This is a genomic window from Paenibacillus bouchesdurhonensis, assembly GCF_900155685.1.
In the GTDB taxonomy this organism is placed as follows: Bacteria; Bacillota; Bacilli; order Paenibacillales; family Paenibacillaceae; genus Fontibacillus; species Fontibacillus bouchesdurhonensis.
The window spans coordinates 1,394,816-1,510,158 of record NZ_LT732548.1; the positions used below are offsets into that span (position 1 = coordinate 1,394,816).

Annotated in this window: 95 protein-coding genes, 2 tRNA genes and 1 other annotated feature (2 of these 98 running past the window's edge); of the genes, 62 read left to right on the forward strand and 35 right to left on the reverse strand. The window is 47.1% G+C overall.

All coding sequences use genetic code 11. From position 1 onward, the window contains the following. From CZ379_RS10840 to CZ379_RS10855, 4 genes are all read right to left on the reverse strand, one after another. Positions 1-2,160, reverse strand: partial view of a glycosyl hydrolase 115 family protein gene (locus tag CZ379_RS10840; RefSeq protein ID WP_110931639.1) — the 5' portion only. Its footprint begins 1,494 nt before the window's first position; 2,160 of the gene's 3,654 nt are visible here — the first part of the coding sequence; its start codon is at positions 2,158-2,160; the stop codon falls past the left edge of the window. Positions 2,161-2,298: 138 nt separating this feature from the next. Continuing rightward, positions 2,299-3,153, reverse strand: coding sequence for an SDR family oxidoreductase (locus CZ379_RS10845; protein WP_110931640.1), 855 nt, complete (start codon positions 3,151-3,153; stop codon positions 2,299-2,301). Between the two features lies 1 nt (position 3,154). Next, positions 3,155-4,252, reverse strand: coding sequence for a mannonate dehydratase (gene uxuA / locus CZ379_RS10850; protein ID WP_110931641.1), 1,098 nt, complete (start codon positions 4,250-4,252; stop codon positions 3,155-3,157). Positions 4,253-4,263: 11 nt separating this feature from the next. Continuing rightward, positions 4,264-4,950, reverse strand: coding sequence for a GntR family transcriptional regulator (locus CZ379_RS10855; RefSeq protein ID WP_110934326.1), 687 nt, complete (start codon positions 4,948-4,950; stop codon positions 4,264-4,266). A 131-nt stretch (positions 4,951-5,081) separates the two neighbouring features. Between CZ379_RS10855 and uxaC the strand changes: the two genes are divergently transcribed. The 9 genes from uxaC (at position 5,082) to CZ379_RS10900 (ending at position 18,649) form a co-directional block, all read left to right on the forward strand. After that, on the forward strand, positions 5,082-6,497 hold the full coding sequence (gene uxaC / locus CZ379_RS10860) for a glucuronate isomerase (protein WP_110931642.1): 1,416 nt from the start codon (positions 5,082-5,084) through the stop codon (positions 6,495-6,497). A gap of 84 nt (positions 6,498-6,581) precedes the next feature. Then, positions 6,582-8,183, forward strand: coding sequence for a response regulator (locus CZ379_RS10865; protein WP_110931643.1), 1,602 nt, complete (start codon positions 6,582-6,584; stop codon positions 8,181-8,183). Beyond that, positions 8,180-9,928 carry a sensor histidine kinase gene (locus CZ379_RS10870; RefSeq protein WP_110931644.1) on the forward strand — a complete coding sequence of 583 codons (1,749 nt, stop codon included), beginning with the start codon at positions 8,180-8,182 and terminating at the stop codon, positions 9,926-9,928. The genes CZ379_RS10865 and CZ379_RS10870 overlap by 4 nt, the downstream gene beginning before the upstream one ends. Before the next feature lie 133 nt (positions 9,929-10,061). Beyond that, positions 10,062-11,756, forward strand: a complete 1,695-nt coding sequence (locus CZ379_RS10875; protein ID WP_110931645.1) for an ABC transporter substrate-binding protein — start codon at positions 10,062-10,064, stop codon at positions 11,754-11,756. 150 nt (positions 11,757-11,906) lie between these two features. Further along, positions 11,907-12,839 carry an ABC transporter permease gene (locus tag CZ379_RS10880; protein WP_110934327.1) on the forward strand — a complete coding sequence of 311 codons (933 nt, stop codon included), beginning with the start codon at positions 11,907-11,909 and terminating at the stop codon, positions 12,837-12,839. Between the two features lie 26 nt (positions 12,840-12,865). Beyond that, positions 12,866-13,804: a carbohydrate ABC transporter permease gene (locus tag CZ379_RS10885; RefSeq protein WP_110931646.1), complete on the forward strand. Its 939-nt coding sequence runs from the start codon at positions 12,866-12,868 to the stop codon at positions 13,802-13,804. After that, entirely contained in the window at positions 13,804-14,817 is a 1,014-nt protein-coding gene (locus tag CZ379_RS10890; RefSeq protein WP_110931647.1) for an endo-1,4-beta-xylanase, read from the forward strand. Before CZ379_RS10885 ends, CZ379_RS10890 begins: the two co-directional genes overlap by 1 nt. 146 nt (positions 14,818-14,963) lie before the next feature. Next, a complete protein-coding gene (locus tag CZ379_RS10895) occupies positions 14,964-17,081 on the forward strand; it encodes an alpha-glucuronidase family glycosyl hydrolase (protein ID WP_110931648.1) in 2,118 nt (705 codons plus the stop codon). 38 nt (positions 17,082-17,119) lie between these two features. Beyond that, a complete protein-coding gene (locus CZ379_RS10900; RefSeq protein WP_110931649.1) occupies positions 17,120-18,649 on the forward strand; it encodes a glycoside hydrolase family 43 protein in 1,530 nt (509 codons plus the stop codon). A 116-nt stretch (positions 18,650-18,765) separates the two neighbouring features. Here CZ379_RS10900 and CZ379_RS10905 read toward each other — a convergent pair whose 3' ends face one another. The 4 genes from CZ379_RS10905 to CZ379_RS10920 all read right to left on the reverse strand — a co-directional run bounded on the left by CZ379_RS10905 (position 18,766) and on the right by CZ379_RS10920 (position 23,853). Beyond that, positions 18,766-19,143, reverse strand: coding sequence for a rhodanese-like domain-containing protein (locus CZ379_RS10905; RefSeq protein WP_110931650.1), 378 nt, complete (start codon positions 19,141-19,143; stop codon positions 18,766-18,768). A 34-nt stretch (positions 19,144-19,177) separates the two neighbouring features. Beyond that, a complete protein-coding gene (gene cysK, locus CZ379_RS10910) occupies positions 19,178-20,104 on the reverse strand; it encodes a cysteine synthase A (protein ID WP_110931651.1) in 927 nt (308 codons plus the stop codon). Positions 20,105-20,268: 164 nt separating this feature from the next. After that, the gene (locus CZ379_RS10915; protein ID WP_110931652.1) at positions 20,269-21,156 is read right to left on the reverse strand and encodes a hypothetical protein; all 888 of its coding nucleotides are present in this window, start codon (positions 21,154-21,156) and stop codon (positions 20,269-20,271) included. A gap of 732 nt (positions 21,157-21,888) precedes the next feature. Next, positions 21,889-23,853: an ABC-F family ATP-binding cassette domain-containing protein gene (locus CZ379_RS10920; protein ID WP_110931653.1), complete on the reverse strand. Its 1,965-nt coding sequence runs from the start codon at positions 23,851-23,853 to the stop codon at positions 21,889-21,891. 220 nt (positions 23,854-24,073) lie between these two features. Here CZ379_RS10920 and CZ379_RS10925 point away from each other — a divergent pair, with 220 nt between their 5' ends. The 8 genes from CZ379_RS10925 to CZ379_RS10965 all read left to right on the forward strand — a co-directional run bounded on the left by CZ379_RS10925 (position 24,074) and on the right by CZ379_RS10965 (position 30,063). Further along, on the forward strand, positions 24,074-24,745 hold the full coding sequence (locus CZ379_RS10925; RefSeq protein WP_110931654.1) for a 5-formyltetrahydrofolate cyclo-ligase: 672 nt from the start codon (positions 24,074-24,076) through the stop codon (positions 24,743-24,745). After that, positions 24,715-25,209 carry a cyclic pyranopterin monophosphate synthase MoaC gene (gene moaC / locus CZ379_RS10930; RefSeq protein WP_110931655.1) on the forward strand — a complete coding sequence of 165 codons (495 nt, stop codon included), beginning with the start codon at positions 24,715-24,717 and terminating at the stop codon, positions 25,207-25,209. The genes CZ379_RS10925 and moaC overlap by 31 nt, the downstream gene beginning before the upstream one ends. 93 nt (positions 25,210-25,302) lie before the next feature. Continuing rightward, on the forward strand, positions 25,303-25,788 hold the full coding sequence (locus CZ379_RS10935) for a MogA/MoaB family molybdenum cofactor biosynthesis protein (RefSeq protein ID WP_110931656.1): 486 nt from the start codon (positions 25,303-25,305) through the stop codon (positions 25,786-25,788). Between the two features lie 148 nt (positions 25,789-25,936). After that, positions 25,937-26,164, forward strand: coding sequence for a twin-arginine translocase TatA/TatE family subunit (locus tag CZ379_RS10940; RefSeq protein WP_110931657.1), 228 nt, complete (start codon positions 25,937-25,939; stop codon positions 26,162-26,164). Between the two features lie 100 nt (positions 26,165-26,264). Then, on the forward strand, positions 26,265-27,020 hold the full coding sequence (gene tatC, locus CZ379_RS10945) for a twin-arginine translocase subunit TatC (protein WP_110931658.1): 756 nt from the start codon (positions 26,265-26,267) through the stop codon (positions 27,018-27,020). A 307-nt stretch (positions 27,021-27,327) separates the two neighbouring features. Beyond that, entirely contained in the window at positions 27,328-27,609 is a 282-nt protein-coding gene (gene groES, locus CZ379_RS10950) for a co-chaperone GroES (RefSeq protein ID WP_110931659.1), read from the forward strand. Between the two features lie 68 nt (positions 27,610-27,677). Continuing rightward, the gene (groL, locus tag CZ379_RS10955; protein WP_110931660.1) at positions 27,678-29,297 is read left to right on the forward strand and encodes a chaperonin GroEL; all 1,620 of its coding nucleotides are present in this window, start codon (positions 27,678-27,680) and stop codon (positions 29,295-29,297) included. Positions 29,298-29,703: 406 nt separating this feature from the next. Then, entirely contained in the window at positions 29,704-30,063 is a 360-nt protein-coding gene (locus tag CZ379_RS10965; protein ID WP_110931661.1) for an HNH endonuclease signature motif containing protein, read from the forward strand. A 188-nt stretch (positions 30,064-30,251) separates the two neighbouring features. Here CZ379_RS10965 and CZ379_RS10970 read toward each other — a convergent pair whose 3' ends face one another. Beyond that, positions 30,252-31,628: an extracellular solute-binding protein gene (locus tag CZ379_RS10970; RefSeq protein WP_110931662.1), complete on the reverse strand. Its 1,377-nt coding sequence runs from the start codon at positions 31,626-31,628 to the stop codon at positions 30,252-30,254. A gap of 455 nt (positions 31,629-32,083) precedes the next feature. Here CZ379_RS10970 and CZ379_RS10975 point away from each other — a divergent pair, with 455 nt between their 5' ends. After that, complete coding sequence (locus tag CZ379_RS10975; RefSeq protein WP_267890514.1) at positions 32,084-36,526, forward strand: S-layer homology domain-containing protein; 4,443 nt, start codon at positions 32,084-32,086, stop codon at positions 36,524-36,526. Positions 36,527-37,392: 866 nt separating this feature from the next. Further along, the gene (locus tag CZ379_RS10980) at positions 37,393-37,572 is read left to right on the forward strand and encodes a GNAT family N-acetyltransferase (RefSeq protein ID WP_199925572.1); all 180 of its coding nucleotides are present in this window, start codon (positions 37,393-37,395) and stop codon (positions 37,570-37,572) included. Between the two features lie 23 nt (positions 37,573-37,595). Here the strand turns inward: CZ379_RS10980 and CZ379_RS10985 are convergent, their stop codons facing one another. Beyond that, positions 37,596-38,519, reverse strand: coding sequence for an AEC family transporter (locus CZ379_RS10985; RefSeq protein WP_110931665.1), 924 nt, complete (start codon positions 38,517-38,519; stop codon positions 37,596-37,598). A gap of 162 nt (positions 38,520-38,681) precedes the next feature. Here CZ379_RS10985 and CZ379_RS10990 point away from each other — a divergent pair, with 162 nt between their 5' ends. The 3 genes from CZ379_RS10990 to CZ379_RS11000 are packed head-to-tail and all read left to right on the forward strand — an operon-like array spanning position 38,682 to position 42,696. After that, a complete protein-coding gene (locus CZ379_RS10990) occupies positions 38,682-40,346 on the forward strand; it encodes a spore germination protein (RefSeq protein ID WP_110931666.1) in 1,665 nt (554 codons plus the stop codon). Positions 40,347-40,381: 35 nt separating this feature from the next. Then, positions 40,382-41,491 carry a GerAB/ArcD/ProY family transporter gene (locus CZ379_RS10995; protein WP_110931667.1) on the forward strand — a complete coding sequence of 370 codons (1,110 nt, stop codon included), beginning with the start codon at positions 40,382-40,384 and terminating at the stop codon, positions 41,489-41,491. After that, complete coding sequence (locus CZ379_RS11000) at positions 41,488-42,696, forward strand: Ger(x)C family spore germination protein (protein WP_110931668.1); 1,209 nt, start codon at positions 41,488-41,490, stop codon at positions 42,694-42,696. The genes CZ379_RS10995 and CZ379_RS11000 overlap by 4 nt, the downstream gene beginning before the upstream one ends. Before the next feature lie 91 nt (positions 42,697-42,787). On the opposite strand, the gene CZ379_RS11005 is transcribed toward CZ379_RS11000, so the two are convergent. Genes CZ379_RS11005 through CZ379_RS11035 form a run of 7 tightly spaced genes read right to left on the reverse strand, consistent with a single transcriptional unit; the run spans position 42,788 to position 48,609 of the window. Further along, positions 42,788-43,180, reverse strand: a complete 393-nt coding sequence (locus CZ379_RS11005) for a Na+/H+ antiporter subunit G (RefSeq protein WP_110931669.1) — start codon at positions 43,178-43,180, stop codon at positions 42,788-42,790. Continuing rightward, positions 43,158-43,442 (reverse strand): Na(+)/H(+) antiporter subunit F1, encoded by a 285-nt coding sequence (locus CZ379_RS11010; protein ID WP_110931670.1) that lies wholly within the window; start codon positions 43,440-43,442, stop codon positions 43,158-43,160. Before CZ379_RS11010 ends, CZ379_RS11005 begins: the two co-directional genes overlap by 23 nt. After that, positions 43,442-43,924, reverse strand: a complete 483-nt coding sequence (locus CZ379_RS11015; protein WP_110931671.1) for a Na+/H+ antiporter subunit E — start codon at positions 43,922-43,924, stop codon at positions 43,442-43,444. The genes CZ379_RS11010 and CZ379_RS11015 overlap by 1 nt, the downstream gene beginning before the upstream one ends. A 58-nt stretch (positions 43,925-43,982) precedes the next feature. Continuing rightward, positions 43,983-45,461, reverse strand: coding sequence for a Na+/H+ antiporter subunit D (locus tag CZ379_RS11020; RefSeq protein ID WP_110931672.1), 1,479 nt, complete (start codon positions 45,459-45,461; stop codon positions 43,983-43,985). Then, complete coding sequence (locus tag CZ379_RS11025; protein ID WP_110931673.1) at positions 45,454-45,792, reverse strand: Na(+)/H(+) antiporter subunit C; 339 nt, start codon at positions 45,790-45,792, stop codon at positions 45,454-45,456. The genes CZ379_RS11020 and CZ379_RS11025 overlap by 8 nt, the downstream gene beginning before the upstream one ends. Positions 45,793-45,797: 5 nt before the next feature. Continuing rightward, entirely contained in the window at positions 45,798-46,220 is a 423-nt protein-coding gene (locus CZ379_RS11030) for a Na(+)/H(+) antiporter subunit B (RefSeq protein ID WP_110931674.1), read from the reverse strand. Beyond that, the gene (locus tag CZ379_RS11035; protein WP_110931675.1) at positions 46,207-48,609 is read right to left on the reverse strand and encodes a Na+/H+ antiporter subunit A; all 2,403 of its coding nucleotides are present in this window, start codon (positions 48,607-48,609) and stop codon (positions 46,207-46,209) included. Before CZ379_RS11035 ends, CZ379_RS11030 begins: the two co-directional genes overlap by 14 nt. A gap of 454 nt (positions 48,610-49,063) precedes the next feature. Between CZ379_RS11035 and CZ379_RS11040 the strand changes: the two genes are divergently transcribed. The 6 genes from CZ379_RS11040 (at position 49,064) to CZ379_RS11065 (ending at position 57,647) form a co-directional block, all read left to right on the forward strand. Beyond that, positions 49,064-49,762, forward strand: coding sequence for an adenine nucleotide alpha hydrolase family protein (locus CZ379_RS11040; protein WP_110931676.1), 699 nt, complete (start codon positions 49,064-49,066; stop codon positions 49,760-49,762). 273 nt (positions 49,763-50,035) lie between these two features. After that, positions 50,036-51,493: a polysaccharide deacetylase family protein gene (locus CZ379_RS11045; protein WP_110931677.1), complete on the forward strand. Its 1,458-nt coding sequence runs from the start codon at positions 50,036-50,038 to the stop codon at positions 51,491-51,493. Between the two features lie 32 nt (positions 51,494-51,525). Then, positions 51,526-52,839 (forward strand): nucleotide sugar dehydrogenase, encoded by a 1,314-nt coding sequence (locus tag CZ379_RS11050; RefSeq protein ID WP_110931678.1) that lies wholly within the window; start codon positions 51,526-51,528, stop codon positions 52,837-52,839. A 31-nt stretch (positions 52,840-52,870) separates the two neighbouring features. Then, positions 52,871-54,736: a glycosyltransferase gene (locus tag CZ379_RS11055; protein ID WP_234404886.1), complete on the forward strand. Its 1,866-nt coding sequence runs from the start codon at positions 52,871-52,873 to the stop codon at positions 54,734-54,736. A gap of 39 nt (positions 54,737-54,775) precedes the next feature. Further along, entirely contained in the window at positions 54,776-56,545 is a 1,770-nt protein-coding gene (locus tag CZ379_RS11060) for a polysaccharide deacetylase family protein (RefSeq protein ID WP_110931680.1), read from the forward strand. A gap of 40 nt (positions 56,546-56,585) precedes the next feature. Further along, entirely contained in the window at positions 56,586-57,647 is a 1,062-nt protein-coding gene (locus tag CZ379_RS11065) for a glycosyl hydrolase family 18 protein (protein WP_110931681.1), read from the forward strand. A 236-nt stretch (positions 57,648-57,883) separates the two neighbouring features. On the opposite strand, the gene CZ379_RS11070 is transcribed toward CZ379_RS11065, so the two are convergent. The 3 genes from CZ379_RS11070 to CZ379_RS11080 are packed head-to-tail and all read right to left on the reverse strand — an operon-like array spanning position 57,884 to position 60,854. Next, positions 57,884-58,810 carry a glycine betaine ABC transporter substrate-binding protein gene (locus CZ379_RS11070; RefSeq protein WP_110934329.1) on the reverse strand — a complete coding sequence of 309 codons (927 nt, stop codon included), beginning with the start codon at positions 58,808-58,810 and terminating at the stop codon, positions 57,884-57,886. Between the two features lie 3 nt (positions 58,811-58,813). Further along, positions 58,814-59,656 carry an ABC transporter permease gene (locus CZ379_RS11075; RefSeq protein WP_199925573.1) on the reverse strand — a complete coding sequence of 281 codons (843 nt, stop codon included), beginning with the start codon at positions 59,654-59,656 and terminating at the stop codon, positions 58,814-58,816. After that, positions 59,640-60,854 carry a quaternary amine ABC transporter ATP-binding protein gene (locus tag CZ379_RS11080; protein ID WP_110931682.1) on the reverse strand — a complete coding sequence of 405 codons (1,215 nt, stop codon included), beginning with the start codon at positions 60,852-60,854 and terminating at the stop codon, positions 59,640-59,642. Before CZ379_RS11080 ends, CZ379_RS11075 begins: the two co-directional genes overlap by 17 nt. 251 nt (positions 60,855-61,105) lie before the next feature. On the opposite strand from CZ379_RS11080, the gene CZ379_RS11085 reads away from it, so the two are divergent. Next, positions 61,106-61,654 (forward strand): GbsR/MarR family transcriptional regulator, encoded by a 549-nt coding sequence (locus tag CZ379_RS11085; RefSeq protein WP_110931683.1) that lies wholly within the window; start codon positions 61,106-61,108, stop codon positions 61,652-61,654. An 89-nt stretch (positions 61,655-61,743) separates the two neighbouring features. Here the strand turns inward: CZ379_RS11085 and CZ379_RS11090 are convergent, their stop codons facing one another. Together CZ379_RS11090 and CZ379_RS11095 are read right to left on the reverse strand one after the other, a co-directional pair. Next, the gene (locus CZ379_RS11090; RefSeq protein WP_110931684.1) at positions 61,744-63,978 is read right to left on the reverse strand and encodes an alpha/beta hydrolase family protein; all 2,235 of its coding nucleotides are present in this window, start codon (positions 63,976-63,978) and stop codon (positions 61,744-61,746) included. A 290-nt stretch (positions 63,979-64,268) separates the two neighbouring features. Beyond that, on the reverse strand, positions 64,269-65,621 hold the full coding sequence (locus CZ379_RS11095) for a lytic polysaccharide monooxygenase (protein ID WP_110931685.1): 1,353 nt from the start codon (positions 65,619-65,621) through the stop codon (positions 64,269-64,271). A gap of 441 nt (positions 65,622-66,062) precedes the next feature. Between CZ379_RS11095 and CZ379_RS11100 the strand changes: the two genes are divergently transcribed. From CZ379_RS11100 to CZ379_RS11135, 8 genes are all read left to right on the forward strand, one after another. Next, the gene (locus CZ379_RS11100) at positions 66,063-67,007 is read left to right on the forward strand and encodes an AraC family transcriptional regulator (RefSeq protein WP_110931686.1); all 945 of its coding nucleotides are present in this window, start codon (positions 66,063-66,065) and stop codon (positions 67,005-67,007) included. An 80-nt stretch (positions 67,008-67,087) separates the two neighbouring features. Then, complete coding sequence (locus tag CZ379_RS11105) at positions 67,088-68,086, forward strand: N-acetylglucosamine kinase (RefSeq protein WP_110931687.1); 999 nt, start codon at positions 67,088-67,090, stop codon at positions 68,084-68,086. Beyond that, the gene (locus CZ379_RS11110) at positions 68,076-69,386 is read left to right on the forward strand and encodes a 6-phospho-beta-glucosidase (RefSeq protein WP_110931688.1); all 1,311 of its coding nucleotides are present in this window, start codon (positions 68,076-68,078) and stop codon (positions 69,384-69,386) included. The genes CZ379_RS11105 and CZ379_RS11110 overlap by 11 nt, the downstream gene beginning before the upstream one ends. Positions 69,387-69,647: 261 nt before the next feature. Then, positions 69,648-70,613: an ABC transporter permease gene (locus tag CZ379_RS11115; protein ID WP_110931689.1), complete on the forward strand. Its 966-nt coding sequence runs from the start codon at positions 69,648-69,650 to the stop codon at positions 70,611-70,613. A 27-nt stretch (positions 70,614-70,640) separates the two neighbouring features. Continuing rightward, positions 70,641-71,534 carry a carbohydrate ABC transporter permease gene (locus CZ379_RS11120; protein WP_110931690.1) on the forward strand — a complete coding sequence of 298 codons (894 nt, stop codon included), beginning with the start codon at positions 70,641-70,643 and terminating at the stop codon, positions 71,532-71,534. A gap of 84 nt (positions 71,535-71,618) precedes the next feature. Next, positions 71,619-73,283, forward strand: a complete 1,665-nt coding sequence (locus tag CZ379_RS11125) for an extracellular solute-binding protein (protein ID WP_110931691.1) — start codon at positions 71,619-71,621, stop codon at positions 73,281-73,283. 123 nt (positions 73,284-73,406) lie between these two features. Then, entirely contained in the window at positions 73,407-74,981 is a 1,575-nt protein-coding gene (locus CZ379_RS11130; RefSeq protein ID WP_110931692.1) for a response regulator, read from the forward strand. A 15-nt stretch (positions 74,982-74,996) separates the two neighbouring features. Then, positions 74,997-76,772: a cache domain-containing sensor histidine kinase gene (locus CZ379_RS11135; RefSeq protein WP_110931693.1), complete on the forward strand. Its 1,776-nt coding sequence runs from the start codon at positions 74,997-74,999 to the stop codon at positions 76,770-76,772. Here the strand turns inward: CZ379_RS11135 and aspA are convergent. From aspA to CZ379_RS11165, 6 genes are all read right to left on the reverse strand, one after another. Then, entirely contained in the window at positions 76,748-78,187 is a 1,440-nt protein-coding gene (gene aspA / locus CZ379_RS11140; RefSeq protein WP_110931694.1) for an aspartate ammonia-lyase, read from the reverse strand. The genes CZ379_RS11135 and aspA overlap by 25 nt on opposite strands. 100 nt (positions 78,188-78,287) lie before the next feature. Next, positions 78,288-79,532, reverse strand: coding sequence for a GNAT family N-acetyltransferase (locus CZ379_RS11145; protein ID WP_234404887.1), 1,245 nt, complete (start codon positions 79,530-79,532; stop codon positions 78,288-78,290). A gap of 425 nt (positions 79,533-79,957) precedes the next feature. Further along, entirely contained in the window at positions 79,958-80,644 is a 687-nt protein-coding gene (locus CZ379_RS11150) for an ABC transporter permease (RefSeq protein ID WP_234405037.1), read from the reverse strand. After that, on the reverse strand, positions 80,644-81,585 hold the full coding sequence (locus CZ379_RS11155; RefSeq protein ID WP_110931697.1) for an ABC transporter ATP-binding protein: 942 nt from the start codon (positions 81,583-81,585) through the stop codon (positions 80,644-80,646). The genes CZ379_RS11150 and CZ379_RS11155 overlap by 1 nt, the downstream gene beginning before the upstream one ends. Positions 81,586-81,656: 71 nt before the next feature. Further along, a complete protein-coding gene (locus CZ379_RS11160; RefSeq protein WP_110931698.1) occupies positions 81,657-82,619 on the reverse strand; it encodes a sensor histidine kinase in 963 nt (320 codons plus the stop codon). Then, positions 82,616-83,323 carry a response regulator transcription factor gene (locus tag CZ379_RS11165; protein ID WP_324616514.1) on the reverse strand — a complete coding sequence of 236 codons (708 nt, stop codon included), beginning with the start codon at positions 83,321-83,323 and terminating at the stop codon, positions 82,616-82,618. Before CZ379_RS11165 ends, CZ379_RS11160 begins: the two co-directional genes overlap by 4 nt. 159 nt (positions 83,324-83,482) lie before the next feature. Here CZ379_RS11165 and CZ379_RS11170 point away from each other — a divergent pair, with 159 nt between their 5' ends. Continuing rightward, the gene (locus tag CZ379_RS11170) at positions 83,483-84,733 is read left to right on the forward strand and encodes an MDR family MFS transporter (protein WP_110931700.1); all 1,251 of its coding nucleotides are present in this window, start codon (positions 83,483-83,485) and stop codon (positions 84,731-84,733) included. A 71-nt stretch (positions 84,734-84,804) separates the two neighbouring features. Further along, positions 84,805-85,065, forward strand: a complete 261-nt coding sequence (locus CZ379_RS11175; protein ID WP_110931701.1) for a hypothetical protein — start codon at positions 84,805-84,807, stop codon at positions 85,063-85,065. 161 nt (positions 85,066-85,226) lie between these two features. On the opposite strand, the gene CZ379_RS11180 is transcribed toward CZ379_RS11175, so the two are convergent. Then, a complete protein-coding gene (locus CZ379_RS11180; protein ID WP_110931702.1) occupies positions 85,227-86,783 on the reverse strand; it encodes a methyl-accepting chemotaxis protein in 1,557 nt (518 codons plus the stop codon). A 248-nt stretch (positions 86,784-87,031) separates the two neighbouring features. Here CZ379_RS11180 and CZ379_RS11185 point away from each other — a divergent pair, with 248 nt between their 5' ends. From CZ379_RS11185 to CZ379_RS11235, 11 genes are all read left to right on the forward strand, one after another. Beyond that, entirely contained in the window at positions 87,032-87,931 is a 900-nt protein-coding gene (locus CZ379_RS11185) for a response regulator (RefSeq protein ID WP_110931703.1), read from the forward strand. A 25-nt stretch (positions 87,932-87,956) separates the two neighbouring features. Then, positions 87,957-88,313 (forward strand): hypothetical protein, encoded by a 357-nt coding sequence (locus CZ379_RS11190; protein WP_110931704.1) that lies wholly within the window; start codon positions 87,957-87,959, stop codon positions 88,311-88,313. A gap of 301 nt (positions 88,314-88,614) precedes the next feature. Further along, complete coding sequence (locus tag CZ379_RS11195; RefSeq protein WP_110931705.1) at positions 88,615-89,724, forward strand: LolA family protein; 1,110 nt, start codon at positions 88,615-88,617, stop codon at positions 89,722-89,724. Between the two features lie 224 nt (positions 89,725-89,948). Then, on the forward strand, positions 89,949-91,133 hold the full coding sequence (gene alr, locus CZ379_RS11200) for an alanine racemase (RefSeq protein WP_110934330.1): 1,185 nt from the start codon (positions 89,949-89,951) through the stop codon (positions 91,131-91,133). A gap of 257 nt (positions 91,134-91,390) precedes the next feature. Further along, a complete protein-coding gene (locus CZ379_RS11205) occupies positions 91,391-91,672 on the forward strand; it encodes a CopG family ribbon-helix-helix protein (RefSeq protein WP_019638235.1) in 282 nt (93 codons plus the stop codon). A gap of 3 nt (positions 91,673-91,675) precedes the next feature. Beyond that, the gene (locus CZ379_RS11210; RefSeq protein WP_055105603.1) at positions 91,676-92,026 is read left to right on the forward strand and encodes a type II toxin-antitoxin system PemK/MazF family toxin; all 351 of its coding nucleotides are present in this window, start codon (positions 91,676-91,678) and stop codon (positions 92,024-92,026) included. Positions 92,027-92,205: 179 nt separating this feature from the next. Continuing rightward, on the forward strand, positions 92,206-92,574 hold the full coding sequence (locus tag CZ379_RS11215; protein ID WP_110931706.1) for a DUF4190 domain-containing protein: 369 nt from the start codon (positions 92,206-92,208) through the stop codon (positions 92,572-92,574). 630 nt (positions 92,575-93,204) lie between these two features. Further along, a complete protein-coding gene (locus CZ379_RS11220; protein WP_110931707.1) occupies positions 93,205-95,328 on the forward strand; it encodes a Tex family protein in 2,124 nt (707 codons plus the stop codon). 270 nt (positions 95,329-95,598) lie between these two features. Continuing rightward, complete coding sequence (locus CZ379_RS11225) at positions 95,599-95,919, forward strand: hypothetical protein (protein WP_110931708.1); 321 nt, start codon at positions 95,599-95,601, stop codon at positions 95,917-95,919. 27 nt (positions 95,920-95,946) lie between these two features. Further along, positions 95,947-96,324 carry a hypothetical protein gene (locus CZ379_RS11230; RefSeq protein WP_110931709.1) on the forward strand — a complete coding sequence of 126 codons (378 nt, stop codon included), beginning with the start codon at positions 95,947-95,949 and terminating at the stop codon, positions 96,322-96,324. Positions 96,325-96,394: 70 nt separating this feature from the next. Further along, positions 96,395-96,468 (forward strand) — tRNA-Arg (locus CZ379_RS11235). A gap of 180 nt (positions 96,469-96,648) precedes the next feature. Here the strand turns inward: CZ379_RS11235 and CZ379_RS11240 are convergent. After that, complete coding sequence (locus CZ379_RS11240; protein WP_110931710.1) at positions 96,649-98,526, reverse strand: arginine--tRNA ligase; 1,878 nt, start codon at positions 98,524-98,526, stop codon at positions 96,649-96,651. 54 nt (positions 98,527-98,580) lie between these two features. Beyond that, positions 98,581-98,800 (reverse strand) — a binding site (T-box leader). A gap of 190 nt (positions 98,801-98,990) precedes the next feature. Between CZ379_RS11240 and CZ379_RS11245 the strand changes: the two genes are divergently transcribed. The 5 genes from CZ379_RS11245 to CZ379_RS11265 all read left to right on the forward strand — a co-directional run bounded on the left by CZ379_RS11245 (position 98,991) and on the right by CZ379_RS11265 (position 105,909). Beyond that, the gene (locus CZ379_RS11245; RefSeq protein ID WP_110931711.1) at positions 98,991-100,028 is read left to right on the forward strand and encodes a LacI family DNA-binding transcriptional regulator; all 1,038 of its coding nucleotides are present in this window, start codon (positions 98,991-98,993) and stop codon (positions 100,026-100,028) included. A 184-nt stretch (positions 100,029-100,212) separates the two neighbouring features. Continuing rightward, the gene (locus CZ379_RS11250; protein ID WP_234405039.1) at positions 100,213-101,544 is read left to right on the forward strand and encodes an ABC transporter substrate-binding protein; all 1,332 of its coding nucleotides are present in this window, start codon (positions 100,213-100,215) and stop codon (positions 101,542-101,544) included. 120 nt (positions 101,545-101,664) lie between these two features. Continuing rightward, positions 101,665-102,603 (forward strand): carbohydrate ABC transporter permease, encoded by a 939-nt coding sequence (locus CZ379_RS11255; RefSeq protein ID WP_110931712.1) that lies wholly within the window; start codon positions 101,665-101,667, stop codon positions 102,601-102,603. Further along, positions 102,603-103,442 carry a carbohydrate ABC transporter permease gene (locus tag CZ379_RS11260; RefSeq protein WP_110931713.1) on the forward strand — a complete coding sequence of 280 codons (840 nt, stop codon included), beginning with the start codon at positions 102,603-102,605 and terminating at the stop codon, positions 103,440-103,442. The genes CZ379_RS11255 and CZ379_RS11260 overlap by 1 nt, the downstream gene beginning before the upstream one ends. A 31-nt stretch (positions 103,443-103,473) precedes the next feature. Next, positions 103,474-105,909, forward strand: coding sequence for a hypothetical protein (locus CZ379_RS11265; RefSeq protein ID WP_110931714.1), 2,436 nt, complete (start codon positions 103,474-103,476; stop codon positions 105,907-105,909). 210 nt (positions 105,910-106,119) lie between these two features. Here CZ379_RS11265 and CZ379_RS11270 read toward each other — a convergent pair whose 3' ends face one another. Further along, positions 106,120-106,497: a PilZ domain-containing protein gene (locus CZ379_RS11270; protein WP_110931715.1), complete on the reverse strand. Its 378-nt coding sequence runs from the start codon at positions 106,495-106,497 to the stop codon at positions 106,120-106,122. Positions 106,498-106,697: 200 nt separating this feature from the next. On the opposite strand from CZ379_RS11270, the gene CZ379_RS11275 reads away from it, so the two are divergent. Together CZ379_RS11275 and CZ379_RS11280 are read left to right on the forward strand one after the other, a co-directional pair. After that, positions 106,698-107,051, forward strand: a complete 354-nt coding sequence (locus CZ379_RS11275; protein ID WP_110931716.1) for a PadR family transcriptional regulator — start codon at positions 106,698-106,700, stop codon at positions 107,049-107,051. Beyond that, positions 107,038-107,691: a hypothetical protein gene (locus CZ379_RS11280; RefSeq protein WP_110931717.1), complete on the forward strand. Its 654-nt coding sequence runs from the start codon at positions 107,038-107,040 to the stop codon at positions 107,689-107,691. Before CZ379_RS11275 ends, CZ379_RS11280 begins: the two co-directional genes overlap by 14 nt. A 108-nt stretch (positions 107,692-107,799) precedes the next feature. Here CZ379_RS11280 and CZ379_RS11285 read toward each other — a convergent pair whose 3' ends face one another. The 4 genes from CZ379_RS11285 to CZ379_RS11300 all read right to left on the reverse strand — a co-directional run bounded on the left by CZ379_RS11285 (position 107,800) and on the right by CZ379_RS11300 (position 109,973). Continuing rightward, positions 107,800-108,291, reverse strand: a complete 492-nt coding sequence (locus CZ379_RS11285) for a glutathione peroxidase (protein WP_110934332.1) — start codon at positions 108,289-108,291, stop codon at positions 107,800-107,802. 4 nt (positions 108,292-108,295) lie between these two features. Next, complete coding sequence (locus CZ379_RS11290; RefSeq protein WP_110931718.1) at positions 108,296-108,877, reverse strand: thioredoxin family protein; 582 nt, start codon at positions 108,875-108,877, stop codon at positions 108,296-108,298. Between the two features lie 251 nt (positions 108,878-109,128). Continuing rightward, positions 109,129-109,596, reverse strand: coding sequence for a hypothetical protein (locus CZ379_RS11295; protein WP_110931719.1), 468 nt, complete (start codon positions 109,594-109,596; stop codon positions 109,129-109,131). Between the two features lie 303 nt (positions 109,597-109,899). Continuing rightward, positions 109,900-109,973 (reverse strand) — tRNA-Arg (locus CZ379_RS11300). Positions 109,974-110,251: 278 nt separating this feature from the next. On the opposite strand from CZ379_RS11300, the gene CZ379_RS11305 reads away from it, so the two are divergent. From CZ379_RS11305 to ispG, 5 genes are all read left to right on the forward strand, one after another. Continuing rightward, positions 110,252-111,076: a hypothetical protein gene (locus CZ379_RS11305; protein ID WP_234404888.1), complete on the forward strand. Its 825-nt coding sequence runs from the start codon at positions 110,252-110,254 to the stop codon at positions 111,074-111,076. A 203-nt stretch (positions 111,077-111,279) separates the two neighbouring features. Beyond that, entirely contained in the window at positions 111,280-112,626 is a 1,347-nt protein-coding gene (gene tig, locus CZ379_RS11310) for a trigger factor (protein ID WP_110931721.1), read from the forward strand. Between the two features lie 265 nt (positions 112,627-112,891). Beyond that, complete coding sequence (clpP, locus tag CZ379_RS11315) at positions 112,892-113,482, forward strand: ATP-dependent Clp endopeptidase proteolytic subunit ClpP (RefSeq protein WP_055105578.1); 591 nt, start codon at positions 112,892-112,894, stop codon at positions 113,480-113,482. Between the two features lie 12 nt (positions 113,483-113,494). Further along, complete coding sequence (gene clpX / locus CZ379_RS11320) at positions 113,495-114,751, forward strand: ATP-dependent protease ATP-binding subunit ClpX (protein WP_110931722.1); 1,257 nt, start codon at positions 113,495-113,497, stop codon at positions 114,749-114,751. 120 nt (positions 114,752-114,871) lie between these two features. Continuing rightward, positions 114,872-115,343, forward strand: the 5' end (the start) of a protein-coding gene (gene ispG / locus CZ379_RS11325) for a flavodoxin-dependent (E)-4-hydroxy-3-methylbut-2-enyl-diphosphate synthase (protein ID WP_110931723.1). 653 nt of this gene lie beyond the right edge of the window; 472 of the gene's 1,125 nt are visible here — the first part of the coding sequence; its start codon is at positions 114,872-114,874; its stop codon lies off the right edge, out of view.

Below are 115,343 nucleotides of genomic sequence, written 5' to 3' on the forward strand. Positions count from 1 at the left end.
CCAAATCCGCTTCTGTGTTACGATTTCTCCTGCGGACAGAGAGAGTGTTATCCAGGGAACCGAGGCCAGTGCGCGGAAGGTGAAGGGCTCTGTTCCTTTGTTGAAAACATCGATGTACCTTGCCTCACGGGTAAAGCTGTTGAAGGTGGGCAGCTTGCATACCGAATTGGCATTCGGCCAGGCATCGGCCGAGCCTTCCACGGCGACGCCCATCTCAAAGAATTCCTGCGCGGCGACCGTGCCCGTCTCCGGCATAGCGTTTACCGGCGGCTGATTCCAGTAGGTGTACCCGATATGGGTCTGATCCATTAGGTGATCCCATTTGCCCTGCGAGAGCATTTTGTTGTAGGCCAAAGTGAGCTCGCGATCCGCTTCAAAGATCAATTCCGCTTCCCGGGCAGCGATATTTGCCATCCTTCTTCCTTGCCGGGCATACAGACGGCTTCGCGCAGCCTGTAGATGAAGCTCCAACATTTGCGCGGAGGCTTGAACTGGATACAGCGCTAATTGGAAAAAGGCGTTTCGCAGCGGTTCTGGCAGTATTTTATAAAGCTGATCAGCTTTATTGGCGAGAGTCGACAATTCCGCGATTGCTTGTTCTGCTTCTTTATAGTCCGTCAGGCTATAGAGCTCTACGGCGTTTAAAAGCTCGGGCTTGATTCTGCCGTTGAATTTCGTGTAGCCCGTCAAGATTTCGCCAACCGCTTCGCCGTACTTAGCGCCAAATTGCCGCTTCGCCCACTCCACCGTACTTTCCCCGGCATTATCCTTTGTAAATTGCGACATATCCCAGGCCATGCGCAGAAAATATTCCATCGGGAATTCCAGCGGCTTCAAATCGCCGACATTCACGATCCAAATGCGGTCGGCGCCGTATTCATAGGCTTTGTGCATTTGCTCCCAAATCTTTGGAATAGGTACGGTGTTGATCCATTTATAGGAACGCGGGCCCCCGACGTAATCAAGGTGGTAATAGATGCCCGCTCCCCCGGAACGTTCACGTTCCTCTGGGGTAGGAACACGCCTCAGGTTGCCATGGTTGTCGTCCGACCATAGCAGAGTAATATCGTCCGGTACCCTCATGCCGTGCTCGTAATAATCTTGTACTTCCTTATATAGCGCCCACAGTTGAGGAACCTCGGCTGCATTCGCGCCCGTTTGCTCGGCAATGATCTTCCGCTGGTCGCTGACGATCTTCTCCAGGAGAATGATTTTCTCTTCAAAAGACAGATGGCCGCCCATCGCCTCGTCTCCGTCGCCGCGCATGCCGAGGGTGACCATGCTCTCGTAATCCCGGCTTCGTCGAATACCTTCCTCCCAGAAGCGATAAAGCACCTCTTCGTTTATGGAATAATCCCATGGGCCCTCTTTATGCTTCTTCCAGTCTCCATGCGGCCGCATCATCGGCTCGTGATGGGAGGTTCCGATGACAATGCCGTATCGATCGGCAATCTCGGCATTCAACGGATCATCCTCGTAGAATGTGTTATCCCACATCGCGGGCCATAAATAATTCGCTTTCAATCGGAGCAGCAGTTCGAATACTTTTTCATAAAATTCATGGGTGAAATCCCGGTAATTCGCCCGAACCCATGCCATGAGAGACGGTCCCTCGTCATTGAGAAAAATCCCCCGGTATTTCACAGAAGGTTCTCCCTGCTTATAAGTACCGGGCGTAACGTAAAGAGCATCGTGCCGGACAGCAGGAACGTCCGCCCACCAGTACCAGGGCGATACCCCGATTTTTTCCGAGACATCATAGATGCCGAAGATCGTACCCCGTTTGTCGCTTCCAGCGATGACAAGCCCCTGCTTGATGCCGGGCAAAGGATCGGCAACTGTCTGTATGACGAAAGATTCCCATTTGCCCTTGACCCCGCTTGCATTCAGCTTGCCCTCGGCGATCAATGCATCGACAATTGGGCTCTTTCCGATAGTTCCGACGATAACGGTATGTCCGGACAGCAGCTTGTCATCATGGGTGAGCTTAGGGCAGAAGCCAGCCACCCGCCCGATATCCGCCTGAAGATCATTGGCGGCTCGAACGACTCCGGCATGATCTTCGGCGGATACGTAAATATCTGCGGATTCTCCTTCATGGACGAGACGAAAGTCGCCATCACCGCTGGATTGCTGAACAACATAATTTTTGCTGAACATGATATTCCCCCTGATGGAAATGGTTTTCATCCGTATACGGAATTTGATTCAGTATATAAGATCCCCACATTTATCCGGCAGTTTTAGGAACAACATGTTTAATTGCATGGGGAAGATGCTATAGTTTTCAAAGTCTGCTTACACTCCAGAGTAGGCCATGAAGCCGCCATCAACAGGGATAACGGTTCCGGTCACAAATCCGGACGTATCCGCATCAGCCAGCCAAAGCAGTGTACCGAGCAGATCTTCCGGCACGCCGAAGCGGCGCATAGGCGTATGTGTAATGATCTTGCTGGAACGTTCGGTCAATGATCCATTCTCATTCGTTAGCAGGTTGCGATTCTGCTCTGTCAGGAAGAAACCGGGCGCAATCGCGTTGACGCGGATGCCGGATTCCGCCAAATGCACGGCGAGCCATTGCGTAAAGTTGTTGATCGCCGCTTTCGCTGCGCTATAGGCCGGAACTTTGGTCATCGGGCATGGCGCGCTCATCGAAGAGATATTCAGTACGACAGCGCCGGGACGGCCAATCATCGCTTTGGCGAAAATTTGCGTCGGAATCAGCGTACCGACAAAATTCAAATCAAATACCGTTCTTACGCCGGGAATGCTCAAGTCAAAGAAGGTCGTGATGTCCGAATTCGTCAAATCCTCAGGGCGAAAAATTTCATTCGTCGTATTGGCGCTAGGCTGATTGCCGCCTGCCCCGTTGATGAGAATGTCGCAAGGGCCGAAATGCTCCTGGACGGTCTTCTCCGCTTCGCGGACGCTGGTCTCGTCGGTCACATCGCAGGCGACCGCGATCGCCTCGCCGCCGCTGGCTTTAATCGCAGCGACAACCTCATCGCCTTTTTCTTTAGTACGGTTAAGAATGGCGATCTTCACTCCCTGTCGGGCAAGCTCCTGCGCCATGGCACGGCAAAGGACGCCCGAGCCTCCGGTAATAACGGCGGTTTTCCCCTCAAGGGAAGAATGCTTAGGCAAGGCACACATGTTAGTTTCCCTCCCCGGAGCTTGCGTTAGGGGACTTTACCAGTTGTCTCGAATAGGCATCCCATAATCCCCATAAGTACATAATGCCGAGGGCGCGGTCATACAGCCCGTATCCTGGACGGCATTGCTCTCCCCAAATATGTCTGCCGTGGTCAGGCCGGCAGTAGCCTGTGAAATCGGTGTCAAAATACGCTTTTACAACACCGCTGATGTCAACCGTACCGTCGGAGGTTTTGTGGGAAGTTTCGATGAAATCCCCGTTTTCCATGACGCGTACATTACGGATATGCGTGAACGGAATCCGCCCCTCGAATTCATGGATCATCGAGATAATGTCATTGCTAGGCTTGGCCCCAAGCGAGCCGGTGCATAGCGTAATGCCGTTTGCCGGGCTGTCATGCAGCGATAGTAAGCGACGGAAGCCAGCCTGATCGTTCAAAATCCGCGGCAGTCCGAAGATCGAAAACGGCGGGTCATCCGGATGGACAGCCATTAGAATCCCGTTTTTCTCGGCGACGGGAACGATTTTGTCAAGGAAGTACTTAAGATTGTCCCACAGATCCTCCTCCGTGACGTCCTTATATGCCTCGAATAAGGTGGTCAGATGCGCCAGCCGTTCAGGCTCCCAGCCCGGCATTGTAAGATCGCTGTTCTGGTTAATGATTTTTACAAGATCGAACGGATCTACTCCGTGTATTTTATCCTTTTCGAAGAACAGGGCGGTCGAGCCGTCTTCCAGCTCTTTGAATAAATCTGTTCTCGCCCAATCGAAAATTGGCATGAAATTGTAGCAAATAACCTTGACGCCGATTTGGGCCAGGTTCTCGATGGTGCGAATGTAATTTTCGATATATTGATCCCGGGTAGGAAGCCCGAGCTTAATATCCTCGTGGATGTTCACGCTCTCGACGACTTCCGTATGCAAGCCGTGCTTGCTGGCTAAGTCGCGAACTTCCTTAATCCGTTCGAGCGGCCATACTTCCCCGGCGGGCACATCATGAAGTGCCCAAACAATACCTTCTGTTCCAGGGATTTGTTTGATTTGATCCAGCGTAACTGTGTCATTGTTCTCGCCGAACCAGCGAAATACCATACGCATGCCTTCACCGCCTAATTAATTTTTGTTTGGTTATTGAAATAATCGGGAAACTTCTCCTGCAGCAAGCCCAAATTATAAATACTGAGAGCTAGATGCTTCTGCATCAGGCGATCTGCCAAGGCTTCATCCTGTTGGCAAATCGCTTCATACATCTCGCGATGCTGCTCGTACAAATGCTCCCAATGGGGGTCGGTTCTCATCCATAGGATGCGGCTCCGGTTCAAATGGGCATTCATTTGTTGAATGACGCCCCAGGTGCCAAGCTTGTTCACCCCTTCGAACAAGATCCGGTGAAAATGTTCATCCAGCTCGAACATCGCCATCCCATCATGCTTTATTAGGGATTCATGCTGAAGCGACAAGTTGTTGCCGAGCTCAGTGAGAAGCTCCTTGGGGAATTGCTTGCAGGCCAGCCGAACCACTGCCCGTTCCAACTGTTCCCGCATGAATTGGGCTTCGAGAACGAGGTCAGGGTCAATCAGGGACACCCGCGTACCGCGCTGTGGAAGCACCACCACCAGTCCTTCCTGGGCAAGCCGGACAAAGCTTTCCCTCACAGGAGTGCGGCTCACGTTAAAAGTGATCGACACTTCCTTCTCGGATAACGTGGTTCCCGGGGGCAGCTCCATATTGACAATTTGCTTCTTTAATTCGTAATAAACGGTATTCCCAGCCGATTCTTGCATGGGAGGATTCATTCCTCTCAATCGATCACCTCCTTACTTCTTCCATACTACCACACTTGTATGGTAGTATGGAACTGAATATTCATCAAGATTTATCATAGTGAAATAGGAAGAAAGAGTATAATCTATCAGGGGGACGGAGCATGAAACACTTTTATACGGAGAATTTACTGCTTACAAGCAATAGTGCAAAGAAGCTTTACTTTGAATATGCATCAGAAATGCCTATATATGACTACCATAACCATTTGAATCCGGCGGATGTGGCGGCGAATAAACAGTTTCGCAATTTGACGGAGCTGTGGTTAGACGGGGACCATTATAAATGGCGGGCGATGCGCTGGCTAGGCATCGATGAATCACTCATTACAGGGAAGGCCGGCGACAGGGAGAAGTTTTTGGCTTGGGCCCGCGCGGTTCCACGGCTCGTGGGCAATCCGCTGTATCATTGGAGCCACTTGGAACTGGCTCGTTATTTCGGCATCGAAGAGCGGCTGAGCGAAGAGAATGCTGAAGAGATCTGGGAGCGCTGCAACGAACAGCTGAAGGACAAATCGCTTCACGCGGCAGGCATATTGCAGCAGTTCGATGTTCGGGTCGCATGCACGACGGATGATCCGGCGGACGACTTGGCGGCGCATGGACAAATCAAGAGCAGCGCCGACATTAAAGCTCAAGTACTGCCGACCTTTAGACCAGATCGGGCTTTGAATGCCGCTGCCCCTGAGTTCATGGAATATGTGCTGAAATTGGGCCGGGCGGCTGACTGTACGATTACGAGCTATACCGAGCTTCTAGCAGCTTTGAAGAAGAGGGTTGAATATTTCCATGAAAGCGGCTGTCGCTTGTCCGATCACGGCTTCGGAGCATTTCCTTTTGAGCGGGCCACGGAGCGAGAGGTTGCGGTTGTTTTTGCTAAAGCGGTTCAAGGCGAAAGGCTGACGGAATTAGAGGAAAGCCGTTACCGGACATATACGCTCCTCCGCTTGGCTGAAATGTATTATGACCGTGGATGGGCCATGCAGCTGCATATCGGGGCGATTCGTAACAACAACGCCCGTATGATGGATACAATCGGCAAAGATAGCGGATATGATTCAATTCTCGATTTTCATATGGCCGCGTCTTTAAATGCCTTTTTAAATGAATTGGAGCTTGCGAACAAGCTGCCGAAGACTATCGTTTATAGTCTGTATCCCTATCATTATGAAATGCTTGCTACAACGATCGGCAATTTCCAATCCGGCGAAAGTGTTGGCAAGCTCCAGCTCGGCTCAGCCTGGTGGTTCCATGATCAGAAGGAAGGAATGATGCAGCAGTTGAAAGCGTTATCCTCCATAGGGGTCATCAGCACCTTTGTAGGCATGTTGACGGATTCGCGCAGTTTTATGTCCTTTCCAAGGCATGAATATTTTAGGCGCGTGTTATGCCGCTTATTCGGGGAATGGATCGAAGAGGGGGAACTGCCCGCCGATTATGATTATATTGGAGGAATCGTGCAGGACATTTGCTATCGCAACGCGGTTCGTTATTTTGGAATATCGGTAATAGAACAGTAGAACAGGGAGTAGTAGATATATAATAAAATGAACATCACTTGTCGGCTGCTGCCAATGCAGCCGGCAAAGGAGGAGGGCATAACGTTGGAGCGTCATAGGGTCATTCTTGTAGATGACGAGGTATTTACGCGAAAGGGATTAATCAAATTGATCGACTGGGAGGCTTGCGGCTTCCATGTAGCCGGTGAGGCTGACAATGGGGAGGATGCGCTAGAGCTGATCCGGTCTATTCGTCCCGATCTGGTCATCACAGATATTCGTATGCCGGTGCTGGATGGATTGGGTCTTATAAGACAGCTGATTGAAGAGGAAGACGAGCCGCCCGTTTTTGTCATTATTAGCGGTTATGACGATTTCAGTTATGCTCAGCAGGCGGTTCGATATGGGGTACATGATTTCATTCTCAAGCCGATTGACGATGCGGAATTTACGGAAATGCTGTCCAGATTGAGCGAGCGGCTGCGGCAGGAACGGGAAGAGAAGACGAGGGAGCAGCGGCTGGAGAAGCAGGCCATGATAGAATCGATTATTAAAAATGAAGCCGAGGAGTCGTTTGTCGCGAATTGGGAGGAGCAATTGAACATGACGAGCGACGACTCCTGGTATTATGTCTTCGTAGAATTGAATGATCATCATCCGTGGCGGCAAATAACGGAAGAAATGCCTCTATACCGTTTTTTGGAGCAGGTGGAGCAAGTGCTGCATGATCTTGTTGGAGCGCAGCCGCTATATGTTCACGAGCATCGCAATCGCGTTGGGGTGATTGTGCCTGAGCGTGTGCTGAAGCCGTATCAGAACGGCATTCGCATGTTTGCTGAAGCGCTACAAGACAACATAAAAGTCCAGGATGGTCGTGTCTTTATTTATGCAGGATGTCCGGTGGAGGGATTGGCTCGTCTGCGAAATGCGTATGAAAGCGCTAAGGAGGCATTGCTGTATAAGTATGTTCATGACCGAGACGGCATTATAATTTATAGCCCTGCTGACGAAGGCACCGTCCAATATGTGCCCGTCGACCAGGAGCTGTATCAGCGTTTGCTCGAGCAGATAGAGGAATTCAAGCTGGAAGAGCTGGATCGTACGATCAAGCAAATGTTTCGGCGTTTTCAGGAGAACCGCTACGCCCCTGAGGCCGTGAAGATGAATATCCATCAAGGCGTGCTCGGTGTGATCGATATTATCCGAAGCATGGACGGGGACGAGCAGTCGCTTGACTCCTTGGCTCCGATTATCGGCTGGCATGATTTGAATTTATCCCTTCAGGAGCTGCTTCGTTTATTTACGGCCTTTGCAGTAGAGAGCGGACAATATATCGGTGAGCTGCGCAAGGAGCAGCAAAGGGGCGGCATTCATAAGATTCGCGCTTATATTGAGGAGCATTACCATGAGAACATTAGCCTAAAATCCATTGCCGCAGCCTTCTATATGAATCCTGTTTACTTAGGTCAATTGTTTCGAAAAACTTATGGCGTATACTTCAATGATTTCCTCCTCCAGTTAAGAATAGGCGAGGCGAAGCGCCTTCTCCGGCAGACGGATTTGCGCATATATGAGGTGGCCGATCGCGTAGGCTTCAGCAACCCGGATTACTTCGTCACCCAATTTGAGAAGCTGGAGAAGCTGACGCCGAGCGAATACCGTTCGCGGCTGATGAAGGGAGGGGCGTCCGCAAGGACGAGTAGATGATACCTAATCTGAATAATGTCCGGCTGCGTGACAAGATGCTGCTGCTGTATTTTCTGTGCGTATTCGTCCCGATCCTGCTCACTAACTTCATCTTCTATAATGTGACCACGACCAGCGTGAAAAATCAGCGGATGCAGGATGTTTCACGGGCTCTGGAGCAAGTCAAGAACGAGTTTCTTCAAGAGGTGGAAGATACCCTGCAGGTATCTTCTGTTTTTTATACCGACCATCTCTTGAATGAGATTATCGAGACGCAATACGAACATCCCGCCGAGTACGTAGAAGCCTACGACTCTTATTTGCGGCGAATCATCAACACCTCCAGCCCAGCCTATAATTCCGTGGAGGCCATCACTGTCTACGTTGATAATCCGACGCTACTGTATTCCGGCGGTATTGTCTATATTGACCAGAACGTTAAACGGCAGGAATGGTATAGGAAAATATCATCGGCGAAGCAGTCTGCGCCGATTTTTATGCGTACGGGACAGCAGGGTCAGCTGGATACGTTCAGTATCATCCGCCGTATGGATTATTACTACTATTCGCGGCAAGAGAACGGACATTTTCTAAAGATTGATTTGCGCATGCCGGTTATCCAGCAAATATTCAATAATTTGAATATGCAGGGACGAATTTACTTGCTCAATGACCGGGGGGAAGTGGAGTATACCAACGATACCGATTTAGATTTGCATGCCGGAGCCATTCCATTTGACCGGATCAATTCCCAGGAGAGGACGATTGAATTCCGCAAAGAATACGTCCAAAGCAATAATTTGGACGGCTGGAGCATCGTGGGAAGAGTTTCCGAGGATGAGGTGTTTCAGGAAGTTCGGCAAAACCGCAATTTCATTGTGCTGCTGACGTGTCTCAATATTTTGCTGCCGACCTTGATTATCGTCTGGATCACCAGATCTTTGAACGTGAGGCTCGTTCGCATATTGAAACATATGAAGAAAGTAAAAAACCAGCATTTCGAGACAATCCAGGATGAAGGCTCCAGCGATGAAATCGGACAATTAACCGGGGAGTTCAACCGAATGACTATGCAAATCCAGAGTCTGATCAACAACGTGTACGTTGCCGACATCCAAAAGAAGAATCTGGAGCTGGAGCGCCGTCATGCTCAACTGAATGCGCTGCAAAGCCAAATCAATCCGCACTTCCTGTTCAACGCACTGGAGACGATCCGCATGCGGAGCCTGATGAAGGACGAGGAGGAGACTGCGCGGATTATTCATAATATGGCGAAAATATTCCGCAATTCCCTTGTTTGGCGTAGGGATATGATCACTTTGAAGGAAGAGCTGGAATTCATTTATTGCTTCCTCGAAATTCAAAAATATCGATTTGGGGATAAGATCGACTATATGGTTCGAGCGAGCGAAGCAGATCAAATGATTTTGATTCCGAAAATGTCCATCGTTACCTTCGTGGAGAACGCAAGCATCCATGGCATCGAGCCACTGAAGCAAGGTGGAAAGATCGAGGTGGAGATTAAGCATGTCCGGGATGAATTGATATGCTCTATCCGCGATAACGGAATCGGCATGTCCAGTGAGCAACTAGAGAAATTGCACCGCTACATGGAGAACGAAGAGGACATGGGGGAACGCATCGGGATTCAAAACGTCATTTACCGTTTGAGAATGTACTACAAAGAACGATTGACTTTGAACATTAACAGCAAGCTAGGCGAGGGCACGGAAATCGTAATAATCATTCCAGTGGAGAAGGTTTAATACCCGAGAACTATACCCGAGCTCCTATAGTTTTCTAAGTATCAACTTTAGATTGACGGGTAAAACTTCCGTCTTCGCTCTCTTATAATGAAAGTGCTTACAACAATGGAGTACGAAAGGGGAAGTCAAAAACATGAAAAAAAGACGGTTTTGGTTAAGCTGCTTGACCATCGTTATGCTGGCTTCGCTATTGTCTGCCTGCTCCGGCGGCAAAGACAATAATAAGACAGCCAATACGTCAACGGGTGGCGAAGCCCAAGAAGAGAAGCTGGATAAAGTAACTTTTAGTTACTTTAACGCAGTTGCAGGGAAGGACGTTAATACAAACGAAACGAAAATCGGTAAAATCTTTGAAGATCAAACTGGCGTGAACTTTAAAATCGAGCATCTTGTCGGCGACGAGAATACGAAGGTAGGGACGTTCATCGCAAGTAACAGTTACCCGGACGTCCTTGTACCGGGCGGCTCGATCGATAAGCTTCTCAGCTCGGGCTCCTTCATCCCGCTGAATGATTTGATCGAGGAACACGGCCCGAATATCAAACGGGTATACGAACCTTACTACAACTTGATGAAGGCTGAGGACGGTAATATTTATTTCCTTCCGATGAGTGCCGTTGTGGGCGAGTACATTTCCGCTCCCAATATCGAGCAGGGAGCCTTCTGGATTCAGCGCCGCGTGCTGAAGGACGCGGGTTATCCGGAGATCAAGACGTTTGATGATTACTTAAATTTAATCCGCGAATATGTGAAAAAGAATCCGGGTGAGGATTTGACAGGATACATTGCATTGACTACGCAAGATCAATTCTTTGCTCTTACGAATCCGCCGATGCACCTAGCCGGGTACCCGAATGACGGGGGAGTCATCATCGACATGGAGACTCACGAAGCAAGTGACTATGGTGATGACGAGATTACCAAGCGCTATTTGCAGGAGCTGAACAAGCTGAATGCGGAAGGATTGTTTGATAAGTCATCCTTTGTTGACAACCGCGACCAATACCTGGCCAAAATCGCGTCCGGTAAAGTGCTTGGCTTCTTCGATTACAGATGGCAGGTAGGCCAAGCGATGAACAATCTGCGTGAGGTAACGCAGCAAACCGGCAACGATGATTTGGAGTACATGGCACTGCCGATCGTATTTGACGACAACACCAAAGACCAGTATCTCGATCCGCCATCTTTTGTTAACAACCGCGGAGTAGGTATTTCTGTTAGCGCGAAAGATCCTGTACGCATTATCAAATATTTTGACAACCTGCTTACGGATGAGAATCAGGTTTTATCCAACTGGGGAATTGAAGGCGAGACTTATTCCGTAGATGAGAACGGTCGTTTCTACCGCACTGAGGAGCAAATCAAGCAGACGAATACGGAATCTTTCCGCGAGTCGTTTGGATTCAAATACTTTGAATACAACTGGCCGCGTTACGGTAACGGTTCTTCTCTGCCGGACGGCAACTCCGTAGGGGCGGGCCGTCAGCCTGAGGTAGCGCAAATGTCTTACACTGAAGCAGACAAGAAGCTGCTCGAGGCATATGACATCCAGTCGTTCTCGCAATTGTTCGCTGCACCTGACGATCGTCCATGGTATCCTGCTTGGAGCATTCAGATCGATCAAGGCTCGCCGGCGCAAATCTTTACGCAGAAGAAGGGGGATTTGCAGCGCAAATACTTCCCGAAACTCGTTCTTGCTAATCCAGCAGAATTTGACAAAGTCTGGGATGAATATGTCAAAGAGTTCAACAAGCTTGATGTGAAAGATTACGAGCAGTTGATTACAGACGAGGTTGCTAAGAAAATCAATCTGATTCAAGGAAAATAATAAATCGAGAATTTGAAATGGAAAGGCCGGCTGATCTGGACAATGAGTGGATTTCCGGCCTTTCTGTTATCTAAATTCCCCATTATTGGATAGGGAGGAGAAGAAACCGTGGACAATGTGACACAATTAAGACCGGCAGAGTCGCCTGAAATGAAAAAACCGGGAGGCGGCTTGAAAGGTTTCTTCCATATACTAAACAAGCAAAGAGCGCTCGTCTTCATGTCGGTGCCTTTTCTGATATGGCTGATTATCTTCAAATATTTGCCGTTATGGGGCTGGACGATTGCGTTCCAGGATTATAAGCCGGCAAAAGGCATGTTTGACCAGGCCTGGGTAGGCTTAAAGCACTTCAAATTTCTTTTCCAAGACGAGCATTTCGTCCGAGTTATGCGCAACACGCTCGCCATGAGCTTTATCAATCTTGTTCTGGGGTTTGTTACAGCGATTACTTTGGCGCTTCTTCTCAATGAGCTTCGTAAGGTCGCCTTCAAGCGCGTTGTACAAACGATCAGTTATTTACCGCACTTTATTTCATGGGTTGTAGCCTCTAGCATCATTTCGACAGCGTTGTCCGCGGACGGCGGCATTATTAACGATGTGCTAATGTGGCTTGGCTTAATCAAAGAGCCGATCCTGTGGCTCGGGGAAGGGAAATATTTCTGGGGAATACTCGGTGTTTCGGAAGTCTGGAAAAATGTCGGCTGGAACACCATTATATATTTGGCGGCGATGACCAGTATTGATCCATCACAGTATGAGGCCGCAGAAATTGACGGAGCAGGACGGTTCCAACGCATATGGAATATTACGCTGCCGGGCATTAAGTCTGTTGTCGTCATATTGCTGATTATGAACATCGGAAATCTGCTGGAGACCGGCTTTGAGCCGCAATACCTGCTCGGAAACGGGATGAACGTCGACTATTCCGAGAACCTCGATATCTTCGTCCTAAAATACGGGATTCAGATGGGGAACTTCTCCCTCTCGATCGCGGCTGGGATGTTCAAGACGGTGGTCAGCTTCATTCTCTTGTTTACAGCCAACTATATCGCGAAGAGACTGGGCGAGGATCGGCTGTTCTGAGGTCGTACTTCTAAGGAGGATTCAATATGGCTAAGTCGCTATCTAAAGCGCCTAAGATGTATGCCCGGTTCAAATCGCCATCGGACCGGCTGTTCGATACATTCAATATTATATTTATGATTTGTCTTATGGTCGTTACGTTGTATCCGTTTATCAACACGCTTGCCGTGTCGCTAAATACGGCCAACGATTCCATTAAGGGCGGCATTTATTTGTTGCCGCGGGAATTTACGTGGGAGAACTACAAATATGTTTTTGAAGAAGCGACGATTTTCCATGCGACGCTGATTTCAGCGCTGCGTACCGTGATCGGTACAGTGTTGTCCGTGTTCTGCTGTACGATGGTCGCCTATACGATCGCTCGTCCGGAATACGTGCTGCGCAAGTTTATATCGATCGCATTTATTTTGACGATGTATTTCAGCGGAGGGCTAATTCCCAATTTCCTGCTCGTCCGCGAGCTCGGCTTGATGAACAGCTTCTGGGTATATATCATCCCGGGGCTGATCGGCGTATTCAACGTTATCATTATCCGGTCGTTTATCGAGAAGCTGCCGGAAGGGATTCTGGAGTCTGCCCGCATCGACGGTGCCGGAGAATTCACCACATTTCTTCGGGTGGTTCTGCCGCTCTGTTTGCCGGTCATCGCTACTGTCTCTCTGTTCTCTGCCGTAGCGCAGTGGAATTCATGGTTCGATGTATTCTTGTACAATTCGTCGAATGTGGATCTGAGTACCCTTCAGTATGAGCTCATGAAAATACTGCAGAACTCGAATACGTCCATGAACAGCGGAAACGACTATGCGAGCATGTTCTCCGGCTCGGAAGCTGCTATCAACCGAGTAACACCGACTTCAATTCGCGCAACGATGACGATCGTCGCGAGTGTGCCGATTATCTTGGTCTATCCGTTCCTGCAGAAATACTTCGTGCAGGGAATGACGCTAGGAGGGGTTAAAGGATAATGAGCGACGTTAATCGAAATGAACCGAAGCTGAAGGAAATCTTTGCGGATTGTTTTCAAATTGGAGCAGCTGTGAACCCGCGGACGATCCAATCGCAGGAGGAATTGCTGGCTTACCACTTCAACAGCATTACTGCTGAAAATGAGATGAAGTTTGTCAGTCTGCAGCCGGAGGAGGGCAAATTCACGTTCGAGGACGCGGATGCTATCGTGGACTTCGCAAAGCGTCATGGAATGCAGGTGCGTGGTCATACGCTAGTATGGCATAACCAGACAACGGATTGGCTATTCCAGAACAACAACGGAGGCCTTGTTGATAAGGAGACTTTGTATGCTCGAATTAAAGAGCATATCCATACGGTCGTTGGGCGGTATAAGGAACATATTTATGCCTGGGATGTCGTGAATGAAGTCATTGCCGATGAAGGGCAGCAGCTACTCAGAGAATCGAAATGGACGCAAGTCGCCGGGATCGATTTCATTGCCAAAGCATTTGAGCTTGCACATGAAGCGGATCCGAATGCCCTGTTATTTTACAATGACTATAATGAGTCGAATCCACTGAAAAGGGAAAAAATCTACAGGCTTGTCCAGCTTTTGCAGGATCAGGGAGCTCCGATTCATGGCATCGGTTTGCAGGCACATTGGAACTTGTATGATCCGTCATTGGATGATATCCGCACCGCGATCGAGAAATATGCTTCACTAGGTCTGCAGCTCCAGCTTACGGAGCTGGATGTGTCGATGTTCGCTTTCGACGATAAACGGACGGATTTAAAAGAGCCGCCTGCGCAGCTCATTGAGCTTCAAGCGCAGCGTTATGAGCAAATGTTCAAGCTGCTGAAAGAATACCGGGATGTTATTAGCTCCGTTACATTCTGGGGAGCGGCCGACGATTACACCTGGCTGGATGATTTCCCGGTTCGCGGACGTAAAAACTGGCCGTTCTTGTTCGATAGCAAACATCAGCCGAAGCCCGCTTTTCATCGCGTGGTAGAGGTGGCTGGATCATAAAGTGAATAGGCGGTTGAAATAGAAGAGTTCTAGTGAGATCAGGGAAGCTATTCCCTGATCTCGCATGCTATTAAAGCTATAAATGCAATTGGCTAAACGAAGGTAAGCGGAAGCTCCTTTGTTGGTTGACAAGGAGGAAAGACATCATGAAACATTCAGAGTTGGAAGCAAGTGCTTTATATAGAGCATGGCTGCAGTACGATAATGTAGAGCACTTAGCGGCTAGTACTCAATATAAGCAATTGCTAGGTCAAATCGTCATGAGTGGGGACATGTCCAGGAGCGGGATATCGGGTACGGCTGTGGCTGAGCTGCAGCAAGGGGTTAGATCCATGCTAGGATTGACACCGAGAGTGGCTCCGAAGCTGCCATCGACCAGTGCTTATTTATCAATCAGTGTAGCGGCGCAGGATGATTCGAGGCACTCCCAATTGCACGGGGAAGCATTTACTTTGCAATATGCGACCGATAACGAGGGACAGCGACTTGTACTAGTCGGGGGTTCGGAATCTGGGGTGCTTTACGGTGTATTTTATTTGCTACGGTGTATTTCGTTGGGCATAGATCCGCAGAAGCTGGATGTTGCCGAATATCCGCGGAATGAACTGCGCATGATCAATCAATGGGACAATGCCGACGGATCAATCGAACGCGGCTATGCGGGGAATTCCATTTTTTATCGGGACGGAAAATTCATAGCCGATCAGCAGCGGCTGAAAGATTACGCTAGGCTTCTCGCTTCGGTCGGCATCAATGCTATTTCTATTAATAATGTCAATGTTCATGAAATTGAGACACAGTTCATTACGGTTGAGCTGCTGCCGGATGTGGCTCGGGTAGCCGACTTGTTCCGGGAATATGGCATAAAGCTGTTCCTAAGCGTAAATTTTGCGGCTCCGCTTGCAGTTGGCGGACTGGCGACAGCTGATCCGCTGGATGAGGACGTGCAGCGCTGGTGGAGGGATACATCCAGCCTCGTTTATAAGTATATTCCTGATTTCGGCGGTTTTCTCGTCAAGGCGGATTCCGAACACCGGCCGGGCCCGTTCGCTTACGGACGGGATCATGCTGACGGGGCGAATATGCTGGCCCGAGCGCTGGAGCCGCATGGCGGTCTGGTCATTTGGCGTTGCTTCGTCTATAACTGCATGCAGGATTGGCGCGACCGTTCCACGGATCGGGCCCGAGCGGCATATGATCATTTCATGCCGCTGGACGGAAAGTTCCTTGACAATGTAATACTGCAGATCAAAAACGGGCCTATGGACTTCCAGGTGCGCGAGCCGGTATCTCCTTTGTTTGGAGGACTGCAGAGCACGAATCAAATGATCGAGTTCCAAGTGACGCAGGAATATACCGGTCAGCAGCGCCATTTGTGCTACTTAGTACCGCAGTGGAAGGAAGTCATGGATTTCAATACGTTTGCCCCGCGAATGCAGGAAGCCGAGACTGACAGTATAGGGAAGAAGACGAAAGGAACAGCAACTGAGCCGCGGGTAAAAAGCATTGTAGGTGGGTCGCATTTTCCGATGAAGCATAGCGGGGTAGCGGCGGTATCAAATATCGGGGACGATGCCAATTGGACGGGGCATACCTTAGCACAGGTGAATTTGTACGGCTATGGCCGCTTGATATGGAATCCGGATCTGTCTGCGGCGGAGATCGCTGAAGAGTGGGCTAAGCTTACCTTCGGCAGCGACTCGCTTGTTGTGGAGACGGTATGCTCCATGCTGCTGAAATCTTGGGAAATATATGAGAGCTATACGGCTCCGCTTGGGGTAGGCTGGATGGTTACTCCGCATTATCATTACGGCCCTGATGTGGACGGATACGAATATTCGCGATGGGGAACGTATCATTTTGCAGATCGTGATGGCATTGGGGTCGATCGGACAGCGGCGACGGGAACCGGATACGCTGCGCAGTACTTCCCGCCGAATGCGGAAATGTACGAATCGCTGGATAAATGCCCAGATGAGCTGCTGCTCTTTTTTCATCATGTCCCGTATTCTCATGTTCTCAAGTCTGGAAAGACGGTTATTCAGCATATTTACGATACCCGATTTGCCGGGGCGGAGGAAGCAGAGCGACTGCTTGTCGTCTGGAAGGGGATGGAGGGCAAGGTCGATGAATCGCGGTACGAACAGGTAGCGGCACGGTTGTCTGAGCAGGCAGAACACGCGCGGCACTGGCGTGATGTGATCAATACGTATTTCTACCGGAAATCGGGAGTTCCGGATGAGCATGGGCGTACGATTTATTGATGAGGAACGAAAAGTGTTGAACCGAAAGGAGAAGTACTATGACGACGAATAAGGGATACAGCAATCCGGTGTTGCCTGGCTTCTATCCCGATCCTAGCGTTATCAGGGTTGGCAGCGATTATTATTTGGCGACAAGTTCATTTGAATACGTTCCCGGATTGCCGATTTTCCATAGCAAGGATCTTATTCATTGGGAGCAGATTGGGCATGCGTTGACGCGTACAAGCCAAATTGATATGTCCGGCCGCAAGAGCTCGGAGGGTATTTACGCGCCGACGCTAAGATATCATAAGGGAGTATTCTATATCATCACGACGGACGTGATGGGCATCGGCAATTTTTATATGACGGCATCCAATCCTGCTGGTTCCTGGAGCGATCCGATCCGGATTCCTTATGGAAATATCGATCCTTCGCTAATGTTTGACGAAGATGGCAAGGTATATGTTACTGCGCAAATGGGGGCGGACGAGGATTCGCATATTATTCAGTATGAGATTGATATTGCGACAGGTGCGGCTTTAAGCGATCCGGTTGTCGTTGCCCGAGGCGATGGAGGAGTATGGACGGAAGGGCCTCATCTATACAAAATCAAAGGCAGGTATTATTTGACCTGTGCTTGCGGCGGTACAGGCCGAGACCATCGTGTTCTTGTTTATCGGGGAGAGACGCCTTACGGTCCATTCGAAATGATGCCTCATCCGATGCTGACGCATAATGCCCTGCCCGATCATCCGATTCAAAATGTAGGGCACGCAGACTTGGTCGAGGATACGGAGGGCAGATGGTGGGCAATGTTCCTTGGGGTACGGCCTGTCGATGGGGAATATAGTGTATTTGGCCGCGAAACCTTCTTGGCGCCTATACATTGGAATGAAGAGGGCTGGCCAGTTGTAGATAACAACGAAGGCACGGTTAGACTGGAAATGCCGGCAGAGGGACATTCACATCCGTTGCCTTCCACCGCCTCCGAGGGGAATTGGCAGGATGATTTTGCGGACGAGCAGCTAGGACAACGCTGGACATTCCTTCTTGCCCCGCAGGATGAAAAAATACTGCTAGGCACGCGTCCAGGATTTGCTGCCCTTATAGGCAACGAGCTTACGCTGCGGGATGACGGCCCAGCCTTGTTCTTGGGAGTCCGTCAGCAGCACGCGCCCGTTACGGTAACGACAGAGCTTCATTTCGCACCGAAGCATGAAGGAGAGGAGGCGGGAATTGCCGTCCGATTGAACGAACGGGGAAATGTGACGCTGGGAATCCGCCAGGCAGGGGAGGAACGGATGCTTACAGCTACGATGACCGATCGAGGGCAAATGACCGTCCTGATGGAAAAGCCAATCGATACAGAGCAGATCCGCCTGCGTATAGCCGCTGGTAAAACAGATTATGCACTGCTTTATTCCTTGGATGGCGCGGCGTGGTTCGACGCAGGTTCAGTGCCTGCCCGCGTATTGTCGCCGGAAGGCAATGGCGGGTTTACCGGAGCTCTGTTCGGGATATATGCGAGCGGAAACGGTCGTAAATCCGAGACGCCGGCTTACTTTGACTATTTCAGTTATAAATAGATACGGAAAATCTCTCCTCAGATCACGGGTGTAAGGTAGGCTCCCATGATCGGATGGAGAGATTTTTTTTGCAAGATACCAAGTAATTACTCCAACTCCATAACCTGCCGCCTGCGTTATCTTTCCAGCTTCTTTGCATCGAGCGGGTGCTCTATGACATTCTCAAGTCCTGTGGCAATCTCCCCGTCCCAATCTAACATGCCGCCAGCATAGTTGTGCACCGCATCGAATCCCTGCTGCTGAAAATACTTCGCTACGTTGAAGCTTCGCTGTCCGCTTCGGCACACAAATACGTATTCTCTGTCCCGATCCAAGTCATCCATGTAGCTGATGATTTCCCCCATAGGAATAAGCGGCACGCCAGGGATATGGGCCTGGGCATATTCCTCGGGTTCTCTAACGTCGATGATAATGGCGTGATTGTTAGAGTCCAGCAATATGGCGGATAATTCTTCTGTGTCGACATGGGATACTCCCTGTATAATTTCGCTCATGGGCAAAGACCTCGTTTCTTGTAGGATGTGATTCTCATGAATGGAAAATATCCATGCTTAAATATCGCTCACCCGTATCCGGCGCTATGCATAAAATTCGCTTACCTGCTCCAAGCCGGCGGGCAAATTGAACGGCTGTCCAGACTGAGGCGCCTGAGGAAGGACCGACTAGAATGCCCTCCAAGGCCGCGAGTTGACGAGTCATCGCCAGAGCATCTTCATCGGATACTTGAATGATTTCATCATAAACATCGGTGTTGAGAATGGGCGGGACAAAGCCAGGGCTTGTGCCGACGAGCTTGTGCGCCCCTGGCTCCCCGCCGGACAGTACTGGCGATCCCTCTGGCTCGACAACGATAATGCGTATATCAGCAACATGTTCCCGCAAATATTCGCCAGTGCCCGTAATGGTGCCCCCGGTTCCCGAGGTAGCGACGAATACGTCCAGCCTGCCGTTCATTTGCTGCACGATTTCCGGGCCAGTTGTCAAGCGATGAATTTCTGGATTCGCTTCATTCTGAAATTGCTGTGGCATGAAGCTGCCGGGGATTTCGTCCAGAAGCTCCTTCGCTTTCTCAATCGCCCCGGGCATCCGCTTGGCAGCTGGCGTGAGCACTACCTCTGCCCCGTATGCCGTCAAAATATTAATGCGCTCCTTGGTCATGTTATCCGGCATAACGAGAATACTCCTGTAGCCCTTAGCTGCGGCATTCATGGCTAGTCCGATCCCGGTATTGCCGCTGGTCGGCTCAATGATCGTTGCCCCCGGCTTCAGCCTGCCAGTCCTTTCGGCTTCGCGGATCATATGGGAGGCAGCTCGATCCTTAACGCTGCCGCTTGGGTTGAAATACTCCAGCTTCACATAGACTTCGGCATCCTGCCCGCTGACAACTCGGCGAAGTTTTACGGCAGGAGTATCTCCGACGAGCTCGGAGATGTTGTTAACAACTTTCCGGGTCATGCTGTACCACCTTTCATCTGGCCTTTATGACAATATATTTTATCGGTTGCCCGGAGCGCTTTCAAGTTTATAGAAGCAGAACTAGAAAGAACCTTGACCGCGAGCGAAATCGCTTCTATGGTCAAGGTTGCTAATTCGTATAAATATGTTCAGGTGACATCTGCTTACCAAGAGGATAGCTCCGTTCGTTTCCAGGTGTCTTTGGCTACGCAAACGTAGATATAATTCTCGTCCCAAGCAATATCTCCTTTGTTGCCGGGTGCTTTGGAGGAAGCGGGGGTTTTGGATTCGCGGATCGCTAGGCTGTCTCCATTCACATCCAGCTGGCTTTGCGGCTCGTTGGTGCCAATGCCCACCTTTCCATCGCTTCGATTGACGTATAGGGCACTAGCCAACGCCTCGCCTTCGTCCGAGTAACGAACAACGTGGAAGTTACCTCCCGCGTTATTGCCGGCTAGTTCGGAACTGTCGGCTCTGAGACTCCATAGCGGGGTGGTTGCATTATCTTCTCCAGTCTTTGCAAGCTGCAAATCCCGATTCCCTTCGCCGGCGACCCTTAGTATGCCATCCATCACATTGAAGTTAGACGAATGAGTGCGAATCTCCGAAACATCGGTATCATAGGGAATCTCGAAGCGCGTAAATAGTTGATCTTTATGTTCTCCGTCAGGTGACATCGTCGTTTCAATCGAAATATGCTTATGATCCTGCTGTTCGGGATTGTTCGCCTTGTCATGAGAGACAATGGCCGTTTTGTCCATTCCTTTCTCATCAGCCCAAGAAATAGCCGGCTTAGCACGCTCGGCTGTCCATTGCAGCCGGATTAAGTCTGACAAATGTCCCTCTTCAGCAATCCACTTTTGATCGGTTGAAAGATGTATTCGTTCATTGTGAGGGAATGCGAGGCCTCCGCCGGGGAGAGAAGATTTTTGAAAGGCCGGCGTTTGGGCTCCAGAGGACGCTTGTTTAGAGGCATTGCTGCCTTGGCATCCCCCTAAATAAATCAAGCTTAAGCTTAACATGATGAGTGAGACGGTTTTAACGTTTTTCATGTGATTTTCTCCTTTCATGATTAACAACCTACTGATCATGCTCCCCATCCAATTGAGATTCTCTCTATTTTTTATTCTTAGCTGCCAATTTGCGACAATGGAAGTCGAACAAAGGCTGTCGAGGCTAGTAAAGATGATAAAGACTCTCGTCCATTTCTAGCAATAGGCTGGTAGATGGGTTTGGGCACAGTGTAAGTTCCACTACTATTCATAATCCTGGGTATATAGGAGTAGGAGGTAAGGTTAATCTATTGCTAAGCTTTGCTGGTTAGAGAGAAAGCATAAACGTTGAAATGGCAGAGATCCTCAGGTTATTATATCGGCCATAGGACTCTTTGAAATTTTATTGATATTTTTGGACAGAAATGAGGAGAAGCAGCCTTGAAATTAGGGAATGGAGAACTAGAGAGAAAATGCTCTTTACTATAAAACAAGGCTCTTTGTCAAGATGTGGACAAAGTTATCCACAGCTTGTAGACTAACTTAGTGAAAAAAGAATGAAAGCTTACGTACCAAGCGGTTGCTGATTTTACGAAAAAGAGGATGTTTTTTTCTGAAAACTGTGGATAATGTGGATAGTTCAGTGGATAATTTGCATAACTTCGCAGAAAGACTGCTTTTATAGGGAAAAAACGGCCTTTGAGGCCGTTTTTATGTGTTGAACGATATCTGATTTGTGGATAAGCCTGTGCATAACTAAAAACTGTGTTAAGGCAATGTAAAAAAATTTTTTTAAGCTTCTGCCAACGACTCCCATTCTTCATAGGCAGCGGTTAACTCCAGCTTGTGATTATCGATTAGATTTTGCCTTTCCTGTACGGCGGTATAGTCCTGATACACCTCTGGCAAGGTGAGCTCAGCCTCGATGGCAGCTATTTTAACTTCCAGTTCGGAAATGGCCTGCTCAAGCTGCTCCAAACGGCGCTGCCTCATGCGCTCCTCCCGCTTAGCTTGTTTTTCTGCCTCAAAGGTAGCCGCTCCATTTTTTGCTGAGGCAGCATCGGCAGCCAAGGAATTCGTATCCATGACAGGATTTATACCCGTTTGATTTGTGTCGTTCTCTGCAGCCAGCTCCGTGAGCTCCTGCAACTTCGCTAAATAGTCGTCATAATTCCCCAGGAAATGATGAGCGCCGTCAGGATGCAGCTCGATGATTCGCTCGGCCATTTTGTTAAGGAAATAACGGTCATGAGAAATAAACAACAGTGTTCCGTCATAGTCAAGGAGGGCGGATTCTAGCACCTCTTTACTAAACAGATCCAGATGATTAGTCGGTTCATCGAGAATAAGGACGTTGGCTTTTTGCAGCATTAACTTGGCCAGCGCCACTCTCGCCTTTTCCCCACCGCTAAGAGCAGAGATTCTCTTCTGGACATCATCCCCGCTGAACAGGAAATTACCCAGTACCGTGCGAATTCGCGCTTCCTCCATATGCGGAAAGGCGCTCCATACTTCCTCTAATACGGTATTATTGGCATTTAAGTGGGTCTGCTCTTGGTCATAGTAACCGATCTTAACTTTAGTTCCCCACATTATTGAGCCGGATGATGTTTTAAGGTCTCTGGTTAAAATTTTAAGCAAGGTCGATTTGCCAATTCCGTTTGGCCCAATGAGGGCAACTGTCTCGCCCCGCCGCAAGTAAAAAGACACATTGCGGAACAACGGCTGCTTATCATTTTCAAATGAAAAGGAAAGTCCATCAACCTGAAGTACTTCCTTCCCCGTCATGTATTCTGATTCGAAGGAGAAGCTGGCTCGCTTAAGGTCGCCGGTCGGGCGATCCATGACGTCCATTTTCTCTAGAGCTTTACGGCGGCTTTGCGCCCGTTTAGTCGTAGAGGCGCGGACGATATTCCGCTGGATGAAGGTTTCCATGCGGGAAATTTCATCCTGCTGCTTCTCGTACATTTTCATCTGGCTTTCGTATTCGGCAGCCTTTAGCTCGATATATCGCGTATAGTTGCCCGTGTATCGCTTTGATTGATGGCGTTCAATTTCGACGATAGCTGTTACGAGCCGATCGAGAAAATAACGGTCATGGGAAACGATTAGCAGCGCCCCGGAATAGTTGCGAAGATAATCCTCCAGCCAGGTCAATGTCTCGATGTCCAGATGGTTTGTAGGCTCATCGAGCATGAGCAAATCTGGAGCTTGGAGCAAGATCCGAGCCAAAGCGAGTCTGGTCTTCTGCCCGCCGCTTAGGGTGGAAATGACCGTGTCCGGGGAGAAGCTGCCGAAGCCCATGCCGTGCAGCACGCTGCGGATACGAGTCTCGATTTCGTATCCGCCGTTATCCTTAAACCAATCCTGCTTATGGGCGTAACGCTCCAACAGATCCTGATAGGTTTTGTCATCACTGTTGCGAGATCGTGTCGCAATTTCTTGCTCCATACTGCGAAGCTCGCGTTCAGCATCCAGTAAGGGAGCGAAGACGTTCAGCATTTCCTCCCAGATCGTGAGCTCCGATTGCAATCCGCTGTTCTGGGCCAGATAACCGATCGTGGTTTCTTTTGCTTTATAAATCTGTCCTTCATCATAAGACATTTCCTGGGCTAATATTTGCAAAAGCGTTGATTTTCCAGCTCCATTCACACCAACAAGGCCTATGCGATCCCGCTCTAATATTTGTAGATTAATGCCATGAAGTATTTCGGTAACACCGTATCGTTTTGTAATATTGGTCGCTTGAAGTAGCATAACTTTTGAATCCTCCGCTTTTTCTTTCTATATTAAGTGTACATGAATCCGTGGCGTATTGCATCGCTCAATGTACATGCCGACAACTTCAAAAAATAAAGTGAATTATAGTTTGATGAAAAAGTATGGAATCCTGCTGTTTTTTCAGAAATCACATTAGTTTTCATTTTGCTTCAACAATGATAAACTAGATGAGAATATAACTCTATGAGGGATTAATATGACGGATATCCCAAATATTAAACAAAAGCTCCGCCAAGCGATGAAACAGCGCAGATCACAAATACCGGAGCTGTCCCGGCACGAGCAAGCCAGGGAGGCAAGCTTGCTTGCCGAGCAGGAGGTACTGCAGCCGCTCAGGAGCAAGTTGAATAGATCGCTTACGGTGTTCATATATGCCTCTTTTCAGGACGAGCCTGACACGAGTCATTTGATGAACCAGTGCTGGATGAAGGGTGATCGTGTATTAGTTCCGAAGGTCGTTGGAGAGGGACGGTTGACTCTTCATGAATTGAAGGAAGCCAGCGACTTGCATCCCGGAGCGTGGGGCATACCTGAACCAGCGGAACATACGGAAATATGGCCTGAAAGCCGTTTGCCGGAAATCGATCTCATCATAGTACCCGGCCTTGCTTACGATAAGACAGGCGGGCGGATCGGCTTCGGTGGAGGTTTCTACGACCGATTTATTAGTGCTTTGCATCTTTCAGAGGGCAGAGATACAGAAATGATTACCGCTGCTCTCGCTTTTCGCGAACAAATATTGACGGACTGTATTCCAATGGAGTCCCATGATTTCAAGTTGGATCTGTTGTTTACAGCTTCCGGTACGATATATATCAATGAAGGTAGTGAACGTTTATGTCTTCAGAATCCCAAAAAGGGAAATTAACTCATTTTAATGAGCAGGGAAGAGCACAGATGGTAGACATATCAGGCAAGCAGGCAACAGTTCGTACTGCCGTTGCGATGACTACCGTTACGATGCATCCAGATACACTTCAGGCCATAAAGGAAGGAAAGATTAATAAAGGGGATGTGCTCGCCGTAGCTCAAATCGCAGGAATCCAGGGAGCAAAGCGGACTTCCGATTGGATTCCCATGTGCCATCCGCTGCCACTTACCGGAGTTAACCTCAATTTTACGGACAACGGACTTAATGAGCTGTATATTGAGGCAACTGCGAAGACGGAAGGAAAGACAGGCGTGGAAATGGAGGCGCTCACTGCTGCTTCCGCTGCGGCGTTAACTGTGTACGATATGTGTAAAGCGCTGCAAAAGGATATGGTCATCGGCCCGACCCTGCTTCGTTCCAAAACGGGAGGGAAGAGCGGAGATTATTTATCCGAGTTTTAATTATTGCTTCTATAATATATAAGTCGTCAAACTAAAAGGATTTAATTCAGACATTAAAGACGGAGTTCCTATGTGGATGAGGAGGGTGACTTCATGGTTTGGAAAACAGCGATCCTGACGGCAAGCGATAAAGGCTCCCGAGGAGAACGCGAGGATACGAGCGCCCAGGTGATTCGAGAACTGGTTGAGGAGGAGCTCGGCGGAGAAATTATAGAGTATCGCATTGTTCCTGATGAACCGGATGAAATTATCGCGGCTTTAATTGAGATGACAGATTATTTTCAAGCTGATTTAGTGCTTACTACCGGAGGTACAGAGCTGGCAATCCGGGACGTGACACCGGAGGCTACGCGTCGGGTAATCGAACGCGAAGTGCCTGGCATGGCGGAGGCCATGCGCTACTCGGTCATGCAGAAGAATCCTGCTGGCATGCTGTTTCGCGGCATCGTGGGCATTCGCGGCCGGACGCTGATCGTTAATTTACCGGGTACGCCGAAAGGCGTTCATGAAAATTTGGCAGCCATTATGGAGCAGCTACCTGAGGCGCTCTTGATGGTAACGGGGCAATTCCGGCTGTAGTTTGAAGATTGGGCTTGGATGTTAGTAATATGTCCGATAATAGCACTGTTACTGTGATATTAGTTATGGTATGATGTGGGCGTATGAACTAAACATGCAACAGCATGCGAATCTATACTTTGAACTGCTTTTGGGAAGGGGAATCAGCATGAGTGCAGGCGGATTGTTATTAATTATCATCGCAGCGCTAATTATATTTGGGCCCAATAAGCTGCCGGAGCTGGGGCGCGTCGTAGGCCGCACCTTCAAAGAATTTAAGGATGCGACACAGGGGATTATGGAGGATCAGCCCCAGGCCAATAAGGCGGAAACTACGCAGCCTCCCGTTACGATTCAAGAATCAGCAAAAGTAGAAGAAAGACGTTTGCCGGAATAATTTAAGTTTCAGTTCGGCAATACGAATAGGCTTGAGACCTCCCTTCCTTCGGGAAGGATTTTGTATGCTTGGAGTAATTTAGAGTTGGGGAGGACGGCGTATGGCTGAGGAGTCGCAGCAAAGCGTAGTGGAGCATTTAACAGAACTTCGCCGCCGATTATTCTGGGTACTTTTCATATTTGTATTCGTACTTGTTGCCGCTTTCTTCGTAGTTAAGCCTATTTATAATTATGTAACCGTCAATGCCCTTTCAGGCGTGAAAATTAACCTGAATGCTTTCTCCTTCTGGGATGGCGTTGGCGTGTATATGAAAATAGCAATGATGGTCGCCCTGGGAGTGACCTTGCCCTTTGCGCTTTATCAGATATGGGCATTCGTAAGTCCTGGATTACGGCCTATCGAACGAAAGGCAACGCTGAAATATATTCCCTATGTGTTTCTATGCTTTATCATCGGGATCATGTTCGGTTATTTCGTTGTATTTCCGCTTGCTATGGCGTTTACCGGCGAATTGAATGCTGAGCTTGGACTGATCGAAACCTATGGGATGGCTGATTATTTCAGCTTCTTATTTAATATTATCATTCCAATCTCGCTGCTCTTCGAGCTGCCCATTGTCATATTGTTTCTTACGCAGCTCAGGATTTTAAATCCAAAGCTGCTGCGGAAAATGAGAAGAGTGTCGTATTTTGCATTAGTGGTTATCTCCGTGATGATTACCCCGGCAGATTTTCTTTCGGCTTTTCTAGTGCTTATTCCTCTCATTATTTTATATGAAATCAGCGTGCTTCTATCGTCTCGCGTGCATCGCAAGCAATTGGCGGCAGATGCGAAGCGGGAAGCCCAATATAAATAATATGTCATGGCGATGAACACATCTTCCTCCTAGAAGATGTGTTTTTGCGTTGAGGAAGCTTTTTGTGGGATGAATTACATAGGTTTTGAGAGGAAAATGGAATATTTATAGAAGGGAGAGGATATCATGGAAAGGGCATGTGAAACGATTGAGTCTTAATTAGAAAAAAATATGGAAGGGAACTTGAAATCTGTACATATTTTGAGTATCATAAAAAGTGGTTGTTAGCACTGACCTGCATCGAGTGCTAATACATCAATTTATGTTATTAAAATCAACAACAACATATTTAAAGGAGGACATTTTCATGATCAAACCTTTAGGTGAACGTGTACTGGTAGAACCGATTGAGCAAGAGGAGACGACTGCATTTGGCATCGTGCTGCCAGACACAGCGAAGGAGAAGCCGCAGGAGGGTAAAATCGTTGCGGTAGGCAGCGGAGCACTGAAGGACGGGGTGCGTGTTCCATTGGAAGTGAAGGAAGGCGACCGCGTACTGTTCTCCAAATATGCGGGAACAGAAATTAAATACGAAGGCAAAGAATACTTAATTATGAAGGAAAGCGATATCCACGCTATCGTGGGTTAAGTGTACATCAGCCTGACCTTATGAATAAAGAGCAAAGATTAACAATCATTCAGGGAGGTAATTGAATTATGGCAAAAGACATTAAATTTAACGAAGATGCTCGCCGTGCGATGCTGCGCGGGGTAGATGCATTGGCAGATGCGGTTAAAGTGACTCTTGGACCAAAAGGCCGCAACGTAGTATTGGAGAAGAAATTCGGCAGCCCGCTCATCACTAATGACGGTGTTACAATCGCGAAGGAAATCGAATTGGAAGATGCGTTCGAGAACATGGGCGCACAGCTTGTAAAAGAAGTAGCAACTAAAACAAACGATGTTGCTGGTGATGGTACAACAACAGCTACGGTTCTTGCACAAGCATTGATCCGTGAAGGCCTGAAAAACGTTACGGCTGGCGCAAGCCCAATCGGTCTGCGTAAAGGGATCGACAAAGCGGTTCGTACGGCGGTAGAAGAATTGCAAAAGATCTCCAAAACGATCGAAGGCAAGCAATCGATCGCTCAAGTTGCGGCTATCTCCGCTGGCGACGAAGAAGTAGGCGAATTGATCGCTGAAGCTATGGAGAAAGTCGGTAAAGACGGCGTAATTACGGTTGAAGAATCCCGGGGCTTCTTGACTGAGCTTGAAGTCGTTGAAGGAATGCAATTTGACCGTGGTTATATTTCCCCGTACATGATTACGGATACGGATAAGATGGAAGCGGTTCTGGAGAACCCGTACATCTTGATTACAGATAAGAAGATCAGCAGTACGCAAGAAATTCTGCCAATCCTGGAGAAAATCGTACAGCAAAGCAGACCGTTGTTGATTATCGCTGAGGATATCGAAGGCGAAGCTCAAGCCATGCTGATCGTGAACAAGCTGCGCGGTACATTCAACGCAGTTGCAGTGAAGGCTCCTGGCTTCGGCGACCGTCGTGAAGCTATGCTGCAGGATATCGCTGCACTGACAGGCGGCCAAGTGATTACTGAGAAGCTTGGTCTCGATCTGAAGAGCACTAGCGTTGAGCAATTGGGTAACGCTCGTCAAGTTATCGTAACGAAAGAGAACACAACGATTGTTGACGGAAGCGGAGACAAGGCTGACATTACAGCTCGCGTGAACCAAATCCGTACGCAACTGGAAGAAACAACTTCCGAATTCGACAAAGAGAAGCTGCAAGAGCGTTTGGCTAAACTGGCTGGCGGCGTAGCCGTAGTTAAAGTTGGTGCAGCTACAGAAACAGAATTGAAGGAACGCAAGCTTCGCATCGAGGACGCATTGAACGCTACTCGTGCAGCTGTAGAAGAAGGTATCGTATCCGGCGGCGGCGTTGCCCTCGTGAACGTCTACAATGCTGTATCTGGGCTTGATGTAGAAGGCGACGAGAGAACAGGCGTTAGCATCGTGCTTCGTGCTCTGGAAGAGCCAATCCGTACGATTTCCGCGAACGCAGGCGAAGAAGGCTCCGTTATCGTTGAGCGCCTGAAGAAAGAACAAGCAGGCATCGGCTTTAACGCGGCTACTGGCGAATGGGTGAACATGATCGAAGCAGGAATCGTTGACCCTGCGAAGGTTACTCGCTCCGCGCTGCAAAATGCAGCTTCCGTAGCTGGATTGTTCCTAACTACTGAAGTCGTAATCGCAGACAAGCCAGAACCAGAAAAACCAGCTATGCCAGACATGGGCGGCATGGGTGGAATGATGTAAGACTGACAAGGCTTCCGAGCCTTTCAGCTTAATCATCTAGCTTCTAAAATTGAGGTTATTTTAACTTCAAGCTTTGAAGCAGTCACTGTTATAAATTATAAATGAAGCAATGACCACTTCTTAATAATTTTATTAAGGAGTGGTTTTTTGTGTTGTTGATATTTGCTTTTCAAGATTTTCTGTATGATCTTAAGTTTAAGATAGAATACAACTGGAGTGAACATTAAGAATTACAAAATCATGCTTGGAGAGTTCATCAATTACTGTGTAGCACAAGATGTAGTCAATGTAGAGGACATTACTGGGCATATCCATGGGAACAGACAGCGTACAGACTAGACAGATTTTAACGAATAAAAATGCAACAATCTATCCTTTCCATGCGGATTCTTATTCGGGAAAAGTAATGGCTGAACCAGCAAAAGCAAATTGGGCGAGAACGCCTTCCATTGATTGGACAACTACAGATAGAGCGAACTATATTAAAAAATATAGTGAGTTATATCCTAACAACAACTGGAATTGGTCGGGAAGTGTAACAAATATACACCATATAAGACCTCGTAACTTAGGCGGAACCAATGCTTTTCATAATATCCAATTTCTAAAATGCTGTAACGGTGCTTCATTATTCGAGAACCCTCAATATGGTGGCGAAAACATCATATATTCAATCGATGAGGTCATTCTTTATAATGATACTACTTACCAACTCGATAAGATCGTTGTTGCAAATATAGTCGATGATCGGATTGTAATTGATTGATTTTTCTTGGTTTTATGTGTCTACTCTACTGACAGAGGTACAAAACGCCGTTTGGCCATATTTTGACCACATAGAAATAAGAGAGGCTTCTCACGGGTTCAAATTTGAACTTGGTGAGAAGCCTTTTTTTATTGATGATATTCAATTTTATCTCTGGCTTGTTATAGCCTCTTTAAAAAGGTGGTAGCTCAGATGGTGGCCAAACGGGAAAGGGTCGCGTCTTTATTTTCCATGCCCATCCAGTACATATTCATCGCATTCAATAACTCATCGATTTCGTGCTGGTTCAGATTTAAATCGGATAATAAAGCATAGGTATGGCTGATGTCACGGTATATATTGTACCTGGACGGGCGATACCCGAGCTCTTCTCCATGCCACTCGGCGGCTCGCTGCAGTGCAGGGATACTGTAAGTCGTCTTCCGAATGTGGAGCTGAGACTGGTATGACGCCAAGTAATCGATAAACACCTGAGCCGCAGCTTTTTGCTTGGAGCGCCGATTAATTGCCATTCCGATCGTAATCAGCAGTGTTTTTGGAGTATGCACGTAGGGCAGCGGCGCGATATCGAAAGGAAAAGAAGCCCTGCGCAGTCTGTTCATGTTGAAATAGGTTGTCATCATAACAGAGATTCTCTGCTGGGAGAACAATTCCTCAACATTAACATCATTCTCAGAAAGCAGAATTTGAAACATATTCTGGCGTTGGATCAATTCGTTGCATGTCTGGATGCTGTCCATAATTTGCGGGGCCGCTAGGTTCATTTTTCCCCTGCTATTCCTCTTAAACTCTAAACCACTCTGGAGCAGGAAGATTGGCCATCGGTTCAAGGTTGCCGGGTAAAAATAGAAGGCCAGCCTCGATTCATCCCGGCCCAAATGATCCAAACAAGCCATAAATTCCGGCCACGTCCATTCTAGGGGCGGTTCATCTATCTGCCGCTGCTCGAAATGCTGTTGGTTATAGCATAGAATAACCGGAGAGAAAACGATCGGTTGCACATACTGCGTCCTATCCCTCATGAAAGGAGGAGATAGATAGGGGTATATGCCTGCCGCAGGCTTAATCGGTTCGAAAATTTCTCGGATATCGGTGTGTCGATCGACATACTGATTGAAGTTGATATGGTTGATCGTTAGAACATCGAGCATTTCATTATACAAGTAATTGCTCGTCACATCGTAATAGTTCTCATACTGTAGAGGAACCGGTTGTATGCGAATATGAGGATGCTCCTCCTGAAATGCTGCAATAAGGTGTTGAAGATCCACATCCTCCATCAGAGAAGGATAGTAACCAAAGGAAAGAGATACAATTGAATGCCTGGTTGAATCCTTCACTCGAATTCCAACCCGCGGGATTCTTTCAATTAAGGATTCGGCTGCAAGCTGGTCGAGCCCCTTTTGAACAGAGTTGATACTTAACTGAAACTGTTTGCTTAATTGCATCAATGAAGGTATGAATTCCCCGCTCTTCAATCTTCCCGTGACGATATCATCTCGCAGTGCAATGATCATTTCGTCCAGTCGATTTCGAAATGTAGTCCGGCTAGGTTTGGCCTGCAAATCCGTTCGTCCCCTTTTAAGCTCATTAACTGAATTGGTTTCATAAAATTGAATATTGTAGAGTTACTCAAACTAACACCATTATACGGAAAAAGGGAAATATTGTCCAAGCTCTGAGAAGGAAAGCCAGCTGCAAACCTATTTTCACATGATATTGGATAAAGGAATTGACAGCGCTTTAATTAATGTAATATCATGTGTATGTGATACAGATATGATATAGATATGATATAGGAATAATTGCAAGATTCGAAAGGAGGTTCTGGAAAAGAGGCTTTGAAAAGGAAACGGCTGGTTGAGCATATGCGCAGACGGTAGATTGGCCGCATCAATGAGCGGGTAGTTTGAATTCATGTAAGCGATTACTATCATTAATAAACCGGGGTGATTCAGTGTCTGGAACATCGTATCAACGTGTATTATCGCTAATTATTTGTTTTGCAATGATATTCGGAATGTTTTCCTTCCCCAGCACTTCAGCTGCAGGTCAGGAGGCACCGGAAATATACAATGCAGGCTTTGAAATGGATTTAGTTGACGGGCAGGCTCCAGGTTGGAGTATAGTTACATCAAATAAAGTGAGTACGGTGACGAGCGCTACATACCATGCATACTCGGGGGATAGAAGCCTGCACTTTAACAATTCATCAACTGAGGAGCAGTTGCAGGTAAAGAGTGATTATGCTTCCGTTGTACCTGGTGGAAAATACAATGCCAAAGCATTTGTGAATGTTGTCAGCCAAACCCATAGCATTGGGTATGAGGTTCATTTCTTTGACAGTAACAATGTAAAGGTCGGGAATGCTACCTTTATTAATTTCGCTAAAGGCACCCTTAAGTTGAACGAGTGGAATGAGATCAATGTGCCGTTTGAAGTACCGGTTGGCGCAACACAAATTGAAGTTCGCTTCAATTCAGGAAAAGTTGCTTTGACGGAAGCGTACTTTGACGATGTTTCGGTCGAAGTCGTCAGTTTGCCGGGGCAAGAAGGGCCGGACGAACCCGAACCAACAGGGGAAATCGTCAATCCCGGCTTTGAAATGGATTTAGTTGACGGGCAGATTCCTGGTTGGAGTCTTGGCCCAGGTACGGATGGGCTGTTTGAGGTAAGTATGGATAGAGCGAACAGCGGCGAGAGGAGTCTTTATTATAAAGATTATTCGGATAAGACAGGTCTACGTGTGTTCAGCGACAAGTTTGTGATTACACCAGGTGAATCATATATTGCGAAGGCGTATGTCAATGTCGTACAGCAAACTCACAATATTGTTTACCAGATTTATTATTATAATGAGAATAATGATCAAGTTGGCGTGAAGCAGGAACTGTTTGGAGAGCTGGCACTTGGCAAAAACCAATGGACTGAAATTCGGGTAATGACCGACGCGCCTGCTTCAGCGGCTTATGCTAGAGTTGCTTTTTATTCCGGAGATCCGAGTTTGACTGAGGCGTACTTCGATGATGTCTCGTTCGAATCGATCCCTCAAGAGGTGCCGCTGGATCGTGAATATGGAGCACCGGTAGACCTGGGACCGATGGTAAGCGTGAATCTAGGTCAGGCTGCAGCCATACAACAGAACTCGCTGGGTGAGAATGAAGCCTACTTCATGTCGAACGGTAAGCCGGGTACCTTCTTTGTTGTCGATGCAGAAACGGGCAGGCTGAAGTTTTCAAAGGTTATTCCCAATACGGAAGCAACATGGGCGATGACCGTTGGACCTGATAAGAACGTGTACTTCTCGGGTACGGCAGATCGGAATTTGTATCGGTATGTTCCTGAGAAAAAAGTCGTAGAAACAGTGGGTGTTAACCCGTCTGATGCTTGGGTATGGGATCTTGAGGCAACACCTGATGGTAAGATCTACGGCTCCACCTATTCAAAGGGCGGAGAGGGAAAGGTTTTCGAATATGATATTGAAACCGGTCAATTCCGGGATTACGGGACGATCATGCCAGGTCGTGAATATGCCAGAGGCATTGCAGTAGATGAAAAGTATATTTATGTTGGGCTTGGCACTGATTACCTGCACTTGTTCAAAGTCGATCGGGAGACGGGTGAGAAAAGTGAAATCCCTATAGAAGGATATACAGGCAGTGCAGGCGGCATGGTTGCGGATGTGTTCGTTCTTAATGGCAAGCTCCTTGTATCGGTGAGCACGGTCAATATGGTTGTCATGGATATAGAAACCTATGAGATTGAGCATACGTTCCAGTATAGCAACATGATCTCTGAACCGTATCCGGCCGATCCTAATGTCATCTTTTATAAGTTCGGCACAGAGTTTTTCAAATATGATTTCAGCACGAATCAGTCGACTCAGATTGAACTGTCTTTTCCGCTGCCTGATACAGTTCGAGTGAAGGACATGCAGTGGATTGAAATGACGAGCGGTCCAAAAGCCGGGGAGACCGTTTTGGCGATCATCACTCAGTATGGCGAATTTATTTTATACGACCCAACCGATCACTGGCTGTCGTTTATTGAACTGGAGATCGACCCTCAGCCTGTTGCGATTCAAGCCCTTAGCACAGGTGAGGACGGTCGATTGTACCTAGGCGGATATCAACGGGGAATGAGCGTCTACAATCCGTTTACCGAACAAGTTGAATTGAATATTTCCTCGTTTGCACAGCCGGAGGGCATTGGTTTTTTAAATGGTCACGTATATTACGGAACATATGTTGCTGCGGTCATGTATCGCTTTGATCCAACTAAGGACGTTCAATTGAATGTGAATCCGGAAATGGTGTATCCGTTTACAAATTACCAGGATCGCCCGTTCGCTTTAACTTCAGGGGATGGAAAGCTTTTTGTAGGCACCGTTCCTGACTACGGAATATTAGGCGGATCGCTTGGGATTTATGATGAAGCAACCGATCAATGGATGCAGTACGATCAAGTAGTTCAGAATCAAAGCATTATCGGCTTGGCTTATAAAGACGGCTATCTATACGGCGGCACTTCGGTCTGGGGCGGCTTAGGTAAAGATCCGGTCGAATCTGCTGCAAAGATGTTCATATGGGACGTTAAAAATGGCAAGAAAATCGATGAATTCACACCCGACATCCCGGGTATCGATGAAGCGCCTCGGATGATTGGCGAGCTTTCCTTCGGGCCAGACGGACATCTCTGGGGGGCCGTAGATGGAACGATCTTCGCGATGGACGTCGCCACAAAAGAAATTGTGAAGAGTAAGATGATTCGTCCGAGCTTGTATAATACGAGCAAGTGGAAGCCATACCGAATCGCCTGGAGTCCAGATGGTATGCTGTATACGACATTGTCTCGCACATTGATGGTTATTGATCCCGAGACATTGCAATATAAGGTAATCGACGATAAGGGCTTGATGAATGATATGGCCATCGGCATTGATGGCAGCATTTATTATGCGCCGAATGCAGGGACAACAATGTCCGTGATTGCGGTGCCGGAAACAGATGCGACTCTTTCAGCGATCATAATCAATGGAGAGCCTCTGAAGGATTTCTCTCCTGGGGTGCTGGAGTATGCTGTTTCTGCCCCACATGCGTCGGATGTTCAAGTGACAGCGAAACAAGCTGAAGCTGCGGTCGTCATAGAGGATACTCGCGAGGCTGAAGGGAAGACACGCATACATGTGACGGCCAAGGATGGCAAATCAACGCTTGACTATGTCATCAACTGGAAGGAGTCGGAACAACCAGAACAACCAGAACAACCAGAACAACCCGGACAATCTGGACAATCTGGACAACCAGTTCGTCCGGCTACACCTTGGAAGCCTGCACCAACCGAGTCAGATGATCCAGAAAAGCAAATTGTGAATGAGAACAGCTTAAAGGCTGATCAACAACAAGGCAAGGTACAGGTGGATATTGCCCAAGGCAAGAAATCCGTATGGCTTCCAGCCAGTGCAGCAGGGATTGTGGGTGAAGACGCTATACTGCTGGCTAGTGATGAGTTTGCGATTGAGATTAACCCCGCAGTGCTGAAGCAGCTGCAACAGCTTGTATCTAAAGAGGAGCTCGCTCAAGCGCACATCATATTTTCCTACGAGAAGATCACTGATGTGGACATGAATGATATAGTAAAGAGGGCTAAAGAAGTCCATAAAGCAGATGTTAAAGAAGCAGGGGAAGCATATACGTTCAACCTTTCGGTTCTTACCGGTGATGGAAAACAATACGAGCTTGTTGTATTGGATGAACCTCTTATATTAACGATGAAATTCCGGGAAGATGCGAATCGTGATTTGACGGCAATCTACGATGTAGCTGATGATGGCACGTTGGCTTACATTGGCGGAAAGCTTCAAGGCGATTGGCTGACTGCGGAAATCCATCACTTTAGCAAATATGCTGTGTTGGAGTATAACAAAACGTTTGCTGATGTACGAGAAGATCATTGGGCCGCTCAAACCATCAAGATTATGTCAGCGATGCTAATCGCGAATGGAGTCAGTGACACCCAATTTGCACCGGATCGGAGCATAACCCGAGCGGAATTCGCTGCGCTTATCGTTCGGGTACTGGGACTGGATGCGGAAGGAGCAAGTCCATTCGCGGATGTCACGGCGGGGGACTGGTTTGCTTCATCCGTGGCTGCAGCATATCAGGCAGGTATTGTTAATGGGCGAACTGAAACAGCATTTGCTCCGAATCAGACAATCTCACGAGAAGAAATGGCAGCTATGATCGTTCGAGCGTATAACTTCAAGCAAGATTCTGCGATACAAGCGAAGGAAGCGGCAGCGTTTGCTGATCATGGCAACATCGATTCATGGGCAAGGGAATCTGTAAACACCGCCTATGAGCTTGGCTTAGTAAGCGGTCGCGGGAACAATAAGTTCATTCCGAAAGGAGAGCTTTCACGCGCGGAGGCTATTCAGGCGATTTTCAATCTAATGCAAAAGTAAATACTTGTAGTAAACCTCGCTCGTATCTAATGGGCGAGGTTTATTATTATTCCTGATGAACAGCGGGCAGTTGAATATTGTTACATTCAAGGGTCATATTCGGCGAAAGATCGATGATGGCACAAATAGCATAGCGAACTCACTTAAGTTGATGAGTTTCATCGAGCAGGATGATGCGATGTTTTGAAGTGAAAGTACACGCTTGGAGTTTTTCAGTAATAGATTCTTATTATTGCTTTTAATTTGCAGGCAGATAAAGGTAATCGAACCAGGGGTTTATAGCTGTTTTGGATTTAGATGCGATTAACTTGCGAGAGAGGGATGAATATGGAAAAAGAGTCGATATTAGCTTGTCCAAGTTGCAAGGCGAGGCTGGTTAAAGAAGGCGAGAATTGGACATGCGATAAATTGCAATCTCTTATAGGGATATGAAGATGGGTTTTCCGACTTGTATTATTCGCCTCTTCCGGACTTCCCTATTAACTCAATCATAGGGAAAGTGACGAATGTACCGATGGTTGACCAGTCCGTGGAACCGGGGATTTGTCCTCATGGGCAATCAGCTTGAATCAAATACGGAAGCTCCTTAAAAATGACTGAAAATTCTTATCTCACCTCGCAGTACTGGCCAGCTTCCCTAGATGAAATTAGAGAGTGCTGCCAAGAGCTTACTGCAAACCCATTAATGGGTCAGTTCCTAGGAATTGATTTGGAAGGAGCATTGATAGGATATATTAAAATCAGTAACATAGACTGGATCGTGCGTTCGGGAGAGATGACAATAGTGATTGGAGAGAAGCGGCACAGGGGAAAGGGGCCTGGGAAGAGACGCCTTACATACGGCCCTGAAGGTCGCTTACTTAACTTTGAACTTGCATCAAGTATATTTATACGTATATGAAACCATTGAGATCGTTCTTCAGCTCTATACGAAGTATGGCTTCAAACGGGATGGAGTAACGAGGGATTGTCGTTTTATTAAAGGAGAGTATGTCTCCTCTGTACGGATGTCTCTGCTGAGCAAAGAGTATAAGACGCTTGGATAAATGATTTCCATAGAGATATTTTGTTATGCGACGAATTTGGAAAGCGAGATCAGCGCTGTTACAGTTATGACGTTAAGGATCGTGGAAATAAGCACGGTCTGGGAAGCGAACTCGGGCTCATTATCATATTCTTCCGCGAGAATAGTACTGTTAACGCCCGTTGGCATACCGGAAGCGATAAGCAGGGCCTGGGCAGGAATCCCTTTTAAGCCAAGTGCATAGATAAGCAAAAATCCAAGGGTTGGGCCGATGAGCAGTCTTAAGAAGACGCTGATATATACATCTAATCGATCAAGCCGCAAAGGATATTGGATGATTTGTGCACCGAGCGTCAGTAGTGCAATACTTACCATAGAATCAGCAATATAACTAAGCGGCTTGGCAGCAAATTCAGGCAATGGCCAACGAAAGACGTGAAAAATAAGGCCAAGTACGAGGGCATACGGTACCGGCATTTTAAAAAAACCAATCAATGCTGCTTTGAGCGTGCCTCCTGACTTAGCCCGCTGAACGGATATTACGCCGTAGGTAAAGGTTACCAGGCTTTGAAAAGTCATGACCAAGGCTTGAATGGAGGTAGCCAGTGGATCCCCCTTGAATGCAAGCTGGTTGATCGGGAGTCCATAGTTTCCTGAATTGTCCAGAATGAGACTATTGGTAAACGCGGCTTTCATTCCCGGTTTGAATTTCCTTCTCCAGCTTACAATAGAGCTTACGCCATAGAGGAGTACAACATACAACACGTAAAATAAAGTGACGCTCCCAAGCAGCGCAGGGGACATCTCGGATTCATACATACTCAGGAACACGACCGCAGGAGTGATGTAGTAAAAGTTGATTTTTGCCAAAGTGTAAAGATTAAGTTGGAAAGCACGATGCATAAGCGCGCCAAGCCCTATAAGCACAAATATAGGCAAAACTACATCCATTATTATTTCGATAATCATCTTGGTGTCCATCTACTTTCAGCTAAATAATAAAAACCCATAATTCTAGAGCTGCTAGTTATTATATCATGTTTCTTTTGGATTTATAGGAATTTGTAGGAGCATGCAGGGCAACAATATACCTGAAATGGATACCTGAGGTTAAAAACATGGGGTGATATTGTGGTATCAGTGATTCTGTCCTATATTCCGAAATGGACTGTTTTTGCACAAGCTTTGCTGCTCGTCGGTATTCCATCTTTGCTGATGGCCTTCTTTGGGTGGTTTCGAAAAGCAATCATTGCAAGCTTTGCCCTCCAGCCTAATAAATGGTCCCCCCCGATCAAGGGATATGAAGCTAGTCTAGATCCATTGACTGGACAATATGATGCGGATCTGGCCTCCATTCAGGATGCTATCGGTCAAAATTCAGATGTCCGTATCAGGGAATTCAAAATCAAAGGTACGGGAAGCCGGGCAGCGATCGTATATGTTGACGGATTGCTTGATGCCGATTTAATAGATACCCATCTGATAACACCTTTAATGATGCACGGAATTCCAGACACAGAGCGGGATGCTGCCCTGCATTCGAGCGACTCCTTACGTCAATATATCACTACCCAGTTGCTCCCTGTCAGCGAGCTCAATGAGACTCAGGATTTGCTCGAGTTGACGCAGACTGTGCTGACTGGCAGAACCGCCCTGCTGGTTGAAGGGATATCGAGAACATTCATGGTCAGCTCAGCCCACGGAAAGAGCAGGAATGTGGAAGATCCTTTGTCAGAAGCGCTGCTGCGTGGGCCGCGGGTAGGATTCACGGAAAGGATTGGGGATAATACAGGCTTGCTCAGAATGCATGGGAAAAACGATAGCTTGATTTTGAGTAAATTCGAAGTCGGCAATCGCGTAAAAAAGGAATTGGTACTAGCCTACATGCGGGATATTGCTGATCAGAGTCTGGTGGATGAGGTTACTTCGCGAATTCAGAGAATTGATATCGACGATCCCCTAGAATCAGGCTACATTGAGCAACTGATCGAGGATGACGTGCTGAGTCCTTTCCAACAGCTGCAAAATACCGAGAGACCGGATAGAGTGATTGCTTCCCTACTGGAAGGCAGGGTGGCTATTCTTCTTGATGGAACACCATTTGCCTTGATTCTGCCAACTACCTTTAGCATGCTGCTGCAATCTCCTGAGGATTACTACGAACGATGGATTCCAGGCTCCTTCGTCCGCGCACTGCGCTTCCTGGCAGCATTACTGGCCTTGCTGGCTCCAGCCCTGTACATTTCGTTCATATCGTTTCATCCCGGGCTGATCCCGACTAAACTGGCACTTTCCATAATTGAAACCAGGCAGGGTGTACCGTTCCCCTCGATTATTGAAGCTCTGATCATGGAGCTCTCTATTGAGATTTTGCGTGAAGCCGGCATTAGGCTGCCTAAGCCGATCGGGCCCGCGATGGGGATCGTAGGCGGGTTGATTATCGGCGATGCTGCCGTGAATGCGGGAATCGTTAGTCCATTCCTCGTCATTGTCGTTGCGGTAACGGCCATCTCTTCTTTTACGATACCTGTCTACAGTGCGGGCATTACACTGCGCATTCTCCGCTTTGTCGCGATGCTTGTTGCCGCAATATTGGGGGTATTCGGTGTCGTGATGTTTTTTCTTCTAATTTGCAGTCACCTGGTTAAGCTGAAAAGCTTTGGTGTCCCTTATCTGAGTCCTATGGTTCCCTACAGGCTTGATGATTGGAAGGATTTTCTCATTCGCTTCCCCTTAAAGGTGATGAAGAAACGGCCTTACATGTTAAAGCCGAATGACCCCGATCGCAGAAATTAAACCTTTCAACTCAGGGACAGAAAGAGGTTAGCATCATGAATCGTGCAAGTATGAATGCAAAGGATCAGATCACCACTTCGCAAGCTGCAGTCATGCTAATCAACTATACGCTAGGCGCTGGGATATTGACGCTTCCCCGAACGACTGTAGAAGCTGCTCAAACCCCTGACGTGTGGATTTCGATTATCATCTCCGGCATGATTATTATGGTAGCGGGGATCATTATCGTATTGTTATGCCGGCGGTTTCAGGGACGAACGTTCTTTCAGTTTACGTCGGACATTACCGGGAAGTGGTTGGCCTGGATTTTGAATTTTACCGTCATCTGCTTTTTCCTCGTGATAGCAGCTCTTCAGGTTAGAATCATGGCTGAGGTAACAGGATTTTATTTACTGGAAGGCACTCCTATGTGGGCGATTGTTATGACCTTTATGTGGATTGGGCTCTATTTAACATTGGGAGGTATTAACTCCATGGCTCGAATATACGAGATCATTCTACCGATTACGGTGCTGTTTTTCCTCATCTCTATTTTGTTAAGCAGCAAGATCTTTGATATTAATCATCTCAGGCCAGTACTCGGCTCCGGAATTACGCCTGTAATAAAAGGGATTCAGCCAGCACTGCTTTCCTTTAGCGGTTACGAGATCATGCTCGTTGCCACTGCGTATATGAAAACTCCGAAAAAAGCGACCAAAGCCGTGCTGGTCGGCACAATCATTCCCCTAATCATTTACCTAATAACTGTCGTCATGGTGATTGGCGGATTATCTATATACGGGGTACAGACCAGAACCTGGCCAACCTTGGATTTGGTGCGCAGCTTTGAAATACAAGGCTTAATCTTTGAAAGGTTTGAGTCGCTGCTGCTCGTCATTTGGCTCATGCAAATATTCTCAACCTTCACGATAACGCATTATGCTGCTTCACTCGGTTGGTCGCAGGTGTTCAATAAGAATGCGAAGTCCTTTTTGTTTGCCATGCTGCCTGTGATTTTCTTGATTGCCATGCTGCCGAAAAATGTGTCGGAAACCTTTAAGCTAGGGAGTACGGTAGGTCAAGCATCGATTTATTTATTCGGTGTCGTCCCCTTGCTGCTGTTGCTGATCAGCATTGTTAGAAAGAAAGGAGCGAGCGGGAATTGAGTAGGCATGTAAGACATTTCTTGTTAGCGGCTGCAAGTCTGTTGCTGGTTATGACAACCGGCTGCTGGAGCGGAAACGAGATTGAGGATTTAACGATTAGTATTGGATTAGGGCTGGATGCCGCTAAAGAGTCCCAGTTTGAGAAGGAAATTAGTAAGCAGGGGGCTCATTATCCAAAGGAAAACGTCTTGACTGCTACCATTCAGATTGTTCCGCCCATCAGTGGAAAAAAGGGGGGCCAGGGTGGAAGCTCAAGTTCATCCACATCGGATAAGGCATATTTAAATGAACAATTGACAGGGGATTCTCTTATTCAAATCTTTCGCCAATTTTCACTGCGACGGGATCGACCGATTGCCGGCCACCATTTGAAGGTAATTGTCGTTGCTAAAGAATTGGCCAAGAAATACAGTCTTGAGCAGCTGTTTGACTTTATACTCCGCGACAATGACATTCGGCCCAGCTGCCTTGTAATGGTTAGCAACCGCAGTGCGCTGGAGGCTTTAAGTTCGAATGAGCCTGGAGAAATCCCAGCCGTTTATTTAATGGGACTCGTCGATAATCGATATAGATCCAATAAGATTCTGCCTCCAATGACACTGACCAAGCTGGATAGCGACATGCAATCGGGAGCCAGCTTTCTGCTGCAAAATGTAGTAACCGCCCAGGATGAGCATAAATTTTCCGGAGCGGCGATTATTAAAGGGGATACGAAGAAGTGGATCGGGGAATTAAGCCAATACGACATTGAGGGGTTGTCCTGGATCACGGAAAATGTAGTGGGCGGAGCCCTTAAGACGTATGCACCCAGAGGGGGCTACGCGATCACTTATGAGCCGAGGAACTCTAAGGCTACTGTCACTCCTAAAATATCAGGTGATGACGTATCATTCCATGTCAATCTTAAATCTGAGGGCAGGTTGATAGAGGATTGGAGCTTTCCGGAAATCCCTTCATCGACTCAATATATTCATGAGCTAGAGGATCAATTTGAAGAAGAAGCACGGAAACAAATCCGTCAGGTTTTGCATAAAATGCAAAACGTATATCACGTCGATGTTGGAGGCTTCGGCCAACGGTTGAAAATCAAATATCCCAAGCACTGGAAGAAGTTACAACATAACTGGGACGAGACCTTTAGTCGAATCCCTATTACCATTGACGTAAGCATGAGAATCACAGATTTTGGTTCCTCGACGGATTAAAACGTAATTGTTGGGTAAGAACAGCTTAAAGCGAAAGCCGAGCAGGGTCATGGATATGAATTCCCTTACTCGGCTATTATTCTGCTTGATATTATAAACTGCCTTGCGGCTGTTCCTGCTCTTGGCCCTGCTGGTTAGGGTGCAGCACAGGTCTTAATTCATCTTCTATGGTTGAGTCCGCCAGTTTTACGTTAGAACGATAGGCCGCACGAATGATAAGATGCCCGGATACCGGAGCCGTAATAAACACAAATACGATACCGAGGATAACCCGCACGCTAATGAAGGCGTCACTGAACCATATATATAGAAAGGTACCTATAAGAGTCAACAGGACTGCAAGCGTAGAGCTCTTCGTTGCGGCGTGCGCACGTGTATACACATCTGGAAAGCGTATGATACCGATCGCACTGATGACGCTTATGATGCTGCCGATGAGAATCAGGGCGGCTCCAACAAATTCACCCACTGCGTTTACGTTCAATAATAACACCTCTCTCGATAAATCTTGAGAGCGAAATCGTACTGATGAAAGCCAGTATACCCAAGATTAGAATCACTTCCAGATAAGCTTTGGTCTTTAGCAATATAGATACTGCGGCGATTCCAGATATTAGATTAACGCCGATCATGTCCATCGCGATTACACGGTCAGGGATGGATGGCCCCCTAATAATACGGTAAAGGGAAATGGCAATGGCTACACTGAATAAGGTAAGCGCAATCCCCAGCATGATTTTGATCATTATCGAGTCACCTCCATAATTGCTTTTTCAAATCGGCCCAAAGAACGCAAGAGATCGTTTTTATAGCGTTCAATATCAAGCGCGTGAATATAGAATGTGTCTCCTTCAGGTGAAACTTCCATAACGACCGATCCCGGAGTCAACGTAAGCAGCAGAGCCAGCGTGGTAACTTCCCAGTCGCTCTTTAGAGCGGTTTTATAGGTGAAAATACCAGGCTTTATATCTATTTTTGGACTAATAATATGCTTCATGACGACAAAGGCCGACTGGAATAGCTCGGAAATAAAGATGAGGATCAATTTGACGACACGATAGAATCGATGTAAATAAAATTGCTTTCCGAAAAAACGCTGCATGACGAAGATGATCGCCACCCCGACAAGGAAGCCGGCAAAGAATGTCGTAAATCTTAATTCATCTTCATCATTGAGAACCATCCACAGAAAGGCGATAAATAAGTTAAGTAAAAACTGTGCAGGCATTTACATCCCCCCTTTTTCACGTTGTGCGCTAGCTGTTCTATTATTCATCTGCATTCAATTATTTACCTAAAACTGCATCAATATAAATGTATGGATTGGTTAATGTTGCTGCTGCATCAGCGACATAAGGCGAGATGAACTCTGCGCCGAATCCCAGCCCAATAGAAGCAACTGCAAGCAGAGCGCAAGGGATTAACCAGCCTTTGCTAAGGGGGGCGACATCTTCCTCGCTAGTCGTTGACTCACCCCAGAAGCAGTTTAGGAAAATGCGCAGCAGGGAATAGAGTACAAAAATACTGGATATCAGAGAAAGGGCAAGCAGAATATACGCTCCGCTCTCGACCGCCCCTTGGCCGATTAAGATTTTGCCCATAAATCCGCTCAATGGCGGAATACCAGCGAGTGCCAGCATAATGATAAAGAACAGCCAGCCTAATACGGGGTAATGGCGAATGAGCCCGCTCATTCGATCTATCATCGTCGTACCGGTAAGAGCAACCATGGAACCGGCAATAAGGAACAAGGCTGCTTTGACCAGCATGTCATGGATCAAATAATAAATAGATCCTTCGATAGCTGCCGGCGTGGCGACAGCAAGTCCTACTAGGATAAAGCCTACAGCGATAACGACATTAAAGGAAACGATTTGGCGAATATCTTTATAGGCGATTGCTCCAAAGGATCCCCCGATCAGCGTAATGCCAGCCATAATGCCAATGATCGTATGCGTGATCGAAGGCTCGTGATAGAAAAGCAGGGTAAACATGCGGAACAGGGCATAGATCCCTACTTTCGTCAGCAATGCTCCAAACAATGCGGCAACGACCGTTGGCGGAACGCTGTAAGAGCCGGGTAGCCAGAAATAGAGCAGCAAACCAGCCTTCAAACCAAATACGAGCAAGAATAAAATGCTGATCACGGTGAGCAGCGGGGTTTGCCCGGCTTCAGCGATCCGTTCGGAGAGATGAGCCATATTTAACGTGCCGACCGTACCATACAGGTAAGCGATAGCGACAAGGAAAAACCAGGACGAGAGTACGTTGATCGCCACATATTTAATGGATTCTTTCAATTGGGGCTTTGTGCCACCGAGAGTAATGAGTGCATAGGAAGCTAGCAACATCACTTCAAAGCACACATACAGGTTGAACAGATCCCCTGTCAAGAAAGAGCCGTTTACGCCTGCGACCATCAACAGAACAAACGGATAAAAGAACATCTGCTCCCTTTTCTGGCCCAAAGAATAGAAGGCATAGATCAAACAGATAGCAGCAACAAGGCTTGTCGTAAGCACCAAAAGCAATGAGAACGAATCGCCGACAAAGAGAATGCCGAACGGCGGCTGCCAGTTACCAAAGTCAAGACGGATGACGCCTAGGTTTTGAATCATGTTCAAAATATAGAGGCTGATGCCCGTAACCGACAACATTGCGGCCAGGCTGAGCCATCTTTGAATCCGAATATAGGATCGGAAGAAAATTAGAATAATCCCGGTTAGCACCGGAATGACGACGGGGAGTACAAGGATATTATTCATCAACAATACCTCTCAACTCGCTCAAATTATCACTTTTGCTCTCCTGGTACAACCGATATGCAAGTACGAGAAGAAAGGCCGTTACCGCAAAGCTGATAACGATGGACGTAAGAATCAGAGCCTGAGGCAAAGCATCCGTAAAAGTGGTTGTTTCTTCTCCGAGGACGGGTACGCCTCCGGTCTTAAGCCCACCCATCGTCATAATCAGCAAATGCCCCGCATGTGTTAATACAGCCGTCCCTAGTATAATCCGAATAACATTCCTGGAGAGAAATAAGTAAGTCGCTACCGACACTAATACTCCCGTCAGGATGATGATCAATGTTTCCATACCACTTACACATCCTCACTAATACTTAGAATAATCGTAACAACGACGCCGACTACGGCAAGTGCAACTCCAAGCTCAAAGATCGTAACCGTAGCGAGTCCCGTCTGTCCAAACACAGGTAAATTGAAATAAGAATAAGCTTGGCTTAAAAAAGGAACGTCGAAAAACAGGGAAACTACTCCTGTTGCTACTGCTATAAAGGCTCCTACGGCCGCTACCATTTTAAAATCCAGAGGAATTCTATTCATGATGGTTTCCGTATCAAAAGCAAGGAAGAGCAGTACTAAAGCGGATGCCAGCACGAGCCCGCCGATAAAGCCTCCGCCGGGACTGTTATGTCCCGATACGAATAAATAGACGGCCATCGTCAGAATAATGAATACAACGATCTTGGTGACCGTTTGCAAAATGACATCATTGATCTTCAAGGTTCTGCTCCTCCTTTGTTGTCTTTAGTTTGATCAACGTGTACACTCCCAGTCCGCCGATGAGGAGAACGACGACTTCAAGCATCGTATCGAACGCACGGAAATCTCCGAGAATCGCGTTTACGATGTTTTTGCCGCCAGCAAGCTCATAAGCATCTTCAAAGTAGCCTGAGATCGTCTCAAAGAGCTTGCCGCCACGGACAGAGAGAGCAACCAAAACAAAGATGACTCCCACGGATATGGAAATGATTAAATTATTCCGTTTCGTCTTGCGCGGCGCATTTTCTTTCTTCCATTCCGGCAGGAAATAAAAGCATAGCAGGAACAATGCCGTCGACACCGTCTCCACAACAAGCTGGGTAAGCGCTAAATCAGGCGCGCGGAATACTACAAAGAACAGGGCCATGGAATAGCCGAGTGCTCCATTGAGCAATACAGCATTCACGCGGGACTTCGCGAACGGAATCGCAAGTCCTGCAGCCATCATGATAAGCACCAGGACAATTTCATATACACTGATCGGGGCATCGCCCGCAAAGTTGAATGAGTAGGCTCCGGTGAATAACAGCGAACCTCCGACAGCGGCAATGAAGAACAGAAAAATATAAATCGAATAAGTTCTTAGATAGCCCGTCATATACAAGGAAGTAATTCGGTTGGAGCCCTTTTCCATGAAAAGCAGGCTGTTGTTATACAGGTTATCCAAAGTCCATTTCTCTGGAAGCAGCGAATATATTCCCTTCCAGCGTCGGAACGACAGATACAGCAGCGTACCGATTGCGATGACCCCGATGGTCATGAAGAGAGCCGGGTTAAATCCATGCCAGGCGGAAATGGGCTGGGTCGCTCCTTCAAGCTCAAGCGAAGGCAGAATGCTAGCCATGGCTGGACGCAATAAATAATCGCCCAGTACGTTAGGGAAGAAGAAAATGCCTACGACTAGAATCGCCAAGATAATCGGAGAAATCAACATGCCGATAGGAGCTTCATGAGCTTCATGATCCAGTTTTTCCGGCTGGTAAGGCCCAAGGAAAGTTTTAAATACAATGATCATGCAGTATATAAAGGTGAATACACTGGCTATCCAAGCGACGGCAGGGAATAGCATCTTCGATATCTGCAATGAGAAAATTCCGGATTGACTTACGTTGACCATGGCTTCAAAGAACATTTCTTTACTTAAGAAACCGTTGAAGGGTGGCAAACCGGCCATGGAAAAACTGCCGATCAGGGCGATGGTGAATGAAATCGGCATAAGCGACATCAATCCGCCAAGTCGGCGAATGTCACGGGTTCCCGCTCCGTGGTTTACGATACCGATAACCATAAACAGCGCCCCTTTAAAGGTCGAGTGGTTCACCAAGTGGAACAGGGCGGCAAATGTAGCCTGCGTATAGATGACGGTCTCCTCGCCCGCTCCCATAGATAGGGCCGCCGAGCCGATGCCGAACAGACTCATGACAAGACCGAGCTGGCTAATGGTTGAATAGGCAAGCAAAGCTTTAAGGTCGGTCTGGCGAACAGCGTTAAAAGAGCCCCAGAAGAGCGTGATGATCCCGACGCTGCTGACGAGCCAGAACCAGGTTTCATGGCTGCCGAAGATGGGCGTGAACCGTGCGACCAAATAGATGCCAGCTTTAACCATTGTCGCTGAATGGAGGTATGCACTGACAGGGGTCGGCGCTTCCATCGCGTCCGGCAGCCAAATATGAAACGGGAATTGGGCGGACTTGGTGAAGGCACCAAGAAGAAGCAGTAGCATCGCTGGAATAAATAGCATATGATTGGGATCGATAGCGGCAATTATTTCTCGAATGCTCATTGTGCCGGTCATCGTATAGATCATAATAAAACTAGTCAGCATGGCGATGCCGCCGGCAACTGTGGTCAATAAAGCTTTCTTTGCCCCATATCTCGATCTTTTTCGGTGATACCAAAATGCGATTAACAGGAAAGACGAAATGCTTGTTAATTCCCAAAAGGCATAAAATACCATCAGGTTGTCAGAGAACACGACGCCAAGCATTCCGCCCATAAATAACAATAAGTAGACGTAGAAGTGACCAAGCGACTCTTCCGAGGTTAAATAATAAATGGAATAAATAATGACTAAGCTGCCGATCCCGGTAATTAAGAGACCGAAGATGAGGCTGAGTCCGTCAAGATAAGTGGTAAAATGAATGTCGTAGGACGGAATCCACGTCGTTGTGCTTAAATAAGTCTCCCCTTGGGCTACTGCTGGAATGTAGCGTGCAAGGGCAACAAACAGAACAACCGGCACAATAAGAACGAACCAGCCTATATGTTTGCGTGAAACTTTTGTATACAGTAATGGGATGATTACAGCAGCTAAAAATGGGATAATAATGGCTAAGTTCACGGATAACAAAGTCAAACCTCCAATTTCATCATGATAGTTACAGCTTATATTTACATAAAGTTTGTACACTTATCGGCGGTACAATACTTGTGTAAGATGGCTTACTTTTTAATAAAAAAAACATGTGTAAGCTCCTAGAATGATCTTCTTTAAAAATGCAATAAAGTCATCCTTTAAAGAAGGATACCCGCAGGGCTTGACTCCTATGTCAATAAGCGGGATAATAGGAAACCATAAGTCTTGTGATTGCCTATGGTAAGATAGCGAGGACTTCGCTTGGGAAGTGGATTGGGAGTACCGTGAAAGTTTCTATCAAACGATAAGGAAAAATTATAATAATAATGTAATTATACAATAAAAATATACATGATGTACAATTGTACATTCGATGCATAAGCTTTTCTTATAGATGTCGTCCAAAAGGCTAAAATTTAATGAATCATTAATGAGGTGAATTTTCGTCATGAAGAAAGTAAAGGGTCGTATGGATGAGAGTATTCTCGTTTGTGTATATTACGGTCCAAACGGTGAGCGATTGATCAGACGCGGTCATAAAATGGCGAGTATGTTAAATTGCCCGTTGTATATTTTGACGGTGGATCCACTCCCGTACGATGAATTTGATGCCGAGAAATCGGGTTATATCGAGCGGTGGAGAGAGCTTAGCGAGGAATGTGATGTCGAGGAGTTCATTCTCATGGATAATGAGAAGCGGCCGACCGCCAAAACCATTGCGGATGTCGCTCATCAATACAATGTTACACAGATCATCATTGGACAAACTCCCCAGAATCGCTGGGAAGAGATTACGAAGGGCTCCTTCGTTAATGCGCTTTTAAGAGAAATCACTTTTGTAGATATCCATATCGTGTCGCTGGATCGCACGATTAAAACGGAAGAGGAAATTGAGTATGAAGCTGGTGTGCGCAGCTATTTGCTGAAAGAAGGGGATAGCTACCGACTATGCTTTTCTTGCCAAAAAAACATCAGCTATGAAGGGATTTTTTATAAAGAGATCGGTACTGACTTCAACAACGGATTGTTTAAATTCGTCAGCAACGGTAAAACGGTTCAGGTTCATGTTGCCGAAGATAAGGTTACCGAAGCTATAGAATCGCCTTCCAACATTAAATATGAGCACAAGACCCATGATTTAATTTAACTTAAGCGATAAATGGATACAAACAAATTTGAGACTCCCACAAGGGAGTCTTTTTTAATGGGGAAAATATCCTGGAGCTTGCGGCATTCTAATGATTCCTAGTTGGATATTTGGTAGGTTATAATACCTATAAGAAACTATTAACTGTTTCCTTGTAATTGATAGATTGGGCATATTTGTTTAGAAAATGTAAAGAATGGCTTGATATATTATTGGACGATTCAGGAATTGTGCAATCAGGGATTCTATTATCTGGTAAAAAGGAGCTATAGCATGAAGAGCAATAGCAGGTTTAAGACGGGAAAAAAATCGTTGCTTCGATTTACGGCTCTGTTCATTAGCTTGGTCTTGTTGACGAGCTGCGGAATATTCAGCTCCGGCAGCAGCACGGCCGACCTTACGGAGAGCAAGGAGCTGGGTGAGCAAAAAATCGAGCGGCATACAGGAGAGAAGAGCAGGGTGATCTCATCCGTTTATACAGCCAGAAAGGAACTGAGCCTAACTTTTAATGGCATGGGAGATATGCAGACGATGGAGCGGCTGCTGAATGAGTTGGACAAGCATGGCATTAAAGCCACTTTTTTTCTTCCTGGGATTAGAGTGGCTGAGGAACCGGACATTGCCAAAAGCATTGTTGCCCGCGGCCATGAAATTGAGAACAACACGTTGAATCATTTGGATCTAACGGAGCTGGAGTATGAACAAATTTATAAGGAAATCCAGCTTAGCAACGAGGTTATTAAGAAAGAGACAGGGATATCACCTAAGTACATAAGAACGAAATCTGGCGATTATTCGGATGATATTCTTCTCGTTGCGGCCCAGCTCGGAATGGAGGGAGTGGTTAGCTATAATATTAACCCGAAGGATCGCGACATGAAGAATGCGAAAGAGATCGGCGATTATATAGCTAGATATATGTCGAGAGGCAGTGTGATTTCGCTGAATACGGACATTAATCCTGAAATTGTTCCGGCGATCCGATTTATAGCTGAATCGGCAGAAGAAATCGGCTACAAGCTGGTTACGCTAAGCGAGCTGGTCGAGAATGGAGGGGAACGCAAGCCCCTGGAGCAGATACCTGGCTACGACGCGGCCAAGCTGAATCGGGACTACAAAGGAACTGCCTACGAGCTTGTATACAAAGCCAATACGAGGAAGAAAGAAATTGCTCTTACTTTTGATGATTGGGCTACGGATAAGACGGTCACGCGAATTCTGGACATATTGGCCGAGCATGATGTCAAAGCTACATTTTTCCTAAGAGCACAGGGAGTGGAGCAAAATCCAAATCTGGCGAGAGCCATGATTGAAGAGGGGCATGATGTGGCCAACCATTCTTATGCCCATCAGGTCGTGACGACACTGACCCCCGAGCAATTGCAGGAGGATGTCGTCAAGGCTCACCAAGTCATTACGGAAGCGATCCAGGAGCAGCCGCTGATGCTGTATAGACCGCCGACAGGCGTGGTGGACGACGCCACTGCGGAAATTATCGCGGCTACGGGCTATCCGCAAATAGCGATGTACGATGTAACGACACTGGATTGGGACGTCAAGAACAGCGCCGATGATATCGTTAACGGCATTATGAAGAAGACACAGAACGGAAGCATCATTTTGCTGCATATCCTGGATGGCATTCATACGGGGGAGGCGCTGCCGACTGTGCTGGAACAGTTGAAGGAGCAAGGCTACACATTTGTAAAGATGAAAGATTTGATTAATTGAAGGAATCAATTTGACAGACGGGGATGGAGCTAATGGGATTATATGAGGAGATTGTTGGCCGGCGTGAGGGAATTGCCGTTGTTGGCTTGGGGTATGTCGGACTGCCTATAGCCGTTGCTTTTTCGAGGAAGACAAATGTGATTGGCTTTGACGTGAATACAAAGAAAATCGAAGGTTATTTGGCGGGGATCGATGCTACGGGCGATGTGGGGGATGAAGTAATTCAAGCGTGCGAAGTAGATTTCACCTCGGATGAAGAGAAGCTTCATGGAACTCGCTTCTTTCTAGTAGCTGTGCCGACTCCGATTCAAAGCGGTAATGTGCCGGATTTGAAGTACGTGCAGAGCGCCAGCCGGATTGTTGGGAAGAAGCTGACCAAGGGAGCCGTCGTCGTTTATGAATCTACGGTTTATCCAGGGGTTACCGAAGATGTATGCATTCCTATTTTGGAAGAGGAGTCGGGTCTCCGCTGCGGAGAAGACTTCAAGGTCGGCTATTCGCCTGAGCGGATCAATCCGGGGGATAAGGTGCATCGCCTGGAGAATATCGTGAAGATCGTATCCGGGATCGACGATGAAGCGCGGGAAGTGATTGCCCAGGTCTATGAGCTTGTCATAGAGGCTGGCGTGCATCGTGCGGAAAGTATCAAGGTTGCCGAGGCGGCGAAGGTGATCGAGAATGCGCAGCGAGACATTAATATCGCCTTTATGAATGAGCTGTCGATGGTGTTCCACCGTATGGGCATCGATACGAAGGCAGTGCTAGAGGCAGCGGGAACGAAGTGGAATTTTTTGCATTTCACCCCCGGTTTGGTAGGCGGGCATTGCATCGGCATAGATCCCTACTATTTGACTTATAAAGCAGAGGATACTGGGTACCATTCGAAAATCATCCTGGCCGGACGGCATATCAATGACAGCATGGGGGCTTATATTGCCGACAACATAATAAAAATATTGGTCAGATTACAACTCGATATCCGAAATACGAGAATCGGCCTGCTTGGCCTAGCCTTCAAGGAGAACTGCGCGGACATCCGGAACACGAAAGTTACGGACATCATCAACGAATTGAAGGACTACGGGGTTACTGCATTAGTCGCCGATCCTTTGGTAGATCCGCAGGAGGCCTACGAGGAATACGGCATCGAATTGTCCGAGATGTCCTCGTTTCGGGATCTGAATGTCGTTATCGTGGCGGTTCCGCACGCTCCATTCGCTGAAATGAGCTTGGAGGATTTCAATAGGATGTACAATGGTCAGCAGACAAAAGTTATGATCGACGTCAAAGGGATTTATTCCAAAGCGGAATATGAGCAGAACGGGGTTTATTATTGGAGGCTGTAGGAAAACCAATAAATGATTGGGGACGCAAATCGTGATTAAAAGGAAGAAGAAAAAGGTTGAAGAGGTACTGACTGTACCCAAGGCTGACAGACGTACACTGTCACATGTGCCCGATCCCGAACAGATTCGCGGACGGGTCGATCGAAGAGGGCTTCGGGATGAAGGCTTTATCCTAGACGATAATGACCTGGAATCCAGGGAAAAGCTGCGGCTGCTTAGTCTGAGATACATTGCAGACTTCGATGTCCTCCTTGTCCCGCAGGGCAAGAAGAAAAAAGATGGCATTAAAGCTCGGGCCATTGATATATCTTCGACGGGAATTTTGCTTGAAATGAGCTCTGAAGCAGGCAGGTTCGAGGTGGGGGAAAGTTATCAGCTTCGCTGCCAGATCCCGCCAGGGACGATGCCGGAAGGCTTTGAATCCTCTGTTAAAATCGATGCGGAGGTCGTTCGTTTATTTACTCAGCAGTCAGATGATGTTGAGAAGCAGCGGGTCGCCCTGCAGTTTATGCTGCCGTTGACAGACTATTTCCAGAAAAAACGCTGGGGCTATTCGATTTACATGGCAAGCGGGCTGATGTTCGTCGCTGTCGCTGTTATTATGCTGATGCGCGTGGAGAGTGTACTTTATTTTAAGTACAATCTCTGGCTGTATTTGTACAGCCTTATCGCAGCGATCTTTTTACTGAGTCGATATTTATTTGGTGCCTTTTACCGGGATGTGCCGGTCAATCCGGAATATACGCCGGGGGTAACGATCATCATTCCTTGCTTTAATGAAGCCGAGTGGATTCACCGGACGATATTAAGCTGCATTAATCAGGATTATCCGGTGGATAAACTGGAGGTGATCGTTGTCGATGACAAATCGACAGATCATTCTGCGGAGCAGATTCGAAAGACGATTGAGATGGTTCATAATGAGGCAGAACGCTACGCGACTAAGGAAAGATTGCAGATGGTCGTGCTTCCAGAGAACGGCGGCAAACGTGTTGCCCTTGTGAAGGGCGTGGAGATGGCCAAACATGATCTTGTCGTATTCGTCGATTCTGACAGCTTTCTGGAGCCGACAGCTATCAAGCATCTGGTACAGCCGTTTCAAGATCCGCGAATGGGCGGCGTCGCCGGCCGTACCGATGTCGAGAATAAATATACGAATTCGATCACGAAGCTGCAGACCGTTCGCTACTATATCGCCTTCCGCATTATGAAGGCTGCGGAGTCCTACTTTGACAGCGTGACCTGTTTATCGGGGCCGTTGTCCTGCTACCGCAAGGATCTTATTCTGGAGCATTCGGAAGCTTGGCTGAATCAGAAATTCCTCGGTCAGCCGGCGACCTTCGGGGATGACCGGAGCATGACGAACTTTATATTAAGGACACATCGCACTGCCTATCAGGATGCTGCGATTTGCTCGACGATCGTGCCGTCGAAAACGAGTGTGTTCCTCAAGCAGCAAATGCGCTGGAAGCGTTCATGGCTGCGCGAGTCGCTGCGGGCGTCAGGATTCATTTGGCGGAAAGAACCCTTTATGTCGCTGTTTTTCTATGTCGGAGTTGTTGTACCGATCGCCGCGCCGATCATCGTGCTTTATAACTTGGTTTATGTACCGCTTGCCTATCAGGTTTTTCCTGGCACATTCCTAATGGGCCTGCTTCTCATGGGATTATTGATGAGTCTCGCCCATTTAATGTTCCGCAGGAGCAGGCTGTGGGTGTATGGACTTGTCTTCTGCATCTTTTATGAGGCTGTACTGCTGTGGCAAATGCCGGTAGCCTGGGTGACGTTCTGGAAATCCACCTGGGGGACGAGAGAAACGCCGCAGGATATTGAAGCAAGAGAGAAAAGAGAAGCTAGAAAGCAAAAAAATAAAAATAGAATCGGATTGCCGTTCTAAAGCAATCGCCTAAAGATTCATAGAGTGAGGATGGCAGAAATGTTAAAGAAGAAGCGAAGTTCTGCCCTTGATTATCGCCGAAAAAACCGCAGGAAAGTGATAAAGACCATTGTGCAGAGTGCGATTTTGCTGGTCGTGGGCGTGCTGCTGGTCAATGCCTTGTTCGGAATTCGGAGATACGATGAGCCAGACAAATCCAGATGGAGCAACAAGGAAGGCTTTATCGCGATATCCTATTTCGGCGTCGGGCGTTCATCCACTCCAAAACTGGTGGCAAAAAGACAGCTCAATCAACAGCTTAAGGCACTATATGATCAAGGCTATGTGACGATATCACAGCAGGATGTTATGGATTTTTATTTGCATCATAAACCGCTGCCGGAGAAGGCGTTGTTTTTATCCTTTGAAGATGGGCGAAACGATTCCAGCCTGTTCTCCCAATCGCTGCTGGAGAAGTACAATTACAAAGCGACCTTCTTTTCTTACGCAAACAAGATGGGAAAGAGCGAGCGCAAATTTGTCCAGCCGAAAGAGATGCTGAAAATGATGAGATCAGGTTATTGGGAGCTTGGAACTAATGGAAATCGCCTGACGTATATAAATATTTTCGATCATAACGGCAGTTTTATCGGGATGAAGGATGAGAATGAGTTAACGAATAAAGAGCATATCGAATATTATAATCACTACCTGATGGATTTCATTCGAGACGAGAATATGATCCCTGCGGAGAATCGGGCAGAAATGGAAACGCGGATTCATAGTGATTATGAAGTGATGAAGGATGTTTATACGAACAAGTTAGGGTTCGTGCCCCAGGTGTATATGATCATGCACGCAAATGCTTTGAATAATGGCATGAATCCGCTTGTCGCTCATGCGAACAGCACGAATATTGAGCAGATGTTCAGCATCCACTTCAATCGGGAAGGGAAGGCGCTTAATACTTCTTCCGATGATGTATATGATTTAACGCGGGTGCAGGCAGCGCCATATTGGTACACCAATCATCTGCTGATGAAAATCCAGAAGGATACCGGCGAGAAAATGCAATTTATTCGTGGTGACGAGCAGCTCGCTAATCCTTGGGAGCTGGTTAGCGGGGCTGCGCAGTTTACGGATAATCGGATTATTCTGACATCGCCACCAGCGAGTCCAGGCATGCTGTATTTGAAGGATAGCGATAGCAGCGAGAATACTGTAATCTCTTATCAATTAGCCGGGAATGTGGTGGGCAAACAGTCGGTGTATGTCCGTTATGACAAACCAACCGAAGCCTTTTTACGGGTTGTCTTAGAGAATAATGAGCTGCATGTTGAGCAGAGAAAATCTGGCCGCAAGGAGATAGAGCGTGTATTCTCCAGTCAATTGCAGCCGATCTCTTGGAGTGAAGAGGATCTAGCCTTCGATAAGGCATCGGTTTATACGAAAGAGCAAATTGTAGCGGAGGCCGGGCCGAAGGAAGAGGAATACCCGATCAACATTCAGCAGACTAGGCAGCTGCGGGTGGAGCTGCAAGGGAATCTGCTGACGATTACGGTAGATGGTGATCGAATTGCTGACAGGAAGGCAATTGATGGTTTGGTTGAGAGCGGAGGCATTGCTCTGGAAGCGGAATACAGCATGCAGAACAAGAAGGATGATATCTATGACGCCGTGTTCGAGGACTTCGAAATCGCGCTGATGTCGAAGGAGGAGGGCAAGCCCGACGTGGTGTTCAGCAATAAAATCACAGGATTTCAAGGGATCATTCATGGCTTTAAAAAAGGGTTGGACGCCTCCATAAACTGGGTGATGGACACCTTCTAAATAGCGGAATAAGAAAGAAGAGAAAGGTGTCTGAAAACAGATGACTAGCAGATGGTTATATGCTGTGGCGGCTGTAGTGATAGTTGTTATCGCGGGAATTCTTTGGCTTGGCAGGCAGGAGAATGAGCAGCAAACGATCCAGGCTGTTAACGTGGAGCCTGAAATGGAATTGTCTGCGTGGGTGGTCGATTGGAAGTGGGAATCAGGCGTAGACGACTTAGGGCAAATCGGGAAGCAGCTTGATCGACTGCAGGCCTTTGCCGCTTACTTCGATAGTGAAAATCGTCTATATTTCACTGAGGAGATGCATGAGGCGCTGCCGCGTATATTTGAAACAGCGCGGAAAGGCGGTGTGCAGTATGTGGATTTGACGATCGTCAATGATCGTTGGAACCCGGATGGGACAGCTGTGCAGAAAGATCCTGGCATTGTTTCGCGTATTCTGGCTTCAAGGGAGAGTCAGGAAAAGCATATCGCGGAAATTATCGACATCGTGGAACGGTACGGCTTTGACGGGGTCGAGATGGATTATGAGAAGATCGGCGAGGCGGATTGGGAGAAGCTCTGCATATTTTACAAAGAGCTGCATGAACGCCTGCAGGCCAAAGGGAAGACGCTGCGCATCATACTGGAGCCGCGAACGCCCATCGAGCGCTTGCCTTTGCCGGAAGGGCCGGTGTATGTCATGATGGCGTATAACCTGTTCGGCAGCCATAGCGGCCCCGGGCCGAAGGCGGATCATGCCTTCATAGCGAAGCTGGCTTCCCGCATGGAGGTGCTGCCCGGCGAAGCGGCGATCGCTTTGTCGGTTGGCGGCTTTGACTGGGCGGGTAATGGGAAAGTAACTTCTTTGACGGAGAAGCAGGCGGCGGAGCTTTTGCACCGGAATAATATAGCCGTACCCCTGCGGGATAAGGCTAGCGGAAGCGTGTATTTCACTTACAAAGATGAAGATGGCCAAAAGCATACCGTCTGGTATGCGGATGGTGAGACGATATCGCAGTGGATCGATACAGCGAGACAGGCAGGGTATCATCAAATTGTTTTATGGAGATTAGGTGAATTCGAGCAGGTTACACTCAACAAGCTAAAGAATTTGTAAGCCTCCCTATTGTTCTAAGACAAGCGATTAACGAAAGCTGCAGGAGTTTAAGTCCGCTTGTTACATGATAGTCTTATGCAGATCGTTATTCGCTGTTCCATTTTTAATTTTATTTTCAGGTTACGGTAATGTGGCATTAAGGAAGGGGAGGTACGATAGATATACTCCCTTTTCTTATATAAAGGAACCCATCCCGCTAAGCGGGATGGGTTCTATGCTGTTTGAGGGCTATTGAATTATTTCAAATCTTCAATGGAATTGGCTTCGACATATGCCGGAACGACAAGCCCGGTCCGTACTCCGGTCATATTGGCGCCAAGATCCTCCAGTTGATCCTTGTATTTATCCCAGTAATCGGCATGAGTCAGCGGCAGCCAAGCCGCAGCCGTCGCATCCACATCACCGCTGGCTACACCCGTCCACATTGGGCCAGCTTCTACCTGCAGAGCTTCAACTTTATATCCAAGGTGATTCTCGAGGACATATTGCAGCAAATTCGTGCTGGCGATCTCCGAATCCCAGGCTACATAGCTAAGCTTAATCTTATCCCCGCTAACTGGCGCCAGGTCGGCAGTCCATGCATCTATGCGATCGCTATGGCTTTCTGCCCAAGCTTTAGCTGCTTCCGCAGGATCCTGCCCGTCCTGAATGGCAGTCATAATTTCGCCCATCTCGTCGGAAGTCCATTCGAAGCGATCCAGAAACTCATAAGCTACCGGATGATCTTCCTTTAGGCCTTGACGTACGACAGTATGAATTTCTTCGGCTTCTCCGTATACGTTTTTGGGATCTTCCAAGTATTTCAGATCATACTTGGCGAACATCCAGTGCGGAGTCCAGCCCGTGATAATGATTGGCTGCTCGGATTTAACAGCCTTAGCCAGCGTAGCTGTCATCGCTGCTCCAGAGCCTTCAATCAGCGTCCAGTCGGAAAGACCATACTCTTCGATCGCAGCGCTGGTTGCTTTCATGATACCGGCACCGGGATCAATCCCGATGATTTCATGCTTCACTTGATCTCCCAAAGATTTGCCTCCGGTATTGCCGCTTGCATTGCCAGCGTTTCCGCCGGTAGTTCCTCCGTTGCCTGAGTTGCCGCAAGCCGACAACATCAGTACAGCCACTAGACTTAGCACTATAAATAAACCTGACTTTTTCTTCATCAATTAAGCACCTCTTTTTTTGGATTTAAATAAATTCTGTGTAAAACGATCCAGCACAATGGCAAGTACGACGACTGCGAGCCCGGCTTCAAAGCCCTGGCCGATCTTGAGCTGGGTTACCGCACGGTATACCGTAGCCCCAATCCCTTGCGCCCCGATCATCGAAGCAATGACGACCATTGATAGGGACAGCATGATGGTTTGATTGATGCCGGCCATCATTGTAGGCATTGCCAAGGGCAGTTCCACTTTAAATAGTTTCTGCCATGAGGTCGACCCGAAGGCATCGGCCGCTTCCGTAAGCTCGCCGGATACCTGCTTGATGCCGAGATAGGTCAAGCGAATCGTAGGCGGAATTGCAAAAATGACGGAAGCAATTACTCCTGGCACCACTCCGAGACTAAAGAAGGTAACGGCAGGCAGGAGATATACGAATGCAGGCATGGTTTGCATGAAATCAAGCAAAGGTGAAATAATGCGGTGAGTAGTTCGGCTATAGGCGCTCCATATTCCGATAGGGATGCCCAAGACCACTGAAATAATGCCGGAAGTGACTACGAGGCCTAACGTATTCATCGTTTCCGTCCAATAGCCGAGATTGTCGATCAGCAGGAAACCAATCACCGTAAATAGCGTGAGCGGCACTTTACCGATCAGGTAGGCCAATATACCGAAGATAGCGATGAATAGAAGTGGGTGAGGCAAGAGAAACAACCATGAGAAGAACTCTACGACACTTTCAATGATCTTGGACAGCCCTTCAAAAAAGCCCCCAAGGTTCGACTCCATCCAATCAACGATAAATTCGATCCAATCCGCGAGAGGTATTTTAGGAATGAAGTTCATGCTGCTTCACCTCCATATCGCGCATATCACCTGCAAGTGCGCCTAACACAGCGCCCCGCACAATTACCCCTAGTAACCGTCTTTGCTCATCGACGACGGCCAGCGGCACTTTAGCCGAACTGGTAGCTTCAAATAAATCGCTCAGCACGGTATCCGGGGATACTTGCGGACTATCACTTATCAGAATATCCGATAATGTTTTTCCTGACTTATTCGCTTCAGACGCATCTTCTGCCGTAATGACGCCAAGCAAGCGCATAGAACGATCGATCACGAAGAGGTTCGATATTCCCCGTTCCCGCATTAGCTGCAGGGCAACCCGAGGGCCGCGATCCAGCGTAATGGTCTCAGGTCTTCGCATGACATGCGAGGCGGTCAGTACCTTCGAGAGATCCACATCCTCGATAAATCGTTCGACGTAACCGTTAGCTGGTTGAGTAAGCATTTCTTCAGGCGTGCCAATTTGAATGAGCGAGCCATCTTTCATCAAGGCAATCCGATCTCCGATCCGCAGCGCCTCGTCGAGGTCGTGCGTAATAAAAACGATCGTCTTTTTCATGCGATCCTGCAGTTCAATCAGCTCATCTTGCATATCCCGGCGAATTAACGGATCGAGCGCGCTGAACGCCTCATCCATCAGCAGCACCTCTGGGTCATTCGCCAAGGCTCTCGCGAGGCCGACTCTTTGCTGCATGCCGCCGCTAAGCTCATCCGGCATTTTATCGCCCCAGCCCTTCAGGCCGACAAGCTCCAGAGCACGCTCTGCTTTTTCCTTTCGAGCATGAGCATCGATCTTTTGTATTTCTAAGCCATACTCGACATTTTGCAGTACCGTCCGGTGAGGAAACAGAGCAAATTTCTGAAATACCATACTGATGCTTTTTTGACGTATTTTTCTCAGCTCGGCTTTGTTCATTTTCAGCAGGTCCTGGCCGTGAATGAGAATTTGACCTGAAGTAGGCTCGATCAGTCGGTTCAGCATCCGCACGAGTGTCGATTTGCCGCTTCCTGACAGTCCCATAATAACGAAAATTTCCCCCTGACGGATGTCCAGGCTGACCCGATTCACGCCAACGGTTATACCTCGATCAGCCAATTGTTCCTTCGTTTGCCCCTGTTCGAGCAGTTGAAGTCCCTGTTCCGTATTGGAACCAAACAACTTAGTAACTTGCTTTACTTCTAAAATGGGATCCTCCAAACTATCCACTCCTTTTCTAATGAATTTCCAAGGCTGCACGGGCCTGTAGCCTCACATGGTACTTAGTCTAACAAAAAAAGGGGAATCTAAACAACCGTTAATACGGTTCATATAGAATGTACAGAAAAAACTGTACAGGGTGAACAGCACATATCCTGCCTTATCCTTAGAAATGCTCGATAAGCCTCTGCTTTACTTTTAATGCTCCTTTTTTTAAGATATAGGAAGTATCTTGATAGGAGGTTGCAAGCATGAGCTTGGACCAGCTTACACCAGAGCAGCAGGCGGATCTAATGAAAGTGCGGAAGCGCGTTATTGAGGCCATTGGCAGAAACATGGATTTGTACGGAATTTCGTTATCGACAGGTCATCTTTACGGTCTGCTTTTTTTTGCGGATAAACCGATGACCCTGGATGAAATGGGTCTGGAGATGAAGATGAGTAAGACAAGCATGAGTACAGGTGTACGAACTTTGCTTGATCTTAAAATGGTAAACAAAGTGTGGGAGAAGGGCTCTCGCAAAGATCTATATGAGGTAGAGTACGATTGGCATCAGACGTTTACGGATTATTTTGCGATCAAGTGGAGAAAAGCGGTGGAATCCAACATCCTCATCCTGCGGAGGTCGATCGAGGAGATGAGTAGATGGCTTGCCACTGAACCGGAGGGGGCCATAGCGCCTGTTCTTCAGGAGGACTGTAGGAAAATGGGCGAGGCCGTGAAATATTACGAGTGGCTTGACCGTTTAATCGATGCGATGGAAAGCGGCGAAATATATCAGCTTGTTCCCAAAGAGTAACTTAATAGTGGCGCCTGCGTAATAACAAAGAACCGCCGAACCTATTATCGTTTGATCGATAATGGTTGGCGGTTTTTTTGGTGGTTGCCTTAATATATGCCAATGTCATCCAGCATGATCTTGCCCGGCCCTCCGGAGAAATAAAAGGTGATTCGTTGGAGGGAAGATAAATCCAGCTGGGGGTTGACCTTGGTGAATTCGGACAAAGGCAGCATTACCGTTTGAAATACCGCCTCCTGTGGATGCTTGTACTTGCCGTCGGATAGACGCTTTTCCAGCCAAGGATGAATCGTGAAGGCGACATCTGGCGGAGGATCAACCGTCCAAAAGTCGGCCAGCGCTATTCGGGCTGAGGTTCCATTTTTACTCTGCAATTCTATTTCTGTCCGCAGCTCCGTTGAAGCAAGATCCGGTTCGGCCAGCTCAAAGCTTCGATTAGATAAGGAAAAAGAGAGGGTATTCGGTTGCTCGAGCATTGATTTAGGTATGAAGGAATCATCCCATAATAAGGAATATGAGGCCTTGTTGTCATTGTTCCCCTGCCATTCCAAGGTGACGCCCCGGCTTCCTTTATTTGTCTGTTTGCGATTTTTGACCTCTTCTTCCACCCATGTTAAATTAGTTCCCTGCGCAGAGCCGCCGTTTGGAAGCGTCACTCGATTTAAATCCTCATCAAACCAAGCTAATTTATTGAAATCGGCATTCTCAAAACGATTGAAATAGGCAGTCCCCGTCGGAAGCCAATGAAGGCCAGTTCTATAATCCTGAAATAGCGGCATGTAGCTCTCATTTCCATGGAGCGTGGTCTCCAGAAATGCAGAAACGTAAACTCTAGCAATATCCCGCTGCTCTTGCGCACCAATGATCGCCTGCCGGCTGAGAAATATTCCCTTCGGATAGCTGATATCGCGAAAGCCCCATTCTGTGTTGAATTGACTGTGGTTGGCGTCGGCAATATATATAGAAGATTTGAAATGGGAAGACGATTTTGTAAATGACGTTCGCATATACTGCCTGTCTCCATCAAAATCAATAACGTCCGCGTCTCGAGCCCCTTGGATAGCTAAATAGCTGACGTCCTTAATGCGCGCCAGTCCCCCGTCCACCTTTTTGTCCGTCGGGGAAATGGCTATGACAGCTTGAATTTGATAACGCTCCAGATTGCCTAGCGTCTCGTCTTGGCTGAACCAGCGTTCGGCATCTTTCGTCATGGCTACTGCTTGGCCGCCTCTAGAATGTCCGATTAGTGCGATGCTATTTAAATCAACCTTATTATAAAAAGGAGTATCCGGCTCACCTGCGAACTCGTCGATTTGCTGCAGATGCTTGAGCAGAAGCCAGGCTCGAACTTTCATATCATTGTCCGGAATCCCTGACCATACGGAATAATTTAGAAAGTTTTCGTCGACCGATACCGTAATAAATCCCCGGCTGGCTAGCAGCTCGCCTAAATAGCCATAGCCTTCATCCGAGAAATCCTCCATAAGGTGATTACCATGAACGATGAGCACCAGCGGAAAGGGGCCGGAGCCTTCGGGCATCCATACTCTCCCGTTTAGGGGTAGCGAGCTCTGATCAAATCCCCAATAGCGTGATCGAAATGCAGGCCATTTCTCAATATATTCGGAGGCATCTACCGAAGTTGAAATAAGATCAGTTCGTTTGCCGTATTCGGATCTCCAATAATCGCTCCCGTTCCCATAATCAAATTGAATATAGTTGAGTTCTCCTGGTTTGGACGGATTAGCTGCCTGAATAGGAGATACGTTGTTCGTTGCGATAGAGTGTGCTGCTGGGCTATCCATGGGCCATACGGCTGCAGTAACACATACTATTCCAAGCAGAGCGGTCATATAGAATAGCAACTGCCTGTTGAAGCGGCCGCGAAGCAGTCCGGCGCCAATCCCTGCCAGAATACCCAGAAGAGTCAGCACACCGGCAGTGATAGCAGAGATTGCGGTATCATGATCCTGCCAAAAAATAAAGAAAATTGCAGCTAACGTGTACAAGACGGCTCCTGCATACAACCTGGGAACCCGCAAGCCGATCAGCGCTAGAAGCAAGGCAATCAGATGGACGGCGATAAACAGCCCTGTCGTCCCTAGGGAAATAAATATAATAATGTCCGTTAATGCGCCGAGTCCAGTAGGCATGCCCAGCGCAGCCAGTGCGAATACAAACATCGCTGCCCCCCAAGGGCCAGCCATAGCGATGCGCCAAAACAAAGTATCATAACGATATGTTTGGCGAATTCTATGACGAAAACGCGTCCGCAACCGAGGCTTGAGCGGAATATATTCAGTTTGAAGCTGCTGAAGTTCCATGTTTTCTCCCACCCTTGACCGAGCTTCGCTGCCGAAGAGGCCAAATCCTTTCTTGGATTCATCTCTCCTGCAAAGGATCGAAGCCGGCTATTGATCTATATTTATTGTAACATGCTTCGAGCATCTGGAAAGGTGGTCAGCACTTGATCAAGCGTATTCATCTCGTTTTCCGAAATATGTAATAAAGGGCTACATACGAAAAAGCCCCTTAGGCTTTACGATGGATAAGCAGAAATTATCCAAAGGTAGCCTAAAAGGGGCCGAATCAAGATTTTATCAGTTATTAAGACCTACTTCAAAAGCCATAGTGCTGGAACATTCGTTGGCTCCCAGCCTTCCAGGGAAGTATGAGGCTGACGGCATTCATATACGGAGCCGTTGTAAGTTACCAGCGTCCCTGCCGTGTAAGCCGTATTTGCCGCCCATGGCTCGGCCGCAGGAGCTTCCGCCGTCGTAGCGTTGACGGAATTACTCGCTGCAGACTCGTTGCCAGCAGCATCAAAAGCGCGAACAGTAAATGTGTAACTTGAATCTGCGCTTAATCCGATAACGACATGCTCAGTAGTTGTACCGGAAACTGTCGCTGCCAAAGTAGTGCCGTTATAAATGTGATAGCCTGCTACACCCACGTTATCCGTCGATGGGTTCCACATTAGGGAGACGCTTGAGGAGGTAGGACTCCCCATGACATGCAGATTGCCGGGAGCCGTAGGCGCTTCGGTATCCACAATGACCCCTTCTGTCGTTACAGTAACTGGATTGCTGGCATTCGACAGGTTGCCAGCTGCGTCTTTGGCTTTCACGGTGAAGGTATAAGAAGTGTTCGCGGTTAATCCGGTAACGGTATAGTTCAAAGCAGAGCTTGGAACCGTTGCGGCAAGCGCGCTTCCGTTGTAAATTTGATACCCGGTAACGCCAACGTTATCCGTAGAAGCATTCCAAGCCAAGGACACGCTCGTGGAAGTGGCTCCAGGAGAAGTCAGAGCTCCAGGTGCGCTTGGAGCAATCGTATCGGTAGGAGGATTGCTGCCGCCAAAATTGACATCAATGACATTGTAGAAGGCATTCGCGGTATCAGCAACTTCCCAAACTGCCAGAATGACATGGTATCCGCTGCGCTGCGGAACGTTGCAGGTATTTGAATATTCGAATGGAGGACGGGCACCGCCATAGTCTACGGAGCAGAAAGGAGTCAGATCAAAGGAGTTTCTGGAAAGAGGAGCATTCGGATCCCAGTTTTCTTTCGTAATGTAGTATTTCCAGCTGGCGGTTGCATGAGCAGCCGTAAGCTTCCAAGTGAACGTATTCGTTCCCGAGTTCATGTTCACCTTCGCCCAGCGTGTAGCGGATTGCTCATCCAATTTAGGGAAAGCTCCGCCTGCGCTGGCAATTTTGCCGTCAGCAGGTCCTGCCTGAGGGAATCCTTTGGGTGCTTCTAAGCTCTGAGGCTCATAAACAATGGCCCCGCAGTCCGTATTTTGTCCATTCTTACATAAAGCTGCTCGGCTACCGGGACTTTCTACATAACCATGTGCCGATGCTTGTTCGGCAAACAAAATCATAATAAAAGATAAAATAACTATTACGCCCAAAGAAGTAATCGCTTTCAAAACGGCTGAGTGTGAAATTCGAATTGCTGACATTACGTTAACCCCTTTCTCAATATGAGTGATACTGTCTGTACAACTTTGCTTTATCAAGGTTGACAATGCGGGACTTCCTCCTTATACAATGAGTTAGGTCTTGTTTACTAATATCACCTCCCTGCAAATTTGATTTTATATAAACTCTAGTCCAAGATACTGTTCCAAGGAGCTCCAGTTTGCAACAGTCTTTGACAGAGTTCATACCTCGTTTATGAGACAAACAATGACGAGAATCGGCAAAAATCAACAAAAAATAGGGTGGTCAATAATGGATTAAATGACGAATATAAACAATTATTACAAATCGTTAACAAATTTAAGTAACATAGTAACGCCCGTTTTGCTGCTCGTCAAGCCTATTTTTTTTGAGAAATTTTTGGTATATCATACAAAACCCATATTTATCAAGACGCGAACCGATGACAGGAGGTAAAAAAAATGAAGCCGTCAACCACTTCCATTCAGCGAGATCAGATCACCTTGCCGCCTCAATTTGCCTTGCACGTCTCCAGAACAGAAGGGGTGTCCCCGTTGTTTCAGAGACTTCATTGGCATCGGGCACTTGAGATCAATTGGATCACCCGCGGCAGCGGAATTTATGTGATCAATGGGCAGGAGTACCCGTTCAGCGCGGGCGATATATTCCTGATCAACTCGGAGGATCTGCATCGTGCTTACGAAGGGAATGACTTGGAGATGGTCATCCTGATGATGGAGCCGTCTTTGCTGGCTACTGAGCAAAGGTATGATCCGGAAATTTTGCTCCCCTTTCGGGATACGGGGTCTAATTTTTCGAATCATATTTCCCATGATCAGCCGGGAAGCAGCAGGCTTGCAAATTACATCGAGCAAATCGATGCCGAATTTGCAGCGCAAAGGCGATCGCATCCCTCAATCATTCGCGGATTATTGCTGCTGCTCCTAGGCGAAATTAACCGCAGCTTCAGGCGTGAGGCCGCAGGCTCAAACGGAAAGCGAGGCCGAAGCTTGGGCACTGGCCATTCCCATTCCGGCAAAAGACAGCTGGAGCAGATGAGAGCAGTCATTTTGGCGATGGAAACCGAAATCTCCCTTCCGTGGACATTGAAAAGGCTGGCCGATATCGCGCATTTGAGCCCGTCTCGCTTCAGCGCGCTGTTCAATCAGGTTGTTGGGACATCGCCGTTACACTATTTGGTTCAGCTTCGGCTTGATTATGCGGTCGAATTGCTGGAGCAGGGAGAACTGAGCGTGCTGGAAATCGCTCAGCAATGCGGATTCCGCAATCTCTCGAACTTTAATCGGCTGTTCTTGAATTATTTAGGCATGACGCCAACAGCGATGAGGAAGCGGCTGCATGGGGAGTATGAGTATAAATCATCTGTTAACACTCCTGAAAAGTAAGATCGTATTAATTTAGAGGCTGATAATAGAAGAATTCGTCAGGTTATCTTTGTATTCTAAAGAAGAAGGAGAGATGACCTATGAACTTCTATTTGGGTGTCGACGCTGGCGGCAGTAAGACATACAGCCTCATCGTCAACGAGAAGGGCGAGACACTCGGTCGCGGTGTAAGCGGCAATGGAAATCATCAAACCAATCCCAGGCATGCGGAGAATAATATTGCTTCGGCTTGTCACCAGGCTCTTCGGGAAGCCGGGTTGTCCAAGGATAGCATTACTTATGCATACTTTGGGCTGGCCGGAGCGGATCGCGAACCGGATTACGAGGTGCTGCGTCCGATGATTCGAAGATTGGAGTTTCCGGAGTATTCTATCGCCTGCGATACGATGATTGCTATGCGCTCAGGTACGGCTCGGCCTTATGGGGCAGTCGTCATTAGCGGCACGGGATTTAACGCTGCCGCCCGCAACCAAGCCGGAGAAGAAGTGCAATACGGTGGATTCGGATATATTTATGGCGACGGTCAAGGCTCGGGGAGGGACTTGGCGAATTTTGCATTCCGCTCAGCGGTTCGTGCCTGGGATTTACGAGGTGAACCTACGGTTCTTCACGATCTTGTACTCGGAGCCAGCGGGTTTCAAAGTGTGCCGCAAATGATAGATGCCGCTCTGGATCAAGGCTATACCCCTCCGCTAACATTGGCTGAACTTGTGTTTGAAGCTGCTGAGCAAGGCGATCAAGTAGCCGCCCGTTACTTGGCGGAGCAGGGCAGCGAGCTGGGAAATGCGGCTGCAGCTCTGATACGCAGGCTGGGCATGGAGGAGGATGAATTTGACGTCGTCCTCGGCGGAAGCATACTGTCCAAGAGCCGGAGCACGATTATGACCGATGCGCTGGGCGAGACGGTCAGATTGACTGCTCCACGGGCGAAGGTTGCACGCATTGCAATGGAGCCGGTCGCTGGCGCAGTATTAAGTGCCATGGACGTAAAGGGACGCGTGGCCGATGAGGAAATCATGAGCCGTATGCGCAGCGCAAGCTTTAGCGATTTGAAGGGAGAGGTTAGAGATGAGCGATAAACGTGGTCTCAAAATAGCTGTAATCGGCGGGGGCTCCTCGTATACCCCTGAACTGTTGGAGGGGCTGATTAACGGATATGCTGAAATGCCGATAGCTGAAATTTGGCTGGTCGATATCGAGGCCGGGAAACAGAAGCTGGATATCGTAGGCAATCTTGCCAAGCGAATGGTTCGTAGAGCAGGGCTGCCTATTCAAGTGAATCTGACCTTAGACCGGAGAGAAGCGATTAAGAATGCTGATTTCGTATCGACTCAAATGCGCGTTGGGATGCTGGAAGCCAGGAAGCATGATGAGCATATTCCGATTTGCCACGGAGTTATTGGTCAAGAAACGACGGGGCCAGGGGGCATGTTCAAGGCGCTGCGCACCATCCCTGTCATTTTGGATATTTGCCGTGATATTGAAGAGCTGGCACCCGACGCCTGGATGCTTAACTTTACGAATCCCGCGGGCATGATCACCGAGGCCGTGAATAAATATTCGCGCGTCAAAACGATCGGTCTGTGCAATTCGCCGATTAACTTCAAAAAATCTCTGGCTTCAGCTTATGATGTTCCAGAGGACAAGGTACTGCCGGAATTCGTCGGAATCAATCATCTGCATTGGGTAACCTCGGCCTTGGTAGATGGTCAGGAGGTTCTCCCTGAGCTGCTCGCTGGAGAAGGCGGAGAATATACGGCATCAAATGTTCCAACCTTTGGTTGGGATCCTGAATTTCTGCAATCACTGGGGGCTGTGCCGACCTACTACCTCAAATATTTTTATATGCAAAACGAGATGTTTGCGGAAATGAAGGAATCGCTGGAGCAGAATGGTACCAGGGCCGATATTGTCAGCCAGGTGGAGAAGGAGCTGTTCGAGCTCTACCAGGATGAGACGCTGGAGGAGAAGCCGAAGCAGTTGGAGCAGCGGGGCGGAGCTTATTATTCCGAAGCGGCTGTAAAGCTGATGCAGTCTCTGTATCTCGGCCGCAATGATATTCAGACCTTGAATGTGGCTAATAACGGAATTTATGACTTTTTGCCCAAGGATGCCTCCATTGAGGTGAACTGTGTCGTTACCTCTGGCGGGCCTGTTCCGCTCGTGCCCGGACGTGTACCTTCACATATCAAAGGTCTGCTGCATGCGGTGAAGACGTATGAGAGCCTAGCGATTAAGGCTGCGGTTAGCGGTGATCGCGCGTTGGCGCTTCAAGCTCTGGCTCATCATCCGCTCGTACCTTCCGTTTCGACGGCAAAGGTGATTTTGGATGAGTTGCTGGAAGCACATCGTGAGTATCTTCCGAATTTTTTCGCATAAAGCGCTCTTCGGCCTTGTAGACCAGGTGCTGTCCCAAAATCATCCATGATGATCGGGGCAGCCCTTTTTATATCCTGCGGGCCAGCATTTTTTTATGCGACCTGTCCTCCTCTCCTGTTTTCCTCTGGCTCTGATGCAAGAGACGGTGATTTCTATCAGATTTAGTTGATTAGGCAAGTAGTTAATCTGCGCCATCTTTTTTAAGATAGGAAGTAAGGATAACTTCAGTGACGTTGGAAAACGGAGTAGGAGGGAATACATATGTCACAGCTTTCCATCGAGAAAAGCATGCAGCCAAGCCCACAGCAAAAGAAAAAAGATAGTGGGTTAATACGCTTTTTCAAACAATGGGATTTGCAATTAATGGTCATCCCAGCTTTAGCGCTAATATTTGTCTTTTCGTACATTCCGATGTACGGAATTATAATCGCTTTTCAGGATTATAAGATTGGCAGCAGCTTCTCGAGCAGCCCTTGGGTGGGATTGAAGCATTTCAGTTATTTTTTTAGCTCACCGGAATTCGGACTGGTGATGCGCAATACAATCATTATCAGCTTTCTTAAATTCCTTGTTGGATTTCCGGCGCCAGTCATCCTGGCTTTGATGCTGAACGAAGTCCGGAAGATGACTTTTAAGAGAGTAGTCCAATCGGTAACTTATTTGCCGTACTTTATGTCTTGGGTTATTGTTGGCGGTCTGGTGAGCTCCTTGTTGTCCGTAGACAGCGGTGCGATAAATATGCTCCTGGAGCGATTGAACTTAATCACCCAGCCGATTAATTTCTTGTCCTTGCCCGAATACTTCTGGGGAATTCTCGTAACTACAAACGTGTGGAAGGAGATTGGTTTCGGCTCGATCGTTTACCTGGCGGCGATTGCAGGGGTTGATCCGCATACTTATGAGGCGGCGTCGATCGATGGGGCCAGCCGATTTAAACAAATTTATTTGATAACGCTTCCTTCAATCATGCCCGTCGTTACGATCTTCATGATTTTGGCGATCGGCAATCTGCTCAGTGCAGGCTTTGAAGATATTCTGATTCTTGCTGCGAATCCGGCAATTAGGGACGTCTCCGATGTTATCGATACGTATGTTGTCCGGATAGGGATTGAAAACTACCGTTATTCTTATGCTACAGCGGTAGGCCTGTTCAAATCAGTGGTCAGTGTTGGACTTTTGACTTTGGCTAACTTAGTAGCTAGAAGATCTGGAAATAGCCTGTGGTAATCTTGACACAATTGGAGGAATGCGGAAATGGTGCGTGACAGCTTTAGCGATCGAATCATGGTTATTATCGTTTATATTCTATTGTCTTTGCTGGCAATTTCAACTTTGTATCCATTCTTGAATGCTCTGGCAATTTCCTTTAACGAAGGAATGGATACTTCAAGAGGCGGAATTACACTTTGGCCCAGAGTTTTCACATTAGAGAACTATGGTGTTGTGTTTAAAGATGAAAGGCTGATTAATGGGTTTGTTATCTCAGTCCTTCGTACAGTGATCGGTACGTTTTCATCGATATTGTGTACAGCCATCTTTGCATACGGTATGTCGAAAAGGGAACTGATCGGGCGTAAATATTACATGATTATGTGTATTATTACGATGTACTTCGGGGGGGGCTTGATTCCTACATTCCTGCTCATTCGTAATCTTGGACTGATGAATTCCTTCTGGGTATTTATCATACCTTCCTTGATTGGCGTCTGGAATATGATTATATTCCGTACTTTTTTCCAGGGGCTTCCATCAGGTCTTGAGGAGTCGGCTAAAATAGATGGTTGCGGGAACTGGGGTACTTTTTTCCGTATCGTAATACCGCTGTCAGGTCCGGTCATTGCGACTTTATCCCTGTTCGCAGCGGTAGCACATTGGAATGAATGGTTCTTGGCGGGGATTTATATTTCGGACGTGGATAAATATCCGATACAGACGATCCTTCGGCAGATTCTACTTTCAAATATTGTAACTAGTCAGGGAGGAATGGACTCTGCGGCTTTGGCGCATATGGATAGGGTGAAAACGGTTACGAGTAAGTCGTTGTCTATGGCAACGATGATGGTAGCTACACTTCCGATTATTACGGTGTACCCATTTGTACAGAGGCATTTCGTTAAAGGGGTTCTTGTTGGTTCACTGAAAGAGTAGATCGAGTAAGGCTATTTCGTAGGATTGAGTTTAGAGCATATCGCTTTAAACATAAATAAGAAATTGAAAGGGGAAAGCAGCAGGATGAAAAAAAGAAATTGGTTAGTCAGTATCTTGTCTGTGGTAATGATCTTTTCACTCATGGTGGGTTGCTCATCCGGTAATGGCGGAAACAAAACAGCCGCACCGAGCAACAATGGGGGAGAACAGCAAGGGGAAGAAACGCCTCAGGAGTCAGACCTGTATCAGCTTGGCAAAGAGCCTCTTGAAATCTCTATCTTCGGTAACTACGATTGGTATAACATGCCGAAGTGGGGAGCAGATCCCATGACAAAATGGGTTCAAGACAACAAGAAGATTACAGTTATTGAAACTCCGAACGGCGGTAATGCAGCTCAGAAGCTCAATACGATGATTGCTTCCGGTGAGATGCCGGACATTGTCTGGGGAGAGCGCGGTGCAGACGTAGAGCGTCTTCGGGAAGCTGGGCTTCTTGTGCCGCTCGACGACTATCTGGAAAAATACCCGAACTTGAAGAAATGGCTTGACCCTGTAGCATTGAATATGCTGCGTTCACCAGACGGGAAGCTGTATCAATTCCCGAACTGGTATACGAACCGTCCGAACGGAAATGCGGGCTGGGTAGTAAATAAGAAAATTTACGAGGAGCTAGGTTCTCCTAAGCTTGAGACAACTGACGATCTGTACAGCTATTTGAAAATGGTTAAAGAAAAATATCCGAACGTCATTCCATTGGAAACAGACTTGGCCGCGGAGGGACATGGTCTTAGCCAAATTTACTCCGCATTTAAGGAAAACAATTTAAGTGCTGAAAGATATTATGCTGTTCCAGTCGGCGACAAGATGGAATCGATCTATACAGATGAGGCATTCCGTGAATCGGTTGTCTACACTGCTAAATTGTTCCGCGAAGGTCTGATCACACAAGATGCAATGACTCAAACTCGTGATCAGGTTCAAGAAAAGCTTACATCCGGCCGCGTAGCTGTGTATGCTTCCGGGAATCCTACGGTATTTGCGATGGAAGCTGATGTAGCACTAAGAAAGAAAGATCCAAACGATGGTTATTTCATGATTTGGCCGATCCATAAAGAAGGTCTGGACAAAAACAAAATTTTCCCAGGTACTTATAATAAATTAGGCTGGAACGCTGCGGTAATTACAACTAGCGCGAAGGATCCTGAAGCTGTATTTGCTTTCCTTGACTGGTGGACTGGACCTGAAGGTATGGTCTTGCAATACTACGATGTTGAGGGAGAGTTCTGGCAAGGATGGCAAGAGGATGGAATTACGCCGATATTTACAGAAAAATATGTAACGGAAAGAGACAAACTTGCTGAGCATCAGAAAGCGACTGATCCTTTCCAGTGGGTGGGTAATACAGTATACTTAGATGATATGAAGGGGAAATATGAAGAGACTCTAAATGAAGAGGATCGCAACTGGGCCACTTACTGGCAATATAAAATTACTTGGAAAACACAAGGCGACTATACGGAGTTTGTAAATATGCATCCGATGCCGGAAACCGAGGAAGGCATTGCATTCCAGCGGGTTAAGGATATCTGGCTGAAAGTAAGAGCGCAAACTTTATATGCGAAAACAGATGAAGAAGCAATTGCAATGCTGGATAAAGCCCAAGAGGATTCTATGAAAGCTGGATTCCAAATAGTTCTCGATTATTATACAATGAAGTGGGAAGAGAACAAGGCAATGATTAACAGATAATTAATAGAAATAAATAATTGTATTTGAGGGGGCCTACGGGACCCCTCATTGCGTTATTCAAATGCCGAGACTGAAAATTATAATTCTTAACCCAAGAAGATGGTTTAAGGGGGGATGTCCGCGATGTACAAAGTGCTGTTAGCCGATGATGAGATGCTTGACCTTGAAGGAATGAAGCAATTCATCCCTTGGTCTGAGCTTGGGCTTGAAGTGGTTGGTGCGGTGAGTAATGGATTCGCTGCCTGTGAAGTTATTGAGCATCGGCCGGTTGATATATTGGTGACGGATATCAATATGCCCAATATGTCAGGGCTGGAGCTGGCACGGAAGGCAATTGAAAAGAAGCCGGACATTCGCATCGTGTTCGTGAGCGGGTATCAGGATTTTCACTATGTGAAGCAGGCGTTATCTATGAAGGCTTGCAGCTATGTGCTTAAGCCGGTGGATGACGATGAATTGATCGCATCCCTGCAAACAATCAGGCAGGAGCTCGAAATCGAAGGTAAACGGAAGGAAGCCGAGGAGCATTACCATAGCATGATTCCCATGGCAAAGAATGAGCTGCTCATTCGTTTGCTGGAAGGAGATCTGCATGGGGAGGAGTCTGAGTCTTTGACACGGCTAGCGGCAGCCCATGGGCTGTTTTCACTTCAAGGCCCGTTGCGGGTGGCCGTCATTGAAATGGATGATTTGGATTGGAAGAATCGGAGCACACCAGAAGAGGCTGGCCAATTCGATCAATGGCTGCAAGCGATGAATAAGGTACTGCAGGAGTGCGGCATGCAGCATACCTGCAAGCTGTCCAAACGGCGGTTAGCTATCATCATGCAGGGAGATAGAGTGAATGAATGCATATTTACATTATATGATGCGGTTAACTCGAAGCTGGCCGTCTCCGTGACGATCGGTCTTGGAGAGCCGGTGGAGGAAATATCCCTGCTTCCGGAATCCTATAGACAAGCACTAGAAGCGCTGGATGGCAAGATGTTTATTGGCAGAGGACATCTTATTAAGTATGAAGAAGTTCGCCGTACCCCGGAAATGAAGGATGCGAGAACGCTGGACATTCGTCTCGATGCTTTGTTCAAGGCGATGTCTAACTATGAGCTCGTTAAAATACATGACGAGATCGATAATTTGTTCCAATCGGTCTCGACGCTGCGCTCCAAGTTTACGATCTATAACCTGGCAATTTATATTGTGTTTAAGCTGGAGGACTACTTGAGCACGCTGGATGAGGATTTATCCAAGCTGTTGGGCTTCGAGCTCTCTAATCTGGATATTGTTTTGAAATTTGAAATGATGGACGATATTCGCTCCTGGCTCGTACGTAAAGCTTTCGAAATTTCCGAAACTCTGCGGCAGAGAGAGAACTCCCAGTGCAGCAGGCTAATCCGTGAGATAATGAGCACGATGCAGGAGCAGATGCACGAGAATATTACATTGAAGGATATTGCCCACAAATTTTCCTTCTCACCGAATTACTTGGGTCATCTATTTAAGGAAGAAGTAGGCAAGACCTTTAGCGAAATGCTTGTTCAGCTAAGAATGGAGAAAGCGAGCGAGTTGTTGCGAAATTCAACGCTTAAAATTTATGAGGTAGCCGATCAGGTTGGATATCGTTATATCCCCTATTTCAGCAGGCAATTTAAAGAAACCTACGGGATGACGCCTATGGAATTTCGCAAACGAGAGTAACTCGGGAGGGAAAACATGTTAGCCCCTATTCATAAGAAAAAGAAGCAGAGGCAGTATATTCCGTTCGGCTATAAGCTGATGCTGACGTATATGTTCTTTATCGTCATTCCTGTCATCGCGATTGGCTATTTCTCAAATGCGATGTATCAAGAATCGATCCGCAAGCATGCCCGAACGAATTTGCAGGGAACGCTGCTGCAAATCAGGAATAATATCGAATACAAACTGGAGGATGTGGAACGAGTTTCTTCTATTATATATGATGATTATTCATTAGTACTGCACCTACGCCATTTCGAGAACGGCTGGGATACTTATGATAGGACGGTTACGACGCTTAGACCCAAATTCCAGAATGCGATGCAAGCAACCAGGTTGAATATGAGCATGTTCATCTTTTTGCAAAATCAGAATTTCAACGAATCCTATTACGGCTCCTTCGAGCAGGAGGATTTGGATATGCTCCAAGGCAAATACAATATTTATCATCTGGATCGGCTGGAAAATCAAAATTGGTATACAACGCATCCCGAAGAAGTGTATGGGAAAACGATGGTTTGGAAGATGGTGCTGCGGGATGAGGAATACGGTCGGATATCCCTATTACGGCGCATGGTTGATGTATTCCCGCTGGAAGTCAAGGAAGTCGGATTTATGCGTTTTAGCGCTAGAATACAGGAGCTGTTCGAAGCGATGGACTATTTGAAAATCGGGGAGGGCAGCGTACTACTGCTTAGGGATGAGCAGGGCCAAGTTTTATATCAGTCGGGCGAAGCCCCCGTAGACGAGGGGATGGAGGCGCTGTCGGAGAGGGATTATTTAGTCATCACGGAAACCTTGAATGACGGGAATTGGAAGCTTCACGCCTATGTGCCGATGACGATTATGGAGCGGGATTCTGCGCGAGTCAGTATGTTTATATTGGGGACATGTGTTATTTTACTGATCGTATTCTCGATCGCGGGGATGTTCATTTCTCGGTATTTTTCGGTACGCGTCATGAAGATCGTGTCCGTATTAAATGCCTTTAGGGAAGGCGACCTGCACAAGCGCATGCGTTATCGGGGAAAGGATGAATTCTCGCAAATCGCTTCCGCGCTGAATGAGATGGGCCAAAATATCGACCATCTCATCGAGCAGGTGTATCTTACGCAAATTGAGAAAAAGGAAGCGGAACTGGAATCCTTGCAGGCGCAAATCAATCCGCATTTTCTGTATAACACCTTGTCATCTATTAGCCGGCTGGCCAAGTTCGGCAAAATTGACAAGCTGCAGAAGATGGTGCTTGATCTTGCCAAATTCTATCGACTCTCTCTAAATGAAGGAAGAACGGTTATTCCAATTCGCCATGAGCTGGAGCAGGCGGAAGCCTATCTTAATATCCAGAGGACGAAATACGGGGACAAGGTGACGATTTCCTATGACCTCGATCCAGAGATTGTAAGGTACGTCACGATTAAATTGATATTGCAGCCTTTCATTGAAAATGCGATGGAGCATGCCTGGTTCGGTGATGCTCTGCACATCCGGATTGAAGCGAGAAAAGCTGGAGACAGCATCGTATTCAAAGTGATCGATAACGGTCTGGGCATGTCGCCTGTACTCATTCGGCGCATCTTCGACCCAGTCGAAGGACAGAATGTCGGCTTTGGCATCCGCAACGTAAATAGCCGCATCCAGCTCCATTTCGGCGCTGAATACGGCGTAACGATCGGCAGCAGGCCGGGGATGGGGACGACGGTGCAGATCGTCATCCCCGCTACCCCTTACTTCCCGGAGGAAGTGGACTGATGCAGGAATTTGGCCCCGGCAATTCCCGGTGAGGTCATCTCATGGGGATCGAGGATTTCATCCAGCTCCTCCGGGGTCAACACTTTATATTCAAGGCATAGCTCTCGGACGGAGCGACCCGTGGCAATGGCTTCGGCAGCGATTTTGCTGACCGTTTCGTAGCCGAGATGCGGGTTGAGCGCGGTAATAATACCGACGCTTTGATCCACATAGGATTGGCATTGCTCCACATTCGCTGTGATTCCTTCCAGACAGTACTTCTGGAACGATTGGAAGGCCTGGTTCATGATGCTGATGGACTGCATCAGGTTGAACACGAGCACGGGCTCCATGACGTTCAATTCGAATTGTCCGGCTTCCGCAGCCATGCTAATCGTGGTGTCATTGCCGATGACCTGGAACGCGACCTGGTTGATGAGCTCGGCCATGACCGGATTGACTTTGCCCGGCATGATCGAGGAGCCCGGCTGGCGAGCCGGCAAGGTGATTTCCCTGATTCCTGCTCTAGGCCCGGAAGACATGAGCCGTAAATCGTTGGCGATTTTGGACATGTTGATCATGCAAAGCTTAAGCGCAGCAGATGTCTCTGTATACGCATCGCAGTTCTGGGTAGCGTCTACTAGCTGGCCTGCTGAGAACATCGGGTAGCCGCTAAACTCTGCCAGAAGCTTGACGACGCGCTCAATATACTTGGGCTCCGCATTTAAGCCAGTGCCCACCGCTGTGGCGCCCATATTGATTTCGAACAAAGCTTGTCTGGTCTGATCCATTCTGCGAATGTCTCTTTCCAGCACACGACGATAAGCTTCGAACTCTTGTCCGAGACGGATGGGGACGGCATCCTGCAAATGAGTTCGTCCCATTTTGATAATGCTGTCGAACTCCTGCGCTTTTTTCTTGAACGTATTGGCCAGCGCGCGAGTCGTCTTGAGCAACCGGTCGAGCAGATTAAGAATTGCTATATGGTTTGCCGTAGGGAAGGCGTCATTCGTTGACTGGGACATGTTCACATGGTTGTTCGGGCTAACTGAGGCATAGTCGCCTTTCTCTTTGCCCAGAATTTCAAGCGCGCGGTTTGCGATCACTTCATTGGCATTCATGTTGATGGAAGTGCCGGCGCCGCCCTGAATCGGATCGGTAATGAATTGATCGTGATAATGTCCGCCCATAATTTCGTCAGCCGCCTGGATTATCGCTTTACCGATCGCAGGGTCAAGCTGGCCGATGTCCATGTTTGCCTGGGCAGCCGCTTTTTTGACCAAAGCGATCGCATGGATAAGCTCGGAATATATTCTGTATCCGGTAATTGGAAAGTTCTCCACGGCACGCATCGTTTGGACGCCATAATAGGCTTCTTTCGGAACTTCTAAGGTACCTAGGAAATCTTTTTCGATTCGAAATGAGTTGTTTGGCATGATTCTTCCACCTCTCCTTATATCTACATCTATATTGTAACCTTTTTGAATCACAGGATATCCAGGTAAGGGCCTGTTTTGCACATATAATTTAATGAGGTCAGAATTTATCCGTCAAATAAAAAACGGAATTCTGGGCCGGAAACAATATTTGCAGCAAATCATCCATCGGCGGATGGGGCTCTTGCCTTGTTCCCGGGTAATGCTCGATCGTCATTTGACTAATATAGCCATGGAACAGCATGGAGACGAACTCCGATTGGCGGAACTTTAGGGTGGTGACTTCATTGGAATCGAAGTCCTTCACAACCGCTAAATGCGCCTCTTCATAAATGAGCAGCGCGGATTGCCCTTCGCAGGCTATAGCCAGTCTGAAATCGGTAACCGATTCATACTGGAGCCTGCGCTGCAATACCGGTCTTAGGATATGCAGAGTTTCGGCCAACCGGATCAATTTCCACATCATCAGGTTCGAAGCATCCTCATCCGCGTGCCACTGCTTTAGAAGTGTCAGTAAGGCGTGATCCGGCGGAAGGCTGAATTGCACCTTCCTTACGTCGGGATGCTGTTCGAGCAAATGGTATACAAGCGGTAGAATGGCGGATTCGTGTCCCGGCAAGTAGCAGAGCTCCTCAAGTCCGATGGCCTCGTTGTTTTTCCGGCCTAGACGACCGTAAGCCGCAATGGAATCGCCTTGCAGGGCCACGGCCCAGGTGCCATCCCGCCACTCTACCGACTGCAGCATGTCCTGCCAATACGTATAGGTACGTACCCGTGATAAAGTACGTCTGTTGTTGATTTGCTCATATATATCAGCAACTTGCTTCGTATGGACAGAAGGGTCGAAGGGTTGGATCGAATAAAGGGATGCCGCCCCGGATTCGGCTATCATTCGGCTTGCTTCGGAGATAACTTTCTCTGCTGTTAGCTGATATTCCATTTCCGGTACGATGGCCCATCCCAATTTCTCATAAAAAGGATGGATGACCGCGAAGAGCAACGATAAATCGTAACCCTCCCGTGCCATCCATTCTGTCGATTTGTGCAAAATTTTCAGACCTAACCCTTGCCCGCGGAATTCGGGTCGCGTTGCTACGCTGCCGATGCCAGCAACCTTGAGAGTAGCTTCTTCTATACGGCATATATAAGGGAAAACTTGGATCGTCGAAGCGACAACTCCATCCACGACAGCTACCCAAGTTGTATCAAAGCGATAAGTGCTGCTGTGGTCTAGACGGGATTGAAAATAAGACTTGCCTAAGGGAAAGCACGTGTCCAACAGTTCATAAACCGCTTCCAACTCGATACGGCTTTGAACCGGACGAATCTCAATACTCGACATCATCAGGTCACATCCCATGCTTCATGAATTAACTAGATATGTCTAATGTATCATGTTCCATATTATACTCACAAGACAGATAAGGCGGTTCGATGAATTTATTGAGGCTGCAACTTTTCTCCTGTTTTTAATGTATTAAGTTTAATGTAATTGAGAAATGGGTAAGTTGCTTTAGTGCATTAATAGGAATCATACATAATTATGCTGCGTTGTGCGATATAGATGGCGAAGAAAGGAGCAAAATAGCTATGAACATTGTCGTTCAAAGTTCATTACCATACTACTCCCAACACCCTAGATCACCAATCATGCATCTTTCCAGGAAGAATGACAGTCACAATAAGCCAGTTAAATTCAAGGATGTGCTTCAAGAGAAAATGAAGGCAAACCGCGATAAGCAAAAGCGTTAACCTGTATTCGTGCAGGAATTAGCAGACATCGGCCTTTTCTATATTACGAATAGCCCAGCTGGCAATTGCAGCACCGACAATGGCTAGTGCTAGCGGCACGTAAACGATCGAAGCGATTGAGAAAGCTGGATTGTGCGAGCTGATCAGCGCGACGATCAGTATGGAAGATACAATCGTTGCTGGAATGGATTGTTTGCGTAATCCAAAATACAGAGGAATGAGGCTCGTACCTGCTGTGGCGATCGAAAAGGTAAGGATAGATAACACCTGCTGCTGCAGGAAGGCCATGTCTACATTCCCTGGGATGATTTGCAAATAAGAATTCAGAAGCAGGAAAATCCCCGCCGAAATTAAGTTCGATACAAAAACGGCGGCACCTGTTAAGGCTGCAATAAACAGCAGCTTTACTGCAATCAGCTTTTTACGGCTAATAGGGTAGGTAAAGAGGACGAAGATGGTCTTATTCTTATATTCCTCGATAATGAGTTTAGAGATCAGCACCCCGGCCAAAATGACAAATGTAGCTCTTATGGAAGACCCGATGACAATGCAAGCTTCTTCTAGATCTTTAATGGCCATTTCGCTCGATGCTTCTACATAATTAATTACGATCATCATAGCAATAATACATAAGTTAGCGATAATGGCACTGATAAAATACCATCCTAGCGAGCACTTTTTGAGCTCTAGCTTCATAAGCTTCATCACTGATTAAGCCCTCCTTCATTCCTCTTGCTGTCCCCTTGGACAAGATCGAGAAAGTATTCTTCGAGGGACATGACCTTCTTATTTATCGCTTCGATCTCGATATTCTGCTGAACTAACGCTTTAAGTATGTCTCCTTGAGGGACAGAGGTGTCGTAGATGCGAATATTCCGGTCATACAGAACTCTGAAATTGGATATTCGGAGCTGATGATCCAGGATGGCTGCTGCCCGGTTAGGCTCGGTAGTGACGAGCTCAATAAACTCCGTATTCTGGCCTCGGATGCTTTCCATAGACACTTCTTCGATTAATCTGCCTTCGCTGATAACCCCGATCGTATCCGCAATCTGCTCGATTTCGCTCAATAGATGAGTAGATATTAAGAGGGTAATTCCGTAATCCTTGTTCAAAACTTGCAATAAATGACGTATTTCTTTGATTCCTAGCGGATCTAGGCCGTTAATCGGTTCATCCAGAATCAGCAGCTCAGGCTTAGTCATAATGGCTCTGGCAATCCCGAGCCGCTGCTTCATGCCGAGGGAGAAATCCTTGACGGGCTTCTGATTCGTGTTCTTTAAATGGACCATCTCCAGGGCTTCCTGAATGGCATGCTTATTATGGTAGCCCATGTATTCGCCATGCAGCTCCAAATTTTGCACTGCTGTCATTTTCTCATAAAATATCGGATATTCTATAATGCTGCCAAGCCGTCCCAACACTTCATAAGAAGAGGTTGTTAGTGGTTCATTAAACAGTAGAATTTCGCCGGTCGTCGGTTTTACAAGATTCGTTAGCATTTTCATGATGGTCGTCTTGCCTGCGCCGTTAGGGCCGAGGAATCCGTAGACTTCTCCCTTTCGAACGTTTAAGCTCACGTTGCTGATGACTTCTTTTCCCTCATAGGCTTTACTTAGCGCTAGGGTCTGAATGATATAATCCACGTTACATGTCTCCTTCCGTTTACTACAACCTCATTCTAGCTGCAGACATTGTCTTTTTTGTGATATGAATCTTACGAAAATCTTAAGTTTGGTTGTGCTGCGCGTCGCAGTTGGATTATGAATGCTGTTCTCTGGTAAGGAAGACTGTGCAGTGAGATCGTTCCATCCATTGCTTCCACAAGCCTCTTCGTAATCGTCAAGCCAAGCCCGCTGCCTTGAAAGGAACGATTTCTTGATTCCTCTAGCGTGAACATGCGCTCGAATACTCGCTCCAAATTTTGTTCTTGAATGCCTTTGCCCCGATCCCATACTTCTATTCTGACATGCGCCTCATCCGCAGTTAGATTCAGGCCGAGCGTTCTTCCGTCATGACCGTAACGAATCGCATTAGACAGCAGGTTAGTTAAGATCCGACTTAACGCTTCCTCATCGCCATAGGCGTATATAGGAGGGTCAGGAATTTCAATGACGGCCTCCATACCGCTGGAGTGAACCGCTTCATAGAAGGACAAAATATTTTTGCGGCAAATTTCATTCATATGCACTTTCGTTAGAGCGACCTGCTGGTCGCCGGACTCCAATTTCGCCAAATCAAAAAAGGAATTCATTAAAGTAATGATTTCCATCGTTTTTTGCTGAATGTTATGCAGTAAGCGGGTTCGTTCTGTGCGATCCATCGCAGGCTCACTTTGAATGATTTCGATGTATCCTAAAATGACGGTTAACGGCGTCTTCAGATCATGAGAGATATTTGCCAGCATTTTCTTCATGGATTGCTCTGTCTTTGCATAACGAACGGCTATTTTTTGGCTTTCGGTTCGTACACGTTCAATGTCGCTTACCAGGGATTGCAAATATGTATCGTCGGTAAAAAGCAGCAGCCGCTCAGCGGACTGTTCATTCAAGATACGGCTTAGCTTCTTGGAAATTTCCACGAGGCTAGCCTCCCGTCTCCGTCGGGAGGCAAGTTGAATGATGTTCAGTCCGATCGACAAGGCGGCGAGGAGGGCGAGGAGAAGCGCTAGAACTATCATGGGCCGAAATCACCCAATTTGTAGCCGATTCCCCAGACGGTCTTAATATATTGCGGAGAGGAAGGGTTGTCCTCGATCTTCTCGCGCAGCCGGCTCATATGCACATTAATAATATTCTCGTCCCCGTAATACTCATCTCCCCATACAGAGCGGTAAATTTGTTCTTTCGTAAATATTTTTTTGGGATAGGTGAACAGCAGCTTTAAAATGCTCCACTCTTTGGCGGTAAGCCGGATTTCACGTCCCTTCTTGCATACCAGAATATTGTCGATATCCATCGTAATATCCTGTACGGTTACAATATTAGGCTGAAGCGGAGCCATCCCGCCCGATCCCGAGTATTCTGTTGCCCGCCGAATGGCGGATTTTACGCGAGCGGTCAATTCAATCAGCGAGAAGGGCTTAGCGATGTAGTCATCCGCTCCAAAGCCAAGGCCCAGCGCCTTATCTACTTCGCTATCCTTCGCTGAAACAATAAGCACGGGAACGCGGCTCCCCTCTCTAATTTTCTTAAGGAAGTCGATGCCGTTTAATTGAGGCAGCATGAGGTCAAGCAGAATGAGAGCATAGTTATGCTCGTTAAACAAGCGAAGCGCCTCCTCTCCGTCGCGTGCGTGAATGAGGGTATAGCCTTCTTTGGACAAGTAGCTGATGACCATCTCGCTAATTGATATATCATCCTCAACAAGCAGTATGTTTTGAATGCTTTGAGTCATACCTAATACCACCTATTCATTAGTTTACCAAGTATTGGACTTCATTTTATCATATCTACGCCCATTCGATATACCTTGACAGTTCTAAAGATTAGGAGTTTAATTGTTGAATGGTTTTGAATAATATGTAAAAAAGAAGGCGTGTCTATGAATGCTCATTTAAAGCAAATTCACCCGCTGTCCTGGACGATCATCATCGGCACGATATTTGGCCGCACGGCGATATCGATGAGTATCCCGTTCCTGTCTATCTACTTGATCCGATCTATGGGTGCAACACCCGCAGAGGCGGGAACGGTTGTTGCGGTCAGCTCGCTGATCGGCGTGTTTGCCAGCTTCTATGGGGGCTATATATCTGATATTATTGGCCGCAAAAAGGTGCTCTTCATAGCCATTTTCGGCTGGGTGCTAGTATTCGTCGGCTTTGCATTCGCAAATCAAATATGGATGTTCTTCATAATGAACGCACTTAACGGTCTGTGCAGGGCGACGTTTGAGCCCACTTCTCGCGCGCTGCTCGCTGATATTACCCCTAAAGAGAGTAAGCTGCTTGTGTTCAATTTACGCTATGCGGCGATCAACTTAGGAGTTGTCATCGGGCCGCTGCTCGGGCTTCGGGTAGGAGCCTCCAACTCGAATAGTGTGTTTTTGATAGCGGCGGTAGTTTATGCGTGCTACGGTCTGTGCTTGCTTATGCAATTTTGGCGCTATTCAGAGATGGGACAGGCGAACAAGGGGAATGAACAGCGGACAGGCCTGGCTGGAGCATTGAAAGCGACAAGCGGCAATCGGACATTTATGCTGGTTCTGATTGGGATGATTTTTTGTGTGCTCGGTTATGGGCATTTTGATTCCACGGTAGCCCAGTATATGGAGATGAGTCCGCGAATTGAGGAAGGGGTCAAATGGTTCAGTTATTTGTTGTCTCTCAATGCAGTAGTCGTCCTAGCGGTTCAATATCCGCTCGTTCGATTCGCGACCCGTTTTGCGCCTGCTTTGCCAATTATTGCAGGCAACCTGTTTACGGGCGGGAGCCTGGTTTTATTCGGGTTGTTCGATACCCTATTGCCTCTTATGGCTTGTGTAGTCCTTTTTACTATTGGGGAAGTGTTGACCTTCACTGCCACAGATGTACTTGTCGATCGAATTGCCGAGCCAGAGCTAAGGGGAGCATATTTCGGCATGTTTGGGTTCAATAATCTAGGAATGGTGTTAGCTCCCTTATTCGGCGGCTTTCTGCTTGAGATTCTCGGTGTCGAATCATCGCGGCTGATTTTTGCTCTTCTCGGCCTGATGACCGTTTGCGGCGTCCCCTTCTTGTATATGGCTCATCGAAGCTTGCATCGGCTGGAGCAGATGCGCGCCAACCAGGAAGAACGACAGTTCATCTCATCCTGACTAGGCATCCGTCCACACTTCCCCGGCGAATGACGCGTATATTGTGTCATGTGCTGGGGAGGTGACTTAACATGGTGAAGATTAGTGATCAGGGTCAGGCTAGGAAGCATCTGAATAAGCGGGTCAAAGTAAAGACCAAGACCGGGGCGGTGTTATACGGAAAAATAGTAAAGGTAAGCGGAAATAAGCTGTATCTCCAAGTTTCTTCCGTTCACAATCGGGGAAGTAAGGCTCATGCTGTGTTTGCCCCGTTTATTATCCCGCTGGTGCTGTTTGATCTACTGGCTATTTTGCTGTTGGAAGGGCGGCGAAGACGCCGACGTCGCAGATAGTAAGGTAAGCCCGAGGATATACTTAATCAGGGAGCCTAGCGGCTCTCTTTTTTCATCAATTATGAACGTATTGATTTTCATTCTATAGTATTTCAATAAATGAAATAGGGGTAAAAAGGAAGAAGGCGTACGGCTATTAGCCGTATGCCTTCTTTCGCTGTTTAACGGGATTTATCTTCCGTTAAGCTTCTTTGGATACTGTTCAGGATGCCGCCCAACTCGGATACCAGTGATTTCAAATTCAGGGCAATGTCATTGACCGAATCGGAGGATGTGGATTGTTCTTCGGCAGCAGTTAATATTTTTTCGATGTTCATAAAAAACGCCGACGTAATTTCAGAAACCTGATTCATCATGTCGTTCGTCTGCTTGGAGTGCTGGAGCAGTAAATCCGTGGTGACGGACATGTCCTTGATTTGCAGATCTACCATTTTTGAAGATTCGGAAATTTCATCAAACACATGCTTCGTTTCCTCGATTTGCACAAGTCCTTTCTGCACTTCGGTTAAGCTGACACTCATCTCATGCAGCACATTGTCAATATGGCTTTGAAAGGACTGGACGTTTCGATGAATCTCGGCGGCAGAATCATTGGATTGGCCTGCAAGCTTCCTAACCTCTGCTGCGACTACGGCAAATCCAGTTCCGTGCTCTCCAGCCCGAGCGGCCTCGATAGACGCATTTAGAGCTAACAGGTTGGTTTGTTCCGCAATAGAAGAGATAAGATCGACAAGCTTCTTAATCTCCATAGAGCTGTCGGCGAGTTCGTTGATAACTCCGTGAACATTATTGACAGCGGAGGTAATCACATCAATTTGGCTGGCCAACAAATGAATTTTCTCTTGTCCATAAATGACTTGCTTGGAGGTTGCCTGCGAACTTTCCGAGACTACGCTGGCGTTTTCGTTCATATGCTCAACTTGGCCCAGCATGCTTTGAATGCTTTCAACCCCCGTAGTCAGCCTGTTCGTTTGCTCGTAAGCCCCAATGGAAATGGTCTCGATGGAGGCGACGATTTCTTGGCTGGCCTTAGCGGACTGACCAGCCCCTGCTAGAAGTTGAGTAACGGCATACAATACCGATTCACTGGAGTTGTTCATGTTCCGTAGAACTTCGTCTATAGCCTGCTGCTGGGAGGCAACCTTTTTCTCATATTCATTGGTATGTATTTGTTTGGCATAGACGAACCAGATTGTCGCTCCGCTCGTTAATAGTAAATACAGAGCATGAATCATCAGCAATGAGAAGCGGTAATCCGATGTACCGCAGAGCAATTCAGGGAACCAGAAGTATCCGGCAAAATGCTGGATGGCAAAGATCGCAGTGCTGTACAGAAGGATTTTTATATGTTCATAGTAAGCAATAATAGCTATTGTCATAAATATGGAGAAATGGTATTCTACAAATCCATCTCCTCCGGCGATAATGGAAATACTGCTGAGTGTCAGTGTCGTGCTGATGATCCAGGGCAAAGCTTTGGAATGGGGGTTTTTCCTGTAAATTAGAAGACTAAATATAAAAAGAATCAGTGGGAGAAAAAACAGGAAACCTTTAAAAAGAGATAATCCTTGCGTTAAACTTCCAATTCCGCTCATTGCTCGATGAACATCGAAGAGGGCTGTATATCTGTGCACGGCATGCGTAGCTATCGATAGTAACAATGAGATCCCGGATAAAATGAGCATGATCGAATTTTTTTGCAAATGCTTTAATTTCATCTTTCGTTTCCTACCTGCCTTTTCAAAAAGTTTTTGGTTACAAATATGTGAAACTATTAAAAAACGACTGTTATTGACCGAATTAGTAATCAAATCGTTCGCCGAATGGGATCAATTCAAACGACTCAATATTTTTAGCATAATGTACATCATACATCGTTTAACTCACAGAATTCTCACAGAATACAATGCTCTAGCTTGAGTTCGAGTCGTTGCGTCCCAAATAAGCTTGAGAGTAGGTAAATGCTATGCTAAGAACAGTTATCGTAGAGGATGAGTTGCTATCTTTAAATAGAATGAAAAGGTTCGTGAGCGAGCATCCGAAATATGAGCTGATCGGGGCATACATAGATCCATTTGAGGCGCTGAAGGACATTCCCCATTTAAAGGCTGACGTGCTGTTTACCGACATCGACATGCCTGGTTTAAACGGCCTACAATTGGCCGAGCGAGTAAAGAGCGATTCCCTGCAAATCGTCTTTACAACAGCTTTTCGTGAATATGCGGTAGATGCCTTTCGAATCGAGGCTGTGGATTATTTGCTTAAGCCGATCACGCACCGAGCGATTGATTCCCTCGCGTTCAAATTAGAGAAGATGAAGCGGTACTTGGCGATTCAAGCTATGGAGTCTAGAGCGCCAGGTATGACGGTACGATGCTTCGGATCGTTCCAAACGACCAATAGAGTCGGGGAAATCGTGAAGTGGCCGACTAAAAAAACGGAGGAAATGTTTGCTTACTTCATTGTAAAAGAAGGGCAAATCGTAAATAAGTGGACCATTGCGGATATGCTATGGCCAGAGATGGATAGCTCCAGAGCCATACATAATGTTTACAATACAATATATCGTTTGAAAAAGACGTTTGAGAAATATTCCTTACCTTTGTCGATTAGGGCAATCAATGAAGGCTATGTGCTTGAAATAGAGGGAGAGGCCGAAGTTGATTTCTATAGAATTAGAGATTTGTCCGCTCAAAGGGATTTGACGGCAGATCAGCTGCAACACATGTATGATTTATACGCAGGCCCTTTATTTAACGATAAGGACTATGCGTGGTCTATCCATTTGAAAGAATCCTTTGACGTGTTATTTCATTATAAACGACGAGGTTCCGATATAGATAGTAGGCTAGAACTATTGGATTAATATCTTAATAAGGGAGGCTTCTCACATGAACGTATCTGCTGCGCTTCCAATGAGCGGATTTACGGGCGGACAGACTGACATCGACAGACAAATACAAGTGCTGAACAAGCGGAAAGAAGCTATTTTCCAAAAAATTGTCGATGTCGCTAATGGGGATGATGGACAAAAGATTAAAGAGGAAAAAATCAAAGCACTTAGAATGGAAATCAATTCAATCGATCTTCAAATTCAGCAGCTGATGCGAAGGAAAATAGAGATGGAAAAACAAAAAAAGTCTGCAGTTGAAACGGAGGTAACTCCGCTTTCACCATCGCCAAGCGACTTGATTCAACCCGATCGCGAACCAAAGCAGAACAATGGCTTCATAGATATTAAAGTGTGAATACAGATCGATTCGGAGTCAATAGACAATAAATGCAAATTGTTCCTTAGAGGGACATCAGCATTGAAAGACGGCCCTACGAGAATTCATAGGGCTATCCTTCTATTCATGTCTGTATAATGGCGACTGTCAACTTTCTGGAAATAACTGTTAGTTGTGTCTACCATCCTTGAAACCACCTTCTGCAGCAGCCCATAAAAAAACTTCTTGCAGGCCTGTCAAACTAGTCCGCATAATCGGCCAAGTTCCCTCATAGGCATGTTATCAGTTTAGGAAATCAATCTGCAGAGGGGATGATCTCATGCGACGGATCACTTGGGCGTTAGTAATTGTAATATGCTTGAGCGCTGTATTGGGCGGGTGCGGCAAAAAGGATGCGGACGGTGTCGTCAAGGATTTGGACAAAGTCGTTACCAAATTGGAGAGTTACCGGGGCTCGGGAACGATGACGCTTCATACGGGCGATAAGCCTCAGGAGTATAAGGTGGAGGTATGGTATCAGAATCCGTCATTTTATCGAATTGCTCTGACGAATGCCCAGAAGGACATTACGCAGATCGTTCTCAAAAATGATCAGGGGGTTTACGTATTGACGCCGAGCCTGAACAAGAGCTTCCGGTTCCAAAGCGACTGGCCGGAAAGCCAAGGACAGGTTTACCTTTATCAGACGCTTGTGCGAAGTATCCTTACGGATAATACCCGTCAATTTGTAAGCGATAAGGATAGCTATGTGTTCGACGTGGCTGCGAATTACAATACTCATGCATTAGTCCGGCAAAAAATTTGGCTGGCTAAAAATGATTATGCGCCGAAGCAAGTCCAGGTATCAGACGCCGAGGCGAAAGTCGTGGTCGAGGTGAAATTCGATCAATTTAATTTTGATGCCAAGTTTGATGATAAATCTTTTGATATGCAGCATAACCTGGATACGGCTGGTCAACAGTCCAAAGGAACGCTGCTCGAAGTCGATGAGAACGGGATGCTTGTAGAGAGCACGGAGGCCTCTGAGACAGATGCCAACACAGCAGCTCAGGGAACGGAGGATCAAAGCATGTCAGCCCCGGCTTTGAGCGAGCCGTTTGGGGTCATCGTTCCGACCTATTTGCCGGAGGGCGTAGTGTATAAAGACGACAAAGTCGTAGATGATAGTGATAGAAGCAGCGTGCTTCTCCGATATGACGGTACATATCAATTTACATTGACCGAATCCCGTTCACCGGATCGTACCGTTTCATTGGCGGCAGGGAAAGTCATCGACCTTGGTTTTACGGCAGGCTTATTAACAGGCGAAGAACTGCAGACTTTAACCTGGACAGTAGATGGTCTGGAATTCCGGATTACAAGTGATAACCTTCCTGTGAATGAGATGGTGAAAATAGCCGCGTCTATGCAGGAACAAACGGGTAAATAAGAAGAGGCTGACGGACTTGCGGTACTTCAGATAGGCTGTAGGAGCTATCGAACCCGTCAGTCTGTCTCTTCTTTATATTTGGAGAAAATGGGTTTTTGGTTTAAAATAACTTCATATGCACAAAATGGTTTATTCTGTATAATTGACAGCCGCCTTCAGGAACATTACGATTAATGTATTGTTTGATGATGGATTTTCACTCATTAGAGAAGGTGACCTACAAAGTGCAAGTGAAGTATCGACCTACCCGTGCTGAAATCGATTTGGACGCGCTTTATGCCAACTATGCTGCTTTGCGGAGCAGAATACCGTCAGACATGAAGCTGTTAGCATGTGTTAAAGCAAATGCATATGGACATGGAGCTGTTCCTATTGCCGAAGAACTTGAACGCTACGGGGCTGATTATCTTAGCGTTGCTTTTCTGGATGAAGCGTTAGAGCTGCGTCAAGCAGGCTTGACTATCCCCATCCTAGTTCTGGGCTATACCCCTCCGCACGGAATACGTACGGCGTGGGAGAATGGGATCACGCTTACTTTGTTCAGCGGAGAAGTGCTTGACGCGATCAAGGCTATTGATCCCGGCGAGTATCCCGGTAAACTGAAGGTCCATATCAAAATCGATTCTGGTATGGGGCGTCTTGGACTCCTGCCAGGGGACGAGGCGTTGGATTTCATCCGTGATGCGATAAGTTTGCCGCATTTGGAAGTGGAGGGCTTATTTACCCACTTTGCTACAGCGGATGAACAAGATAAGAGCTATACATTGGAACAGTACCGGCATTTTCAGAATGTAGTTCATGCGCTGAAGCATTATGATTTGGATATCCCGATTATACATACAGGCAACAGCGCGATTGCAATTGACTTACCGAAGATTTCGTGCCAGATGGTACGAATTGGCATCGCATTGTATGGTCTCTACCCTTCAGATGAGGTTCACAAGGAGCAAATTTTGCTTTGCCCGGTTTTGTCGCTTAAGACGGAAACGGTACATGTGAAAACTTTGCCGCCGCGTTCTTCCATAAGTTATGGGGCGAAATATGTGACGGATCGGGAAGAGATTATCGCAACGCTGCCAATAGGCTATGCCGATGGATATTCACGAATGCTTGGTGGTAAGGCGCAGGTACTCATTCGCGGACAGCGCGTCCCTGTCGTCGGAACGATTTGCATGGACCAATGTATGGTTTCGCTACAATCTTTAGCTGAAGAAGCTGAAGAAATCCAAGTCGGTGAGGAGGTTGTACTCATCGGTCAGCAGTCCGGTGCAGCGATTACAGCGGACGAACTGGCCTCCATGCTCGGTACCATTCACTACGAATTAATTTGTATGTTGGCTCATCGTGTGCCTCGTCTATACATAGGCACAAACAGACCGCATCTTTTAGTAAATCCGTTGTTTGCATGATTCGCAGACAAAAAACTACAAAACTTTCTTCCTATGGAAGGAATTTATGCTAGGTCCATCGAATGATATACATTATGCTCGAATGATAAAGATGGAAATGATCAGGTATGTACGCTTATGCCAATTTTGGTTATAATGAAATGCAGCATACTTGATATACACTTAGCATATATTCTTTTGTATAAATATCCTTGAATATTGCTATACTGAGTCACAAGGATCTGGGTCGACAAGGTTTTGGGGGTGGATGTTTAAAGATGGCCAATATGCAGAACACCAAAAGGATTATGATCAGCTTACCGGATCATCTATTGCAGGAAGTGGATGGAATCGTTGCTATGGAGAACTCCAATCGTAGTGAGCTTATTAGGCAAGCCATGAAGCTGTATTTAAATGAACGGAAGAAGCGTTTCATCCGGGAATCTATGCAGCGTGGCTACATGGAAATGGCCAAGATTAACTTAACCATGGCCTCTGAGGCTTTCCACGCGGAGGAAGATGCAGACAGCACTCTGGACCGCCTAGTTAGCGGGGTGTGACCATTGATTGTAAAGCGCGGCGACGTATTTTTTGCAGACCTTTCCCCTGTTGTCGGCTCTGAGCAGGGAGGGGTAAGACCTGTGCTTATCATCCAGAACGATATTGGCAATCGATTCAGCCCGACGGTAATCGTTGCTGCTATTACTGCCCAAATTCAAAAAGCGAAGCTGCCGACTCACGTAGAGATTGATGCAGCGACGCATGGTTTTGATCGGGATTCTGTCATTTTGCTTGAACAGATACGTACGATTGATAAGCAGAGATTGACGGACAAAATTACGCATTTGGATGATGAGACGATGAAGAAGGTTAACGATTCGCTGCTTATTAGTCTTGGATTAATTGATTTCTGATGAACAAAGGGGAGTGTTCCCCTCAAGACGTCCTGTCTCTTTTGGGGCGTCTTTATTTTTGTGCGCGTTCTTCGGGAATATTCGTTATTTCATAAGATGAAATTTTGATTTCTCGATAGCTTCAATGGCTGAATCTGGTATAATAAGCGTATCTATTTCTCCGAGGAGGATCATTTTTAATGGATTATAATTCTTCAGGGCAGTACAATTATAATTATCCGCCCGCACCACCACAGCCGCCAGGGCCTCCGCCAAGCGGCGAACCGAATACGAATAGCAAATCGATTACGGCGCTAGTACTAGGTATATTGGCTATCGCAATTCCGTATATCGGGTTTTTCATAGGGATTGTGGCGATTATTATTGCTGCACTTTCTTTTAAAGAAATTAAAATTACCAACGAAAAAGGCCATGGCTTATCTGTTGCCGGAATGGTTTGCGGAATTATCGGTACTGTAATTTATGGACTCATTTTCTTGTTTTTTATTGTTGTGATCATTATTGCCGCATCCTCACCGGATAATTTTATGAATTATTCGAACTTCTAGAACGAAGATCAAACACCGTACTGCGTGTACGGTGTTTTTGCTGTTATTAACTCAATTTTCGCAGCTTTAAATCTGTAAATAAGACATAATGTAATTGGATAGAGCTGTGATTCGTTGATGGGATTGGCGATGTAAGCATGTCGAGTCGAAGTTTTATTACCTGCTTTTGTGGCGATTTCGTTCATATGCTGCTAAGCAGCTCCTCAGTCTGGCATAAGGGGGATTTGGGGGATTGTGTATGAGAAATCAAATAGAATCGCTCGTTTAGCAGCTTGATGCTGGAATGTATACGAAAAATCAAATAGAATCGCTCGTTTAACGGCTTGATGCCGGAATGTGTATGAAATATCTCATACAAGCGCCCATATTACACCTTGTTCCAAACTAAAAAGAACTTAATCCACTGGTCTACGTGGCCCGCATTAACGAGCACGGCCTTATTGCCCAACAAAATTTCGCCAGGCCGTTCGTAATCGTTAGAAAATTATTGTTAAAATGCGGTCTTTCTTTCTGGAAATTGGCTGGCGAACGTTGTGTAACTTTTGGTAATGTGCCTAATGTGCCTACTGCTGGCAATAAGCTATAAATTTTGTGATAATAAGAACAGTGCAATTTATGGATGAAAGAGGGATGACCTTGTCACAAAGTGAAATTAGTCCAGAAACGATCACGAATGAGGAACAAATTGAGGCTAAAGTTCAGGAACGAATTATTGCGCAGGTAGCCAAAGAGCTTGGGTTGCCTTTGAAGGGTGTGCGGACGACCGCTCAGTTGCTGGATGAAGGGAATACGATTCCTTTTGTGGCCCGCTATCGTAAAGAAATGACGGGAGAGCTGGACGAGAACCAGCTTCGCGATATCGACGAACGGATACAGTATTTGCGAAATCTAGAGGTTCGGAAGCGTGAAGTGATCCGCATCATTACGGAGCAAGGAAAGTTGACCGGAGAACTGGAGGCCGCCATTGTTCAAGCGGTAAAGCTTCAAGAGGTTGAGGACTTGTATCGTCCGTATCGGCAGAAGCGAAAGACCAGAGCCAGCGTTGCGAAAGAAAAAGGTCTGGAGCCCCTTGCAGACTGGTTGTTATCACAGCCTAGGGATGGGGTGCTGCTCGACGAGGCGGCAATCCGAGCCTGGGTGCGGAAATATAGCATGGATCATGGGGTAATCGTTTCGGAAGCGAAGAATCCTGAAGAAGAATCCGTATACGAAATGTATTATGATTACCGTGAGCCTGCCAAGAAATTGCCGCCCCATCGCATACTGGCCATTAATCGGGGAGAACGTGAGAATATCCTCAAGATATCATTAGAAATAGATGTCGAATCTATTCATCGTTACATTGCCGGCAAAGTAATCAAAGGTCGATCTGTTGCTGAGAGCACGCTGAAGGCTGTAATAGAGGATGCCTACAAAAGGCTGCTTGCTCCTTCCATTGAGAGGGAAGTTAGATCGGAGCTGACGGAGAAGGCCGAGCAGCAAGCTATATCTATTTTCTCTGCAAACTTGCGCAGCCTGCTGCTGCAGCCTCCCGTAAAAGGGAAAGTCGTGCTTGGCGTCGATCCGGCTTATCGTACAGGCTGTAAGCTTGCGGTCGTGGACGATACCGGCAAGATGCTTGAAGTAGCTGTGACTTATCCAACGCCGCCGAACAATAAGAAACGGGAAGCTGCGATAAAAATCAATGAATTGATCGATAAATATAGCGTACAGCTTATTGTTATCGGCAACGGCACGGCATCCCGCGAGACGGAGCAGTTCGTCGCAGAAATTATTGCCGATCGGAATGATCCTGAGCTGGTGTATTTGATCGTGAACGAGGCGGGAGCCAGCGTTTATTCGGCTTCGAAGCTGGCGCAGCAGGAGTTTCCGGATTTGGATGTCGCTGAACGCAGCGCGGTGTCGATTGCGAGACGGCTGCAGGATCCGCTGGCAGAGCTCGTAAAGATTGAACCTAAAGCGATCGGAGTAGGACAATACCAGCATGATGTATCCCAGAAGCATCTGGACGAGAGTCTTACTGCAGTAGTGGAGTCTGCGGTCAACCATGTGGGTGTAGACGTGAACACGGCTTCACCTTCACTCTTGTCCTATGTGTCGGGGGTCAATGCGACCATTGCGAAGAATATAGTTAAGTTCCGCGAAGAAAACGGCAAATTCACAAGCCGCAAGCAGCTTCAGAAGGTGCCGCGTCTTGGCGCCAAAACTTTTGAGCAATGCATCGGCTTCTTGCGAATCAACGATGGGGAACATTTGCTGGATCGCACGCCGATCCACCCCGAATCTTACGGGGTAGTCACCCAGTTGTTTAAAGAGCTGCGCGTCGAGCTAAGCCAGCTCGGAACGAAAGAACTGGCCGAGATGCTCTCAACCTTGGAGCCCGAGAACTTAGCAGTGCAGCTCGGTGTAGGCGTGCCGACATTGCGGGATATCCTCGATAGCCTGCAGCGTCCAGGACGCGACCCTCGTGAGGAGCTCCCAGCGCCGATTTTCCGTACGGATGTTCTAAAAATCGAAGATTTATCTCCTGGCATGGAGCTTCAGGGCACGGTTCGCAACGTCATTGATTTTGGCGCATTTGTCGATATCGGCATCAAAAACGATGGGCTGGTTCATATATCTCAGCTCAGTAAAGGGTATGTGAAGCATCCGATGGACGTGGTTTCCGTCGGTGACAATGTGACGGTATGGGTGCTTAACGTAGACACGAAAAAGGGAAGAGTCGGTCTTACGATGCGTAAGCCTTCCGAATAAAAGTGAAGCGGTGCGGCGCTGTTGTTGTTAAGGAAGGCCGCAGTGTAACAAAGCCGTTAATAAAAGCTGTTCAATAAAAGCATCGAGAAAAAAAGCTGCATAATAAGTAATGCAATGTGCTGCCAGTCCGGGTCTACGGGCTGGCAGTTTACGTTTTGGGCGGCTTTTTAGCTCTTGTCCTCGTGCATTTTTTTTGCCCCATTGTACACAATGGTAATACAGTCCCTGTAAAGGAAAATAGAGTTGAAGGACACGGCAAGGAGGGTCACGGTGAAAACACGGTATTATGTCTCCGTACAAGGACGTTCAGTTTTGGAGGAACAAGGCGCTGCGGCTTATGAGTGGACGATTGAGGCGTCACCTGAAACAGCTATTAACTTGAGACATATGTTGGAACGGATTGGGGAGAAGGAGGATAGCTCCTTTGCAGCCTATACGTATCCTTGGCCGGATACGCCCGAAGATGTAGTTAACAGTGGGTATCAGAGCCAGATTGATAAAGTGTATCGGGAAATTTATCGGCTTGGAACAGAAGAAACTAGGCGGGAATTACAGCGAATAGGTTATGGAGCTGAGCAGGACAAAGAGTAATTAAAGATGAACGAGGAGCGAAGGGATATGTATTATATCAAGGAAGCCAAATTCCGGCGGATGGCTGAGCATAACGGCCAGGAGTGCGCCGAAATACAAGTATGGCCGGGGGCGGTTGGCGATCCAGAATTGTTTGTATATGTCGCCCGTTCACAAGATGGCAGCGAAAATTACGAGATCATCCGAATGATCCGCAGCGATGCGGATTTGGAGATTGATTGGTATGACAACAGCCTTCATCAGGCCTATGCCGAGGTAGCCGAGGAGAACTTTGGCGACACGGGCTGGCCCGAGCCTGCCGAACAGCGAGCCAACTTCAAGGAGCAACTGCTCGCATACGGGAATATTTCCGAGAAATTAAAGGAAAGGCTGTCAGATGACAATCCAGAAGGAGCGCCGCAATAAAAATATACTTTGAAAAAAGAAAAGGATGCGTTATAATAAATAACGCATCCTTTTTATACATACTTATTATGTCCCAGTAGCTCAGCTGGATAGAGCAACGGCCTTCTAAGCCGTCGGTCAGGGGTTCGAATCCCTTCTGGGACGTATGCAAACTCTCCATCAGGAGAGTTTTTACGTTTCCAGGGGATGAGAACCCCATGAGGGTTCGTCGAAGAGAGACCGCCACGCGCATAGCAGCAGGACGAACGGAGTCTCGCGCAAGGCGCGCGAGTATCCCTTCTGGGACGTATGCAAACTCTCCATCAGGAGAGTTTTTTACACTAGTCACATTCGCTCCGGCGTGGGCAAACCAAGAACTTGCAGCGCATCCCCCAAAGTTTCTTTCACCTTCGCAGTCAACCAAACGCGAAAATGCTGGACTTCGCCCTCTGCCTTTAGAATAGGGCAAGTAGAATAAAAGTTATTAAATAAAGTAGCCAACTGGTGAGCGTAGGTGCATAGCGTATTTGGTGTTAAATCCTGTACGGCATGGTATAGCGTATCTAACCAAATGCTAATATGTCTCAGCAGAGCCCGCTCTGCAGGCTCGAGCGAAGCTATTTTGACTGCAGTCCCATGAGCGGTGCCAATGATCTTATTCTCCACCTTGTTCAAGACACTAGTGGCACGGGCATAAGTATACAGCAAATATACTCCGGTATTGCCCGAAATTTCGGTCGCCTGTCGCAAATCAAATACCACCTCGGTCTGAAGGTTGAAGCGTAGTAAATAATAGCGTATAGCAGCGATGGCAATTTCGCGACTGGACAGCCCGCTGGGGTCTGACCGTTTGTTTTGGATCACGTTCTCCATCAATTCTGTCAATTCAGACACTTTAATTCCGATCCCTTGACGTCCTGACATCGCATACGAGCTTTTTCCATCGGAGATATCGATCCCGAGTTCCACCGCCGCCGCTGGGCTTAAAGAAACAACCCCATAGCTTACATGATGCAGCTTCTCGGCTTCTTTCGCGTAACCCAAAGCTTGAAGAGCCTGCTTTACCATTGCCTGAGGATATTCCTGTCTGTAGTCGATGACGTTAATCACTAAATCGGCATGCCCGAAAGATTTCGCAATCCCGTTAGACCGGGTAGTCCATAAATTATCGGAGAAGGGCTGATACGAAAAGTCCTTTGCAAGCAGGCCGTATTTCCACAGATGGTAGGCAATATCTTTGGCGGTGTAAGTTAAAATACCGTTTGAACGGACCAGAACTTTTTCTATGGCCTGTTCGCTCCCTTCCTGTGGCAGGTTATCCCTGACTTTCCCCTCTGAGCTTGGCTTCAACACCCAACAGCCGGCCAATTTACCCTCAGTCTCTTGATAAAAAAGGGAGGTTTGCTGCAGTAGCTGGAATGTCGAAGACCAAAATCCTTCTCTGACAATACTGCTCTCCCAGACTAACAAATCGTATTGAATCCCAAACTCGCTCATATCTTGAACATGCTCACGTACGATTCTTTCGGCGGCTACCATGCCCATCCAGGAGACATTGGAAACACCGTCCTCCAAGGCGTGCAGCACCTCAACTCGTTTGTTGACTAAAACGGAATTCACCGCATATTCCTTATTCGTTGTCGCGTATAAATCCCAGCAATAATCCCCAAAACGCTCGTACTCTCCTGATAAAGGAATATTGAGCAGTCCAACCACGGTATCCGCTAATTGATTGCCTAAGTCATCGATGTAATTATGGATCTCAACGTTATAGCCAACTCTTCTAAGCATCCTTACTAACGTATCGCCAATGCAGGAATTTCTGAGATGACCGATATGTGCCGATTTATTCGGATTAATAGAGGTATGCTCAATGACTACTTTATCGTTCGAATATTCCGGCAGCCCAAAATCTCGCTGTGCCCATTCTTCCCAGTTGATAAATAAATTCAAAAATCCGGGAGGCACGATTTCGATGCGACTTAATAAGCTGTTCTTATTTTCCTGTTGACTCAGCTTGGCTTTAATTAATTCTGCGATATGCACAGGTGGCTTTTTTAAAGACTTTGCTAATTGCATGGCAATATTGCTGGAGTAATCTCCATGTTCGAGGCTGGCAGGCATTTCAATTTTGACAATTAGACCAGAATCGTTGTCACCCCCATTTTCTATTAGACTCTGAGCAGCTTTCGTTATACTTTGTACAATCCACTGACTTAACATCCTTAGATCCCCCTTATACAATGGTCTGATAAAATAAAAAAAAGCCCTCGTCTCTTAAGAGACGAGGACTCTATCGCACTCGCGGTACCACTCTTGTTGTTAAACTCAAAGGTTTAACCACCTCATAAATAACGGCTTTGGCCGGGACTTCCTACTCTTCTGTTCAGAAGTCCATCTCATGGATCCGTTTCATTATTGACTCCGGCCGGCTCCCACCCTCCCGGCTCGCTTGAACATAGAGAACAATAATTACTCTTCCAATCATTGATTAACATATTAGTTTTGGCTTATTATAACCAGTTTGCCAAAAAATATCTACAACTTCCGGCAAACTTATCTGCCAATGCAGCACTTAATTATTTACCTTTTTGAAGAAAACGCTTGCAGTCTGAGGGCGAATATGATATAAAAAATATAAATCTAAACGTTTAGATTCTTGGGTTATTATTTTGAGGAGGTGGAGTATGTCTAACATTAGCATCAAAGATATAGCAGCCAAAGCGAATGTGTCTACTGCTACCGTCTCCTATGTCCTAAATGGCACACGGAATGTCCGTCCCCAAACGCGTGAACGAGTGCTGGCCGTGATTGAGGAACTCAATTATAAGCCGAACGACATTGCCAAAAGCCTGAAGCGCAGACGTACTGACACGATCGGCGTAATTGCCGAAGACGTTACCGTTTTTAATACACCGGAGATTATCGACGGGATTAACGACTACGGTGATCGCCATGATCTGCATATTTTACTGACGAACTTGCGTTTGGATAAACGGATCGGCCGTGATTTTGACAACATTGACAAGTACAAGAAATACGCTACAAGCGCCGTGTCCGAACTCCTAAGCAAGCAAGTGGATGGGATCATTTATATTGGCGTACATACCCGGGACTTGACTGGATTGATCGATACAGAGGGCAAGCCGATCGTCTACACGTACGGGTATACCCAGGACGATGTGGCAATTCAATATAACGATGAGCAGGCATCGTACGAAGCCATGTCCTACTTAGTTCAGAAAGGGCACCGGCGTATCGCTATTATCAGCGGCTTGATGGACTCGATTCCGTCACGTCTCCGCCTGAATGGATACTACAAGGCAGTAACAGAGTTCGAACTGCCCTTCGATCCGCTATATATCAAAATGGGGGATTGGGAGCGGGAGTCCGGTTACCGATTAACGAAGGAATTATTGGCTTTGCCGGAGCCGCCGACAGCAATTTTGTCTATGAACGATGTAATGGTCGTCGGGATTCTGGAAGCGGCAAATCAGGCCGGAGTGAAGGTTCCCGCAGATTTGTCCGTGATCGGGTTCGATAATCGGGAGTTTAGCGATTATTTGACTCCCCGCATTACAACGTTGGATATCCCATTGCATGAAATGGGATACCGAGCAATGGAAGTTCTCCATGGTCTTATGCAAGGAAAGAAAAACGAGCCTATGAATATGCCGGTATGCCGGTTGATTGAGCGCGATTCAGTAGCTGCCCCGAGAAATTAAGAGGAATTTTTCGAGACAGCTCCTCTTTTCCAGAAAAATCTAAACGTTTAAATCTTTGACCGATTGGTGACAACTTGGCGATGGAGGCTTGTAGATGCTGGATTCCTAGGTTATCTGGCTCTACGGATTTCCTCGCAAGTTCACATATACATGTACCACACATTAGGGAGGGGTCAATGTGAAAATGAGCATGAGTACAAGCAAGGGTAAAAACAGGAGCAAGAAGTGGTTTATGTTATCCCTGATAGCTGCGTTATGTCTCGGTTTGCTATCCGCTTGCGGCGGTAAAACTGAAAGCGGTGCCAATTCGCCTGGAGCAGCAGATAACGGAGGGAATAACGGAACGGATGGAAAGGAAGTGACGCTTCGTTTTATGACCTGGGATTCCGGACAGACGCTCCAGCCTTACCAGAATGCGATCACTGCTTTTATGGAGAAGAACCCGAACATTAAAGTCAAAGTCGAATCTGTACCCGATAACTATGATCAGAAGCTGTTGACATCGCTTGCGTCGGATACTGCTCCTGATGTGTTTATGGCTTGGAACTATCCGCTTTATGTGCCGGGGGGAGCTCTTGAAGATATGCAAGCCTGGGTAGAGAAGGACAATTATGATCTCGGTAAATATTATCCAATCTTAATGGATTACATGAAATATGACGGCAAACTGTGGGGGCTCCCGACAACATACTCCACGCGTGCAATTTACTACAATAAGCAGCTGTTTGATGAAGCAGGCGTACCGTATCCGCAAGACGGATGGAATTGGGAGGAGTTTGTCGATACCGTTCAGAAGCTGACCAAGCCTGGGCAATACGGATTCATTATGACGCCGGATGATGTCATGACGATGCAGCCATATATCTGGAGCAACGGGGGAGATATGGTGAGCGAGGATGGGCAAACGGTCGAAGGCGTGTTGAACAGTGCTGAGAACGTGGAGACGATGACTTTTCTGAAGCAACTGTACGATGCGTCCTCCAAAATCAATTCCGCAGGCAAATTCAGTACGAATAATGGTCTGGAATCGTTCCAAACGGGGCAAATCGCCATGTTCGACAACGGGATGTGGCCGCTGGGAGACATTCTGAAGGAAGGAAAATTGGATATTGGAACTGTGACGCATCCTCTGCCTGAGGGCGGCAGTTTGAAGGGCATTATCCATACGTCCGGCTACTCGATGCCGAAGACTGGAAAGAACAAAGAAGCCGCGTGGGAATTGATCAAGTTCATGTCAGGCGAGGAAGGAATCAAAATTATAACAGCAGATAAATTTGCCTTCTCCCCGGTTATTTCCGTGGACGAAGAGAATGGTTATGCCAAAGACCCGTATTTGGAAGCGTTTGCTAAAGAATTGGAAGGCAGCGATAAATTGATTGCGGGCATGCGCAGCGAAAGATGGAGCGAGGCTGAGGATATGATTCGCGCCGGTGTGCAGGCGATCTTCTATAATAATGCGGATATCCAGAGTACCTTGGATGATGCGGCTAAGCAGGCTCAAGCGGTTTTAGAATAATGAGTTTAAATACGGATTTACAGTAATGGAAGGATGGGAGGCTTAAGGTTTACAAGCTTACAAGCAAAGGGCTGCAAAGCTTAAAGCCTCCCCTTCTCCTCAAATTGAGGTGATGACAACATGGCACAATCCAGCGCGGATCAGACTCTAATGAAACGTTCCTTCAGAAGGAAAAGACTTCGTGAGAATGCGGCAGGTTTGTTCTTTATCTCGCCGTGGCTCATCGGATTTCTACTGCTGATGTTTGGTCCGATGGTTTTCTCTTTGGGAATCAGCTTCACGGAATGGAATATGGTGGGGAGTCCGAAATTTATCGGCTTGAAAAATTATATCCATATGTTCACGAGCGATCCGTTCTATTTTAAATCGATGATCGTCACATTTAAATACGTATTCATTATGGTGCCTTTGCAGGTTGTATTTGCGATTCTCATCGCTGTCCTGCTCAATCGGGCCACATACGGCATTAAGTTCTTTAGATCGATTTTTTATTTGCCGTCGCTTATTCAAGGGGTGACACTAGCACTTATTTTTAGCTGGATGCTGAACGATGATTTTGGGCCGGTCAATTACATGCTGGAACTCGTCGGACTTCCTCGGGTGCACTGGCTGACCGATCCTAATGTTGCTTTGTACGCACTTATATTCATTGCCTTGTGGGGCGTCGGCTCCCCGATGGTACTGTACCTGTCAGCGCTTCGCTCGGTATCCTCCGAATATTATGAAGCAGCGGATATAGATGGGGCAGGACCCGTACGCAAGTTTTTCAATATTACAATTCCGCTTATTACGCCGACGATATTGTTTAATATTTTGACGAGCCTGATCTCGGCCTTCCAGACGATCGTCCTTGCGTTCGTGCTGACGGGAGGAGGGCCGGCGAACTCGACGTACTTCTATTCCCTGCATGTCTATCGCAATGCGTTCACCCATTTCAAAATGGGTTATGCTTCCGCCATGGCCTGGGTGATGTTCGTTATGATTGTATTGCTCACCGGTCTTGTTCTGGCCTCGTCCAAATACTGGGTTCATTATGAAGACGACGGAGGTGGACGTTAATGCATGCGATAGAGAGCAAAAAACGTATCCAAACGATTCTGGTTTTGGCTCTGATTCTGCTCTGCGCAGCGGCATTCCTGTTTCCGATCGCCTGGATGCTGTCCACTGCAGTGAAAGCACCGGAGGATATTTTTACAGCAAAGCCGGAGCTTATACCAACGAATTTGCAGCTGAACAACTTTGCCGATGCTTGGAACGCACAACCGTTTGGGCGTTTCCTTCTAAACACGCTGATCGTGGTGGGTGTTTCGACTCCGTTTGCCATGCTGTCCGCCACGATGGTCGCATTTGGATTTGCCCGGATCAATTTCTGGGGCAGAAATGCTCTGTTCCTTTTCGTGATCGGTACGATGGTGATTCCTTGGGATGTGACGGCAATTCCGTTATATATCCAGTACAACAAGATGGGACTCATTAATACGCTTTGGCCCATGATTCTGCCGGGGGCATTCGGTTCCGCGTTTTTTATCTTCCTGGCCCGGCAGTTCATTATGGGGGTTCCGCGTGATTTGGACGAAGCGGCAGAGATTGATGGGTGTAACCGATGGCAAATTTATTGGAGCATCATCCTGCCGTTATGCCGTCCGATCGTGGTCGTCATTGGAGTGTTCCATTTCGTCTGGTGCTGGAATGAATTTTTAACGCCGCTCATATTTATAAATGATCAGAGCATGTACACGCTGCCGCTTGGAATTAACTTATTCAAGAATGCTTTCAATATCGAATACGAGAAGCTGATGGCGGTGTCCTGCTTATCGGTTCTGTTCCCGGCAACACTGTTTTATTTTACGCAAAATCTTATTCTAGGGGGCATTTCGCTCAGCGGAGTCAAAAAATGACAAAGGTGACAAGACTGAGGGGTGGAGACATATGAACATACTGAGCAATCCAAAGTTTGAACTTGCCTTTACAGAGCGTGGAGCGGTAAAGTCTCTGATAATAAAGGATGACCCGCATGCGATGAATTGGGTCGTGGAGCCCGAATACTTGGCGGAAGTTGGTTATGATGATGAAGATAAGCTGTTCGGAGAGTGGACAGCGGTTATAAACGGCCGCACGGTGCAAAGCTCCAATCTGATTCCAACGATTGTACAAGACAATGATGGCAGTGCCGTAATCTCATTCGAAGCAGAGGGGTTAACGATTACATTTGCTTATCTGCTTGAAGAGGAGCAAATTCGTTGGAGTATCGAAGCGTTTAACCCGGCAGACCAGCAATTGCAGATTGACGGTTTTCATGTTTGGTTCTCGTTAGCCTATGTCATGTTTCGGGATGAAAATGTGCTGCGCAATATACGGAATTCGTGTGCGGTATTCGCGCATATGGGAGGGGACTTCTCCAAGTTTGCAGCGATCCGCCGCAGCAATGAGGCGCCGCATCTCGGCATTTATGGAAAAAAGGGCCGCACCGCGGCGTTCGGTTCATATTGCAGATATGAGAATCGTTTTTTGGAGCAGGTGTCGCCATCGCTTGATGGGTTGCTGTTCCATCGATTATCGCTCGTAGAGGATGGCAGTTCAATGCCGGAATCGGCAGCGGTCGATTGGATCTATAGCGATGAATACCATCCGCGCATTTTGGAAGCCGGGCAGCGAATGCAGTGGGAGTATGTGCTTGCGGCATGTGGTAGTCAAGAGGACTTCTATCGTCAAACCATAGAGCACGGGCACCCCCGCTGGACGTATACTCCGGTGCTGACGGCAGGCGGGTTATTTGAAGCGGAGCTGGAGCTTCCGGATGGTCAGCAGGTGCAGCAGGTCAGGCTGCTCACTTCACCGCCTCATCAAGATGCGGTTCAAGAGGAGGACGTTACTGCCCTTTTTGTGAAAGATGATTCGTCTCAGCGCCTATTCAAGGCCGCCTTGCAGCGAACGGAGCCGGGTGAGCATAAGCTTGAGCTGCTGCTAGAGGACGGACGCAAAGACGTACTGGTATGGAACGTGCTTGAACCGATCGATCACATTTTAGAGAAGCGCGCTGAGTGGTTATGTCGCAACAACTATGATGCTGAGGGAAAGATGGGGAGACCGCATGCGTTTTTACCGTTATCCAATCAGGGGGAATCGTTAGGGAAGCTCACTTTTTTGCTTATGAAAAATAGTTTGACGGCCTCAATCCCAGAACAGGTAGCGAAAGCGGAAGCATCTGCTGTACTAGATATGAAGCGCCACTGGTTCGAGTACGGTAACTTTCTCAAGCCACGAGCTCTTTACGGAAGCTTTTATCGTATATTTGATTTAGACTATATAGCCCATGTGTTTTACTTGCTCTCTCGCATTGAGGCTCCACTGCTGAAGTTGAATACGCCACAAACATATTTAGAGTGGGCTGCCGAAGTACTCTGTGTCCGATTGAATCCGGATTGTCATCAAGATCAGAGAGAGAAAGATGAATCGGGCTTGAGTGGCGTGTTTATACTATACATCGACGACTTGCTTAATGATTTATGGACGAATGGGCTGTTGGAGTGGCATCAGAAGTTGACCCGGCTGTGGAAAGAGTTTGGAGGAAGGCTGGAGCGAAATGCTGAACCGTTTGCCGGAGCGATCACGGAGCATTTCTATGATAATGCCGGGTTTGGGCCAACGTGCGAGACATTGCTCTCTGTCGGATTGCAGGGTGAAGCGGAGCAATACGGCCAGCTGATTCTGGCCAATATCGGCTTCAGTAACGATTATCGGGCACAAAACCCGGATCGCTGGTGGGAAGCCTTGTCATACATGATCCATTCCTTATGGGGAGGTCTGGTAGCTGCTTCTTCCCGGGTAGCTTACGAGCATCTTGGAAATCCGCAGTATTTGGAAGCTGCCTATCGCGCCACGATGGCTGTCTTTAACTGCTATGATTGGAACGTATCGTCTACGCCGCGCCGACTGCAACCGGGAGAAGCCGCTTCGACCTATAGTGTAGCTGCTCCGAATTTGAACATGCCGTCCCTGTCGCGCGATCGCTTTGGACAATCCGTGTTCCGGGACGCGAGTGATCCGTTATTTGCTTCCCTATTCTCCAATGCGACAGGCGACGATTGGGATATGGGGGAAGAACTCGTGGCATATTTGCTTGGTTTCGGAACGACGACCTATTTATATCGCGATGATCAAGGAAAGCTGCGCTGTGTTAACGGATATGTTACAAAGGATGAAGATAGCTGGATCATAACCAGCTATGCAGCGTATCCAACGAAATACGTTATTCAAGAAGATGGACTGGTGCTTCAGGCGAACAAGGGCGAAGTGCTCAGACGAGCGCGACTTTGGGAGGGGAAGTTGTCTGCGCTGGAAGTCGTACGAGAAGGTGAACATTGAACACTTACTGCAATTATGGCCATCATAACTACCGATAGATAATAATAGCAGCAGCCGCAGATCAATAATGATCCGTGGCTGCTGCTATTTATTAAGAGATAAACAGGCCATATGTTGCTGAGTCACCGCATCCTTATATCGCAAGAGAACTACTGTTACAATGCGATCTGTCTTCTTAGAATATACATTGATAGACGTTTCCCTTAAGGATTACAGTACAACGATCCGTCGAGAGGCTGCTAATGATCGCAGCTCGACATTGAGACTTTCTTTCATCTCATCGGTCATATCGAGCAGAAGCCCATAGTGGAACATGGAGTTCTCGCTTTCCTTCTGCCATTGAATGGTGCCGGGAAACTTATGTAAATCCTCATTTAAACGGACGTGAATCGTGGCTTGGATCTGATTGGTGCCAGCGCGAAGATCCAGCCTCGTCTGAATCCGGCATCCCGACTTGCTAATATCGAGCAGTTCGACTTCTGCTAATTTACTATTAACAGCAACCTCGTTAATTTCCCTGATTTCTATCCAGCAAGGCAAGGGTGTTGTCATAGAATAACGGAAGGGTTCCGTTCTTCGTGTTGTCATTGCTACATCCTCCGTAATAGGAAATATATTCCGATTATATAGGATATTTCAGGTAAATGATATGGTTTGGCCGAGTTTGCTTAAATAATTAAATTTTTATAGGAACAACAGGATGGCAAAGGAAATTGTTGACAAGTAAATATACTTAGTGTAATCATATACCTAGTAATACTAAACACTATGTAAAGCAAGGTGATGGAATGAGCGATACGGCCAGCCAATTGAAAAAGGGCGTTCTGGAAATTCTTGTTTTGCATTTGCTGAACCGATCGGATTTATACGGCTATCAGTTAATTATTGAACTTGATATTCGCAGCCATGGATACTTTAAGATGAAGGAAGGCACGCTGTATCCGGTTCTCTATCGATTAGAGGACTCTCGCCATATTGAGAGCTATTGGGAGCGGGATGACGGCAAACGCGGGGTTAGGAGGAAATATTACCGGATCACCGCTTCCGGCCAGCGGAGGTTTGCGGAAATGCAGCAGGAATTGGCCCTGTTCTTCGGTTCCATTAAACAGGTGATGGAGGAAGATGTCTATGAACAAGATTGACGATTACGTGAGTGAGGTACTGCTTCATATTCGAGCGGATCGCCAGGTTAAACACAGAATTCGGGAGGATCTCATCGCCTCGCTGAACGAGAGAATAGCCTATGAGTCTAACCGAGAAGTGGATGATGTCATTTTCAGTCTTGGAACTCCCGCCGAAATGGCCGAAGAGTACATGGCGAACTTAGATACAAGCACAGCTTTACCTAAATTTGCGAAAGCCGTGTATGAGAAGTCGCCCTATTTTGAATATCGTTCTAAGGCTTCTTTGTGCGGGGTTCCTTGGGTTCATGTAAAGACGCGAAGATGGTATGGCAATCGTCCCGGGGTAGCTCGCGGAATCATTGCAATAGGCGATGTGTCCATCGGTTGTATCTCCCTGGGCGGTCTAGCGCTGGGAGGCATCTGTTTAGGCGGCGTGTCGGCTGGGCTATGCTCCTTTGGAGGTGTTGCCATTGCAGCTTTATTGGCAGCAGGTGGGGTGGCGGTTGGTGCGGCTGCCATTGGGGGCGTATCGATCGGGCTGATTGCCATGGGCGGTGTAGCTCTTGGCCAAGTTGCAATAGGCGGTGTAGCTGTGGGCAAATTAACTCATGAACTTAATTCACCAGTTCCGCCTCATGGTCATCTACATGGGAACTGATTAGAGAGCTGATAAATAAAGGTTTTAAATTTTAATAAGTATTCTGCAAAAAAATAAAGGTTGTTCAGAGAGCCGTACTCTTTGAACAACCTTTTGTCGTTGCAGCAGTTACTCAGATGTTAAAAGCGCTTGCTGGATATCCTCCTCCACTGCCGAAGGCTCTGTTCGAGCGCTGTATTGTTTAACTATGTTGCCGTCCCGATCAATTAGAAACTTGACGAAGTTCCATTCAATGTCTCCGGTTCGGTAAGGAGCAGGAACGTGGCTGATCAAGTATTTGTACAACGGATGGGCTTTGTCGCCCTTCACGTCGATTTTGGCGAAGAGCGGAAAGGTGACCTGATAATTCAAATCACAAAAATTTTTGATTTCCTCTTCTGTGCCTGGTTCTTGACCAGCAAATTGGTTGCAGGGAAACCCGAGAACGACCAATCCCTGATCGCTATACGCATCGTATAGTTGCTGCAGCCCTTTATATTGCGGCGTTAGTCCGCATGCGCTGGCTGTATTTACGATGAGCAGTACCTTACCCTTGTATTGTTCAAGTGTCGTAGTTTCACCATCAATGGTGCGAACCTCAATATGATATAGCTCTGACATCTTGTTATACCAAATCACAGGCTTCCGCTGGCATCCAGTGGGCGTCCTGTCCTTCCCATTTCACATTGCAGCCCAGCGGATTCGTTAGCGGCACGCTAACCGGCTGGCCGGAGGTAAGCTCAGTAAGAGCACGCTCAAGGTCATTCGTTGTCATTTTTGCAGTTTCGCGAGGGTTGTCCACTCCACGGCCCGTATAAACTAGGCGGCGTTCTCGGTCAAACACAAAGAAGTGGGGAGTGCGCAGCGCGCCATAAGCCTTGGCTACGTCTTGATCCATGTCTCGGAGGTACACCCAAGGAAAACGATGTTCTTCCATTCTGATGATCATATGCTCATAGGAATCGTCAGGATGCGTATTTTCACTGTTTGCGTTAATACCGACAAAGGCTACTCCCTTGTCTTTGAATTTATCCGCCGTTTCACGGGTCACTTCATCGGAACCGACAACGTAAGGACAGTGATTGCATGTGAAGAATACCACCAGAACATCGGCAGAGGCAAAGCTGTCTAATGAATACAAAGCTCCGTCTGTTGCCTTAAGTTCAAAATCGGGAGCCTGAGCCCCAAGCTGTAACGTAAAACTCATGTAACACGTACCTCCTCATCAATAAAAATTTGATAGATTGCGTTTCGACATGAGCTGAGCTGGTATATAGTCAGACGTCTATATTGTACTTCATTTTGGTTGAGAAGCATAATTGACAAACAAATGAAAAAGCGAGTCTTTCGACTTGGGAATGTTGGTTATTGTCGAAAAAACCCGCTTGTTATTATGTAAAAGAAGACTATGAAAATTAGGAAAAATGATTTATAGCTATTCATTTTGACTAGATTTTGTCATTGCAACAGAGCACTAAGGGTGCTTGCCAGGAATAGTAGAAGTCCCGTTCCGGTTAAGCTAATTAATAGGGTAAGTATGATCCTTATCATAATATTGGTAGATAATCGAAATACGCTGACATTGGCTGCAGCCGTTAGGATGCCGATGAGAGCCCCGATTGCTCCGCCTATGAAAATAAATATCAAGGGAAGAAAGCACCATAGCTTGGCAATGACAGGCAGTGGTTTAGTCACTTCAATAACCGAGCCGTCAACAATCAGATTAGGAACGTCTATTCCGAACAAGTCCCTTTTCCAGGTGGCTTCTATGTCTTGTCCGTCGTCCCGGCGCAAAATCATCGGTTGTTTTTTCTTGGCGGTGACTTCTTGATTGTTCACAAAAAGCCGGGCTTTTCCTCCAAATCCAGAAGTAATAACCTCCAAAGTTTGATTGGCAAATCCTGTTGGATAAATCATGTAACGCATCATATTCCTCCTAATTAAACGAAATATTTCTTTATATATATCGGGGGATAATGAGAGTTTTTTCATAGGATTTTCAGACCAATATCAAATTTTGCGAAAAATTGTTGGCGATTATTGTCGGTAAATATTTTTTAAAACTCTCCCATGGAGAGTTTACATACGTCCCAGAAGGGATACTCGCGCCCCATGCGCGAGACTCCGTTAGCCCTGCCCGGCTCTGCGCGGCGGTCTCACTCCGACGAACCCCCAAAGGGTTTCTCATCCTCTGGGCGCAAAAAAACTCTCCCATGGAGAGTTTACATACGTCCCAGAAGGGATTCGAACCCCTGACCGACGGCTTAGAAGGCCGTTGCTCTATCCAGCTGAGCTACTGGGACAAAAATATTAAAAACGCAAGCAAAAAATATTTTATCACAGCAAGCGGCTTGAAGCAATAGGTAAATTCAAATAAATTTTCCTTACATTAATAGCAGCGAAATAGAAGCGACGGCAAAGCAAGTATTTTTTTCTCCAATACGTCTATGCTATAATCTCAATTAATTGAAAATACGGAACAAAGGAGGCTGCGCATATCAGCAATTCTCGACCCGATGGAAAGGACAACATCGTTCTATTTCCCAAAACATTAGATTACTATCAAATTGAATTGACGCGGATGCTGGAAACGGAAAGATACCGTGAAGCCGTCGAGCTCTTGCAATTCTTGTTGCAGTGTCAAGGACAGGATCCCCGGCAGTATGACGAGTGGCAGGCGCTGCTCGACTGGTTAAACAGTGCCTTTCCAACCTTTGAGAAGGAGGATGCATCCGAAGAGGATTCTTATGCCGAAGAAGAGATGGCCAGGCAGCATGCCGAAGCAAAGCTGGCGGAAGACCATCTATACGCCGAGAAGCTGTTGTACGCCGTTACCGAGAAGCCTCTGTCGGAACAGACTTTTCTTGCCCTGGAGCAGCTTGTGTATCTTGACAAGGCCGAGGTGGACGAGGTGCTGATACGGTGGATTGAACATACGGAGCTCCATCCGCTGCTCCAGTATCGCGTATTTCAAACCTTACAGAGACGAGGGACGCAGGGGACGCTGACATTGAAGCGCGGCACTGAATTAGTCGAAATTGAAATTGAGGCCGTACCCTTAAAACCGGAGCAATTCCCTGCACCGATCCAAGCGGTGTTAGAAAGGGTAGGCAGTGAGACGCAGGTGCATGATCCGACGTTGTTTTATTTTGCCCAGGAGCTATGGTCGCAGTTTATTATGGCGATCTACGCTACAAAGAATTATCGTTTGATTCTGAGCGAGGAGGATGCGGTCATCGATATATGGGCGGCAGCCCTCCATTTAATGGTTTCAGAGAGTATTCCCAGCGGGAAAAGCGACGAGGATATAAGAACGCTTTATGGCATTACGGGTGATTTACGATTAAAATTTGAGCAGGCCTGTCGCTCGATGAGGCAGTTTGTGGCTGCGGGCATAGGCGGTTAATGAGTGAGAAGGATGCGTAGCAAACTCTAAGAAGCTCCTCGTTTCTGCTCTTGTAAAAACATGTATTGTTGTTTATAATATAGTGGTTATTCTGAACGTGGACATAGAGACAGCTATACTGGAACCAAGATAGCTGCTTTATCGCGATTCGGTTTCAGTATTTCAGTATAGTAATATGTGAAATTTGGAGGGGAAGGCATAAAATGAAAGCAACTTGGGAAAAAATAGAGAAGAACCTCGGCGTTCTCGAGGTTGAAGTGGAAGCAGAACGTGTATCTGCTGCACTAGATAAAGCGTTTCAAAAAGTCGTAAAGAAAGCTAACGTACCTGGATTCCGTAAAGGTAAAGTACCTCGGTCAATTTTCGAGGCGCGTTTCGGCGTTGAGTCGCTTTATCAAGATGCTATCGATATTTTGCTTCCTGAAGTTTACACTGAAGCGGTTGATCAAACAGATATTTTCCCGGTTGACCGTCCTGAAGTGGACGTTGAACAATTTGCGAAAGGACAACCTTTCAAATTCAAAGCAAAAGTTACAGTAAAACCAGAAGTTACTTTAGGCGAATACAAAGGTATCGAAGTGCCTGTAGAGCCTGTAGAAGTAACTGAAGAAGAAATCAGTCAAGAGCTCGAGCGCTTGCAGCAGCGTCATGCTGAACTTATTGTGATTGATGAAGATGCTGCGCAAAACGGCGACACTGTAGTCATCGACTTTGACGGTTCCGTAGATGGCGTTCCATTCGAAGGCGGCAAAGCAGAGCGTTATTCGCTGGAACTTGGAAGCGGCGCGTTCATTCCGGGCTTTGAAGAGCAGGTTGTCGGCTTGGCAACGGGAGACTTCAAAGATGTTACGGTAACTTTCCCTGAGACATACCATGCCGAAGAGCTGGCTAACAAAGAAGCTGTATTTAAAGTGAAAGTACATGAAATCAAACGCAAACAGCTGCCTGAGCTGGATGATGAGTTCGCAAAAGACGTCAGCGAATTCGATACACTTGATGAATACAAAGAGGATCTGAAGAAAGAACTGCTTTCCCGTAAAGAGAAAGACAGCAAAGCGGCGCGCGAAGGAATCGTCGTTGACAAAGTAAGCGAAAACGCTGAAGTTGAAATTCCTGAATCGATGATCCAAAGCGAAGTTCAGAACATGGTGCGCGATTTCGACAACCGTCTTCGTTCCCAAGGCATGAACCTCGAAATGTTCCTAAGCTTCTCCGGACAAACGATCGAGGATCTGCAAGAGCAAATGAAGGCTGATGCGGAAAAACGCGTTCGCAACAATCTTGTTCTGGAGAAAATTGCGAAGGAAGAGAACATCGTTGCTACGGAAGAAGAAGTCAACAAAGAGCTTAACGATATGGCGGAAGCGTACAAGCGCAGTCCAGAAGAAATCCGTAACATTCTTGCAGCTAACGGTTCGCTTGGCAGCTTGAATGAGGATGTAGCTCTTCGCAAAACGATTGAATTCTTGTTGGAGAACAGCAAAGAGGTTCCTGCCGAGAAGAAGGAAGAAGTTAAAGAAGAGGCTCAAGAAGAAGCAACTGAAGAATAAGATTCGCACTGAACCCGTTAGCAGCTTTTGAAGCATGCAACAGAACGAGATGTACAATGGTTAAGGCACGTATATAAGATGCGTGCCTTAATTTTTAACCTTTTTAAAATACATATATTGGCATTGCCTGACTGGACAAGACTTGAGTTATATAATACGTTCAGAAAGTCATACACTGTATCGAATGAAAAATGACATGAGCCTTTGAACGTGATAGAATATTTCTGTAAGCGTAAGAATTTGAAAAGGAAAAGAGGTTGGTCGCATGAGTCTGGTACCTATGGTCGTAGAACAAACAAGCCGGGGAGAACGCTCTTACGATATTTACTCGAGACTTCTCAAGGATCGCATTATTTTTCTCAGCAACGCGATTGACGATGATGTTGCCAATCTCGTAATAGCCCAGTTGTTGTTCTTGGCAGCGGAAGATCCTGACAAGGATATCCATCTATACATCAATTCGCCTGGTGGTTCGGTTACAGCCGGGATGGGTATATATGATACGATGCAATATATCAAACCAGACGTTTCTACAATTTGCGTAGGAATGGCTGCCAGTATGGGTTCGCTCCTGCTTACGGCAGGCGCCCCGGGTAAACGATTTGCACTACCGAATAGTGAAGTGATGATTCACCAGCCGCTTGGCGGTGTGCGCGGTCAAGCCGCAGATATTAAAATTCATGCCGAGTGGATCATTAAGACGAGAGAGAAGCTGAATCAGATTTACGTAGATCGGACGGGTCAACCCCTTGAAAAAATCGAACGCGATACAGACCGTGACTTTTTCATGAGCGCGGAAGAGGCTAAGGCCTACGGGATCATCGACCAGGTCATTAGTAAGCCGATTAATCCATAAAGGGGTGTTTACATGTTTAAATTCAACGATGAAAAAGGACAGCTGAAATGCTCATTCTGCGGCAAATCGCAGGAGCAGGTTCGGAAGCTTGTTGCCGGACCGGGCGTTTATATATGTGACGAGTGCATTGAATTGTGTACGGAGATTGTAGAAGAGGAACTTGGCCATGAAGAGGAATTGGATCTGAAGGAAATTCCTAAACCGAAGGAAATTCGCGACATTCTGGATCAATATGTCATCGGCCAGGAGCAGGCGAAGAAATCCCTATCTGTGGCGGTCTATAACCACTACAAGCGTGTCAATATTCAAGGCAAGGTTGACGACGTCGAGTTGCAGAAGAGTAATATTTTGCTGCTGGGTCCTACGGGCTCCGGTAAGACATTGCTCGCTCAGACGATGGCAAGAATATTGAATGTGCCGTTTGCGATTGCGGATGCAACTTCTCTGACGGAAGCCGGGTATGTGGGCGAAGATGTCGAGAATATTTTGCTGAAGCTGATTCAAGCTGCGGATTATGACGTGGAGAAGGCAGAACGCGGTATCATTTACATCGATGAAATTGACAAAGTGGCCCGCAAGTCTGAGAATCCATCCATTACTCGTGACGTATCCGGTGAAGGAGTGCAGCAAGCCCTTCTCAAAATACTGGAAGGTACAGTGGCATCTGTTCCTCCGCAAGGCGGACGTAAGCATCCGCATCAAGAATTCATTCAAATCGATACGACGAATATTTTGTTTATTTGCGGCGGTGCCTTTGACGGCTTGGAGCAAATGATCAAACGACGGATCGGCAAGAAGGTTATCGGTTTTAACGCGGTGAGCGAAGGACAAAAGGATCTTAAACCGGGCGAATATCTGTCCATGGTACTTCCGGAGGATTTGCTCAAGTTTGGTTTGATTCCCGAATTCGTCGGCCGTCTACCGGTTATTTCTACGCTGGAGCCGCTGGATGAGAATACACTGGTGCGCATTTTGTCTGAGCCGAAAAATGCTTTGGTGAAGCAATATCAGAAGCTGCTTGAGCTTGATAATGTGAACCTGTCCTTTGAACCGAAAGCGCTAGAAGCGATTGCCCAAGAGGCGATTAAACGAAATACGGGGGCGCGCGGCCTACGCGCGATCATTGAAGGCATTATGCTTGATTTGATGTATGAAGTGCCTTCACGCGAAGACATTACGGACTGCGTCATTACTGAGAAGGTCGTTCAGGATAAGACCGTTCCTGAGCTTCAGCCGAAGAAGAATAAAAAGCAAGAAGAGAGCGCATAAGGCTTAGCGGCCGAATACGCCACAAAATAGATGTCTAGTCCTCCACCTTTGCGAGAGTCGCGTCAAGCTTACGCGTTTGCTTGCAGGGGTGGAGCTTTGACGTTATGGGAGAGACTTGAAATGACATTCTTGAGACAAGATACCCGGCCGGTCAAAGTTGGTAATCTAACGATCGGCGGCAGTGATGAAGTAATCATTCAGAGCATGTGCACGACCAAGACAGCAGATGTAGCCGCGACAGTGGCGGAGATTCTTCGACTCGAGGAAGCTGGCTGCCAGTTGGTTCGCGTGACCGTGAATAATGAAGAGGCTGCTGCGGCGATCAAGGAAATCAAGAAGCAAATTCATATACCGCTTGTGGCTGATATTCATTTTAACTATAAACTAGCTCTGCTGGCGATTGAGAACGGCATTGATAAAGTCCGTATTAACCCAGGGAACATTGGGCGGAGAGAAAAGGTCGAAGCCGTCGTCAAAGCCTGTAAGGAGAAAGGCATTCCGATTCGTATTGGAGTGAACGCTGGTTCCCTTGAAAATCATTTGCTCGAAAAGTATGGCTATCCTACCCCGGAAGCGATGGTAGAGAGTGCAT

Coding starts and splice junctions, on each gene's coding strand:
- CZ379_RS11305 (WP_234404888.1), top strand. CDS start 110,252: ATGCTGGAAACGGAAAGATACCGTGAAGCCGTCGAGCTCTTGCAATTC.
- CZ379_RS11100 (WP_110931686.1), top strand. CDS start 66,063: ATGAAGCCGTCAACCACTTCCATTCAGCGAGATCAGATCACCTTGCCG.
- CZ379_RS11110 (WP_110931688.1), top strand. CDS start 68,076: ATGAGCGATAAACGTGGTCTCAAAATAGCTGTAATCGGCGGGGGCTCC.
- CZ379_RS10855 (WP_110934326.1), bottom strand. CDS start 4,950: ATGAATCCTCCCATGCAAGAATCGGCTGGGAATACCGTTTATTACGAA.
- CZ379_RS11120 (WP_110931690.1), top strand. CDS start 70,641: ATGGTGCGTGACAGCTTTAGCGATCGAATCATGGTTATTATCGTTTAT.
- CZ379_RS11250 (WP_234405039.1), top strand. CDS start 100,213: ATGAGCATGAGTACAAGCAAGGGTAAAAACAGGAGCAAGAAGTGGTTT.
- CZ379_RS11290 (WP_110931718.1), bottom strand. CDS start 108,877: ATGAGTTTTACGTTACAGCTTGGGGCTCAGGCTCCCGATTTTGAACTT.
- CZ379_RS11265 (WP_110931714.1), top strand. CDS start 103,474: ATGAACATACTGAGCAATCCAAAGTTTGAACTTGCCTTTACAGAGCGT.
- CZ379_RS11045 (WP_110931677.1), top strand. CDS start 50,036: ATGAAGAGCAATAGCAGGTTTAAGACGGGAAAAAAATCGTTGCTTCGA.
- CZ379_RS10870 (WP_110931644.1), top strand. CDS start 8,180: ATGATACCTAATCTGAATAATGTCCGGCTGCGTGACAAGATGCTGCTG.
- cysK (WP_110931651.1), bottom strand. CDS start 20,104: ATGACCCGGAAAGTTGTTAACAACATCTCCGAGCTCGTCGGAGATACT.
- CZ379_RS11070 (WP_110934329.1), bottom strand. CDS start 58,810: ATGAAGAAAAAGTCAGGTTTATTTATAGTGCTAAGTCTAGTGGCTGTA.
- CZ379_RS11190 (WP_110931704.1), top strand. CDS start 87,957: ATGAACGTATCTGCTGCGCTTCCAATGAGCGGATTTACGGGCGGACAG.
- CZ379_RS11270 (WP_110931715.1), bottom strand. CDS start 106,497: ATGACAACACGAAGAACGGAACCCTTCCGTTATTCTATGACAACACCC.
- CZ379_RS11060 (WP_110931680.1), top strand. CDS start 54,776: ATGTTAAAGAAGAAGCGAAGTTCTGCCCTTGATTATCGCCGAAAAAAC.
- uxaC (WP_110931642.1), top strand. CDS start 5,082: ATGAAACACTTTTATACGGAGAATTTACTGCTTACAAGCAATAGTGCA.
- CZ379_RS11040 (WP_110931676.1), top strand. CDS start 49,064: ATGAAGAAAGTAAAGGGTCGTATGGATGAGAGTATTCTCGTTTGTGTA.
- CZ379_RS10920 (WP_110931653.1), bottom strand. CDS start 23,853: ATGCTACTTCAAGCGACCAATATTACAAAACGATACGGTGTTACCGAA.
- CZ379_RS11170 (WP_110931700.1), top strand. CDS start 83,483: ATGAATGCTCATTTAAAGCAAATTCACCCGCTGTCCTGGACGATCATC.
- CZ379_RS11220 (WP_110931707.1), top strand. CDS start 93,205: ATGACCTTGTCACAAAGTGAAATTAGTCCAGAAACGATCACGAATGAG.
- CZ379_RS11145 (WP_234404887.1), bottom strand. CDS start 79,532: ATGATGTCGAGTATTGAGATTCGTCCGGTTCAAAGCCGTATCGAGTTG.
- CZ379_RS11255 (WP_110931712.1), top strand. CDS start 101,665: ATGGCACAATCCAGCGCGGATCAGACTCTAATGAAACGTTCCTTCAGA.
- CZ379_RS10895 (WP_110931648.1), top strand. CDS start 14,964: ATGAAACATTCAGAGTTGGAAGCAAGTGCTTTATATAGAGCATGGCTG.
- aspA (WP_110931694.1), bottom strand. CDS start 78,187: ATGCCAAACAACTCATTTCGAATCGAAAAAGATTTCCTAGGTACCTTA.
- CZ379_RS11085 (WP_110931683.1), top strand. CDS start 61,106: ATGAGCTTGGACCAGCTTACACCAGAGCAGCAGGCGGATCTAATGAAA.
- CZ379_RS10875 (WP_110931645.1), top strand. CDS start 10,062: ATGAAAAAAAGACGGTTTTGGTTAAGCTGCTTGACCATCGTTATGCTG.
- clpX (WP_110931722.1), top strand. CDS start 113,495: ATGTTTAAATTCAACGATGAAAAAGGACAGCTGAAATGCTCATTCTGC.
- CZ379_RS10925 (WP_110931654.1), top strand. CDS start 24,074: ATGACGGATATCCCAAATATTAAACAAAAGCTCCGCCAAGCGATGAAA.
- CZ379_RS11115 (WP_110931689.1), top strand. CDS start 69,648: ATGTCACAGCTTTCCATCGAGAAAAGCATGCAGCCAAGCCCACAGCAA.
- CZ379_RS10845 (WP_110931640.1), bottom strand. CDS start 3,153: ATGTGTGCCTTGCCTAAGCATTCTTCCCTTGAGGGGAAAACCGCCGTT.
- groL (WP_110931660.1), top strand. CDS start 27,678: ATGGCAAAAGACATTAAATTTAACGAAGATGCTCGCCGTGCGATGCTG.
- CZ379_RS11215 (WP_110931706.1), top strand. CDS start 92,206: ATGGATTATAATTCTTCAGGGCAGTACAATTATAATTATCCGCCCGCA.
- CZ379_RS11050 (WP_110931678.1), top strand. CDS start 51,526: ATGGGATTATATGAGGAGATTGTTGGCCGGCGTGAGGGAATTGCCGTT.
- CZ379_RS11175 (WP_110931701.1), top strand. CDS start 84,805: ATGGTGAAGATTAGTGATCAGGGTCAGGCTAGGAAGCATCTGAATAAG.
- CZ379_RS11240 (WP_110931710.1), bottom strand. CDS start 98,526: ATGTTAAGTCAGTGGATTGTACAAAGTATAACGAAAGCTGCTCAGAGT.
- CZ379_RS11130 (WP_110931692.1), top strand. CDS start 73,407: ATGTACAAAGTGCTGTTAGCCGATGATGAGATGCTTGACCTTGAAGGA.
- CZ379_RS11280 (WP_110931717.1), top strand. CDS start 107,038: ATGAACAAGATTGACGATTACGTGAGTGAGGTACTGCTTCATATTCGA.
- moaC (WP_110931655.1), top strand. CDS start 24,715: ATGTCTTCAGAATCCCAAAAAGGGAAATTAACTCATTTTAATGAGCAG.
- CZ379_RS11125 (WP_110931691.1), top strand. CDS start 71,619: ATGAAAAAAAGAAATTGGTTAGTCAGTATCTTGTCTGTGGTAATGATC.
- CZ379_RS10900 (WP_110931649.1), top strand. CDS start 17,120: ATGACGACGAATAAGGGATACAGCAATCCGGTGTTGCCTGGCTTCTAT.
- CZ379_RS10935 (WP_110931656.1), top strand. CDS start 25,303: ATGGTTTGGAAAACAGCGATCCTGACGGCAAGCGATAAAGGCTCCCGA.
- CZ379_RS11020 (WP_110931672.1), bottom strand. CDS start 45,461: ATGAATAATATCCTTGTACTCCCCGTCGTCATTCCGGTGCTAACCGGG.
- CZ379_RS11090 (WP_110931684.1), bottom strand. CDS start 63,978: ATGGAACTTCAGCAGCTTCAAACTGAATATATTCCGCTCAAGCCTCGG.
- CZ379_RS11150 (WP_234405037.1), bottom strand. CDS start 80,644: ATGAAGCTTATGAAGCTAGAGCTCAAAAAGTGCTCGCTAGGATGGTAT.
- CZ379_RS10985 (WP_110931665.1), bottom strand. CDS start 38,519: ATGATTATCGAAATAATAATGGATGTAGTTTTGCCTATATTTGTGCTT.
- CZ379_RS10905 (WP_110931650.1), bottom strand. CDS start 19,143: ATGAGCGAAATTATACAGGGAGTATCCCATGTCGACACAGAAGAATTA.
- CZ379_RS11095 (WP_110931685.1), bottom strand. CDS start 65,621: ATGTCAGCAATTCGAATTTCACACTCAGCCGTTTTGAAAGCGATTACT.
- CZ379_RS11185 (WP_110931703.1), top strand. CDS start 87,032: ATGCTAAGAACAGTTATCGTAGAGGATGAGTTGCTATCTTTAAATAGA.
- CZ379_RS10965 (WP_110931661.1), top strand. CDS start 29,704: ATGGCTGAACCAGCAAAAGCAAATTGGGCGAGAACGCCTTCCATTGAT.
- CZ379_RS10885 (WP_110931646.1), top strand. CDS start 12,866: ATGGCTAAGTCGCTATCTAAAGCGCCTAAGATGTATGCCCGGTTCAAA.
- groES (WP_110931659.1), top strand. CDS start 27,328: ATGATCAAACCTTTAGGTGAACGTGTACTGGTAGAACCGATTGAGCAA.
- CZ379_RS11245 (WP_110931711.1), top strand. CDS start 98,991: ATGTCTAACATTAGCATCAAAGATATAGCAGCCAAAGCGAATGTGTCT.
- tatC (WP_110931658.1), top strand. CDS start 26,265: ATGGCTGAGGAGTCGCAGCAAAGCGTAGTGGAGCATTTAACAGAACTT.
- CZ379_RS11230 (WP_110931709.1), top strand. CDS start 95,947: ATGTATTATATCAAGGAAGCCAAATTCCGGCGGATGGCTGAGCATAAC.
- CZ379_RS11275 (WP_110931716.1), top strand. CDS start 106,698: ATGAGCGATACGGCCAGCCAATTGAAAAAGGGCGTTCTGGAAATTCTT.
- CZ379_RS11135 (WP_110931693.1), top strand. CDS start 74,997: ATGTTAGCCCCTATTCATAAGAAAAAGAAGCAGAGGCAGTATATTCCG.
- CZ379_RS11015 (WP_110931671.1), bottom strand. CDS start 43,924: ATGCCTGCACAGTTTTTACTTAACTTATTTATCGCCTTTCTGTGGATG.
- CZ379_RS11075 (WP_199925573.1), bottom strand. CDS start 59,656: ATGAACTTCATTCCTAAAATACCTCTCGCGGATTGGATCGAATTTATC.
- CZ379_RS10995 (WP_110931667.1), top strand. CDS start 40,382: ATGAATCGTGCAAGTATGAATGCAAAGGATCAGATCACCACTTCGCAA.
- CZ379_RS11025 (WP_110931673.1), bottom strand. CDS start 45,792: ATGGAAACATTGATCATCATCCTGACGGGAGTATTAGTGTCGGTAGCG.
- clpP (WP_055105578.1), top strand. CDS start 112,892: ATGAGTCTGGTACCTATGGTCGTAGAACAAACAAGCCGGGGAGAACGC.
- CZ379_RS10880 (WP_110934327.1), top strand. CDS start 11,907: ATGAAAAAACCGGGAGGCGGCTTGAAAGGTTTCTTCCATATACTAAAC.
- CZ379_RS11260 (WP_110931713.1), top strand. CDS start 102,603: ATGCATGCGATAGAGAGCAAAAAACGTATCCAAACGATTCTGGTTTTG.
- CZ379_RS10975 (WP_267890514.1), top strand. CDS start 32,084: ATGTTTTCCTTCCCCAGCACTTCAGCTGCAGGTCAGGAGGCACCGGAA.
- CZ379_RS11010 (WP_110931670.1), bottom strand. CDS start 43,442: ATGATCAAAATCATGCTGGGGATTGCGCTTACCTTATTCAGTGTAGCC.
- CZ379_RS11195 (WP_110931705.1), top strand. CDS start 88,615: ATGCGACGGATCACTTGGGCGTTAGTAATTGTAATATGCTTGAGCGCT.
- CZ379_RS11295 (WP_110931719.1), bottom strand. CDS start 109,596: ATGCGTTACATGATTTATCCAACAGGATTTGCCAATCAAACTTTGGAG.
- CZ379_RS11180 (WP_110931702.1), bottom strand. CDS start 86,783: ATGAAATTAAAGCATTTGCAAAAAAATTCGATCATGCTCATTTTATCC.
- uxuA (WP_110931641.1), bottom strand. CDS start 4,252: ATGCGTATGGTATTTCGCTGGTTCGGCGAGAACAATGACACAGTTACG.
- CZ379_RS11065 (WP_110931681.1), top strand. CDS start 56,586: ATGACTAGCAGATGGTTATATGCTGTGGCGGCTGTAGTGATAGTTGTT.
- CZ379_RS10890 (WP_110931647.1), top strand. CDS start 13,804: ATGAGCGACGTTAATCGAAATGAACCGAAGCTGAAGGAAATCTTTGCG.
- CZ379_RS11105 (WP_110931687.1), top strand. CDS start 67,088: ATGAACTTCTATTTGGGTGTCGACGCTGGCGGCAGTAAGACATACAGC.
- CZ379_RS11285 (WP_110934332.1), bottom strand. CDS start 108,291: ATGTCAGAGCTATATCATATTGAGGTTCGCACCATTGATGGTGAAACT.
- CZ379_RS10915 (WP_110931652.1), bottom strand. CDS start 21,156: ATGAAAAACGTTAAAACCGTCTCACTCATCATGTTAAGCTTAAGCTTG.
- CZ379_RS11205 (WP_019638235.1), top strand. CDS start 91,391: ATGGCCAATATGCAGAACACCAAAAGGATTATGATCAGCTTACCGGAT.
- CZ379_RS10940 (WP_110931657.1), top strand. CDS start 25,937: ATGAGTGCAGGCGGATTGTTATTAATTATCATCGCAGCGCTAATTATA.
- CZ379_RS11160 (WP_110931698.1), bottom strand. CDS start 82,619: ATGATAGTTCTAGCGCTTCTCCTCGCCCTCCTCGCCGCCTTGTCGATC.
- tig (WP_110931721.1), top strand. CDS start 111,280: ATGAAAGCAACTTGGGAAAAAATAGAGAAGAACCTCGGCGTTCTCGAG.